The sequence below is a fragment of the Achromobacter sp. Root170 genome (assembly GCF_001428165.1).
Lineage (GTDB): Bacteria > Pseudomonadota > Gammaproteobacteria > Burkholderiales > Burkholderiaceae_B > Achromobacter > Achromobacter mucicolens.
The window spans coordinates 1-111617 of record NZ_LMHN01000005.1; the positions used below are offsets into that span (position 1 = coordinate 1).

102 protein-coding genes, 3 tRNA genes and 1 riboswitch are annotated in these 111617 nt (G+C 66.3%); of the genes, 51 read left to right on the forward strand and 54 right to left on the reverse strand.

What is annotated here, in order from left to right:
• Nucleotides 1–105: 105 nt before the first annotated feature.
• The 6 genes from ASD87_RS08260 to ASD87_RS08285 all read right to left on the reverse strand — a co-directional run bounded on the left by ASD87_RS08260 (nucleotide 106) and on the right by ASD87_RS08285 (nucleotide 6536).
• Complete coding sequence (locus ASD87_RS08260) at nucleotides 106–987, reverse strand: LysR family transcriptional regulator (RefSeq protein WP_056319786.1); 882 nt, start codon at nucleotides 985–987, stop codon at nucleotides 106–108.
• 19 nt (nucleotides 988–1006) lie between these two features.
• Nucleotides 1007–2362, reverse strand: coding sequence for a type II toxin-antitoxin system HipA family toxin (locus ASD87_RS08265; RefSeq protein WP_056319790.1), 1356 nt, complete (start codon nucleotides 2360–2362; stop codon nucleotides 1007–1009).
• 2 nt (nucleotides 2363–2364) lie between these two features.
• Nucleotides 2365–2625 (reverse strand): helix-turn-helix transcriptional regulator, encoded by a 261-nt coding sequence (locus tag ASD87_RS08270; RefSeq protein WP_056320006.1) that lies wholly within the window; start codon nucleotides 2623–2625, stop codon nucleotides 2365–2367.
• A gap of 230 nt (nucleotides 2626–2855) precedes the next feature.
• A complete protein-coding gene (gene ilvD, locus ASD87_RS08275) occupies nucleotides 2856–4724 on the reverse strand; it encodes a dihydroxy-acid dehydratase (protein ID WP_056319793.1) in 1869 nt (622 codons plus the stop codon).
• Nucleotides 4725–4830: 106 nt separating this feature from the next.
• A complete protein-coding gene (locus ASD87_RS08280; protein ID WP_056319794.1) occupies nucleotides 4831–5640 on the reverse strand; it encodes a helix-turn-helix domain-containing protein in 810 nt (269 codons plus the stop codon).
• The gene (locus ASD87_RS08285; RefSeq protein WP_056319797.1) at nucleotides 5637–6536 is read right to left on the reverse strand and encodes a LysR family transcriptional regulator; all 900 of its coding nucleotides are present in this window, start codon (nucleotides 6534–6536) and stop codon (nucleotides 5637–5639) included. Before ASD87_RS08285 ends, ASD87_RS08280 begins: the two co-directional genes overlap by 4 nt.
• A 168-nt stretch (nucleotides 6537–6704) precedes the next feature.
• Between ASD87_RS08285 and ASD87_RS08290 the strand changes: the two genes are divergently transcribed.
• Both ASD87_RS08290 and ASD87_RS08295 read left to right on the forward strand, forming a co-directional pair.
• On the forward strand, nucleotides 6705–7250 hold the full coding sequence (locus tag ASD87_RS08290; protein WP_056319799.1) for a GNAT family N-acetyltransferase: 546 nt from the start codon (nucleotides 6705–6707) through the stop codon (nucleotides 7248–7250).
• Nucleotides 7247–8488 (forward strand): MFS transporter, encoded by a 1242-nt coding sequence (locus ASD87_RS08295; protein ID WP_056319801.1) that lies wholly within the window; start codon nucleotides 7247–7249, stop codon nucleotides 8486–8488. The genes ASD87_RS08290 and ASD87_RS08295 overlap by 4 nt, the downstream gene beginning before the upstream one ends.
• A 559-nt stretch (nucleotides 8489–9047) precedes the next feature.
• On the opposite strand, the gene queC is transcribed toward ASD87_RS08295, so the two are convergent.
• A complete protein-coding gene (gene queC / locus ASD87_RS08300) occupies nucleotides 9048–9767 on the reverse strand; it encodes a 7-cyano-7-deazaguanine synthase QueC (protein ID WP_056319804.1) in 720 nt (239 codons plus the stop codon).
• A 166-nt stretch (nucleotides 9768–9933) separates the two neighbouring features.
• Between queC and ppc the strand changes: the two genes are divergently transcribed.
• From ppc to ASD87_RS08325, 5 genes are all read left to right on the forward strand, one after another.
• Nucleotides 9934–12783, forward strand: coding sequence for a phosphoenolpyruvate carboxylase (gene ppc / locus ASD87_RS08305; protein ID WP_056319806.1), 2850 nt, complete (start codon nucleotides 9934–9936; stop codon nucleotides 12781–12783).
• 12 nt (nucleotides 12784–12795) lie between these two features.
• Nucleotides 12796–13617: an alpha/beta fold hydrolase gene (locus tag ASD87_RS08310; protein WP_056319810.1), complete on the forward strand. Its 822-nt coding sequence runs from the start codon at nucleotides 12796–12798 to the stop codon at nucleotides 13615–13617.
• A gap of 901 nt (nucleotides 13618–14518) precedes the next feature.
• Nucleotides 14519–15454: a 3-hydroxyacyl-CoA dehydrogenase family protein gene (locus tag ASD87_RS08315; RefSeq protein WP_056319813.1), complete on the forward strand. Its 936-nt coding sequence runs from the start codon at nucleotides 14519–14521 to the stop codon at nucleotides 15452–15454.
• A gap of 169 nt (nucleotides 15455–15623) precedes the next feature.
• Nucleotides 15624–16964, forward strand: coding sequence for a short-chain fatty acid transporter (locus tag ASD87_RS08320; protein WP_056319815.1), 1341 nt, complete (start codon nucleotides 15624–15626; stop codon nucleotides 16962–16964).
• A 141-nt stretch (nucleotides 16965–17105) separates the two neighbouring features.
• A complete protein-coding gene (locus ASD87_RS08325) occupies nucleotides 17106–17834 on the forward strand; it encodes an SDR family NAD(P)-dependent oxidoreductase (RefSeq protein WP_056319817.1) in 729 nt (242 codons plus the stop codon).
• 50 nt (nucleotides 17835–17884) lie between these two features.
• Here the strand turns inward: ASD87_RS08325 and ASD87_RS08330 are convergent, their stop codons facing one another.
• Nucleotides 17885–18667 (reverse strand): IclR family transcriptional regulator, encoded by a 783-nt coding sequence (locus ASD87_RS08330; protein WP_056319820.1) that lies wholly within the window; start codon nucleotides 18665–18667, stop codon nucleotides 17885–17887.
• A 195-nt stretch (nucleotides 18668–18862) separates the two neighbouring features.
• Between ASD87_RS08330 and ASD87_RS08335 the strand changes: the two genes are divergently transcribed.
• The 6 genes from ASD87_RS08335 to ASD87_RS08360 are packed head-to-tail and all read left to right on the forward strand — an operon-like array spanning nucleotide 18863 to nucleotide 22722.
• Nucleotides 18863–19552: a 3-oxoacid CoA-transferase subunit A gene (locus tag ASD87_RS08335; protein WP_056319823.1), complete on the forward strand. Its 690-nt coding sequence runs from the start codon at nucleotides 18863–18865 to the stop codon at nucleotides 19550–19552.
• Nucleotides 19549–20193 carry a 3-oxoacid CoA-transferase subunit B gene (locus ASD87_RS08340; RefSeq protein WP_056319825.1) on the forward strand — a complete coding sequence of 215 codons (645 nt, stop codon included), beginning with the start codon at nucleotides 19549–19551 and terminating at the stop codon, nucleotides 20191–20193. The genes ASD87_RS08335 and ASD87_RS08340 overlap by 4 nt, the downstream gene beginning before the upstream one ends.
• Before the next feature lie 60 nt (nucleotides 20194–20253).
• Nucleotides 20254–20529 (forward strand): muconolactone Delta-isomerase, encoded by a 276-nt coding sequence (gene catC, locus ASD87_RS08345; RefSeq protein WP_056319828.1) that lies wholly within the window; start codon nucleotides 20254–20256, stop codon nucleotides 20527–20529.
• A gap of 12 nt (nucleotides 20530–20541) precedes the next feature.
• Entirely contained in the window at nucleotides 20542–20838 is a 297-nt protein-coding gene (locus ASD87_RS08350) for a YciI family protein (protein WP_056319830.1), read from the forward strand.
• 58 nt (nucleotides 20839–20896) lie between these two features.
• On the forward strand, nucleotides 20897–21676 hold the full coding sequence (pcaD, locus tag ASD87_RS08355) for a 3-oxoadipate enol-lactonase (RefSeq protein WP_056319832.1): 780 nt from the start codon (nucleotides 20897–20899) through the stop codon (nucleotides 21674–21676).
• Between the two features lie 5 nt (nucleotides 21677–21681).
• A complete protein-coding gene (locus ASD87_RS08360) occupies nucleotides 21682–22722 on the forward strand; it encodes a cyclase family protein (RefSeq protein WP_056319833.1) in 1041 nt (346 codons plus the stop codon).
• Between the two features lie 72 nt (nucleotides 22723–22794).
• Here ASD87_RS08360 and ASD87_RS08365 read toward each other — a convergent pair whose 3' ends face one another.
• Nucleotides 22795–23121 carry a PsiF family protein gene (locus ASD87_RS08365; protein WP_056319837.1) on the reverse strand — a complete coding sequence of 109 codons (327 nt, stop codon included), beginning with the start codon at nucleotides 23119–23121 and terminating at the stop codon, nucleotides 22795–22797.
• A 218-nt stretch (nucleotides 23122–23339) separates the two neighbouring features.
• On the opposite strand from ASD87_RS08365, the gene ASD87_RS08370 reads away from it, so the two are divergent.
• Both ASD87_RS08370 and ASD87_RS08375 read left to right on the forward strand, forming a co-directional pair.
• Nucleotides 23340–23684, forward strand: a complete 345-nt coding sequence (locus tag ASD87_RS08370; RefSeq protein WP_056319838.1) for an FxLYD domain-containing protein — start codon at nucleotides 23340–23342, stop codon at nucleotides 23682–23684.
• A gap of 187 nt (nucleotides 23685–23871) precedes the next feature.
• Nucleotides 23872–24522, forward strand: a complete 651-nt coding sequence (locus ASD87_RS08375; RefSeq protein ID WP_056319841.1) for a carbonic anhydrase — start codon at nucleotides 23872–23874, stop codon at nucleotides 24520–24522.
• A gap of 54 nt (nucleotides 24523–24576) precedes the next feature.
• On the opposite strand, the gene ASD87_RS08380 is transcribed toward ASD87_RS08375, so the two are convergent.
• Nucleotides 24577–25254, reverse strand: coding sequence for a GntR family transcriptional regulator (locus ASD87_RS08380; protein WP_056319843.1), 678 nt, complete (start codon nucleotides 25252–25254; stop codon nucleotides 24577–24579).
• Nucleotides 25255–25459: 205 nt separating this feature from the next.
• Here ASD87_RS08380 and ASD87_RS08385 point away from each other — a divergent pair, with 205 nt between their 5' ends.
• From ASD87_RS08385 to ASD87_RS08430, 10 genes are all read left to right on the forward strand, one after another.
• Nucleotides 25460–26254, forward strand: a complete 795-nt coding sequence (locus ASD87_RS08385) for an SDR family NAD(P)-dependent oxidoreductase (protein WP_056319846.1) — start codon at nucleotides 25460–25462, stop codon at nucleotides 26252–26254.
• Between the two features lie 83 nt (nucleotides 26255–26337).
• On the forward strand, nucleotides 26338–27552 hold the full coding sequence (locus ASD87_RS08390) for an ABC transporter substrate-binding protein (RefSeq protein ID WP_056319848.1): 1215 nt from the start codon (nucleotides 26338–26340) through the stop codon (nucleotides 27550–27552).
• Between the two features lie 67 nt (nucleotides 27553–27619).
• Nucleotides 27620–28522: a branched-chain amino acid ABC transporter permease gene (locus ASD87_RS08395; protein WP_056319850.1), complete on the forward strand. Its 903-nt coding sequence runs from the start codon at nucleotides 27620–27622 to the stop codon at nucleotides 28520–28522.
• Nucleotides 28519–29520 (forward strand): branched-chain amino acid ABC transporter permease, encoded by a 1002-nt coding sequence (locus tag ASD87_RS08400; RefSeq protein ID WP_056319852.1) that lies wholly within the window; start codon nucleotides 28519–28521, stop codon nucleotides 29518–29520. The genes ASD87_RS08395 and ASD87_RS08400 overlap by 4 nt, the downstream gene beginning before the upstream one ends.
• Nucleotides 29517–30281, forward strand: coding sequence for an ABC transporter ATP-binding protein (locus ASD87_RS08405; RefSeq protein ID WP_056319854.1), 765 nt, complete (start codon nucleotides 29517–29519; stop codon nucleotides 30279–30281). Before ASD87_RS08400 ends, ASD87_RS08405 begins: the two co-directional genes overlap by 4 nt.
• Nucleotides 30274–30993 carry an ABC transporter ATP-binding protein gene (locus ASD87_RS08410; RefSeq protein ID WP_056319856.1) on the forward strand — a complete coding sequence of 240 codons (720 nt, stop codon included), beginning with the start codon at nucleotides 30274–30276 and terminating at the stop codon, nucleotides 30991–30993. The genes ASD87_RS08405 and ASD87_RS08410 overlap by 8 nt, the downstream gene beginning before the upstream one ends.
• Before the next feature lie 19 nt (nucleotides 30994–31012).
• The gene (locus tag ASD87_RS08415) at nucleotides 31013–31765 is read left to right on the forward strand and encodes an SDR family NAD(P)-dependent oxidoreductase (RefSeq protein ID WP_056319858.1); all 753 of its coding nucleotides are present in this window, start codon (nucleotides 31013–31015) and stop codon (nucleotides 31763–31765) included.
• Nucleotides 31766–31774: 9 nt separating this feature from the next.
• On the forward strand, nucleotides 31775–32503 hold the full coding sequence (locus ASD87_RS08420; protein ID WP_056319860.1) for an SDR family NAD(P)-dependent oxidoreductase: 729 nt from the start codon (nucleotides 31775–31777) through the stop codon (nucleotides 32501–32503).
• A gap of 5 nt (nucleotides 32504–32508) precedes the next feature.
• On the forward strand, nucleotides 32509–34215 hold the full coding sequence (locus tag ASD87_RS08425) for an FAD-dependent oxidoreductase (protein ID WP_056319862.1): 1707 nt from the start codon (nucleotides 32509–32511) through the stop codon (nucleotides 34213–34215).
• A gap of 24 nt (nucleotides 34216–34239) precedes the next feature.
• Nucleotides 34240–34839 (forward strand): glutathione S-transferase, encoded by a 600-nt coding sequence (locus ASD87_RS08430; protein WP_056319865.1) that lies wholly within the window; start codon nucleotides 34240–34242, stop codon nucleotides 34837–34839.
• Between the two features lie 39 nt (nucleotides 34840–34878).
• Here ASD87_RS08430 and ASD87_RS08435 read toward each other — a convergent pair whose 3' ends face one another.
• Complete coding sequence (locus ASD87_RS08435) at nucleotides 34879–35787, reverse strand: AraC family transcriptional regulator (protein ID WP_156403403.1); 909 nt, start codon at nucleotides 35785–35787, stop codon at nucleotides 34879–34881.
• Nucleotides 35788–35938: 151 nt separating this feature from the next.
• Here ASD87_RS08435 and ASD87_RS08440 point away from each other — a divergent pair, with 151 nt between their 5' ends.
• Both ASD87_RS08440 and ASD87_RS08445 read left to right on the forward strand, forming a co-directional pair.
• Nucleotides 35939–36772 (forward strand): oxidoreductase, encoded by an 834-nt coding sequence (locus ASD87_RS08440; protein WP_056319869.1) that lies wholly within the window; start codon nucleotides 35939–35941, stop codon nucleotides 36770–36772.
• A gap of 87 nt (nucleotides 36773–36859) precedes the next feature.
• Nucleotides 36860–37441, forward strand: coding sequence for a hypothetical protein (locus tag ASD87_RS08445; protein ID WP_056319871.1), 582 nt, complete (start codon nucleotides 36860–36862; stop codon nucleotides 37439–37441).
• Nucleotides 37442–37625: 184 nt separating this feature from the next.
• On the opposite strand, the gene ASD87_RS08450 is transcribed toward ASD87_RS08445, so the two are convergent.
• Complete coding sequence (locus ASD87_RS08450; protein WP_056319873.1) at nucleotides 37626–38960, reverse strand: DUF3100 domain-containing protein; 1335 nt, start codon at nucleotides 38958–38960, stop codon at nucleotides 37626–37628.
• Between the two features lie 231 nt (nucleotides 38961–39191).
• Here ASD87_RS08450 and ASD87_RS08455 point away from each other — a divergent pair, with 231 nt between their 5' ends.
• From ASD87_RS08455 to ASD87_RS08470, 4 genes are all read left to right on the forward strand, one after another.
• Nucleotides 39192–40127: a LysR family transcriptional regulator gene (locus tag ASD87_RS08455; protein ID WP_056319876.1), complete on the forward strand. Its 936-nt coding sequence runs from the start codon at nucleotides 39192–39194 to the stop codon at nucleotides 40125–40127.
• A gap of 73 nt (nucleotides 40128–40200) precedes the next feature.
• A complete protein-coding gene (locus tag ASD87_RS08460) occupies nucleotides 40201–40392 on the forward strand; it encodes a DUF2970 domain-containing protein (RefSeq protein ID WP_056319879.1) in 192 nt (63 codons plus the stop codon).
• Between the two features lie 429 nt (nucleotides 40393–40821).
• Entirely contained in the window at nucleotides 40822–42564 is a 1743-nt protein-coding gene (locus ASD87_RS08465) for a nitrite/sulfite reductase (protein WP_056319881.1), read from the forward strand.
• Nucleotides 42557–43102 carry a DUF934 domain-containing protein gene (locus ASD87_RS08470; protein WP_056319884.1) on the forward strand — a complete coding sequence of 182 codons (546 nt, stop codon included), beginning with the start codon at nucleotides 42557–42559 and terminating at the stop codon, nucleotides 43100–43102. Before ASD87_RS08465 ends, ASD87_RS08470 begins: the two co-directional genes overlap by 8 nt.
• A gap of 71 nt (nucleotides 43103–43173) precedes the next feature.
• Here ASD87_RS08470 and ASD87_RS08475 read toward each other — a convergent pair whose 3' ends face one another.
• The gene (locus tag ASD87_RS08475) at nucleotides 43174–43968 is read right to left on the reverse strand and encodes an IclR family transcriptional regulator (protein ID WP_056319887.1); all 795 of its coding nucleotides are present in this window, start codon (nucleotides 43966–43968) and stop codon (nucleotides 43174–43176) included.
• Between the two features lie 102 nt (nucleotides 43969–44070).
• On the opposite strand from ASD87_RS08475, the gene ASD87_RS08480 reads away from it, so the two are divergent.
• Genes ASD87_RS08480 through ASD87_RS08495 form a run of 4 tightly spaced genes read left to right on the forward strand, consistent with a single transcriptional unit; the run spans nucleotide 44071 to nucleotide 48177 of the window.
• Nucleotides 44071–45060, forward strand: coding sequence for a tripartite tricarboxylate transporter substrate binding protein (locus tag ASD87_RS08480; RefSeq protein ID WP_056319888.1), 990 nt, complete (start codon nucleotides 44071–44073; stop codon nucleotides 45058–45060).
• A gap of 17 nt (nucleotides 45061–45077) precedes the next feature.
• On the forward strand, nucleotides 45078–46583 hold the full coding sequence (locus ASD87_RS08485) for a class I adenylate-forming enzyme family protein (protein WP_056319891.1): 1506 nt from the start codon (nucleotides 45078–45080) through the stop codon (nucleotides 46581–46583).
• Entirely contained in the window at nucleotides 46580–47368 is a 789-nt protein-coding gene (locus tag ASD87_RS08490; RefSeq protein WP_056319896.1) for a citryl-CoA lyase, read from the forward strand. Before ASD87_RS08485 ends, ASD87_RS08490 begins: the two co-directional genes overlap by 4 nt.
• Nucleotides 47365–48177, forward strand: a complete 813-nt coding sequence (locus tag ASD87_RS08495; RefSeq protein ID WP_056319899.1) for an SDR family NAD(P)-dependent oxidoreductase — start codon at nucleotides 47365–47367, stop codon at nucleotides 48175–48177. The genes ASD87_RS08490 and ASD87_RS08495 overlap by 4 nt, the downstream gene beginning before the upstream one ends.
• A gap of 22 nt (nucleotides 48178–48199) precedes the next feature.
• On the opposite strand, the gene ASD87_RS08500 is transcribed toward ASD87_RS08495, so the two are convergent.
• Nucleotides 48200–49192, reverse strand: a complete 993-nt coding sequence (locus ASD87_RS08500; RefSeq protein WP_056319902.1) for a tripartite tricarboxylate transporter substrate binding protein — start codon at nucleotides 49190–49192, stop codon at nucleotides 48200–48202.
• Nucleotides 49193–49292: 100 nt separating this feature from the next.
• Nucleotides 49293–50390 (reverse strand): mandelate racemase/muconate lactonizing enzyme family protein, encoded by a 1098-nt coding sequence (locus ASD87_RS08505; RefSeq protein ID WP_056320008.1) that lies wholly within the window; start codon nucleotides 50388–50390, stop codon nucleotides 49293–49295.
• 101 nt (nucleotides 50391–50491) lie between these two features.
• Between ASD87_RS08505 and ASD87_RS08510 the strand changes: the two genes are divergently transcribed.
• Nucleotides 50492–51454: a LysR family transcriptional regulator gene (locus ASD87_RS08510; RefSeq protein ID WP_056319904.1), complete on the forward strand. Its 963-nt coding sequence runs from the start codon at nucleotides 50492–50494 to the stop codon at nucleotides 51452–51454.
• Between the two features lie 15 nt (nucleotides 51455–51469).
• Here the strand turns inward: ASD87_RS08510 and ASD87_RS08515 are convergent, their stop codons facing one another.
• Nucleotides 51470–52264, reverse strand: coding sequence for a MetQ/NlpA family ABC transporter substrate-binding protein (locus tag ASD87_RS08515; protein ID WP_056319907.1), 795 nt, complete (start codon nucleotides 52262–52264; stop codon nucleotides 51470–51472).
• A 172-nt stretch (nucleotides 52265–52436) separates the two neighbouring features.
• Between ASD87_RS08515 and ASD87_RS08520 the strand changes: the two genes are divergently transcribed.
• Nucleotides 52437–53510, forward strand: a complete 1074-nt coding sequence (locus ASD87_RS08520) for a tetratricopeptide repeat protein (protein WP_056319909.1) — start codon at nucleotides 52437–52439, stop codon at nucleotides 53508–53510.
• 121 nt (nucleotides 53511–53631) lie between these two features.
• Here the strand turns inward: ASD87_RS08520 and ASD87_RS08525 are convergent, their stop codons facing one another.
• The 5 genes from ASD87_RS08525 to hemA all read right to left on the reverse strand — a co-directional run bounded on the left by ASD87_RS08525 (nucleotide 53632) and on the right by hemA (nucleotide 58005).
• Complete coding sequence (locus ASD87_RS08525) at nucleotides 53632–54192, reverse strand: UbiX family flavin prenyltransferase (RefSeq protein ID WP_056319911.1); 561 nt, start codon at nucleotides 54190–54192, stop codon at nucleotides 53632–53634.
• 6 nt (nucleotides 54193–54198) lie between these two features.
• Nucleotides 54199–54525: a Grx4 family monothiol glutaredoxin gene (grxD, locus tag ASD87_RS08530; RefSeq protein WP_056319914.1), complete on the reverse strand. Its 327-nt coding sequence runs from the start codon at nucleotides 54523–54525 to the stop codon at nucleotides 54199–54201.
• Nucleotides 54526–54718: 193 nt separating this feature from the next.
• Nucleotides 54719–55552 carry a peptide chain release factor N(5)-glutamine methyltransferase gene (prmC, locus tag ASD87_RS08535; protein ID WP_056319915.1) on the reverse strand — a complete coding sequence of 278 codons (834 nt, stop codon included), beginning with the start codon at nucleotides 55550–55552 and terminating at the stop codon, nucleotides 54719–54721.
• A gap of 10 nt (nucleotides 55553–55562) precedes the next feature.
• Nucleotides 55563–56645: a peptide chain release factor 1 gene (gene prfA / locus ASD87_RS08540; RefSeq protein ID WP_056319917.1), complete on the reverse strand. Its 1083-nt coding sequence runs from the start codon at nucleotides 56643–56645 to the stop codon at nucleotides 55563–55565.
• Nucleotides 56646–56730: 85 nt separating this feature from the next.
• Nucleotides 56731–58005, reverse strand: a complete 1275-nt coding sequence (gene hemA, locus ASD87_RS08545; RefSeq protein WP_056319920.1) for a glutamyl-tRNA reductase — start codon at nucleotides 58003–58005, stop codon at nucleotides 56731–56733.
• Nucleotides 58006–58330: 325 nt separating this feature from the next.
• Here hemA and ASD87_RS08550 point away from each other — a divergent pair.
• The 3 genes from ASD87_RS08550 (at nucleotide 58331) to ASD87_RS08560 (ending at nucleotide 61339) form a co-directional block, all read left to right on the forward strand.
• Nucleotides 58331–58406: transfer RNA gene (locus ASD87_RS08550), tRNA-Phe, on the forward strand.
• A gap of 131 nt (nucleotides 58407–58537) precedes the next feature.
• Nucleotides 58538–58613 (forward strand) — tRNA-Phe (locus ASD87_RS08555).
• A 266-nt stretch (nucleotides 58614–58879) separates the two neighbouring features.
• Nucleotides 58880–61339: a mechanosensitive ion channel domain-containing protein gene (locus tag ASD87_RS08560; RefSeq protein ID WP_056319923.1), complete on the forward strand. Its 2460-nt coding sequence runs from the start codon at nucleotides 58880–58882 to the stop codon at nucleotides 61337–61339.
• A gap of 33 nt (nucleotides 61340–61372) precedes the next feature.
• Here ASD87_RS08560 and ASD87_RS08565 read toward each other — a convergent pair whose 3' ends face one another.
• Nucleotides 61373–61843 (reverse strand): Lrp/AsnC family transcriptional regulator, encoded by a 471-nt coding sequence (locus ASD87_RS08565; protein ID WP_056319925.1) that lies wholly within the window; start codon nucleotides 61841–61843, stop codon nucleotides 61373–61375.
• Between the two features lie 207 nt (nucleotides 61844–62050).
• On the opposite strand from ASD87_RS08565, the gene ASD87_RS08570 reads away from it, so the two are divergent.
• Both ASD87_RS08570 and ASD87_RS08575 read left to right on the forward strand, forming a co-directional pair.
• Nucleotides 62051–62695, forward strand: coding sequence for a LysE family translocator (locus tag ASD87_RS08570; RefSeq protein ID WP_082586237.1), 645 nt, complete (start codon nucleotides 62051–62053; stop codon nucleotides 62693–62695).
• A gap of 53 nt (nucleotides 62696–62748) precedes the next feature.
• On the forward strand, nucleotides 62749–63654 hold the full coding sequence (locus ASD87_RS08575) for a DMT family transporter (RefSeq protein ID WP_056319927.1): 906 nt from the start codon (nucleotides 62749–62751) through the stop codon (nucleotides 63652–63654).
• A 23-nt stretch (nucleotides 63655–63677) separates the two neighbouring features.
• Here the strand turns inward: ASD87_RS08575 and ASD87_RS08580 are convergent, their stop codons facing one another.
• The 17 genes from ASD87_RS08580 to ASD87_RS08660 form a co-directional block, all read right to left on the reverse strand.
• Nucleotides 63678–64649 carry a tripartite tricarboxylate transporter substrate binding protein gene (locus ASD87_RS08580; protein ID WP_056319929.1) on the reverse strand — a complete coding sequence of 324 codons (972 nt, stop codon included), beginning with the start codon at nucleotides 64647–64649 and terminating at the stop codon, nucleotides 63678–63680.
• A 44-nt stretch (nucleotides 64650–64693) separates the two neighbouring features.
• Nucleotides 64694–65479 (reverse strand): 2-oxo-tetronate isomerase, encoded by a 786-nt coding sequence (otnI, locus tag ASD87_RS08585; RefSeq protein WP_056320014.1) that lies wholly within the window; start codon nucleotides 65477–65479, stop codon nucleotides 64694–64696.
• Between the two features lie 81 nt (nucleotides 65480–65560).
• A complete protein-coding gene (locus tag ASD87_RS08590) occupies nucleotides 65561–67573 on the reverse strand; it encodes a TonB-dependent receptor domain-containing protein (protein WP_156403404.1) in 2013 nt (670 codons plus the stop codon).
• Between the two features lie 279 nt (nucleotides 67574–67852).
• Entirely contained in the window at nucleotides 67853–68902 is a 1050-nt protein-coding gene (locus ASD87_RS08595; protein WP_056319935.1) for an ABC transporter substrate-binding protein, read from the reverse strand.
• Between the two features lie 89 nt (nucleotides 68903–68991).
• A complete protein-coding gene (locus ASD87_RS08600; protein WP_056319936.1) occupies nucleotides 68992–69975 on the reverse strand; it encodes a GTP-binding protein in 984 nt (327 codons plus the stop codon).
• Entirely contained in the window at nucleotides 69975–71642 is a 1668-nt protein-coding gene (locus ASD87_RS08605; protein WP_056319938.1) for an amidohydrolase family protein, read from the reverse strand. Before ASD87_RS08605 ends, ASD87_RS08600 begins: the two co-directional genes overlap by 1 nt.
• Nucleotides 71643–71647: 5 nt before the next feature.
• Nucleotides 71648–72895, reverse strand: coding sequence for an amidohydrolase family protein (locus ASD87_RS08610; RefSeq protein ID WP_056319941.1), 1248 nt, complete (start codon nucleotides 72893–72895; stop codon nucleotides 71648–71650).
• 27 nt (nucleotides 72896–72922) lie between these two features.
• Nucleotides 72923–73804 carry an ABC transporter permease gene (locus ASD87_RS08615; protein WP_056319944.1) on the reverse strand — a complete coding sequence of 294 codons (882 nt, stop codon included), beginning with the start codon at nucleotides 73802–73804 and terminating at the stop codon, nucleotides 72923–72925.
• Between the two features lie 8 nt (nucleotides 73805–73812).
• Nucleotides 73813–74859: an ABC transporter ATP-binding protein gene (locus ASD87_RS08620; RefSeq protein WP_056319947.1), complete on the reverse strand. Its 1047-nt coding sequence runs from the start codon at nucleotides 74857–74859 to the stop codon at nucleotides 73813–73815.
• Nucleotides 74860–74862: 3 nt separating this feature from the next.
• Nucleotides 74863–75672: an ABC transporter permease gene (locus tag ASD87_RS08625; RefSeq protein WP_175156605.1), complete on the reverse strand. Its 810-nt coding sequence runs from the start codon at nucleotides 75670–75672 to the stop codon at nucleotides 74863–74865.
• Between the two features lie 319 nt (nucleotides 75673–75991).
• Entirely contained in the window at nucleotides 75992–77146 is a 1155-nt protein-coding gene (locus ASD87_RS08630; RefSeq protein WP_056319958.1) for a hypothetical protein, read from the reverse strand.
• Complete coding sequence (locus tag ASD87_RS08635; RefSeq protein ID WP_056319961.1) at nucleotides 77143–78279, reverse strand: hypothetical protein; 1137 nt, start codon at nucleotides 78277–78279, stop codon at nucleotides 77143–77145. The genes ASD87_RS08630 and ASD87_RS08635 overlap by 4 nt, the downstream gene beginning before the upstream one ends.
• A gap of 12 nt (nucleotides 78280–78291) precedes the next feature.
• Nucleotides 78292–78630, reverse strand: coding sequence for a multidrug efflux SMR transporter (locus tag ASD87_RS08640; RefSeq protein ID WP_056319964.1), 339 nt, complete (start codon nucleotides 78628–78630; stop codon nucleotides 78292–78294).
• 2 nt (nucleotides 78631–78632) lie between these two features.
• Nucleotides 78633–79514, reverse strand: a complete 882-nt coding sequence (locus tag ASD87_RS08645; protein WP_056319965.1) for a decaprenyl-phosphate phosphoribosyltransferase — start codon at nucleotides 79512–79514, stop codon at nucleotides 78633–78635.
• Nucleotides 79511–80134: an HAD-IB family hydrolase gene (locus tag ASD87_RS08650; protein WP_056319966.1), complete on the reverse strand. Its 624-nt coding sequence runs from the start codon at nucleotides 80132–80134 to the stop codon at nucleotides 79511–79513. The genes ASD87_RS08645 and ASD87_RS08650 overlap by 4 nt, the downstream gene beginning before the upstream one ends.
• A 255-nt stretch (nucleotides 80135–80389) precedes the next feature.
• Nucleotides 80390–80818 (reverse strand): carboxymuconolactone decarboxylase family protein, encoded by a 429-nt coding sequence (locus ASD87_RS08655; RefSeq protein ID WP_056320016.1) that lies wholly within the window; start codon nucleotides 80816–80818, stop codon nucleotides 80390–80392.
• A gap of 146 nt (nucleotides 80819–80964) precedes the next feature.
• Complete coding sequence (locus ASD87_RS08660) at nucleotides 80965–81417, reverse strand: hypothetical protein (protein ID WP_367646685.1); 453 nt, start codon at nucleotides 81415–81417, stop codon at nucleotides 80965–80967.
• 123 nt (nucleotides 81418–81540) lie between these two features.
• Here ASD87_RS08660 and ASD87_RS08665 point away from each other — a divergent pair, with 123 nt between their 5' ends.
• Together ASD87_RS08665 and ASD87_RS08670 are read left to right on the forward strand one after the other, a co-directional pair.
• A complete protein-coding gene (locus ASD87_RS08665) occupies nucleotides 81541–81924 on the forward strand; it encodes a hypothetical protein (protein WP_056319968.1) in 384 nt (127 codons plus the stop codon).
• A gap of 177 nt (nucleotides 81925–82101) precedes the next feature.
• Nucleotides 82102–84192: a PhoX family phosphatase gene (locus ASD87_RS08670; RefSeq protein WP_056319969.1), complete on the forward strand. Its 2091-nt coding sequence runs from the start codon at nucleotides 82102–82104 to the stop codon at nucleotides 84190–84192.
• 101 nt (nucleotides 84193–84293) lie between these two features.
• Here the strand turns inward: ASD87_RS08670 and ASD87_RS08675 are convergent, their stop codons facing one another.
• The 13 genes from ASD87_RS08675 to ASD87_RS08735 form a co-directional block, all read right to left on the reverse strand.
• Complete coding sequence (locus ASD87_RS08675; RefSeq protein ID WP_056319970.1) at nucleotides 84294–85262, reverse strand: glycosyltransferase family 9 protein; 969 nt, start codon at nucleotides 85260–85262, stop codon at nucleotides 84294–84296.
• Nucleotides 85263–85337: 75 nt separating this feature from the next.
• On the reverse strand, nucleotides 85338–86567 hold the full coding sequence (locus tag ASD87_RS08680) for a polysaccharide lyase family 1 protein (RefSeq protein WP_056319971.1): 1230 nt from the start codon (nucleotides 86565–86567) through the stop codon (nucleotides 85338–85340).
• A gap of 20 nt (nucleotides 86568–86587) precedes the next feature.
• Entirely contained in the window at nucleotides 86588–88501 is a 1914-nt protein-coding gene (locus ASD87_RS08685) for a tetratricopeptide repeat protein (RefSeq protein WP_056319972.1), read from the reverse strand.
• On the reverse strand, nucleotides 88494–89525 hold the full coding sequence (locus ASD87_RS08690) for a sugar ABC transporter (RefSeq protein WP_158216737.1): 1032 nt from the start codon (nucleotides 89523–89525) through the stop codon (nucleotides 88494–88496). The genes ASD87_RS08685 and ASD87_RS08690 overlap by 8 nt, the downstream gene beginning before the upstream one ends.
• Before the next feature lie 121 nt (nucleotides 89526–89646).
• A complete protein-coding gene (locus tag ASD87_RS08695) occupies nucleotides 89647–90363 on the reverse strand; it encodes a hypothetical protein (protein WP_056319973.1) in 717 nt (238 codons plus the stop codon).
• A gap of 9 nt (nucleotides 90364–90372) precedes the next feature.
• Nucleotides 90373–91710 carry an ABC transporter permease gene (locus tag ASD87_RS08700; RefSeq protein WP_056319977.1) on the reverse strand — a complete coding sequence of 446 codons (1338 nt, stop codon included), beginning with the start codon at nucleotides 91708–91710 and terminating at the stop codon, nucleotides 90373–90375.
• 17 nt (nucleotides 91711–91727) lie between these two features.
• On the reverse strand, nucleotides 91728–92885 hold the full coding sequence (locus tag ASD87_RS08705; RefSeq protein ID WP_056320018.1) for a polysaccharide biosynthesis/export family protein: 1158 nt from the start codon (nucleotides 92883–92885) through the stop codon (nucleotides 91728–91730).
• Between the two features lie 43 nt (nucleotides 92886–92928).
• Nucleotides 92929–94986 carry a glycosyltransferase gene (locus tag ASD87_RS08710; RefSeq protein ID WP_056319979.1) on the reverse strand — a complete coding sequence of 686 codons (2058 nt, stop codon included), beginning with the start codon at nucleotides 94984–94986 and terminating at the stop codon, nucleotides 92929–92931.
• Nucleotides 94983–97463, reverse strand: a complete 2481-nt coding sequence (locus ASD87_RS08715) for a hypothetical protein (protein ID WP_056319980.1) — start codon at nucleotides 97461–97463, stop codon at nucleotides 94983–94985. The genes ASD87_RS08710 and ASD87_RS08715 overlap by 4 nt, the downstream gene beginning before the upstream one ends.
• 38 nt (nucleotides 97464–97501) lie before the next feature.
• Nucleotides 97502–98761: a nucleotide sugar dehydrogenase gene (locus tag ASD87_RS08720; protein WP_082586238.1), complete on the reverse strand. Its 1260-nt coding sequence runs from the start codon at nucleotides 98759–98761 to the stop codon at nucleotides 97502–97504.
• A 758-nt stretch (nucleotides 98762–99519) separates the two neighbouring features.
• Nucleotides 99520–99596 (reverse strand) — tRNA-Pro (locus tag ASD87_RS08725).
• Between the two features lie 91 nt (nucleotides 99597–99687).
• Nucleotides 99688–100653, reverse strand: coding sequence for an octaprenyl diphosphate synthase (gene ispB / locus ASD87_RS08730; RefSeq protein ID WP_056319988.1), 966 nt, complete (start codon nucleotides 100651–100653; stop codon nucleotides 99688–99690).
• 193 nt (nucleotides 100654–100846) lie between these two features.
• On the reverse strand, nucleotides 100847–102016 hold the full coding sequence (locus ASD87_RS08735) for a fumarylacetoacetate hydrolase family protein (RefSeq protein WP_056319991.1): 1170 nt from the start codon (nucleotides 102014–102016) through the stop codon (nucleotides 100847–100849).
• Nucleotides 102017–102152: 136 nt separating this feature from the next.
• Between ASD87_RS08735 and ASD87_RS08740 the strand changes: the two genes are divergently transcribed.
• The 5 genes from ASD87_RS08740 to proB all read left to right on the forward strand — a co-directional run bounded on the left by ASD87_RS08740 (nucleotide 102153) and on the right by proB (nucleotide 106317).
• Nucleotides 102153–102911: an IclR family transcriptional regulator gene (locus ASD87_RS08740; RefSeq protein ID WP_056319993.1), complete on the forward strand. Its 759-nt coding sequence runs from the start codon at nucleotides 102153–102155 to the stop codon at nucleotides 102909–102911.
• A 269-nt stretch (nucleotides 102912–103180) separates the two neighbouring features.
• On the forward strand, nucleotides 103181–103492 hold the full coding sequence (rplU, locus tag ASD87_RS08745; protein WP_006216228.1) for a 50S ribosomal protein L21: 312 nt from the start codon (nucleotides 103181–103183) through the stop codon (nucleotides 103490–103492).
• A 34-nt stretch (nucleotides 103493–103526) separates the two neighbouring features.
• The gene (rpmA, locus tag ASD87_RS08750) at nucleotides 103527–103787 is read left to right on the forward strand and encodes a 50S ribosomal protein L27 (protein ID WP_006389959.1); all 261 of its coding nucleotides are present in this window, start codon (nucleotides 103527–103529) and stop codon (nucleotides 103785–103787) included.
• Nucleotides 103788–103988: 201 nt separating this feature from the next.
• Nucleotides 103989–105125 carry a GTPase ObgE gene (gene obgE, locus ASD87_RS08755; protein WP_056319997.1) on the forward strand — a complete coding sequence of 379 codons (1137 nt, stop codon included), beginning with the start codon at nucleotides 103989–103991 and terminating at the stop codon, nucleotides 105123–105125.
• 55 nt (nucleotides 105126–105180) lie between these two features.
• On the forward strand, nucleotides 105181–106317 hold the full coding sequence (gene proB / locus ASD87_RS08760) for a glutamate 5-kinase (RefSeq protein WP_056319998.1): 1137 nt from the start codon (nucleotides 105181–105183) through the stop codon (nucleotides 106315–106317).
• Here the strand turns inward: proB and ASD87_RS08765 are convergent.
• Complete coding sequence (locus ASD87_RS08765; protein ID WP_227741319.1) at nucleotides 106286–106951, reverse strand: response regulator transcription factor; 666 nt, start codon at nucleotides 106949–106951, stop codon at nucleotides 106286–106288. The two genes, proB and ASD87_RS08765, sit on opposite strands and share 32 nt — an antisense overlap.
• Nucleotides 106952–107054: 103 nt before the next feature.
• Here ASD87_RS08765 and ASD87_RS08770 point away from each other — a divergent pair, with 103 nt between their 5' ends.
• Nucleotides 107055–107504, forward strand: coding sequence for a helix-turn-helix transcriptional regulator (locus tag ASD87_RS08770; protein WP_174245469.1), 450 nt, complete (start codon nucleotides 107055–107057; stop codon nucleotides 107502–107504).
• A gap of 204 nt (nucleotides 107505–107708) precedes the next feature.
• On the opposite strand, the gene ASD87_RS08775 is transcribed toward ASD87_RS08770, so the two are convergent.
• The gene (locus tag ASD87_RS08775; RefSeq protein WP_056320000.1) at nucleotides 107709–108272 is read right to left on the reverse strand and encodes a hypothetical protein; all 564 of its coding nucleotides are present in this window, start codon (nucleotides 108270–108272) and stop codon (nucleotides 107709–107711) included.
• Between the two features lie 222 nt (nucleotides 108273–108494).
• A riboswitch (TPP riboswitch) is annotated at nucleotides 108495–108603 on the forward strand.
• A gap of 64 nt (nucleotides 108604–108667) precedes the next feature.
• Between ASD87_RS08775 and thiC the strand changes: the two genes are divergently transcribed.
• Nucleotides 108668–110581 (forward strand): phosphomethylpyrimidine synthase ThiC, encoded by a 1914-nt coding sequence (gene thiC / locus ASD87_RS08780; protein WP_056320003.1) that lies wholly within the window; start codon nucleotides 108668–108670, stop codon nucleotides 110579–110581.
• Nucleotides 110582–111617: the final 1036 nt, after the last annotated feature.

Consider the following 111617-nt stretch of genomic DNA (forward strand, 5'->3'; position numbering starts at 1 on the left):
CATGAGAAAGCTGGTGCATCTATGCTTCGGCGTGCTTAAAACTCGGACACCGTATCGGCCCGACTACGCCTGAACGCTTGACGGTCAAGACGGTATCTGCGCGCATCAAATCCGGCCCGCGTAAAAATCCAGGAAGCACGCAATGCGCCGCGATAGCTGCGTATTGCGGTGATACACCGCGTGCATCGGTTGCAGGTAATCGGTGTATTCGCTTTCCAGCACCTTCACCAGCCGCCCGGCCGCGATATCTTCGCGCACGACGAAGTCCGACAGGCAGGCGATGCCCACGCCGCGCAGGGCCAGTTGCCGCTGCGTTTCGCCGCTGGAGGTCGCCAGCGTCGGCGTCGCCTGAAAGCTCGACCCGCCCGCATGGCGCAGCGGCCAGAGGTTCAGGCTTTCCGGCTGGGTGAAGCCCAGCAATTCGTGGTCGGCCAGATCTTCCACCGTGCGCGGCGCGCCACGGCGGGCGATGTAGTCGGGACTGGCCATCATCCAGCGCGGCGACGGCCGTAGCGCGCGGGCATGCAGCGTGGAATCGGTCAGCGGCCCCATGCGCAGCGCGACATCGGTGCGATGCTCCATCAGGTCCACGATGCGGTCGTTGCTGGTCAATTCCAGCGATATCTCCGGATACGCGCGCCGGAACTCGGCGACATGCGGCACCACGCAATGCAGCATCACCGGCACCGACGCATCCACGCGCAATCGCCCGGCCGGCCGCTGGTGCACCATGCGCATGCACTCCTCGGCCTCTTCCAATGCGGCCACGATCTGGCGCGCCTTGGGCAGGAAATGCCGGCCTTCCTCGGTCAGCTCCATGCGGCGTGTGGTGCGGTTCAGCAGCGTGACGCCCAGGTCTTCTTCCAGCCGCTGCAGGCCGCGGCTCACACCGGATGCCGTCTGGCCCAGCATTTCGGCGGCGGCGCTAAGGGAGCCGGCGTCGACCACGCCAAGGAACAGGCGCAGGGCTTCGGAGCTCAGGGACATGGGTTTGGACTCCTTCTGGCTAACCCGCTAGTCGGTCTGCCGCGGCCTGCAGGCCATTCAGGATGGGAGTGGCCACGTGGTCCGGAAATGCGGGTGACAGTAAGTCGCGCACCACGCGCACGACTTCCGGCGTGCGTGAGACCAAGTCGTCGACCACCGCCTCCACGCCCCGGCCGTCAGGCGCCACCACACCGTGTTCCGCCCCCATCGCGAGCCAATGACGCCGCAGGATATCGCGCATGATCCAGTGGGGATTCCTGGTGCGCACTGCCATGGCCATGCGCGCCTTGAAGGGCGAAAGCTGATTGGCGCCGGTCCCGATAACGGGATAAGCAGACAGCACGTCGTACAGCGGCGTCAGTGCGTATGCGCCGCCCGGACGCATAAAAATGCTGAAGTTCTTTGCGTGGCCGTCCGTGGCGCGCAACATCCAGAACAAGACCTGCGACTGAAAAAACGTGCGCCGATCAAGATCGGGCTCGCGCGAAGTGGCCAGCAGCTTCATGATGGTGCGTACGCCCGGCCCGCCATCGGATTCGTACTTCAGATGCGGCGGCGTGGCCGTCGCCTGGCACATGTCTTCCTGCGGCCGCCGGATCAGCCAGCGCTTGCCGTCGTCGTTGCGCCACCACATGCGGTCGAAGCGCTCGACCGCAAGCACCTTCATATCCTCGAACATCAAAGGCCGGGTGCGGGCCACCGGCATTCCATAAGCGTGGAGAATCTCGGAACATAGCCACTCGTTCTCTACCGAGTCGCTCATGTCGAACTTCAAGTTTCCAACGAGGCCAAGCGGCATCTTGAAGATATGCGTGGTTGGCGTGGCGCCGTGAGGCCTGCACCAGCGGCCATCGAACCACAGCATGGCCGTCTTTTCCTGTGCGCCGGCGATCGAGATGCGAAATTCGTCATCGTCATCCACATTGCGACCCGCCCACGGCCCCGGCGTCAGGGTCGTGCGCAGCGCCTGGGCTACTTGCGCGTCGCTGAGGGCCGTGGCGTCAACCCGCGTCACATGCTCAGGCGCCTGGCCGTGGGGCATGACCTGCACCGCGCCGACGCAATCCCGGCCAATTTCAGCCAGCAACGAGAACGCATCGGTGGATCCCGTCTGAAATCGCCGCGCGACGCGCTCGCGCAAGTTCTGGCTGTCGGGCAGCAGATTTTCGAAGTAATTACGCACGGCTTCGCCGCGATGCGGCGGGTTGCCCGGCGTGAATGGAAGTGACAACGACAGTGGCCGGCCGCGTTCGGAGGCGATCCACGTCTCGTCATAGTGGAGCATCTCTCCGGTCTGGGGCTGGACGCTCCAGACGCCCACGAAATCCCCGTTCATCCAGAGATCGAGGGCGCGGTGGTGGGATCGTCGGCCCATGGTTACCAATCCGGTGCGGTCGATGACTCGGTCGCGGACGGCGCCGTGCGCTGCCGCAACACGACGTCCACGCCCAGGATGCCGAGAATTTCCAGCAACCGGTCGGCGCCGAGCTTGCCCGCATTGCGCTCGAACGCCGATAGCGTCTGCTGCGTCACGCCCAGACGTAGCGCCGCCGCAGCCTGGGTCATGCCGGCCTGCTTGCGGAATGCCCGCAGCAAAGCGGGGAGCTGGTCCGCCGTGTGGACGGTGAAGTCGGGCATGCCAAACTCGCGCAGATGAAGGTTTACAGATTCTAGGCTGTAAATTTCGAATACGCAATTCAAGCTGTATTTCCGAAAAACAGCTTCTAAACTGTTTATTCTAAATACAGCTTGGATATTGTATTTCAGACATTGCTGGGTGGCGTCTACTAATACGTGTCGTGCCTCACGGCACAAAAAAAAAGCGGCGCCCGAAGCGCCGCCTTTCTCAGCAACCGGCCATCAACCGATCACCGCTTGCCCTTGAGCTTGAGCTGCGACAGATCGCGCACCGCACCGCGATCGGCCGACGTGGCCAGCGCGGCGTAGGCCTGCAGTGCCTGCGACACCACGCGTTCGCGGCCCACCGGCTCCCAGCCGTCGGCGCGCGCGTCCATCGCGGCGCGGCGGCGGGCCAATTCGTCATCGGCGACCGCCAGGTGGATCTTGCGGTTGGGGATGTCGATCTCGATCGTGTCGCCTTCTTCGACCAGGCCGATGGTGCCGCCTTCGGCCGCTTCCGGCGAAGCGTGGCCGATCACCAGGCCGGACGAGCCGCCCGAGAAACGGCCGTCGGTAAAGAGCGCGCAGGTCTTGCCCAGGCCCTTGGACTTCAGGTAGGACGTGGGGTACAGCATTTCCTGCATGCCGGGGCCGCCCTTGGGGCCTTCGTAGCGGATCACCACCACGTCGCCCGCGACGACCTTGTCGCCCAGGATGCCTTCAACGGCGTCGTCCTGGCTTTCGAAGACGCGCGCGCGGCCCGTAAAGACCCATTGCGACTCGTCCACGCCGGCCGTCTTCACGATGCAACCCTTTTCCGCCAGGTTGCCGTACAGCACGGCCAGGCCGCCGTCCTTGGAATAGGCGCTTTCCTTGCTGCGGATGCAGCCCGTCTTGCGGTCGGTGTCCAGCGTCAGGAACGTGGCGTCCTGGCTGAAGGCGACCGTGGTCGGGATGCCGCCGGGCGCCGCGCGATAGAACTTTTTGGCTTCTTCGCTGGCGTTGCCGGCCACGTCCCATTGCTGGATGGCGTTGCCCAGCGTGCCGCTGTGCACGTTGCCGCAGGACAGGTCCAGCAGATCGGCGCGCGCCAGTTCACCCAGGATGCCCAGGATGCCGCCGGCGCGGTGCACGTCTTCGATGTGGTACTTGTCGGTGGCGGGCGCCGCCTTGCACAGGCACGGCACTTTGCGCGAGATGCGGTCGATGTCGGCCATGGTGAAGTCCACGCCGGCTTCCTGCGCCGCGGCCAGCAAGTGCAGCACGGTGTTGGTCGAACCGCCCATCGCCACGTCCAGCGCCATCGCGTTCTGGAACGCGCTCTTGGTGGCGACGTTGCGCGGCAGGACGGATTCGTCTTCTTCGACGTAGTAGCGGCGGCACAGGTCAACGACCAGACGGCCAGCCTGTTCGAACAGCCCCTTGCGCCAGGCGTGCGTGGCGACGATGGTGCCGTTGCCCGGCAGCGCCAGGCCGATGGCTTCGGTCAGGCAGTTCATCGAGTTCGCGGTGAACATGCCGGAACAGGAGCCGCAGGTCGGGCAGGCGCTGCGCTCGACTTCGGCGACTTCCGCGTCCGACACGTTGGGATCGGCGGCCTTGATCATGGCGTCGACCAGGTCGATCTTGGCGATGACCTTGCCGTCGGTGGGCGACTTGACCTTGCCCGCTTCCATCGGGCCGCCGGACACGAACACGACCGGGATGTTCAGGCGCATCGCGGCCATCAGCATCCCCGGGGTGATCTTGTCGCAGTTCGAGATGCAGACCATGGCGTCGGCGCAGTGCGCGTTGACCATGTATTCCACCGAGTCCGCGATGAGTTCGCGCGACGGCAGCGAATACAGCATGCCGCCGTGACCCATGGCGATGCCGTCGTCGACGGCGATGGTGTTGAATTCCTTGGCGACGCCGCCGGCGGCTTCGATTTCCTTGGCCACCAGCGCGCCCAGGTCGCGCAGGTGCACGTGGCCAGGGACGAACTGCGTGAACGAGTTCACCACGGCGATGATCGGCTTGCCGAAGTCGCCGTCCTTCATGCCGGTGGCGCGCCACAAGGCGCGGGCGCCGGCCATGTTGCGGCCGTGGGTCGAAGTGCGGGAGCGGTAGTGCGGCATGATCTGTCTCAGGCTGTAGCTGTTAGCGTGGGCGGCAAAACGGTAAATAATACGCTGGTTCCGCCCCCGGCCGCCCCGCGGCCGTGCTGAAACGGACACGCGGCCGTCAGGCGGACGCCACGCTGCGCGCCGCAAAGGCGCTGGGCGACTCCCCCAGCGCCTTGCGGAACATGGCCGCGAACGCGCTGGGGCTTTCGTACCCCAGGTCCAGCGCCACATCCAATACCCGATCGCCCCGCGCCAGCCGCTCCATCGCCGCCAGCAGCCGCGCCTGCTGGCGCCAGCGGCCGAACGTCATGCCCGTATGCCGCAGAAAAAGCCGATGCACCGTCTTGGGATCCACCCCCAACGCCCGCGCCCAGTCGGCCGCCCCGTCCTGACGTTCCGGATGCCGCACGATGGCCCGGCAGATGCGGGCAAGGCGCGGCTCCGACGGCTGCGGCAGATGCAGCGGCAGCGCGGGCTCCTGGCGCAATTCGTCCAGCAGCAGCATCATCAGCCGGCCGTCGCGCGTGTCCGGCGCCCAGTCCAGCGGCACCTGGGCGGCGGCGGCCATCAACTCGCGCAGCAAGGGCGACACCGACAACACGCAGCACTGCGCGGGCAGATGCGCCGCCGCGCCGGGTTCCACAAACACGGTGCGCATGCGCGGTTCGCCGCTCATGCGGATGCCGTGCGTCACCCACGCCGGCACCCACACGCCGCGCGTCGGCGGCACCACCCAGATACCCGCGTCCGTATCCACCACCATCACGCCCGATATCGCATAGACCAGCTGTCCGCGCCGGTGGCGATGGCGCTTGACTCGATGCCCGTCCGGGTAGTCCACGGCCAGCCCGGCCACCGGACGGCGCGACGATTCATAGGGATAGAGATCCAGTTCGGCCGGCGTGCGCGGCACGGAGGATGCCGTCATGGCGCATCCCCCCGCAGCGCCAGCAGCGCATCCTGCAGATGCCGCAGCCCGCGGCTGAGCGGCTTGTCGCGCCGCAGGACGATCGCCAGGTCGCGCGACAGGCGCGGCGTCAGCGAACGCACCTCCAGCGCCTCGCGCCGGCCCGCGCCCGACACCGCCAGCCGCGGCAGCACCGCGCAGCCCAGGCCCGCCCCCACAATCTCCTTCATCGCCTCCGTGCTGCCCAATTCCATGATCGGCTTGGCCGCCACGCCCGCCGCCCCGAACCAGTCGTCCACCAGCCGCCGCGTACGCGCGCCCGGCTCGAACAGCACCAGCGGCATCCGCGCCAGCGCCTGCGGCGTCACCGCCTCGGGAATGGCGGCCGCATCGCGCGCCGGAAAGATCGCCACGAACTCGTCCTCCATCAACGGCGTCGCCTGGAACATGCGGCCCGGCGCGGGCAGCGTGATCAGCACGATATCCAGCGTATTGGCCTCCAGCCCGCGCAGCATGTCCGCCGTGTTGCCAGTGCTGGCCACAACGTCCAGCGCCGGAAACCGCTGGCGCAGATCCGCCAGCACCGGCGGCAGCAGATAGGTGCACGCCGTCGCGCCCGTGCCCAGCCGGATCCGCCCCGACACCTGCGACGCATGCGCGCTCATTGCCTGCTCGGCCTGCGCAATCGCGCCGTCGATCACTCGGATGTGCGCCAGCAGCTCCCGCCCCGCCGCCGTCGGCCCCGCGCGCCGCCCCACGCGCTCGACCAGCTTCAGCCCGAAGCGCCGCTCCAACTGCCGGATCTGCAGGCTGACTGCCGGCTGCGTCACGCCCCCGCGCTCCGCGGCGGCGGAAAAACTACCCAATTCGATCACCTGCGCAAACGTGCGCAGGTGGTCCAGATTCAAGCCGCGCATGGCTCACACCAAAGTTTTACTTATGAAAATCATAATAGACCAAAGCTTTATTAATGAAAGCGCTTGGCCCACACTGACGTTTTCATTGCCCAACCGCGCGTCCATCTACGCGTCCACGCTTGCGGCTCCTTGCGCACCCGATCGCCCCCTAAATTTCCGGCCATTTCCATGTCGCCCCATTCGCCCACCGTCCTCATCCGCGACAGCGCGGAAGCCGATCTGCCCGCCATCAAGACCATCTATGCGCACCACGTGCAGCACGGCACCGCCTCGTTCGAGCTCGACCCGCCCTCCATCGCCGAAATGCGCCAGCGTCGCGCCGGCGTCCTGGAAAAGGAAATGCCCTACCTCGTCGCCGAGATCAACGGCGAAGTCGTCGGCTACGCCTACGTCACGCCCTACCGCCCGCGCCCCGCGTACCGGCACACCGTCGAGGACTCCGTCTACGTCAAGGCCGGCCGCGCCGGACTGGGCATCGGCGGCAAGCTGCTCGCCGCCCTGATCGAACGCTGCACCGCCGCCGGCTGGCGCCAGATGCTGGCCGTCGTGGGCGACAGCCGCAACGCCGCCTCGCTGGCCCTGCACGCCAGCCAGGGCTTTCACCCCGTCGGCACCCTGCGCTCCGTCGGCCACAAGCACGGCGAATGGCGTGACACCGTCCTCATGCAGCGCAGCCTGGGCGACGGCGACACCACGCCCCCGCAACGATCATGATCCGCCCCCGCGCCGTCATCTGCCTGGGGCTCACCCAGCTTGTCGGCTGGGGCGTCACCTTCTACCTCATCGGCGCCCTCGGCCCGGCCATGACCGCCGACCTGGGCTGGAATACCGCCACCATCTACGGCGGCTTCTCCGCCGCCATCGTCGTCATGGCCCTGGTCTCGCCCGCCGCCGGCGCCGCCGTGGACCGTTGGGGCGGCCACCGCGTCATGCCCGCCGGCGCCGTGCTGTCCGCGCTGGGCTGCGCCCTGCTCGCCATCACGCACTCCCACGCCCTCTACTTCGCGGCCTGGGCCACGCTGGGCGTCGGCATGCGGCTGTGCCTGTACGACGCCGCCTTCGCCGCCCTGGCCCGCGCCGCCGGCCCCGCCGCGCGCCGGCCCATGTCCCAGATCACCCTCTTCGGCGGCCTGGCATCCACCGTCATGTGGCCCGTCGGCCACTTTCTAGCCGAATGGCTGGGCTGGCGCGGCGCCGCCTGGTGCTACGCCGCACTGGCGCTCGCCACCGTCCCCCTCTACCTGGCCCTGCCCCGCCGCCGCTACACCGCCGCCACCCACACCGACCCCGGCAAGGCCGCCACCGCCCTGACCCGCACCGCCGCCGAACGCCGCCTGGCCGGCACCCTGTACGCCGTCATGGCGATGCTGACCAACTTCCTGGCCGCCGGCAACGCCGCCCACCTCTTCTCCCTGTTGACCGGCCTGGGCCTGGCCACCGCCGCCGCCGTCAGCGTCGCCGCCCTATGGGGCATCGGCCAATTCGCCGCGCGCCTCGGCGACGTCCTCGTCGGCGCGCGCCTGCATCCCCTGACCCTCAACCTGGCGGTCGGCCTCGCCCTCCCCCTGTGCTTCCTGCTCGCCCTCGTCCCCGGCGGCAACCTCTACACCACCGCCGCCTACACCCTGCTCTACGGCGCCTGCAACGGCCTCATGACCATCACCCGCGGCACCCTGCCGCTGGCGCTCTTCGACTTCCGAAGCTACGGCGCGCTGGTTGGAGCGTTGCTGATCCCCAGCTTTCTACTCACCGCCGCCGCACCGGTTGCGTATGCGTTCATCATCGACGCCCACGGCGCACGAGCAGCGATGGGCGCATCAGCGGCAATAGCCGCGATCATTGCGGCCGCGGCGGTCGTATTGAGATGGAAATTCATCGGGCGGGTGCGGGAAGACGAAAAGACAAAAGCCGTGGCTTGCGCTGCCGAACCGGCAGTGCGAGACACCGTGTGAGTGATGCGGGGAGCAAGGACGGTGTGACGACGGTGTCAGACACCCATGAAGCGGCGAGGAAAAGCGGACCGCCTTCTCTGTAGGGTGTCAGACACCAGGCAAGGTGCCTCGACAAAGATGGGGGGCGATACAGACACGCTCGGCCGCTGTCAGACACCCGCTGATGCGACAAAGCACAACCACGCGCGAAGCGTCATCACCAAACGCAAGACACCGCGTAAGCCCCGCCAGGCCGCCCGCGCGGCCGCTGCGGGGCGGGCAACGAAAGATGCTTCATACCCGAGCAACCGCAGGTAAAAACCTCAAGAACTCAATTCGTCCCAACGCCCGCCAAGCTGAATTCACCCGAGCCCGGCGTGTCGTCGGCCTGGGGTGCGCGGGGCGTGTAGATGCGCCCGAGGGAATCTGAAGGAAGCGCCGAAGGCGCTGACGAAGATGACGAAGGGGCAGTCCGGAGCGAAGGCTCCGGACCGCAATCGTAGCCCCGCGCGCCCCAGGCCGACGACGCGCCGGGCGTCTTAAGAACCAGCCCCAGGCCATTGCCGAGCTGACCAGCCGCTCACCCCTCAGCCGCCGAAGCCACCACCCATTTCTCCCACCCGATCTTCCTCAACTTGCAAGCCGGACACTCCCCGCACCCATACCCCCAATCATGCCGAGCCCCCCGCTCCCCCAGATAACACGTATGGCTTTCCTCGACGATCGTCTCCACCAACGCATCACCCCCCAGCGCATAAGCCAGCGCCCAGGTCTCAGATTTGTCGATCCACATCAGCGGCGTCTCGATCGTCACCCGTGACCCAAGTCCCAGCCCCAACGCCACCTGCTGCGCCTTGATCGTGTCGTCCCGGCAATCCGGATACCCCGAGAAATCCGTCTCGCACATCCCGCCCACCAGCACGTCCAGCTGACGCCGATACCCCAGCGCCGCCGCCAACGTCAGGAACAACAGATTGCGCCCCGGCACAAACGTATTCGGCAGTCCATTGGCCTGCATCTCGATCGCGCGGTCGCTCGTCATCGCCGTATCGCCCACCTGACCCAGCACCTTCAGGTCCAGCAGATGGTCCTCGCCCAACCGCGCCGCCCAGTCTGGAAAATTGGCCCGGATCTCGCGCAGCACATTCAGCCGCGCAGACAGTTCGATGTGATGACGCTGCCCGTAATCGAACGCCACCGTCTCCACATGCGCATAGCGGTCAAGCGCCCAGGCGAGGCAAGTGGTGGAATCCTGGCCGCCCGAAAACAGCACGAGCGCGCGACGTTGATGATTTTGCATAAAGGGGGCTTCTGGAATAACGAAGGGATACCTCGCACTTTAACCGAGCAAACCGCCTTCCCCGTAAGGAACGCTGCGTAAAATCGACCCATCATTTTCAAGGTTTGCCTGCAACGCCCGCTTCGACTTTTCCTCTTCCAACAGCCGTCAGACGGATCCCCGCACGATGAATGCCAAGCGCACGCAGTCCGATTCCGCAGAACCCTTGCGTCACGATATCCGGCTGTTAGGCCGGCTGTTAGGAGAAGTCATCGAAGAATGCGAAGGCAAGCGTGTCTTCGACACCATCGAAACCTTGCGCCGCACCGCCGTCAAATTCCGCCGCGAAGGCGACGACGCCGACAGCAAACTGCTCGAACAACGCGTCAAGCGCCTGCAAGGCAGCGACCCCAACTCCGTCGCACGCGCCTTCAGCTACTTTCTGCATCTGGCCAACATCGCCGAAGACCGCGACCAGAACCGCCGCCAGCGCGCCCGCGCCCTCACCGACGGCACGCCTGCGCGCGGCAGCCTGCGCGAAGCCATCCAGGTGCTTGGCGGCCAGGGCGTCGGCGTGGCGCGCATCCGCCGACTGCTGGCCGAAGCCTGCGTCATGCCCGTCCTCACCGCGCACCCCACTGAAGTGCAGCGCAAAAGCACGCTCGACGTCCACCGCGAAATCGCCAGCGCGCTTGCGCAGCGCGACGCCCAGCTCACGCCCGACGAACTGGCCGAACTCGACACCGCATTGCTCGGCCGCGTCGCCACCCTGTGGCAGACCCGCATGCTGCGCTACACGCGCCTGACCGTCGCCGACGAAATCGAAAACGCGCTCTCGTACTACCGCAGCACCTTTTTGCAGGTCATCCCGCGCCTGTACGGCGACCTCTCCAAACTGCTCAACCGCGAGTCCGCCAAGCCCTTCGCCGCGCCGCCCCCACCGCTCGAACCCTTCCTGCGCATGGGCAGCTGGATCGGCGGCGACCGCGACGGCAATCCCAACGTCGACGCCGCCACGCTCGAACGCGCCCTGCTGCGCCAGGCCACCGTCCTCTTCGAACACTACCTGCAGGAAGTCCACGCGCTGGGCGCCGAACTGTCCATCACCACCCTGCTCATTGCCGCAGACCCCGAACTGCTCGCGCTCGCCGAGCGCAGCGGCGACGACTCCCCGCACCGCCGCGACGAACCCTACCGGCGCGCCCTCGTCGGCGTCTACGCCCGGCTGGCCGCCACCGCGCTGCGCCTGACCGGCCAGAACCTTGCCCGCCGCAGCACTGTCGCCGCCCCCGCCTACGACGCGCCTCAGGAATTCGCCGCCGACCTCGCCGTCATCGCCGCATCCCTCGCCGCGCACCACGGCGCGCCCCTCGCCAAACTGCGCCTCTCCGGCCTGCAGCAGGCCCTCGAAGTCTTCGGCTTTCACCTGGCCACCGTCGACCTGCGCCAAAGCTCCGACGTCCACGAAGGCGCGCTTGCCGAACTCTTCTCGCGCGCCGGCGTCACGCACAACGGCAAGCCCCTCGACTACCTGGTCCTGTCCGAAGACGAGCGCGTCGAACTCCTGCGCGCCGAACTCGCCCAGGCGCGCCCGCTCGCGTCGCCCTGGATCGCCTACTCCGAAGACACCACCCGCGAGCTCGCCGTCCTGCGCGCCGCCGCCGCCGGCCGCGCGCGCTACGGAAAACAGGCCGTGCGCCAGACCATCGTCTCGCACACCGAAACCCTCAGCGACCTGCTCGAAGTCATGGTCCTGCAGAAAGAGGCCGGCCTCATCGCGCCCGCCGGACAGGACATCCTTCCCGAAGACGGCCTCATGGTCGTGCCACTCTTTGAAACCATCCCCGACCTGCAACGCGGCGCCGACATCATGGCCGCCTGGCTCGACCTGCCCGAAATCCGCCAACGCGTGAAGCGCGCGCAAAACGGCGCGCAGGAAGTCATGCTGGGCTACTCCGACAGCAACAAGGACGGCGGCTTCCTGACCTCCAACTGGTCGCTCTACCAGGCCGAACGCGCGCTGGTCGATGTCTTCTCCAGCCGCAACGTCCGCCTGCGCCTCTTTCACGGCCGCGGCGGCTCCGTCGGCCGCGGCGGCGGTTCCAGCTTCGACGCCATCCTTGCCCAGCCTCCTGGCACCGTCGCCGGCCAGATCCGCCTCACCGAACAAGGCGAAGTCATCCAAAGCAAGTACAAGGACGCCGAAGTCGGCCGCTGGCACCTTGAACTCCTCGTCGCCGCCACCCTCGAATCCAGCCTCGCCCCGCGCGCCGAAGCCACCAGCGCCGAAGACGCCCACATGGCCCACCACGGCCCCGCCATGTCCTTCATGTCCGACACCGCGCAACGCACTTACCGCGGCCTCGTCTACGACACCCCCGGCTTCGCCGAATACTTCTTCGCCGCCACGCCCATCAGCGAAATCGCCGGCCTGAACATCGGCTCGCGTCCCGCCTCCCGCAAAAAGGGCCAACGCATCGAAGACCTGCGCGCCATCCCCTGGGGCTTTTCCTGGGCCCAATGCCGCCTCATGCTCACCGGCTGGTACGGCATGGGTTCGGCCATCGAGGCCTACCTCGAAACCGGCTCCCCCGACGCCCCCCGCTCCCGCCGCGGCCGCCTCGCCCAACTACGCGAAATGGCCCGCGACTGGCCCGCCTTCCGCACCCTGCTCTCCAACATGGAAATGGTGCTGGCCAAATCCGACCTGGCCATCGCCGCCCGCTACGCCCAACTCGTCCCCCAGCGCGCCCTGCGCGAACGCATCTTCGGCGCCATCAGCGCCGAACACGGCCGCACGCTCGCCATGCTCAAACTGCTGACCCAACGCGAACTGCTCGCCGACAACCCCACGCTGCAAATCCTGCTGCGCGAACGCTTCGCGTATATCGACCCGCTGAACTATCTGCAGATCGACCTCATCCGCCGGCATCGCGCGGCGCAGAAAAAGCCCGCCGCAGAGGTCGACAAGCGCGTGCAGCGCGCGATCCATCTGACGATCAACGGAATCGCGGCGGGGTTGCGGAATTCGGGGTAGGTGTCGCCACCCATGAGCTCGGTAAATGCCACATTGCAGGTCGCGTGCGGCGCCGCCATGATCGCCACGGAAACGGCGGGCAACGGCATGCCTGTCGTCTTCCTGCACGCCAACATCTGCGACAGGCGCATGTGGCGCGCGCAGTTGGAGGCGAGCGGGCCGAACTACCAAGCCATCGCGTATGACCGACGGGGCTTCGGGGAAACACGGGCGGAACCGCAGGACCACTCCGCCGTCGCGGACCTGATCGCCGTCATCGACGCCACGGTTGGTTCTACACCCGTGATCCTGGCCGGCTGCTCCCAGGGCGCCAACATCGCGCTGAATGCAACCTTGATGCACCCCGCCCGAGTGGGCGGCCTGATGCTGATTTCGCCCACCGTGAACGGCGCCCCGGCGCCCGTCTATTCGCCAGAGATCCTGGAACAGGTCGGGCGTCAGAGACAGGCGGAGGCAGCCGCAGATCGTGACCGGATCAACGAGATCAAGGCGGAGCTTTTTTTGGACGGGCCGCTGGCCGATCCCGGGCGCGTTACCGGCGAAACACGACGCTTGTTTTTGGAAATGAACGCGATTGCGCTGGCGGCGACGCCAATCGGAACCAATCGCGACGATATCGAGGCGTTCGCCCGACTGGGAATGATCGATATTCCTGCGTCGGTCATATGGGGGGAGTTGGACTTTCCTCATATTCAGGAACGCGCCCACAAGGTGTCGCGGCTGCTGCCGAATGCGCAGGGTCACGCGCTGGAAGGTGTGGCCCATCTTGCTGGGCTTGAGCAGCCTGACGAGGTGACCGCACTGATTAAGGATCTGGTCAAACGCTGCGCTTAAGGCAGGGGTGCAATTTGAATTGTCTAACCGGCATCGCGTTGCGGCCGGTGTCAGACACCCGGCAACACGATCCGCCGATTCAAACGACTGTGCGTAAGGGTGTCAGACACCTAAGAGCATCTGCATTTAGGCCGCCGTCAGATACCAAGAAGTCCGCGCGACCGCGAAGCGTCATCACGCCAACGCAAGACACCGCGTAAGCCCTGCCAGGCCGCCCGCGCGGCCGCGGCGGGGCGGGCACCGCAAGACGCTTCAAACCCACTCGACGCCGGCAAGAACCTAAAGAACCCAATCCGCCCCAGAGGCCGCCAAGCTGAATTCACCCGAGCCCGGCGTGGCGGCGGCCTGGGGTGCGCGGGGCGTGTAGATGCGCCCGAGGGAAACCGAAGGGAGCCGAAGGCGTACGAGGTTGACGAAGGGGCCGTCCGGAGCGAAGGCTCCGGACCGCAATCGTAGCCCCGCGCGCCCCAGGCCGACGACGCGCCGGGCGCCAAAAGAACCCTGCCTCGGTCTCCTTGAAAACCATCATAGGCCTGCACACAAAAATCCAAACACTCCCCCATCCGCAAAGACAGCAGCCAGCGGACACGACCAGCCCACGTCACAGCTTCACAAGCCATCACCAAGCCAGACAATCCTCCGCCCACATACCCCAGCCCGATGTCCAAGCGCGCACCACCGTCCATCCGCCGAACACCCCCCATCCCCCATTTGTCCACCCCCAGCAACTTTTAGTACTATCCCCCACAGAAATTCTATACACGCACAAATGTTCGTATATAGAACACAAAGATTTTTCTGGCCAGCCGCGCACAGAAAGGCACCCTCGGACGAGACAGCGTTCCTCCTGGTCCCCGCGTGCCCGCGTGCAAGCAGCAGCCGCAAGCACCAAGCGAGCCATATGGACACTCCCCTCAGAAATCTCGCCGTCATCGGCGCAGGCGCCATGGGCAGCGGCATTGCCGCGCTGTTCGCCTCGAAGGGACTCAATGTCGTTTTGATCGATCCGGTCGACGGCGCCCTGGACCGAGCCCTCAAGACCATCGAACGGCAGTTGAACGTCTACGCGCCCGGCGAAGTCCAGCAGGTCATCCAGCGCATCCGCATGGAGCAAGACCTCGAAGCCGCCGCCGCCAGCGACCTCGTCATCGAGGCCGTCCCGGAGAACCTGGATCTCAAGCGCGGCATCTTCGCCAAGCTAGACACCCTGTGCCCCGCGCACACGATCTTCGCCACCAACACCTCCGGCCTGTCCATCAACGCCATCGCCAGCGCCGTCCAGCGCCGCGACCGCTTCGTGGGCGCCCACTTCTTCACCCCCGCCGACGTCATTCCGCTCGTCGAGGTCGTCCGCAACGACGACACCTCCGAGGACACCGTTGCCAAAGTCATGGCCACCCTGCGCTTCGGCGGCAAACGCCCCGTGCTCGTGCGGCAGGACATTCCCGGCTTCATCGCCAACCGCATCCAGCATGCGCTTGCGCGCGAAGCCATCTCCCTGCTGGAAAAGGGCGTTGCCAGCGCCGAAGACATCGACGAAGTCGTCAAGTGGAGCCTCGGCATTCGCCTCGCCCTGTCCGGCCCACTGGAACAGCGCGACATGAACGGCATCGACGTTCATTACGCCATCGCCAGCTACCTCTACAAAGACCTCGAGAACCGCACCGAACCGTCCGATCTGCTCAAAAGCAAAGTCGACAGCGGCCACCTCGGCGCCAAGAGCGGCCAGGGCTTTTACACCTGGAGCCCCGAACGCCGCGAACGCGTCCTGCGCGAGAAAAGCGCCGCCCTTGGCGAACTGGCCGCCTGGCTGAACGGCAAGGCCGGCGGCTCCTGAGCCGTTCTCAAACATCCACAAAAAGCGCGGCGGCCAAGACCGACCGCGCCATCGGGCCACGAGCCCACCCACACAAAGAAAAGCAATCGTCCCGCGCGCCCGCATCGTCACCCGATGACGCGCGCCGCCGGACATCAGAGAACCGCCTTACGGAGTTGTTGGAGGCACCATGAATAAATTGGCTTCATTTTTTACCGAGCTGATGCGCAAGTATCTGCCCGATCCCTTTGTCTTTGCGATCGCGCTCACCTTGCTCACCGTGCTGCTGGCCATGGGCATCGAAGGCCAGAGCATCGGCGACGTCACTCGCGCCTGGGGCAAAGGCTTCTGGAGCCTCCTGGCCTTCACCACCCAGATGGCCGTCATCCTGGCCATGGGTTACGTGCTGGCCACCGCGCCGCTGACCGACCGAATGCTCAACCGCATCGTCAGCCACGTCCACAAGCCGCACACCGCCATCATCGTCGCCACCCTCGTCGGCGGCATCGGCAGCTACCTGAACTGGGGCTTTGGCCTGGTCATCGGCGGCATCGTCGCCAAGAAACTGGCCCTGAAGGTCAAGGGCGTGCACTACCCCCTGATCATCGCCGCCGCCTACAGCGGCTTCACCATGTACGGTCTTGGCCTGTCGGCCAGCATCCCCGTGCTCGTCGCCACGCCCGGTCACCCCACCGCCGCGCAGATGGGCACCATCCCCCTGTCCCAAACCATCTTCTCCGTGCCCATGCTGATCACCAGCCTGGTCATCATCATCACCCTGCCGCTGCTCAACGCCTGGCTGCACCCCAAGAAGGGTGAAGCCATCGTCGAAGTCGATCCCAACATCGACCGCGACGCCAACGCGTCCAGCGCCGCCGAAGACATGCTCGAAAAGGGCACGCTCGCCTCCAAGCTCAACAACAGCCGCCTGCTCAGCCTGCTGATCGGCGCGCTCGGCGTGGCCTATGTCGTCTTTCACTTCATGGACGGCGGATCGCTGGACCTGAACCTCATCAACTTCATCATCCTGTTCCTCGGCATCATCCTGCTCGGCACCCCCGCCGCCTACGTCGCCAAGCTGACCGAAGGCATCAAGACCATTTCCGGGATCATCCTGCAGTACCCGTTCTACGCCGGCATCATGGCCATCATGGCCGCCTCGGGTCTGGTCACCTCGATCTCCAAGGTCTTTGTCGACGTCGCCACGCCTGAAACGCTGCCGTTCTGGGGCCTGATCAGCTCGTTCGTCATCAACTTCTTTGCGCCGTCCGCCGGCGGCCACTGGGTCATCCAGGGTCCGTTCATGATCGACGCCGCCAAGGAAATCGGCAGCGCGCTCAACCAGACCACCATGGCCGTCATGCTGGGCAACGCCTGGAACGACCTCGTGCAACCCTTCTGGATCCTGCCCGCGCTCGCCCTGTCCAAGCTCAAGCTGCGCGACGTGATGGGCTATACCGTCATCATGATGTTGTGGGTCGGCGTGATCCACATCACCGCAGTATTGGCGTGGGGCTATCTGACCCATTGAGCCCCCCCGTACGCGCTTGCGCGCGCCCCCAGGGGGCGACACCTGCAGACCGGCGGAGCCGGATCTGGCGGTGTCCCCGATCTGGGGTGGAACTAGGGCTATTGTCAAAGCAGTGTTTTTTTGAACCGAACGGGAATTGATATGACCAAACCCACCGCATATCTCGTCACCGGCGGCAGCGCCGGGATCGGCGCCGCCATCGTCCGCATGCTGCTCGATGCCGGCCACAAGGTCGTCAACATCGACTACAAGCTGCCCGAGAATCCGCCGGCGGGTCTGGTCTCGTATCAGGCCGATCTGACCGATGAAGCGCGCACGCAGGAAGTCGCCCGCGAAGTCACCAGCGCGTTCAACATTGTCGGCCTCGTGAACAACGCCGGCGCCACCCGGCCCGGCACCGCCGACACCGCCACGCTGGCCGACCTGGACTACGTCGTCAATCTGCACCTGCGCACCGCGCTCATCCTGGTGCAGGCCGCGCTGCCCGCCATGCGCGAAGCCGGCTTCGGCCGCATCGTCAACATGTCCTCGCGCGCGGCGCTGGGCAAGCCGGATCGCGTGGTGTATTCGGCCACCAAGGCCGGGTTGGTGGGCCTGACCCGCACGCTGGCCATGGAGCTGGGCGGCGACGGCATCACCGTCAACGCCATCGGCCCCGGCCCCATCGCCACCGACCTCTTCACCAAGAGCAATCCCGCCGGCGCGCCGCAGACCGAGCGCATCATCAACAGCATCGTCGTCAAGCGCCTGGGCACCCCCGAAGACGTCGCACGCGCCGCGATGTTCTTTTTGTCGCCCGACAACGGGTTCGTCACCGGCCAGATGCTGTATGTCTGCGGCGGCACGACGCTTGGCGTCGCGCCCATCTGAACGCGGCCGCCATGTCCCTGCCGACCGACCTCGCCATCCGCCCGCGCCGCCTAGCGGCGCAGCAGCGCGTGGTTGATCTGGTCGGCGGCGCGGCGCAGCGGCGGCAGAAAGGCCTCCAGCATCGCCTCGCGCGAGAACCGGTTGGCATGGCCGCTGACGTTCATCGCGGCAATCACGCGGCCGCTGCGGTCGATGATGGGCACCGCCACCGACTGCAGGCCGGGCTCCAGTTCCTGCGCCACGCACGCGTAGCCATCGGCGCGCACGCCGGCCAGCACGCGCTTGATCTCATCGATGTCGGTAACGGTATCCGCCGTGTAGCGCTGGATCTGGCTCATCGCCAGCACGCGGTCCAGTTCGGCCGGCGGCAGGCCCGCCAGCAGCACGCGGCCCATCGACGTCACCCACGCCGGCAAGCGGCTGCCCACGGCCAGATTGATCGTCATCACCTTATGGGTCGACAGCCGCAGGATGTAGACGATGTCGGCGCCTTCCAGCACCGACACGGAACACGATTCGCGCGTCAGCTCGGCGACTTCTTCCATGTAGGGCAGCGCCAGGTTCCACAGCGGCGTGCCCGACAGATAGGCGTAACCGAGCTCCAGGATGCGCGGCGTCAGCGAGAACTTGCGGTCCTCGACGGTGACGTAGCCCAGGTGCTCCAGCGTCAGCAGAATGCGGCGCGCGCCCGCGCGGGTCAGGCCCGTCACGGCCGCGACTTCGGACAGCGTCATCTGCGAACGGTCGGGGCCGAAGGCCCGGATCACCGACAGGCCGCGCGCGAAGGATTGCACGTAACTGTCGCTGGGTTGCTGGGGATCTTGCTCGGCCATCCGTCTGGTTCCAAGAGTAAAAGGCCCGCCGCCGGCGAGCCCTGCGTTGCCCCTTGCGGGCGACTCCGAACGATGGAGAGTGCGGCGTGCGGGCATGCCTTGACGCCTTCGCAGTCCCCATGAAACGATGTTCTTCAGAAGAACGAAAGTTCGAAAGAAGAACAAATTATGACACGCCACCTATGAGCGAACATCATGATCTCTAAGCTTGTTGCAAGCGCTGCCGCCGCCCTGGCGGACGTCCCCGATGGCGCCACCGTCATGATCGGCGGCTTTGGCACTGCCGGCCAGCCCATGGAACTGATCGACGCCCTGCTTGAACAGGGCGCCAAGGACCTGGTCATCATCAACAACAACGCCGGCAACGGCACCACCGGCCTCGCCGCGCTGCTGGGCGCCAACCGCGTGCGCAAGATCATCTGCTCGTTTCCGCGCCAGGCGGACTCGCAGATCTTCGACGGCCTGTACCGCAGCGGCAAGCTGGAACTGGAACTGGTGCCCCAAGGCAACCTGGCCGAGCGCATCCGCGCCGCCGGCGCCGGCATCGGCGCGTTCTTCACGCCCACCGGCTACGGCACGCCGCTGGCCGACGGCAAGGAAACCCGCGAAATCAACGGCCGCCAGTACGTGCTGGAGTACCCGCTGCATGCCGACTACGCGCTCATCAAGGCCGAACGCGGCGACCGCTGGGGCAACCTGGTCTACCGCAAGACCGCCCGCAACTTCGGCCCCATCATGGCCAGCGCCGCCCGCGTCGCCGTGGCCCAAGTCCGCGAAATCGTCGAACTGGGCGAGCTGGACCCCGAAACCGTCGTGACCCCCGGCATCTTCGTCAAGCGCGTCGTGCAGATCGCAGGCCAAGCGGCCGCCAAGGAGCAGCAATGAGCACCAAACTGACCCGCGACCAGATCGCCGCCCGCGTCGCGCAGGACATTCCCGAAGGCGCCTACGTCAACCTGGGCATTGGCCTGCCCACGCTCGTCGCCAACCACCTGCCGGCCGGCCGCGAAGTCATCCTGCACACCGAAAACGGCATGCTGGGCATGGGCCCGGCGCCCGCCAAGGGCGAGGAAGACTACGACCTCATCAACGCCGGCAAGCAGCCCGTCACCGAACTGCCCGGCTGCTCTTTCTTTCACCATGCCGATTCGTTCGCGATGATGCGCGGCGGCCATCTGGACATCTGCGTGCTGGGCGCCTTTCAGGTCTCGCAGCACGGCGACCTGGCCAATTGGCACACCGGCGCGCCCGACGCCATCCCCGCCGTGGGCGGCGCGATGGATCTGGCCATCGGCGCGAAGGACGTCTTCGTGATGATGGAACTGCAGACCCGCGAAGGCCAGAGCAAGCTGGTCGAGACCTGCACCTATCCGCTGACCGGCGTGCGCTGCGTGTCGCGCGTGTACACCGATGTCGCGGTGTTCGACATCAACAAGGACGGCGTGACCGTCACCGACATCTTCGGCGACATGACCGCCGATGAGCTGCTGCGCCTGACCGGCCTGCCGCTCAAGTTTGCGAACTGAAGTCCCTTAATTGCCGATACACCGCCCCGCCAGCCGGGGCGGCATCATGGAGAGTCCATCATGTTGTTCATGGTTCAAATGCAAGTCAATCTGCCCGTCGACATGCCCGCCGACCGCGCCGACAAACTGAAGGCCGACGAAAAGGCCCTGGCGCAGCAGCTTCAGCGCGACGGCAAATGGAAGAGCCTGTGGCGTGTCGTCGGCCGCTACGCCAACGTCAGCATCTTCGACGTCGAAAGCAACGACGAACTGCATGCGCTGCTGTCGTCCCTGCCGCTGTTCCCGTACATGGATATCGAAGTCACGGCGCTCGCGCGCCATCCCTCGGCGATCTGACAGGAGCCTCGCATGCCCTACATCATCGAAACCTTCGACAAGCCCAACCACCAGGACATGCGCCAGCAGCACCGCGCCAAGCACCTGGAATACCTGGACGCCAACAAGCAGCTCCTGTTGGCGTGCGGCGCCAAGCTGCAGGATGACGGCAAGGATGCCGGCGGCGGCCTGTACATCGTCGACGTCGACACGCGCGAAGCCGCGCAGCAGTTCATCGATGCCGACCCGTTCGCGCAGGCCGACCTGTTCGACCGCGTGACCATCACCCGCTGGCGCAAAGCCTACGTCGACGGCGTCTGCCACCTGTAATCCCCGCGCGGCCGCCGTCAACGCCGCGCGGCCGCGGCTTTCCCGGAAGGAATCCCACATGTCTTATGCCGATCTCAGCCAGGCACGGCTGTTCTACGTCATCGATGGCCCCGCCGACGCGCCGGTGCTCGTGCTCTCCAATTCGCTGGGCACCTGCGCCGACATGTGGGCCCGCCAGATCCCCGAACTGACCCGCCACTTCCGCGTGCTGCGCTACGACACCCGCGGCCACGGCAAGTCCTCGGTCCCCGAAGGCGAGTACAGCTTCGAGCAGCTGGGCAACGACGTCGCCGAACTGCTGGCGCACCTGGACATCAAGCGCGCGCACTTCTGCGGCCTGTCGATGGGCGGCCCGACCGGCCTGTGGCTGGCGCTGGCGCGCCCCGAACTCGTCGGCAAGCTGGTCCTGTGCAACACCGCCGCGCGCATCGGTTCGACGGAAGGCTGGAGCGCCCGCATCGCCGCCGTGGCTGAGCAGACGCTGGAAAAGATGGCCCCCACGCTGGTCGAGCGCTGGCTGACCGACGGCTACCGCGCCGCCGAACCCGGCCTCACGCAGGTCCTGATCGACATGCTGCGCCGCACGCCGGATGCGGGCTACGCGGGCAACTGCGCCGCGCTGCGCGACGCCGACTTCCGCGAACAGGTGTCTTCGATCACCGCGCCCACACTCGTCATCAGCAGCACGCACGACCTGGCCGCCACGCCCGCGCAAGGCCAGGAACTGGCCGCCGCCATTCCCGGCGCGCGCTATGTCGAACTGAACACCTCCCACATCTCGAACTGGGAGCAACCGGAAGCCTTCACCCGCGTGGTCGTCGACTTCCTGACGGGGTGAGCCGCATGCAACGCTGGAAGCACCGGCCCGAAGGCTCCAACTGGGGGGACTTCGGGCCCGACGACCAACTCGGGCGCCTGAACCTCATCACCGAAGAGCAGGTCCTGAAAGGCGCGCGCGAGATCCGCGCCGGCAAGACCTTCTGCCTGTCCCTGCCGCTGGACCTGCCGGGCGGCAACGTGCTCAACCCGCGCCGCCATCCGCCGCAGCTAAGCCCCACGAAGCTCAAGGACACGCCGTACCTGAACTTCCCGCTCAAGAACGTCAATCCGGACGCGCTGGATGTGCTGAGCGACGACCAGGTGCTGCTGTCCATGCAGTACTCGACGCAGTGGGACGCGCTGGCGCACGTGGGCGCGCTGTTTGACGCCGATGGCGACGGCACGCCGGAACTGCGCTACTACAACGGCTTTCAGGCCGGCGTGGACGTCGTGGGCCCCGCCGACGGCGACCACACCGGCTGCGGCTGCAACAGCGGCGGCCCGTCCGCCGCGCTGAAGCTGGGCGTCGAGAACCTGGCGCAAAAGGGCATGCAGGGCCGCGGGGTGCTGGTGGACCTGTTCCGCCATTACGGCCCGGGCCGCACGCTGATCGGCCACGCCGAACTGATGCATGTGCTGGACGCGGACGGCATCGACGTGGAGCCCGGCGACATGCTGGTGCTGCGCACCGGCTACGCCGAAGCCGTGGTCGCCATGAACGGCGCCCCGGACCCCGAGGTGCTGCACACCTACGGCGCCGCGCTGGACGGCACCGACGACGCGCTGCTGCAATGGATCACCGACAGCGGCATCGCCGCCATCTGCGCCGACAACTACGCGGTCGAGGCCTACCCCGCCCGCGAAAAGTCCGGCGCGCGTCCCATGCTGCCGCTGCATCACCACTGCCTGTTCAAGCTGGGCCTGCCGCTGGCCGAACTTTGGTATCTGAAGGAGCTGGCGGATTTCCTGCATGCCAACGGCCGCCACCACTTCATGCTGACCGCGCCCCCGCTGCGCCTGCCGCATGCCATTGGATCGCCGGTCACGCCGATTGCCACGGCGTGACGCGCGTAGCGCCGCTGTCAGCGGGCCAAAGAAAACGCCAGACCTCGTCTGGCGTTTTTGCTTGCAGGGCGGTCAGCCCTTCAGGCAGGTGCTCATGAAAGTCTTGCGGGCCTCACCCGTCAGCTTTTGCTCGCCGGCCTTGGCGTTGCAGTCCTTCATCTTCTGCTGCTGCGGCGTCAGTTGCTTGGCGGGCTCCTCGCCCTTCAGGCAGCTGCTCATGAAGGTCTTGCGGTCGTCGCCTTTCTTGCCCTCGGCGGCCTTGTTGCAGTCCGACATGCGCTGCTGCTGCGGCGTGGGCGTCTTGGCGGTTGTGGGCGCGGCGGGGGTCTGGGCCTGCGCGCCGGCAAAACATGCGGACAACAGGATGGCCGAGGCCAGCTGGGTGGTACGGGAAAGCATGAGTTCCTCCCTTGAGCGCCCCAAACGCATTGGCACGCGCGACGCGGGGCTGCACGGTCCGCCGGCCAAGGCGCCGGCCCGGTCATCATCGGACAATCCCGGCGCCTTCGCAACCTCCGCCGCAACCTGTTACCCATTCATCCATCTGACCCGTTGTATCCCCGGCCGGAAAGGAGTGAGATAGGCAAAACCCGCGCCGCGAGCCCCAGGAGACGCCCATGAAAAAAATCATCCTCGCCTCGATTGCCGTGCTGGCCAGCGCCTGCGCCGCCGCCGCTGGCGCGCAAAGCCTTGCCTACGGCGTCACTTTGGGCAACGTCCAGGCCGTGCGCGACAGCACCCGCAACGTCTCGACCATCACCGGTTTCCTGGCCAACCAGTCCGAACGCCCCGTCAATAGCGTCCTTCTGACCTACGTGCTGTACGACGCCCAGAACCGCGAGGTCGGCCGGGTCAGCGAAGACATCGTGGGCCCCCTCGCCCCCGGCCAGATCAAGGTGGTCAAGGCCATCACGCCGCTTGAATTCGCCCGCGTGACCCCGCTGGACGTGGCGGCCCGCTAAGGCTGCCCAGGGCTTCGACCCGCCGCAAAAAAACCCTTTCAATATCAGGGTTTAGACAGGTGGCTATCAGCCCAATTATGGGAAAATCCCGACTGCCGACTCGATAAAAGGGGCTTCCACACGAAGCCCCTTCGTGCGTATGCCGGCGCGCCAGCAAGCCTGGCCTCGATATTAGGAACTGAAGATCATGTTTCCCAAAAGACTCTCCGAAGGCTACCAATCCTTCCTTGACGGCCGCTTCCAGACGGAAAGCAGCCGCTACCAAAAGCTGGCCGAAATCGGCCAAAGCCCGGAAATCCTGATCATTGGCTGTTGCGACTCGCGCGTGTCGCCCGAAGCGATCTTCGACGCAGGCCCCGGTGAAATGTTTGTGGTGCGCAACGTGGCCAACCTCGTGCCGCCCTGTGATCCCGACTCGGAATCGTCGTACCACGGCACCAGCGCCGCCATCGAATTTGCGGTCAACGGCCTGAACGTCAAGCACATCGTCGTGCTGGGCCACGCCTCCTGCGGCGGCATCCGCTTCTTCTTCGACGACGCCACGCCGCTCAGCAAGAGCGATTTCATCGGCAAATGGATGTCGCAGATCGAACCCGTCGCCAAGGGCATGTCCCCGGAGACCGGCGACCGCCAGGCAAACCTGAAGCGCCTGGAACTGGCCACCGTCGCGCACAGCCTGAACAACCTGATGACGTTCCCGTCCATCCGCCGCCGCGTCGAAAAGGGCGAACTGGAACTGCACGGCGCCTATTTTGGCGTGGCCACCGGCGTCCTGTTCCTGCGCGATCCGGAATCCGGCGAGTTCAAGCCCTGCCTGGAAACGGGCGTCACGGAATAAGTGGCGCGGGCCTTGCGCCCGCGCCACTGGCTTGCGACAGGCGCGCCGGACCGTTCAAACCCGGTACGCCTGGGCCAGCCGCTCGTAGTTGTTCTTCAGGATGATGCCCGCGTAGTACACGTGTTCGCGCATCAGGTCCTCGGCCCGCGCGCCGTCGCGGGCGATGATGGCGCTCACGATCCGATGATGGTCATCGTGCGAGCGCAGGATGATCCCGTGGTCTTCCCACAGGATGATCCGGTCCGACGCATACGGAATCGCCTGCGCCTGCGTCGCAAACCGCTTCACCCACGGATTGCCCGCCGCCTCAAGAATGCCGTTGTGCAAGGTGATGTTGACCTGCTGGTACGGCAGATGGTCTTCCGGCAGCAACACGCCCTTGGCAAGAATCCGGTCGCCCTCGTCCAGGCAGTTCTTCAGCACCGCGACCGCGTCATTCGACAGGCCGCGCAGCGCCGCCTGCCGGCAGGCCAGGCCCTCCAAGGCGGCTCGCACTTCATACGCCGCCACAATCTCCCCGATGTCGTAAGCCCGCACGGTGTAGCCGCGCTTGGGCAAATGTTCGAGCAGGCCTTCGTTGCCCAACGTGGCGAGCGCCGCGCGTACCGGCGTGCGCGACACGCCCAGTTTTTCGGCCAGCGGGATTTCTTCCAACCGGGCGCCGGGACTGAACTTGCCGTGCAGCACCCAGTCCCGCAGCGTATCGGTGACGTGTTGAGATAGCGTATCCATGCGGCAATTGTATACATGAAGAATACATGCGGCAGTGTGCCCTAGCCCTATCTCAGGGCTTTCCATAGTGCTTCTGTCGTAAATCAAACGTCGTTCAGGGTAAGCCCCTATACCTGCCCCACGGCCATGTATACATAATCGCAAAAAATCAGACTGGCGGCCGATCCAATCCCAAGGATGGACGACACGCCACGGAGGAGACAGCATGACCAATGTATCCAAGCCCGCCACGGCCGGCCCGGGGTCCCGCCTCGCCCTCGTGACCGGCGGCGGCGGCGGCATCGGCGCCACGATCTGCCGGGAACTCGCACAGGCCGGACTGCGCGTGGTGGTGTCGGACGTGGACAGCGACCGTGCGCGCCGGGTGGCCGACGAGCTGGGCGCGCCCCATGCCGCGCATGCCTTTGACGTCAGCGACGAAGCGGCCGTCGACAGCGCATTCGAGCAGATCGAAAGCCAGCACGGCCCGATCGCCGTGCTGGTCAGCGCGGCAGGACTGCTGCTGTTCCAGGAGAACGGCGAGCGGCCGCTCATCAAGGACACGTCGCTCGATATCTGGGAACGCAGCTTTGCCGTGAATGCGCGCGGTGTGTTCCTGTGCGGACGCGCCTACCTGCGCCGGCGCGAAGCCAAGCCGCTGGCGCATGGCCGGGTCGTCACCTTCACGTCGGTCGCCGCGCAACTGGGCGGCTACCGTTCCAGCGCCTCTTACATCGCCGCCAAGTCGGCCGTGCTGGGCCTGACCAAGGCCATGGCGCGCGAGGCCGCCCATCTTGGCATCACGGTCAACGGCATCGCGCCCGGCTTGATCGACACCGACATGCTGCGCAGCACCGTCACCAGCAGCGGCGCGCTGGCCGCGGCTGCACAGGCCATCCCGCTGGGCCGCATCGGCACCGCCGCGGAAGTGGCCGCGGCCGTGCGGTTCCTTGCCTCGGAAGATGCGGGCTACATCACCGGCAGCGTCATCGACGTGAACGGCGGCTACCGCATGCAGTAAGACTTACCCGGCGGCACCGCCGTCAACGCATCAAAGCGTCATCCACCAAAGACGCGCATCCAAAAAAGAACGGGAGACCAAGCATGAACCAACGTAGTCGCTACGCGGCCGCCGCCGCGCTGTGCGCCCTGGCCTTTTCGGCCGCCGCGCAGGCGCAGCAGGAGCCGGGGATCACGGACAAGACCATCAAGATCGGCGTCTTTGCGCCGCTGTCGGGCAGCGGCATGGCCTACGGCTTTGACGTGCTGAACGCCGCCAAGATGTGGTACGCCAAGGTCAACAAGGAAGGCGGCGTCAACGGCCGCCAGATCGAACTGGTCGTGGAAGACGACCGCTGCAATGCCAACGATCTGGTCGCCGCCGTGAAGAAGCTGAATGAGCAGGACAAGGTCTTCCTGCTGAACGGGGGATCGTGCTCGGCGGCCGTCGTCGCGTCGCGCGAATACATCGAACGCGAAAAAGTGCCGCTGGTCATGCTGAATGCCTCGGGCGACGGCGCGCTTTACCCGCCGTCCAAGTACATCTACGGCGCCTTCTCGATCTCGCAGCACGCCGTGGGCGGCTCGATGGTGCAGTTCGCATCGGAACACCTGAAGGCCAAGAAGATTGGCTACATCAATCATGACGACGCGTACGGCGGCTGGAACCTGGAGGCGGCGCAGTCGCAGGCAAAACAGCTTGGCGACCCGGCGCTGCAGGTGCAGTCGGTCAATCCGAACATCACCGACGTGACCGCGCCCATGCTGAAGATCCGCTCGGGCAATCCCGATGTGCTGCTGCTGACGACCTACGCACGCCCCGCCGCCCTCATCATCAAGAAGGCGCACGAATTGGGCTGGAACAAGCCCATCGTGCTGGCGGTCAATGGCACGGCGGATCTCAAGCAGCTCGTGGAGAACGTGGGCAACAAGGATGCGTTCAAAAACGTGTACATCCAGGACGTGCTGGCCGATCTGCCGGGCGGGCCGAAGCTGACGTGGGTGTACGACATGTACAAGCAGTCGTATCCCGACCTGGCGGCCAAGCCCGGGCACCCGCAGTCCTACATGCCTTACGGCATTCCGCCCGCCATGGCGGTCGTGAACGCGCTGAAGGCCGCCGGCCCGCAGCCCACGCGCGAGAAGGTGCTGCAGGCGCTGGAAACCATGAAGTTCGACTCGGGCGTCATGGCAGGCCCCATCGAGTTCGGCCCGGGTGACCGCGCCGCGCAGGAGGCCGCCATCTACATCAAGTTCGATGGAACGAACATGACGCTCGTGCCTGGCGCCTTCAAGAGCACCTGGCAATACCAGAAGTAAACCCGCGGCCCGTCGGGGGCCACGCCCGCGCGATGGCGCAGCATCGCGCGGGCCGCCGGAGAACATCATGAGCTTTGCCGATACCTGGTTGTTCCTGCAGCAGGGGGTGCTGTCGGGGCTGGTGACGGGCAGCGTATACGCGTTGCTGGCCGTCGCCGTCGTCATCATTTTCAAGACCACCGATGTGCCGAATTTCGCCCAGGGCGAGATCTTCATGGTGGGCGGCTACATTGCGCTGTTCCTCATCCTGGTGATGGGATGGCCTTATATGGCGGTCATTCCGGTCACGCTGGCCGCGGTGGCCCTGCTGTCGGGCCTGTTCCAGCGCGTCGTCATGGAACGGGTCATCGCTTCCAAGGGCGTGGGCGTGCAGATGGTCATCGCCACGCTGGGACTGGCGTACGCCCTGAAGGGGCTGGTGCGCACATCGGGCCTGGGCGATACCCCGCGCTCGCTGCCGCCGCTTGCGTCCACGGACGCCGTCATCATCGGCGACGCCGTGCTGACCCGGCTTGACCTGCTGATCTTCGCCGTCGCGGTCATCGTCATGCTGCTGCTGTTCGGGATGTTCGCCTACACGCGCGTTGGCCGGGCCATGCGCGCGGTGGGAATGAATCCGAAGGCAGCGCGGCTGACGGGCGTGAACCTCACCCGCATCCGCATGATGGTGTGGGCGCTGTCAGGCCTGATATCGGCCGTCGCGGCGCTGCTCATCACGCCCAAGATCCTCATCACCCCGGACATCGGCCACATCGCCATCCTGGCGTATGCCGCCGCCATCGTGGGAGGCATCACCAGCCTGCCCGGCGCGGTGGTCGGGGGCTTTGTGATCGGCATTGCCGAGAACCTGGTGGGGCTGTTCATTTCGACCAATGCCATCGTGGTGGCGCCCTTCGTGGCCATCATGGTCGTGCTGCTGGTGCGCCCGCAAGGACTGCTGGGCGGCAAACTGCAGGTGAAGAAAGTATGAGCAACAAGATCGATCGCGTCCTGCTGGCGCTCATGGCCGTCGTGCTGGTGGCGCTGCCCTTCATGGCTAGCGGCTATGTCGTCTACGTCGTCAACCTGCTGATGGTGTTCGTCGTGCTGGCGTTGGGCCTGCACCTGGTCATCGGCGAAACCGGGCAGTTTGCGCTGTCGCACGCGGCCTTCTATGGCGTGGGCATCTACACCGCCGGGCTCATCAACAACCTGTGGCATCCGCCCTTCTTCGTCTCCATTCTGGCGGGCGGACTGCTGGCCGCGGCGCTGGGCTACGTGATCGGCGCACTCGCGCTGCGCATGCGCGACATCTATCTGGCGCTGTCCACGTTCGCCTTCGGGGAAGCCATGCAATGGGTGTTCCTGAACTGGCAATCGGTCACCAACGGATCCAACGGATTCCGCATCTCGCCCGCCTCGCTCTTCGGGTACGAACTGGTGTCGGACATGAAGGCCTACCCCTTTGTCGTGCTGATAGCCGCGCTGCTGCTGTGGGCCACCGTGGCGTTGTCGCGCTCGCAACTGGGATCGGCCTTCCGGGCCGTGCGCGAGAGCGATGTCGCGGCGCAGGCGATGGGCGTGAACGTCAATGCCATCAAGCGCACCGCGTTCACGCTGTCGGCCGCCTACGCCGGCATCGCCGGCGGCATGTACACGCTCTTCGCGTCGTTCATCCATCCCGAAAGCCTGGGCTTTCAGACCACCATCCTGATCCTGACCATGGTCGTGGTGGGCGGCATCGGCTCGGTACGCGGCGCCATCGCGGGGGCTCTGGCCTTCGGCCTCATTTCCGAACTGCTGCGCCAGGCGCTGTCGTTCCAGGAAATCATCTACGGCGTCATTCTGATGGGCTTCATGATGTTCGCGCCCAAGGGCCTGTTTGCGGGCCGCGCAGCGCGGCGCGCGCCCCCGCCGGCAGCGCCTTTGCCCGCGGCCTCGCGCGCGGCGGCCACCGCCTCCAAATCCCCGCAAAGGAGCGCAGCATGAGCACCCATCCTTATCTGGACGTGCAGGGACTGACGGTGAAATTCGGCGGCCTGACGGCGATCAACGGGCTGTCCATGCAAGTGGAACGCGGCCGCATTCACGCGTTGATCGGTCCAAACGGCGCCGGCAAGTCGACGACGTTCAATTGCATATCGCGTTATTACCGCCCCACGAGCGGCAGCATCACCTTCGATGGCGCCGACATCACGGGCAAGAAGCCACACGAAATGGCGGCGCTGGGCGTGGCGCGCACATTCCAGAACCTGGAACTCTTCGGCGCGCTCAGCGTGCGGGAGAACGCGCTGCTGGGGACGTACGCGCACGGCGCGAATGGCCCGCGCAAGCTGTTGCGCCCGGCGGCGGCCGAGGCCCGCGAGCGGGTGGAGCATCTGCTCGAGCGCGTCGGCCTCGCAGACTTCCTGGACACCCCCGCCTGCAGTCTGGACTTCGGACGCCAGAAGATGCTGGAGCTGGCGCGCGCGCTGGCCATTTCTCCGCGCCTGCTGTTGCTGGACGAACCGGCGGCGGGCCTGCGCAACCGCGAGATCGAGACGCTGGATCGCCTGTTGACCGAATTGTGCGAGCGGGACGGCATCACGGTATTGCTGGTGGAACACGTGATGCAACTGGTGATGTCCATATCGGATCGCATCACCGTCATGTCGTTTGGCGAAAAGATCGCCGAGGGCACGCCCGCCGAGGTGCGCAACAACCCCCGTGTCATCGAGGCCTATCTGGGCAAGGGAGCAGCCGGTGGCTGAGATTCTGCTGGAAGTCGATGCGGTGTCGGCCGCCTACGGCAACATCCGCGCATTGCAGGACGTGTCGCTGAAGGTGCCGCAAGGCGCCATCGTGGCGCTGCTGGGCGCCAATGGCGCGGGCAAGTCGACCACGTTGAACGTGATTTCGCGTCTGGTCTCGTCCACGGCGGGAACCGTGCGTTTCGCGGGCGAACCCATCCATCGCCTGTCCGCCGATGCGGTCGTGGGACGCGGCATCGTGCAGGTGCCGGAAGGCCGCGAGATCTTCCGCGAAATGAGCGTGCGCGAAAACCTGGAAATGGGCGCCTACCTGCGCCGGGACCGCAACGCTGTCCGGCAGGACATGGACATGGTGTGCGACACCTTTCCGCGCCTGCGAGAACGCTTCGAGCAAAAGGCCGCCACACTTTCTGGCGGCGAGCAGCAGATGCTGGCGACCGGCCGCGCCATGATGGCGCGGCCACGCATGATCCTGATGGACGAACCGTCCATGGGATTGTCGCCGCTTGTGGTCGAGCAGATCTTCGACATCATCCTGCGGCTGAACCGCGAACAGGGCATCACGATTCTGCTGGTCGAACAGAACGTCAAACTCGCGCTGTTGGTGTCCAGTCACGCCTACATCCTGGAGAACGGCGAGATCGCGCTGGACGGGCAATCCGCCGCGCTCGCCAGCGACGAAGGCGTGCAGCGTGCCTATCTGGGCGCGTAGGCGCCGCAAGGAAAAAGCCATGATCTCAATGCAAGACAAGCGCGTCCTGGTGACGGGCGCCGGGCGCGGCCTGGGCGCCGCCATCGCACAGGGATTTTCCCGGCAAGGCGCCCGCGTGATCGTGACCGACGTGGACGCGGCCCTTGCCGCCGCGACGGCGCAGGCCATCGTCGCGGCCGGCGGCCATGCCGCGCATGCCGAACTGGACGTGACCCAAGAGCAGGCGGTGCGCGCATTTGCTGCCGACTGCGCGGCGCGTCACGGTCCGCTGGACATCCTCGTCAACAACGCCGGCATTTCGGCGCGCGCGCCGTTCGACGATCCGCGTACCCCCGAGATCTGGGACCGCGTGATGCGTGTGAACCTGCAAGGCACGTTCAACGTCACGCATGCCTTCGTGGAACAGCTCAAGGCCTCGCGCGGCGCCATCGTCAACCTGTGTTCCATCGTGGCTTACGGCTGCGGCATTTCGACCGCGGGCTACGTCGTATCCAAGGGCGGCGTGCGCTCGTTCACGGAAGTGCTGGCCCGCGACCTGGCGCCCCACGGCGTGCGGGTCAACGCGGTGGCGCCGGGCCTGATGGAAACCGAGATGACCGCCGGCCAGCGCGCCCAGGCCAGCGGCACCGACTGGTACATGGGGCGCGCCCCCATGGCGCGCGCGGGGCGCGCTGACGAGATTGTCGGCCCCATCCTGTTTCTGGCCTCGGACCTGGCCAGCTATGTCAATGGCGTGGTGCTGCCGGTGGACGGCGGCTATCTGGCTGTCTAAGGAGAAATCATGAGTCTGGGAACGGCGTTGGTCACGGGCGGCGCAAGCGGCATGGGCCTGGCGATCGTGGAGCGGCTGGCGCGGGATGGATTTCGCGTCGTGATGGCCGATCGCAACGGGGCGCTGGCGGAGAAGGAATCACGGGCGCTGGCCGACCGGGGACTGGATGTCAGCCACCGCGTCGTGGACCTGGCCGACGAAGCCGCCACGCGCGCGCTGGCGAGCGCATTGCCGCCGCTGGCCGCGCTGGTGAACAACGCTGGCCTCTTTGACGAGCGCACGTTCTTCGACGTGACGAGCGATGATTACCGGCGCGCCTTCGACGTGAACCTGCTGGCGGTCGCCACCCTGACCCAGGAAGCGGCGCGGACCATGCAGCCGGGCGCAAAGATCGTGAACATCGCGTCGCGCGCCTATCTGGGCGCGAAGAACCATCCGCATTACGTGGCCTCGAAGGCGGCGCTGGTTGGCTACACCCGCGCCAGTGCAATGGAACTGGCCGGACGCGGCATCCTGGTCAACGCCATTGCGCCCGGCCTCATCGATACGCCATTGCTGCGCAACCTGACGCCCGAGCGCATGGCCGCGCAACTGGCCTTGCAGCCGACCGGGCGCGCGGGGCGGCCTGAAGACATCGCCAATGCGGTGTCTTTCCTGGCCGCGCCGCACATGGACTTCATCACGGGGCAGGTCATCTTCGTGGACGGCGGCAAGTCGCTGGGCGGATCGGGAGCGTAGGCGGCATGGACCAGATCGCATGGGACAAGGAAGTGGATGCGCTCGTCGTGGGTTCCGGCGCGGGCGGCATGGCCGCGGCGCTGACCGCGCACGAGGAAGGGCTGGACGTGCTGCTGGTCGAAAAGACCGACCGCATCGGCGGATCGACGGCGATCTCCGGCGGCGCGGTGTGGATCCCCCTGAACGCGCAGACTGAAACGGCGGGTCATCCGGACAGCATGGACAGCGTCTGGACCTATCTGGACCAGACGGTGAGCGCGGCGGCCCCCGAACACATGAAGCGGGCCTATCTGGAGGCAGGCCCGCGCATGATGGATTACCTGGTGTCGCGCGGCCTCTTGCAGCTTGCCGCGCGCACCGCCTCGCCGGATTACTACCCTGACCGGCCCGGCGCCGCAATGGGCGGCCGCTCGCTCGACCCGGTCGAATTCGACGGCCGCAAGCTAGGCAGCCGCATGCGGCTCCTGCGCGACCCGCTCAAGGAATTCACCGTGCTCGGCGGCATGATGGTCAACATCACCGACGTGCGGCACCTGCTTGGCGCCACGCGTTCGTTCGCGGCCTGGCGCCACAGCATGAAGCTGGTGTTGCGTTACGCCTCGGACCGCGCGCGCGGGTATCACCGCGGCACTCGGCTGCTGCTGGGCAATGCGCTGGCGGCCCAGTTGTTTCATGGCCTGTTGACCCGCAACATCGACTTCTGGCTGCAAACGCCCGCGCTGTCGCTGCACCGCGACGCCGCGGGGCGCGTGCTGGGCGCCGCCCTGTCGCGGGACGGCAAGACGGTCAACGTACGCGCACGCCGTGGCGTCGTGATGGCGACGGGCGGATTCCCGTGGGATCCGGAACGGCGCGCGCGAACCTACCCGCAGCCGACCGGCGGCTGGTCGATGTCCCCGCGCGGCAATACCGGCGATGGCATCCGGCTGTCGGAACAGGCCGGCGCGGCGTTCGGCAGCGGCCATGCCAGTCCGGCGTTCTGGGCGCCGGTCTCCTTGCTGGATTCCGGCACCGGCACGCCGCTCAATTACCCGCATCTGGTCTGGGACCGCGCCAAGCCCGGCCTGATCGCCGTCAATGGCGCGGGCAACCGGTTCGTCAACGAATCGACCTCGTACCACGAGTTCGTGCAGGCCATGTACCGCAGCAACAAGACCGTGCCCAGCATCCCGGCGTTCCTGGTCTGCGACCAGCGGTTCATCGACACGTGGGGCCTTGGGCTGGCCCTGCCCGGCGGCCGGCCCCGCCAACACCTGATTGACCAGGGCTACCTTTTGCAGGCGTCCACGCTGGCGGCGCTGGCCGGCCGGCTCGGCGTACCCGCCGACGCGCTGCAGGCCACCGTCCAACGCTACAACCGGCACGCCGCGCAAGGGACCGATCCGGATTTCGGCAAGGGCAGCACGGCCTACAACCGCTATCTGGGCGACCCCCAGCACGAGCCGAATCCGTGCCTCGCGCCACTTGGCGATGGGCCTTATTACGCCGTCAAGGTGTACCCGGGCGACATCGGCACCGCCTGCGGCATTGCCGCCAACGCCCATGCGCAGGCGCTGGATGCCGCCGGCGCGCCGATCCCCGGCCTTTACGTGGCGGGCAACGACATGCAGTCCGTGATGGGCGGCGCGTACCCCGCGCCGGGCATCACGCTCGGCCCCGCCTTGACCTTTGGCTGGGTGGCTGGACAGCACCTGGCCCATGCGCAACACTGACGCCTCTCACCGACAGGGAACCCCATGAAAATCTTCTTCTCGCCCGCTTCGCCCTTCGTACGCAAGTGCATGGTCATCGCCCACGAACTCGGCCTGGCCGACCGGATTGAAAAGCTGCCCAGCGCCGCCGGTCCCGTCGCCCGCGACCAGACCATCATCCCGAGCAATCCGCTGGGCCAGGTGCCCACCTTCATCACCGATGAAGGCCAGGCGCTGTTCGACAGCCGCGTTGTCTGCGAATATCTGAACGACCTGGGCGGCGGATCGTTCTTTCCTGCCGGCAAGGCCCGCTGGCCCGTGCTGACCGAGCAGGCAATGGCCGACGGCATGCTGGGCGCGGCGCTGCTGGCGCGCTACGAGACCGTGCTGCGTCCCGAGGCCTTGCGCTGGGATGGCTGGGTCGAGGGCCAGTTGGGCAAGGTGCGCGATGGCCTTGCGCTCATCGAGAAGAACGCCGCGGGCCTCGCAGGCCGCCTGGACATCGGCACCGTCACCATCGGCTGCGCGCTGGGTTACCTCGACTTCCGCTTCCCTGACCTGGACTGGCGCGCCTCGCACCCGGCCACGGCCGCCTGGTACGAGGATTTCAGCCAACGCCCCTCGATGCAGGCCACCAAGCCCTGATCCGACCGCCGGCGTTCTGCGCCGGTAAGTGCCACGGCATCAATGCGACGACACGAACGCGGCTTGCGCGAAGGCTGGTATGGCGAAGCCTTCACGCATGCGCCGCGCCTCTGCCGCCGGCGTCAGGCCAAATAGGCGCTTGAACTCGCGGCTGAACTGGGACGGGCTCGTGTAGCCCACCGCCTGGCTCGCCGTCTCGGCCGTCAGGTCCTGCCGCACCATCAAGAGCCGCGCCTGGTGCAGGCGGGTCGATTTCACGTACTGCATCGGAGACGCCTGCGTCACCGCCTTGAAATGGCTGTGAAAGCTCGGCACGCTCATGCCCGCCTCATTCGCCAGCCTGGTGACATCCAGCGGCTGGGCATACTCCGCATGGATGACACGCAGGGATTTGCCAATACGGCCAAACTGCCCTCGCAGCGATAGTGCTTCCCGCATCGAACTGCCCTGCGGGCCGGTCAGCACGCGGAAATAGAGTTCGCGCAGCAGACCGGCTCCCAGTACTGCGGCTTCCAACGGCTTGGCCATGGCCTCGATGAAGCGCAGCACCGACGCCCGCATCGCTTCATCCATCGGGGTCGACATCATGCTTTGCGGCGCCTGGACAGGCGCCGCCTGCCCGGCGCCGTCGATCTGCGACGCCAGCTCCGCCGCCAACGCAAAGTCCAGGTGCAGGTACAGCGCCAGCAGCGGACGCTCGGGCGTGGCTTCAGTCTCCATGCTGAAAGGAACCGGGACGGAGACGGCCAGGTAGTGCTGCTCGTCATACAGGTAAAGCCGATCGCCGAAGTAACCGCGCTTACTGCCCTGGCAGACGATCACGATCCCGGGGTCATACAGCACAGGCGTGCGCGCCAGCGCGCGGTTGGCGCGCAGCACGCGCACGCTGGGCAACGCCGTCAGGTTGTAGCCCTCATGGGGCGCCAAGCCGCGCAGCAGCTCGGCCATGCGGCTTTCGGCAGGAGCGGGGCCTGTCGCGCCGTCCACGGTTGAGGAAATCGCGTTCATAGTTTTATGCAAGATAAGTAGCGGAATACGGCTTATCCGCGCGTTTTTGCGAGACTACCATGCATTCTCCACTGACTTTGGAGCCGACTCCATGACCTCCCCCAAAACCCTGCTCATCACCGGCGTCAGCAGCGGCTTCGGCCGCGCATTGGCCGAAGAGGCCCTGGCCGCGGGCCATCGCGTGGTGGGAACCGTGCGCAGCGACCCTGCGCGGATCGCCTTCGAGGCCTTGTCCCCAGACGCGGCCATCGGGCGCGTCCTGGACGTCACCGACTTCGACGCCATCGACGGCGTCGTGGCCGATATCGAATCCAGCGCCGGGGCCATCGATGTGCTGATCAACAACGCGGGCTACGGTCACGAAGGCGTGATGGAAGAGTCGCCGCTGTCGGAAATGCGCCGCCAGTTCGACGTGAACGTCTTTGGCGCAGTCGCGATGATGAAAGCCGTCCTGCCCTTCATGCGCCAGCGCCGGCGCGGCCACATCCTGAACATCACGTCCATGGGCGGCCACATCACCATGCCGGGGATCGCGTACTACTGCGGCAGCAAGTTCGCGCTGGAGGGGATTTCCGAAGCCCTGGGCAAGGAAGCGCAGCCGCTGGGCATCGCTGTGACCGCCGTGGCACCCGGATCGTTCCGCACTGACTGGGCGGGCCGATCCATGACACGTACCCCACGCGCCATTGCGGACTACGACGCCATCTTCGATCCCATCCGCAAGGCGCGCGAAGAGAAAAGCGGCCGACAGCTGGGGGACCCGCGCAAGGCGGCGCGCGCCATGCTGGCGGCCATCGCCGCCGATCATCCGCCCGCGCACCTGCTGCTGGGCAGCGATGCGCTCGGGTTGGTCAGGGGCAAGCTGGCCGCCTTGCAGGAGGAATTGGCGGCGTGGGAGACGGTTACGAAATCCACAGATGGATAAAGCCCTGCGCAGAAGGCTTTGCTACAGTGAACTTGCATCTCCCCTGACAGACCAACCCAAAGGTCAATCACGACAAGGAGCGCCCGCATGGCCATTTCAGCGATCTCCGCCATCCCCCACGTCGCCGCGCCTTTCCCGGCGCGCGTCTCAATGCTGGATGAGAACCGCCCCGCCTGGGAAGCCGAACGCGCCGCGCAGAACTTCGCGGCCCGCCAGGCGCAGCGGTCCGCCCAGGCCCAGGCCGCCCGCGAAGCCCAGCGCCTGGAACGCGCCCAGGCCGACAAATTGGCCAGGGCCGAGCAAAACGCCCCGCGCGTCAGAGACAACGCGGACCCCGCGGCCGCACCCCTCGCTCTTGCCGCCCCGGCCATCAACGTCGATGAATTGCGCGACCTGTACGCGGACGCCCGCATGCGGCGCGCGGTCGAAGACTTTGCCGCCCGGCCCGACCCGGCGGCCCAACGCGCCCAGGCCGCGAACGACTGGGGCACCATCGAAGGCCTGGCGCCGCTGCAACCTTATCGTGTCGCCATGGGCAATCCGCAAGTCGAGTTGCAGGCCGCGACTGTCATGAAGACAGCCAGTGCTGTCGTTCCGGCGGTGGCCAACATCGGCCCCACCGAGAACGTGACCGACAACGCGCGCTACCGGCCCGGCGCCGCGCCCTGATTCCCGCGCTGACCCAGGTGTCAGACACCCGAAGGACCCTTGCGCTGACCCAGGTGTCAGACACCCGAAAGAGATGCCCGTCGGTTGGCGACGGCGTCTCGACGGGTGTCTGACACCGCCCCCCCAAGCTGGCCCATGAAAAAAGCCGCCTGAAAAGGCGGCTTTATCATGGCGCGAAGACCAATCAGTGGAAGAATTCCGCGATCATCGTGGCGCCCATGAAGGTGCCGGCGTTGGCGGCCAGCGACACCACCACGATCTTCCAGCCCAGCTTGCGGAAGGCGGGCAGGTCTTTCAGGATCGACAGGCCGGCCATGGCCAGGATGACCGTCGTGAACGGCAGGAAGTTGACCTTGCCGACCATTGCAATGATCTGGTCCGAGTACGGCAGCACGCCAGGGCAACCGGCCGTCATGGCGATCAGCGACAGCACGAACACCGCCGGCAGCTTGGGCACGACGCGCAGGATGAGGTCAGTGATGACGACCAGCAGCACGATGATGCCCATGCCGGGCAGCGCGTCCGCGAACGGCACGTTGTAGCCCAGGCGGTTGCCCACCAACGCAAACAGGCCACAGATGACGTAGGCGGTCAGGCGGTCGCCAAAGCCCATCTTCGTGCCGTGTGCGGGAACGTCTTCCGACACGCTGTTGTCCACCACGGCCTCGCCCTTGCCGCGCGAGAAGCGGCCCAGCACGGGCTCCAGCTTGCCGTACAGGAAGATCGTCGTGGGCAGCGAGATGAAGAGGGTGAAGTACACACCCACCACGGTGGTCAGCAGGTTGGCCGCGGCGGCCAGCGCAGCCACCTGATGCGCCATTTCAGGCGTCTGCTGCGAGGCGATCGCGCCCACGCCGGCGGCCATCATGCTGCCCGAGCCCACGCCTGCGCCCATGGCGAGCGAGCGCGGATCGAAGATGTTCAGGCTGGTGATGAAGCCGGCCATCAGCGCCACGAACAGCGCGCCGATCACGGTGCCGGTGATGTATTCGGCCATGACGCCGCGGCCTTCGGGCGAATTCATGCCGTAGCGCTCGCCGATGATCGCCAGGCTGGGCTCACGGCCCACCGAGAACGTGGCGCCGATCGCTTCGCGCTTGATGCCCAGCAGCAGCGCCAGCGGCAGGCCGATGGCCATGGTGCCGAAGAAGTGGCCGAACTCCTGGAACACCAGCGCCCAGCCGGCCTCGCGCACCTGCGGCAAGGCGCCGCCGACCATCAGGCCCAGCTTGGCCAGGAACGGCAGCAACGCATATTGCAGGTAGCCGCTGATGCGGGTCTGCATGGCCTTGTCGATGCCGATGCCGGACGGCAGCCGCTGACCGAAAGCCGCCACGACCGCGCCGATAAAAATGGCCCACAACATGGGTTGCAGGACGATCTTGCCGGGACCGACCGAGAAGGTCACGCTGCCGATCGCTTCGGAGATGACGACCACCAGCAGGATGGCGGCGAGCATGCGCACGCGCCCCGATAGCGGCATGGAAGGCAGGGCCAGGCTGGCGCTGGCATGAGACATTGTTTTTCCCCTTATGACGAACGGCGCGCAACGGGCGCGCCGGTTCGGACTGCGCAATTTTCGCTCTGCCCGTTAGCGGGCAACCATGACACCCGCCGCCGAGAAACGTTGCGTAAAATGCAACGAATTGCCTTTTCCTGGGAAATTTTTGCACGGGACAGCGTTAGTTAAGGGTAAACCCTTAACTGTCCGCGTGGAAAATCCGCCGCATTCCGGCCCGGAGCCGCCGCCATGGATGAACAACTCGACGCCCGCCGCACGCACTACTTCATGCAGGTCATGAGCCGGGGCTCGGTGCGCGGCGCGGCCGAAGCGCTGGAAATGGATCCGTCCGCCGTCAGCCGCGCCATCGCCGCGCTGGAACGCGACTGCGGCATGGCGCTGTTCGAGCGCCGCGGCCGCGGGCTGGTGCCCACCGATGCCGGCCACATCCTTGCCCGCTACGTAAAGCGCCAGCAGGACATCCAGGAAAGCTTCTTTTCCGAGATCGACAGCCTGCGCAAGGCCGAGCGCGGCCACATCGATCTGGTGCTGGGCGAGGGCTTTGTCGAGCTCATGTTCGACCGCGTCCTGCCGGGTTACTGGCGCAGCCACCCGGAAGTCACGCTGGATATCGACGTGGCCCGCACCTCCGAGATCGTGCAGCGCATCGTCGACGACCGCGCCTATATTGGGCTGGTGTTCCAGCCGCCCAACGACGCGCGGCTGCGCACGCATTACTCGCGGCCCGAACCGATACGCGCCATCTTGCGCCAGGATCATCCGCTCACGCGGCTGCGCCGCCCCCTGCTCTTGACCGACCTGGCCGACTACCCCGGCGCGTCCATGCAGGAAGGCTTTGGCGTGCGCCAGCACATCCAGGCCGCCGAGATCAGCGAGCAGGTGCGGCTGCACAACGTGCTGACCACCTCATCCTTCAAGGCGCTGTGGCAATTCGCGGCGGCCGGCATCGGCTACGCGCTCACGCCCCCCATCGCCGTCACCGCCGACATGCAGGCACAGCGGCTGGCCAGCCTGCCGCTGGCCAATCCCATCCTGAATCAGGGCAGCCTGCACGTCCTGAGCCGCGCCGGCCGCCACATTTCGCCCGCCGCGCGCGAACTGCTGGACCACATCGTGCGCGGCATCGGCGCGCATGCCGCCGCGCCAACTGATACGGTCGGTTGAACCGGATCTGCATCTGTCTGCGCCCCAGTCCAACGTCTACAGTGGACGGTCAAGAATCTGCCCGGAGGCGCATATGCTCAGTTTCCTGCGCACGGTCCGCTCCGTGCTATGGGCCTTTTTCGGTGTACGCCGCGGCCGCGGCTACGACGCCGACATCGCCCACAACAAACCTGGCCCCCTCATCGCCACCGGCCTGCTGCTCGCGGCCTGCCTGGTGATCATTCTGGTGTTCGTGGCACGTTGGGCAGTGAACGCGGCGTTGTAGCCGCGTCGCCGGCGAGCGCCGGCCGGGGCAGTCGCGACTATCCATATGCAACGACGGCGCCGCTGGACGGCATCGGTGCAGATGATATCCCGCAAAGGCCGAAAACCCATCCTTTGCAAAAATACCCGCCACGCATGAACCATGCCCCTCCGGCAGCCGTACTTTGCGAAGGGCGTAGCGCCCGGCCTCCGCAAAAACAGCCGCCCCGCCGCCCGGCCGCCCGAAGGCGGGGCAGCCCCCTCGGGGGGCAGCTAGCGCGCAGAGCGCGCGCGGCGTGGGGGCCCCTCCCCGGGGCATTATTTCTTTATTACCAGAATGACTTAGACGGTCGGAACGGCTGCCTGTTACGGTTATGAATCCCGTTTTTCCGGCGCCGTGCGCCTGCCCCGTTCCGGGGTTCAGACCGAGAAGATTTCAAGGGCAGTAGACATGTACGTGTATGACCCCGTCGATCAACAGCTTGTCGAGCAGCGTGTCGCGCAGTTTGCCGATCAGACGCGCCGCTTTCTCGACGGCCAGCTTACCGAGGACGATTTCCGCGTCCTGCGCCTGCAGAACGGCCTGTATATCCAGCGCCACGCTCCCATGCTGCGCGTCGCGATTCCGTATGGCCTGCTGGCGTCGCGCCAGCTGCGCACCCTGGCGCACATCGCGCGCAAATGGGACCGCGGCTACGGGCATTTCAGCACCCGTCAGAACATCCAGTTCAACTGGCCCAAGCTCGAAGACGTGCCGGACATCCTGGCGGAGCTCGCCACGGTGCAGATGCACGCCATCCAGACCAGCGGCAACTGCATCCGCAACACCACCACGGATCACTTTGCCGGCGTCGCGCCGGACGAGCTCGTCGATCCGCTGATCTGGTGCGAGATCATCCGCCAGTGGTCCACGCTGCATCCGGAATTCGCCTTTTTGCCGCGCAAGTTCAAGATCGCGGTCAGCGGCGCCGTGGAAGACCGCGCCGCCGTGGGCGTGCACGACATCGGCCTGCAGGCGGTCGAACGCGACGGCAAGCTGGGTTTCCGCGTGTGGATCGGCGGCGGCCTGGGCCGCACGCCCATCGTCGGCAAGCTGATCAATCCGTTCGTCGAATGGCAGCACCTGCTGACCTATCTGCAAGCCGCGCTGCGCGTGTACAACCTGCATGGCCGCCGCGACAACAAGTACAAGGCGCGCATCAAGATCCTGGTCAAGGACCTGACGCCCGAGGTCTACGCGCAGCAGGTCGATGAAGAATGGCAGCGCATCAAGGGCGGCCCCGACACCATCACGCAGGAATTCGTGGACCGCATCAAGTCGCGCTTCGTCTGGCCGCAGCACGATGCCGCCGCCGCGGCGGACGTCGACAACACCGCCGCGCTGGCCGCGGGCGACAAGCGTTTTGCGCGCTGGCTGCGCACCAACGTGCATGCGCACAAGGTCGCCGGCTACGCGGCGGTCACGGTGTCGCTCAAGCCCACCGGCGTGCCGCCGGGCGACATCACCGCGGACCAGATGGACGCCGTGGCCGACCTGGCCGACGACTTCGGTTATGGCGAACTGCGCGTGTCGCACGAACAGAACCTGATCCTGGCCGACGTGCGCCGTTCGCGCCTGCATGAACTGTGGCAAAAGCTGGAGGCCCTGAACCTCGCCACGCCCAACGTCGGCCTGCTGACCAACATCATCGCCTGTCCGGGCGGAGACTTCTGCGCGCTGGCCAATGCCGTCTCCATTCCCGTGGCCGAAGCCATCCAGCGCCAGTTCGACGACCTGGACTACCTGTTCGAAATCGGCGAACTGGACCTGAACATCTCGGGCTGCATCAACTCTTGCGGCCACCATCACGTCGGCCACATCGGCATCCTCGGCGTCGATAAGGCCGGCGAGGAGTGGTACCAGGTCACGGTGGGCGGCCGCCAGAACGGCGCCGCCAAGCCGCTGCCCGACCTTGAATCCACGCACGGCGGCGGCGCGGCCATCGGCCGCATCATCGGCCCGTCGTTCGCGCGCCATCAGGTGCCCGGCGTGGTCGACCGCCTGATCCGCACCTACCTGGGCCTGCGCGACAGCGAGGCCGAGCGCTTCATCGACGTAGTCGATCGCGTCGGCATCGACCCCTTCAAGCAGGACGTGTACGCGGACCCTGCCTTCGCCAAACCCACGCAGCACGCGGAGCCCGCCCATGTCTGAGATCTACGCCCACGACGCGCCCGGCCCGCACCTGATCCGCAACGGCAAGCTGGAGGCCGACACGTCGCGCCCCTTCGTGCCCGAACCCGAAGTGCCGGCCGAAGGCCAGGTGCCCGCCGACGAACCCGGCTGGATCGTCCCGCTGTCCGTCTGGAAGACATCGCGCGCCACGCTGCGCCGCCACAAGCATCCCGTGGCGGTATTGCTGGGCCCCGATGCCGACCTGACCGATCTGGCGGACGCCGACGGCGTGCTGCATCCCGAAGGCATCGCCTTCATCGCCGTGGACTTCCCGGTCTATACCGATGGCCGCGGCTACTCGCTGGCCCAATTGCTGCGCACGCGCTACCAGTGGCAAGGCGAGCTGCGCGCGGTCGGCGACGTGATGATCGACACCATCCACTACCAGGCGCGCGTGGGCTTTGACAGCTTTCTCGTCAAGCCGGGACACGATCCGCACAAGGCGCTGGCCGCCTTCAAGACGTTCACGGTGCACTACCAGAAGACGTACCGCGTCCCGACGCCCGCGGCCGCATAAACGGGTCGCGAAAACGGGTCGCAAAAACGGGCCGCCTGAACGAGGCCGCCAGAACGAGGCCCCCTGCGGCCTCAGTCCCCTTCGCCGGGCGCCGCCCCCAGCTGCATGCCGAACCCGCTCTGCGCCAGTTGCGCTCGGATCAGATCGGCAATGCTGCGCTGGCGCGGCGCCTGCATCCGGCTGATCAGGCTGGATACGCTGACCGCCAGCCGCGGATACCCGCCGGCATCGCACAGCGCCACCCCCACGCCCAACACCCCCGGCACCGCCGCGTTGCCCACCACCGCCCAGCCGCGCCCGCGCGTGTTCTCGACCAGCCGCCGCATCTGCGCCACCGTCATGCCGCCATAGGCCCGTAGCGCCTGCTCGTTCTGCGCCACGACCTCGTCGGCTTCGGCGGCAGGCAACGCGCCCAGCAGCGCCAGACCCGCCGCGCCCACGCCCAGCGGCTGGCGATGCCCGACCGTCACGGCCAGCACCTGCACCGGGTAGTTGCCGACCTCGCGATGCAGGCAGAGCGAATCGTTCGCCGCCCGGCAGATGAGAAACGCCGAATCACCGCTGACATCGCTGATCTGGCGCAGCAACGGCCGCAGGCTGCGCACGGCCTGCGCGTGCGGATCGCCGGCCATCATCACGCCCAGTTCGGCAACACGCCAGCGCGGCGCGCCCGATTCGCGCAGGGCGTAGCCCTCTTCGACCAGCACATCCAGGTAGCGGTACACCGTGGACCGCTGCATGCCCGCGGCCCGCGCGATGTCCACCACGTGCATGCCGGCCGCGCCGGCCTGGCGCAGCACGCCCAGCACCTTCAGCCCGCGCCGCAGGATGCGCGGACCGGAACCCTCGGAATCCGGTTTGTTCAATTTCTGGACACCTTGCGTTGATAGGGCCTCCATCAAAGCCGAATATGAAGGCGGACAGACGGAGATCTGTCCAATTATTAGACAAACAGGACGGAGACAACAATGAAGACATTCGGCAAGCGCTGGACCGCTGCGGCGGTGGCCTTGAGCGGCGCCCTCGTGGCCGCCGCGCCCGCCTGGGCGGCCAAACCCTATCCCGAACGCCCCATCACCCTCGTCGTCGGCTACGCCGCCGGCGGCGCCACCGACATCGTGGCGCGCCTGATGGCCAAATCGCTGTCCGAAGAGCTGGGCCAGACGGTCGTGGTCGAGAACAAGACGGGCGCCAACAGCAACATCGGCGCAGAAATCGTCTCGCGCGCCGCGCCCGATGGCTACACGCTGTACGTCGGGTCCATCGCCAACACCATCAACCGCACGCTGTACAGCCAGCTCAATTACGACTTCGTCAAAGGCTTCGAACCGGTCGGCCTGCTGGCGACCATTCCGAACATCCTGGTGGTCAATCCCAAGCTGCCGATCAAGTCTGTGCAGGAGTACATCGCGTATGCCAAGAAGAACCCCGGCAAGCTGACCTGCGCCTCGTCAGGCAGCGGATCGTCCATTCACCTGTCGTGCGAGCTCTTCAAGATGAAGACCGGCACCGACATCCTGCACGTGCCCTATCGCGGCAGCGGCCCCGCGGTGGCGGACCTGCTGGGCGGCCAGGTGGATTCCATGTTCGACAACCTGCCCTCGTCCCTGCCCCACGTGCAGGCGGGCAAGCTGCGCGCCATTGGCGTGACCTCGCCCGAGCGCCTGCCCGCCACGCCCGATGTGCCCACGCTGGCCGAATCCGGCCTGCCGGGCTTCGACGTGGAATCGTGGTTTGGCCTGGTGGCGCCGGCCGGCACGCCCAAACCCGTCATCGACCGCCTGAATCAGGCGGTGAACAAGGCGCTGGCCAGCCCCGCCCTGCAGACCTCATACAAGCAGGGCGGATTCTTCCCGCCGCAGCCGCCCAACACGCCGGAGACCTTTGCCAAGAAGATCGCCAGCGAAATCGACAAATGGGGTGCGGTCGTGAAAAGCGCCAACCTCAAGGCCAACTAGCGATCCAAGGAGCCAAGGTGTACCCGATTGATTTTTTCTTTCGCGCGGCCGAGATGCACCCGGACCGCGTGGCGCTCGACGGTCCCGACGGGCAGGTCACCTACGCGCGGCTGGCGGCCGACACCCGCGCGCTGGCGGCAGCCCTGCAGGACCTGGACCCGGCGCCGCAGACGCGCGTGGCCATCTGCGCCGGCAACTCGGCGCGCCACATCCTGGCGCTGCTGGCGGTGCTGGCCAGCGGCAAGGTGTGGGTGCCGCTCAACTACCGCAGCACCGCGCGCGAGATCGGCCGCATCCTGGATGCCACCGAGCCGACCATCGTGATCGTGGACGGCGTGGGCGGGCCGCTCGTGCCCGCGGGCCCGTCGCGACGCGTCGAGCTGGAAGACGCGGCGGCAGACCTGACGCTGGATGGCCTGTTGGCCGGTTTCGCGGGCCGCGCGCCGCTGCGCCACGCGCTGCCCCGCGATGCCACCCAGGCCATCAAGTTCACGGGCGGCACCACCGGGCTGCCCAAGGGCGTGATGCAGCCGTATCACGCGTGGAACGCCGGCATCGTCAACCAGATCCTCAACTGGGGCCTCACCGCCGATGACCGCTATGTGGTGTCCGCGCCCATCACGCACGGCACGGGCACGTATCTCTTGCCGGTGCTGGCGCAAGGCGGCGCGCATCTGCTGCTGGACACCGTGTCGCCCGCCACCATCACGGCGGCGTTTCGCGAGCGGGGCGGCACGCTGAGCTTCATGCCGCCCACGCTCATCTACATGCTGATGGCGCAGCCAGGCGTGTCGCGCGCGGACTTCCCGCGCCTGCGCAACCTGATCTACGGCGGCGCGCCCATGCCTGTCGAAAAAATCGAACGTGCGCGCGCGTTCTTCGGTCCGGTGCTGGGCACGACCTACGGCCAGACTGAGGCGCCGCAGATCGTTACCGTGCTGCGTCCCGCCGACCTCGAAGCGCCTGAGAACCGCGCGTCGGTCGGCCGGGTCACGCCGCTGTCGGACGTGGCGATCATGGCGCCCGACGGCACGCTCTTGCCGCGCGGCGAGATCGGCGAAGTGGTGGTCCAGGGCGACCTGGTCATGACCGGCTACTGGCGGCTGCCCGAAAAAACGGCCGAGACCGTGGTCGACGGCTGGCTGCACACCGGCGACACCGGCCTCATCGATGCGCGCGGCTATCTGTTCCTGAAGGACCGGCTGCGCGACGTCATCATCACCGGCGGTTTCAACATCTACCCGGTGGACGTCGAGAACGCGCTGTCCGCGCATCCGGCCGTCTACGAGTGCTCGGTATTCGGCGTGCCCGACGACAAATGGGGCGAAGCGGTGCACGCGGCCGTTCAGCTTCAACCCGGCGCGCAAGCGAGCGACGATGAACTGAAGGCGCACGTGCGCACGCTGCTGGGCCCGGTGGCCACGCCCAAGCAGATCCATTTCCACGACAGCCTGCCGCGCTCGAGCGTGGGCAAGGTGCTGAAGAACGCGGTGCGCGACGCCGCAATGAAGGAGACGCCATGAACACGCCCGAAACCCGCCTGTGCGCCCATCACCTGACCGGCATGTCGTACCGCGACGTCGACCTGGTCGAAGACCTGATCGGCAAGAAGTCCTTCACCGAGGTGATGATCATGCAGATCCTGGGACGCGATGCGCGCCCGGTGGACATGCGCATCGTGGACGCCGTGCTGGTCACGCTGATGGAACACGGCATGACGCCCAGCGCGATCGCCACGCGCTTGATCTACATGAGCGCCCCCGAGAACCTGCAGGGCGCTGTGGCGTCCGGCCTGATGGCCGTGGGCAGCCAGTTCGTCGGCACCATGGAGAACTGCTCGCGCCTGCTGGACCGCATCCGGCAGGCCGCCGACGGCCCCGCCGAGGCGCTGGCGATTGCGCGCGAGCACCGCGCCTCGCGCAGCCCGCTGCCCGGCTTCGGGCATCACCTGCACAAGCCGGACGATCCGCGCGCTATCAAGCTGCTGGCGCTGGCCGAGGCGGAAAACGAGCTGAGCGGCGAGTCCGTGCAGGCCCTGCGCTGGCTGGCCAGTGCCATCGACGAGACGTACGGCAAGCACATCACCATCAATGCGACGGGCGCCGTGGCCGCGCTGCTCAGCGAAATCGGCGTGCCCACCGACCTGATGCGCGGCTTTGCCGTCATCTCGCGCGCGGCGGGCCTGGTGTCGCACGTTGCCGAAGAGCAGCAAAGCCCTTCCGGGCGCTTTATCTGGGAAACCATCGACCACGCCATTCCGTACGTGGGCAAGGGCAAATCCCATCAGCAAGACGGCGGTCAATCATGACGGCGGCATCCGGCGGGCGCCTGGCCGGCAAGGTCGCGCTGGTGGCGGGCGCGGGCACGTCGGCGCCCGGCTGGAGCATCGGCAAGGCCAGTTGCGTGACGCTGGCGCGCCAGGGCGCGGCCGTCGTTGCGCTCGACGCCAATCTGGCGGCCGCCGAAGAAGCGGCGCACGAAGTCGAATCGGCCGGCGGCAGCGCGCTGCCGGTGCAGGCCGACGTGGCCGACCCCGCTGCGATGCAGGCCGCGGTGGATGCGGCGCTGGGCCGCTTCGGCCGCATCGACGTCCTGCAGGCCAACGCGGGCATCGGCAAGGTGGGCGGCCCCGAAGACATCTCGCTGCAAGACTGGGACCGCATCCAGCAGGTGAATGTGACCAGCCTGCTGATCGCGACACGGCTGGTGGTCCCGCTGATGCGCGCGCAAGGCGGCGGGGCCATCGTCGCGGTGTCGTCGATCGCGGGCATCCGGTACACCGGCTATCCGCATCTGGCCTACAGCGTCAGCAAGGCCGCCGTCATCCACTTCGCGCGCATGGCCGCGCAGCAATATGCCGCCGACCGCATCCGCGTGAACACGGTGATTCCCGGGCTGATCGACACCCCGCGCGTGGCCAGCAACGTCGCCAGGATGTTCGATGCCAACGACCTGGACGCCGCCCGCGCGGCGCGCGACAGGCAGGTGCCGATGGGCCGCATGGGCACACCCTGGGAGGTCGCCAATGCGGTGGCCTTTCTGGCTTCCGACGATGCGTCTTACATCACCGGCACCGAACTGCTGGTCGATGGCGGCCTGACGGGCAAGTACGCCTGAAGGGCAAGTACGCCTAACGCGCCTACTCGGCCTTGATATTGCCGCGCTGGATCACGCCCGTCCACTTGGCCACGTCCTCCTGGATGCGCTGCGCGAATTGCGCCGGCGTGCTGCCGACGGGCTGAAAGCCCATCCCCGTCAGCTTGTCCCGCAACGCGCCGCGTTGCACGGATTCGGCCAGCGTCTGCGACAGGCGCTCGATGATCGGCGCGGGCACACCGGCCGGCGCAACCAGGCCGAACAACGGCGAGATGTCCACGCCCGGCAGACCCGCTTCCGCAAAGGTGGGCACGTCGGGCAGCTGGCTGACGCGCTGCGGGCTGGTGACCGCCAGCGCCCGCAGCTTTCCGCCCTTGATGTGTTCAAGCATCGTGGGCACGGTGGCAAACCCGAACTGCACCTGGCCGCCCAAGAGGTCGGTGATCACAGTGCCGCCGCCGCGGTACGGCACGTGCAGCACGTCCACGCCCGCCTGCTGGCGCAGTTGCTCGCCGGCCAGATGCGGACCGCTGCCCACGCCCGCCGACCCGAACGACAACGTGCCCGGCTGCGCCTTGGCCAGCGCCACAAAGGACGCGATGTCCGTCGCCTTGACCGAGGGGTGCACCACCATGACGAAAGGCGCCGTCGCCATCAGCGAGATCGGCGCGAAGTCCTTGATGGCGTCGTACGGTTGACGCTCGCCCAGCAGCGCGGGATTGATCGTGAACGTGGAGTCGACCATGCCGATGGTGTAGCCATCGGGCGCCGACACCGCAAGGGCGCGCGTGCCGATCGTGGTGCCGCCCCCGCCCCGGTTCTCCACGACGAAGGGCTGGCCCAGCGCCTCGGCAAACACCTGGCCCGCCATGCGGCCCAGCGTGTCCGTGGCCGCGCCCGGCGGATACGGGATGGTCAGGCGGACCGCCTTGTCCGGATACTGCGCGGCGCGCGCCGCGAAAGACCACGGCAGCACGGCGGCGCCAGCGGCCAGGGCCGCGCCATTGATCAGGAACGCTCTGCGTGAGGGATGCATGGGGTTGTCTCCAGGTTCATGTGCGGTGCGGCCTCTTGAGGGCCGGTTCGTATTTCGGTGCGTCTTTCGTATCTGATGCGTGGGCGCGGATGCGTGTGCTTCAGCTGCTGTAGCGGCCTTCGGCAAGTTCCGCCTCGGGGTCCGCGCCCAAGCCAGGGGCGTCCGGCACGTCGACCCAGCCGTCCTTGATGGGCACGCTGCGCCCGTAGGGCACGTGCGCCAGTTCGACGTACAGGCGTTCCAGCGATACCTCGGCCTGTTGCGCGGCGATCAGGTGCAGGCTGGCAAGGTATCCGGGACCGAAGAACGCCACCTGCGGCGCGCACACGACGCGCGTGTCCGCGCACTTTTGCGCGATGCGCCACGCGGCGGTCAGACCCAGCTTGATCACGCTGGGCTGCACGTACTGCGCTGCTTCCGTGTCCACCACACGCTCCAGGTCGGTCGCGCTGGAGGCGTTCTCGCCCACCGCCAGCGGAATGCCGCAGGCATCCTTCAAGCGGGCCAGCGCGCGGTCGTCTTCCGGCGGCCACAAAGGTTCCTCGATCCAGAACGGATCGTGCGGCCGCATCGCCTCGATGGCGGCTTCGGCTTCGCCGGGCAGCCAGGCGCAGTTCGTGTCCACCATGATCGGCACGCCCGGCCCCGTGCTGCGGCGCACGGCAGCCAGCGCATCGGCCGTGCGCTCGTGCAGCTTGATCTCGATATAGCCTTCGTCCAGCGCGCGCGTGGTCACGGCGTCCAGGCGTTCGGCGTTGCCGTAGTACTGAAGCAGCGACGCGTACACGCGCACCCGTTCGCGGCGCTTGCCGCCCAGCAGTTCGTACAACGGCACGCCCGCGCGCTTGGCGCGCAGGTCCCACAGCGCGATGTCCAGACCGGCCAGCGCTTGCACGACGGGGCCGGACCGCCCCAGGTTGTGCAGCGTGCGCTGCATGCCCGGCAGCAAGGTGTCGTCGTCCGCGTCCCGCCCGCAGGCCAGCGGGGCGATCAGCGATTCGAAGATGGCGGGCAAGGCGCGCGGCTCCACGCAGTACGACTCGCCCCACGCCACCGTGCCGTCTTCCGTCTGCACGCGCACCAGCGCGCTGTCGAGCTTGTCGCGCGGCCGGCCGGCGAACAGCGGCGACGGGCTCCAGTGATGAAACGGCAGGCGCAAGGGAATGCAGGTGACGGAAACGATGGTGTTGGCGGGCATGGCGGCGCGCAGGTCGGGATGCAAAATGCGATGGGCTATTCTGGCGGCCGCTGGTTCATATGGTCAAATAGATGAATTGACTAGTTCCATATGAATTTCATATGTTCAACCGGCGAGAACTCCTGCTGCTGCGCGCCATGTACCGGCACGACACCGTCACCGCCGCGGCGGCATCGGTCAACATGACGCAGCCCGCCGCCAGCGCGCTCTTGCGCGACATGGAAACGCGGCTGGGCTTTGCGCTCTTCAGCCGCGAGAACCGGCGGCTGCACCTGACCAGCCAGGGCCGCGCGCTGATCCCGGAAGTCCTCAATGCGTTGGCCGGCATCGAGGCCGTGGACCGGCTGGCCGTCGACATCCGCCAGGGCGCGCTGGCACGGCTGGATGTCGCTGCCGTCGCCATTGCGGCGTCCAGTCTGCTGCCGCCGGCCCTGGCCGGCGTGCGCCGCGCCCATCCGTCCGTGGCCGTGACCGTGCGCGCCGGCACCGCCTTGGAAATCATCGAGATGGCGGTGGACCATCGCATCGACCTGGGCATCATCATCGGTTCGCCGCCGGACATCGACCGTGTGTCCAGCCTGCGGCTGGCGCCCCTGGGGCTGCATGCGGTCATGCCGAAGGACCATCCCTGGGCCAGAAAGGCCACGCTGACGCTCGACGAGGTGGCCGAAGCCGGCCCGATCGTGCTGGCGCCGGCCCTGCCCGCCGGGCGCGCCACGCGTCAGGCGCTGGAGGCACGCGGCCTGCCCTATCGCCCCATCATCGAGGCGGCGCAATCATCGGCGGCGTGCGCGCTGGCCGCGCAAGGCCTGGGTGTGGCCATCGTGGAAAGCCTGGGCGCGCATTACGCCGAACGGCAGGGCCTGGCCGCGCGGCGCCTCATGGCGCTGGAAGACCCGGTGCTGGCGGTGGTGTGGTCGCGCGACCGCGCGATGAGCGCGCCGGCGCAGGTGCTGCAGGAGGGCTTGGCGAACGAGGCGCGCATGTGGCTGTCGCGCGGGGAGGCCGCGGCTGACGAACGCCAGACGGCGCGAGGCCGGACGCGCGCGCGCCCGGCCGCTTGAACGTGGCGGGACGGCTTACCAGGAGGTCGTATAGGCGCCGGGGAACTGCTTGGCCACGAAAGCCTTCACTTCGTCGGATTGGTAGGCCTTGATGAAGCGCGCGATGCGCGGATCGTTCTTGTTGTCCTCGCGCGCGGCGATCACAACGGCCGCAAACGGCGCGTCCTTGCTCTCCAGCACCAGCGCGTCCTTGGCGGGCGACAGGCCGGCGGGGATGGCGTAGGCGGAATTCACGGCGGCGGCATCCACGTCCTTGAGCGAGTGCGGCAGCTGCGCGGCCTCGATCTCGACGAACTTCAGGTTCTTGGGGTTCTCGGCGATGTCGAAGATCGACGCCGTCACCGTCACGCCGTCCTTCAGCTTGATCAGCTTGGCGGCCTGCAGCACCAGCAGCGCGCGGGCGCCGTTGGTCGGATCGTTCGGAATGGCCACCTTGCCGCCCTGCGGCAGATCGTCCAGCGACTTCACGCGTTTGGAATAGATGCCCATCTGCTGCACGACGGCCGTCGCCACCGGCACCAGCTTGTAGCCGCGCGCCTTGTTCTGCGATTCCAGGAAAGGTTTGTGCTGGTAGATGTTCACGTCCAGCTCCTTGGCGTCCAGCGCGGCATTGGGCTGGATGAAGTCGCTGAATTCGATCAGCTTGACCTTCAGGCCTTCCTTGGCGGCCACCTGCTGCACGACTTCGCCGATCTGCGCGTGCGGGCCGACGGTGACGCCCACCTTCAACTCGGCGTCCTGCGCCATCGCCGAGGTGCCGGCAAAACCGATAAGGGTGGCAAGTACGGCCAGGGAATGACGAAGGCGCATGGGAGATCTCTAGAGGTAGTCGTAATGAGACCCCGGATTCTAGAGACGCCGCCTCAAAACCGGAAGCGATGAATATTCATATTGATATGTGGATTTCGATATAAACACCGCGATGACAGCGCCGGCGCATGCGGACACAATAGAGCCTGCTTTCATCAACCCACCCGCCTCCATGTCCACGACTACCGAACTCCATCCGCATGCGCGCGCGCTGCTGGCTGACCATTACGCCGCCGTCGACGCCGACCTGCCCGCCCTGCTCGACCTGCTGTTTGCGCGCAGCGCCGGCGAAGACTGGCACAAGGCCGGCACGTTCAAGCATCACCTGCTGGGCGTCTACCGCACGCTGGCGCTGTGGAACCAGCCGCGAGAGGTTCGCCTGCTGGGCCTGTTTCACAGCGTGTACGGCAACGAATACGTGGACCTCACGCTCTTTGACCGTGAACGCGAGCGCAACACGCTGCGCGATGTGCTGGGTGCCGAAGCCGAAGAATGGGTCAGCCTCTTTTGCGCCATGCCGCGCACGCGATTCGTGCAGGCCATCCTGCAGGGACAGGGCACGGGACCGGAAGGCCTGACGCTGGAAGGCGCCGACGGGCAGGTGTTCACGTTCACGCCCCGCCAGGTCGCCGCATTCACGGTGGTGTCCGCCGCCGACATGGGCGAGCAATGGCATAGCTGGCAGGACGAGATCTTTGCCTGCTATCCGCAGCAGCAGCGCCGCGACTTGAAGACCAACTGGGCCTCGTCGCTGTGGCCCGGCCCGCTCAAGCCGCCGTCGAACATCCTGTCGATGCTGTCGCATCTGCTGGCGCCGCTGTCACGCATGCCGCAGGACACCGGCATTCCGCTGCCGCCCGCCTTCGACAATTGCCGCGCCACGCTCAGCCCGCGCGACGAAGCGGCGGCCAGCGCGCTGTACTGGCAGGTCATCACGCGCATGCATCCCCTGACCGAAATGGACAGCGCCCGCCACATGCTGGAAGCCGCGGTGGAGCACAACCCGTGGGTCGGCGAACCGCGCCTGCTGCTGGCGCAACTGGCGTTGACGTCAGGAGATTTCGAGGCCGCGGAACAGCATGCCGCCGCCGGCCTGGCCGCGCTGCAGGCCTGGGGCACTGCTTGGGACAAGCGCATCGAATGGGCCGGATGGATGGCCTGGGCGCGCATCGAACTGCAGAACGCGCGCGCGCGCAAATGGCCGGAAAACCTGGCCGCGTTGAACGGGCTGGGCCTGGTGGAGTAGCGCCGGCGGGGCTTGCCGGGATGGGACGGGCGCGGGCGGCTTTTGCGCCCGCGTTCCTTTGCCAATGGGGTGGCTAGCGCCTAGGTGGCTTGCCCGCTTGGTCAGGACGGGAGGCTAGCGCCTACGTGCCTTCCCAATGCGGCCCGGGCACGACGATGTCGAACAGTTCCAGCACGCGCGCCACGGTGTGATCCACCATCTCTTCGATGGACGCGGGACGGTGATAGAACGCCGGCAGCGGCGGAAACACGATGCCACCCATTTCAGTCACCGCCGTCATGTTGCGCAGGTGAGCCAGATTGAACGGCGTCTCGCGCACCATCATCACAAGGCGGCGGCGCTCTTTCAGTGTGACGTCCGCGGCGCGGGTGATCAGGTTGTCGGACAGGCCATGGGCCACGGCCGCCAGCGTGCGCATGGAGCACGGCACGATCACCATGCCCGCGGTCTGGAACGCGCCGCTGGCCAGCGTGGCGCCCACATCGCGCACGCTGTGCACATGATCGGCCAGCGCATAGACGTCGTGGCGGCTGACATCGAGCTCATGCTTGATGTTCAGCACCCCAGAGGCGGACACCACCAGGTGCGTCTCGACGTCTTCGACGTTGCGCAGCGCCTGCAGCATGCGCACCGCGTAGAGCGCGCCGGTGGCGCCCGTGATGCCGACGACGAGCCGCCGCATGATGCGTCAGGCCGTGGCGCCGGATTGCTCCAGCAGCGTCTTCAGTTCGCCGGACTCGTTCATCTCATTCATGATGTCCGAGCCGCCGATGAACTCGCCGGACACGTAGAGCTGCGGAATGGTGGGCCAGCTGGAAAATTCCTTGATGCCCTGGCGGACTTCGTCGTCCTCCAGCACATTGACCGTGACGAGCTTCTTCACGCCACAGCCTTTCAGGATCTGAATGGCCTTGCCGGAGAACCCGCATTGCGGGAACTGGGCGGTGCCCTTCATGAACAGCACGACGGGGTGCTGGGTAACGGTTTCACGGATGAATTCTTGAACGTCGCTCATGGTGGTCTCTTGGACTGGCAAAACGGAATTGCTCAATTATAGGTACACCCGGGAAAACCGCCCGATTACCCCGCCGCGGGGCCGGTATATCCAGGGCAAACGCAACAACACGTGTCGGGCCGGGCGAGCTGCGCGGGAAGGTGTCAGACACCCGGGTGACGGCGCGGCAACCTGAACGGGCATATCCAGGGTGTCAGACACCTGCGACCAGCAACCGCCCGCCCGAGATCCGCTCGATCCCCGCCAGATCCTGCCGGCTGTGCACGTCTGCAAACCCGGCCTGGCGCAGCATGCCGCGTACCTGCTCCGCCTGATCCCAGCCGTGTTCCATCCAGAGCGAGCCGCCGGGCTTCAGGTGGGCGCCGGCGCCTTCGACAATGCGCGCCAGATCCTCCAGCCCGCCCGCGCCATCGGTCAGCGCGCCGCGCGGCTCAAAGCGCAGGTCGCCCTGGTCCAGATGCGGATCGTCGCTGGCCACGTAGGGCGGATTGGAGACGATCAGGTCAAAGCCCTCGCCGGCGGGCACGGCCTCGTACCAGCTGCCTTCGACAAAGCGTACGGCAGCGGTCAACTCCCACGCGTTCGCGGCAGCCACGGCCAGCGCGGCCGCGCTGACGTCCGACGCCATCACGCGCGCGTCGCGCCGCGCCAGCGCGATCGACACCGCGATCGCGCCGCTGCCCGTGCCCAGGTCCAGCACCATCGGTCCGGTGACGCCAGCAATGCATTCCAGCGCGGTTTCGACCAGCACTTCCGTGTCGGGCCGCGGAATCAGCACGTCGGGCGTCACCCGGAACCGGTGCCCCATGAACTCGCGATGGCCCAGCAGGTAGGCCATGGGTTCGCCTGCCAGCCGGCGCAGCGCCAGGGCCTCGTACGCCGCCGCCACCTCAGGCGCCAGCGCATCGGTGTCGTGCGCCAGCAGCCAGGCGCGCGGCTTGTCCAGCACGTGCTCCAGCAGCATGCGCACTTCCAGGCGCGGCAGGCGCGTGTCCAGCAGCAGGCTCTTGATCTGGGGCGCGGTCATCGCGTCGGCCTCAGATGTCGTCGCCCAGCGCGGCAAGCTGCTCGGCCTGGTGCTCGGCGATCAGCGCGCCGGTCAGTTCCTCGAGGTCGCCTTCCATGATCTGCTGCAGCTTGTACAGCGTCAGGTTGATGCGGTGATCGGTCACGCGGCCCTGCGGATAGTTGTAGGTGCGGATGCGCTCGGAGCGGTCGCCCGTGCCGATGAGGCTCTTGCGCTCGGCAGCTTCCTTGCTCTGGCGCTCGCGCTCTTCCTTGTCCTTCAGGCGCGCGGCCAGCACCTGCATGGCCTTGTCCTTGTTGCGGTGCTGCGAACGGTCGTCCTGGCATTCGACCACCAGCCCGGTCGGCAAGTGGGTGATGCGCACCGCGGAATCGGTTTTGTTGATGTGCTGGCCGCCCGCGCCGCTGGCGCGGAAGGTGTCGATGCGCAAGTCGCTGGGATTAATGACGATCTCGGACATGGCGTCGGCTTCGGCCATGATGGCGACCGTGCAGGCCGACGTGTGGATGCGGCCCTGCGCCTCGGTCGCCGGCACGCGCTGCACGCGGTGCGCCCCCGACTCGAACTTCAGACGCCCATACGCGCCGTCGCCGTCGATGCGCGCGATCACTTCCTTGTAGCCGCCCAGTTCGGACGGGCTTTCGGACATCAGTTCCACGCGCCAGCCGCGCTGTTCCGCGTAGCGCGTGTACATGCGCAAGAGGTCGCCCGAGAACAGCGCGCTCTCGTCGCCCCCCGTGCCCGCGCGGATTTCCAGGAACACGCTGCGCCCGTCGTTGGGGTCACGCGGCAGGAGCAGCAGCTGCAGCGCCGCTTCCAGCGTTTCCAGCTTTCCGCGCCCGGTCTTGATCTCTTCTTCGGCCATCGCCTTCATGTCGGGCTCGGACAGCATCTCCTGCGCCGTCGCGATGTCTTCCTCGGTGCGGGCGAACGCGGTGAAGGCTTCGACCACCGGCTCCAGTTCGGCGCGCTCGCGGGAAAGCTTGCGAAAGCGGTCCATGTCGGACGCGGTTTCCGGTTCGGCGAGCAAGGCATCGACCTCGATCAGGCGATGGCACAAATGCTCCAGCCGGCTGCGCATGGAAGATTTCATGAGGGGAAGACCCAAGGAGAAGACAGAAAAAGCGGGCGCCCACAAAGCGAACGCCCGCCATGAGGCGGGGCGTGGGGCAGAGCCGCTAACGGCGGGAGTCGCGGCCGGGGAAGAGGCGCGGCATCCAGGCAAGCAGTTGCTTGCGGTCGTCGCCTTCGCTGCGGTTCAGCGCCGCGAGCGGGCCGTGCAGGTACTTTTGCGTCAGGCCGTGCGCCAGTTGTTCGAGCACGGCTTCGGGCGATTCGCCCCGCGCGAGCAGGCGGCGGGCGCGTTCCAGTTCGGCGGCGCGGACGTCTTCGGCGGCCTGGTGCAGGTCGCGGATGACGGGCACCACTTCGCGGGATTGCATCCAGTGCATGAAGCCCTGGACGCGGGTTTCGATGATGGCTTCGGCTTGCACCACCGCGGCGCGGCGGGCGTCGGTGCCGGTCTGCACCAGCCGGCCCAGATCGTCGACGGAATACAGGTACACGTCGTCCAGGCGCCCGACTTCGGGTTCGATGTCGCGCGGCACGGCCAGATCGATCATGACCATCGGGCGGTGACGGCGCAGGCGCGTGGCCCGTTCCACCATCCCCAGACCGAGGATGGGCAGGGAGCTTGCCGTACAGGAAACGACGACGTCGAATTCGGACAGCCGCTCGGTCAGGTCGGACAGCTTCATCGTGCTGGCCGAGAAGCGGTTGGCCAGCAGTTCGGCGCGTTCGGCCGTGCGGTTGGCGACCACCATGCTGCGCGGACGCTGCGCGGCAAAGTGCGTGGCGCACAATTCGATCATTTCGCCCGCGCCGATGAACAGCGTGCGGGCCTGGTCCAGATTGCCGAACACACGCTCGGCCAGGCGCACCGCGGCGGCGGCCATGGACACGGACTCGGCGCCGATGGCGGTCTGCGAACGGACTTCCTTGGCGACCGAGAAGGTGCGCTGGAACATCTGATGCAGCAAGGTGCCCAGGGAACCGGCTTCGCCGGCGGCACGCACCGCGTCCTTCATCTGGCCCACGATCTGGGTTTCGCCCAGCACCATGGAATCCAGGCCGCTCGCCACGCGGAAGGCGTGACGCACGGCGTCGTCTTGATGATGGCGATACAGGTGCGGGCGCAGCGTGCCGGCGTCCAGGCGGTTGTGTTCAGCCAGCCAGGCGGGCAACTGATCCGCCACGTGGCCGTCGGCCGCGCAGTAGATCTCGGTGCGATTACAGGTGGACAGGATGGCGGCTTCGCGGACCGAGCCGCCGAACGCCGAACGCAAGCCTTCGAGGGCGGGCTTGACCAGATCGACGGGCATGGACACGCGCTCGCGGACCGATACCGGCGCGGACGTGTGATTCAGACCGAAGGCAAGGACAGCTACCGACATGTGTGAGGGATGGCTGAAAGCCACCCGCGGCTAAGCGTTAAGAACTGCCACTATAAGAACAATGTGTCGCAGCCCGCTTGTCTCGCGTCAAAGGCGGGAAAGCATCCGGCTGTAACAACAAAACCGCTGACGATTATACTCCTGCGGGTTATCCCCAGGCCACTTCCGCCCCCGATTGCCGTCAGATGACGCCTTTTCGTGCCGTGAAGCCAACAGTCGGCGGCGACGGGCGATCCGGGAAATCCGTGCGGTTCGGAAAAAAGTGGCACAACGCCGACCCGGCTGGCACAAGCCTGAAAAATTGTGTATAGTTGCGGACTTCGTTGGCCTGGTAGCTCAGTCGGTAGAGCAGAGGATTGAAAATCCTTGTGTCGGTGGTTCGATTCCGCCCCAGGCCACCAAAAGCATTCGGGACTTCGGTTCCCAGGAAAAACCCAGCCCTTGCGCTGGGTTTTTCGTTGAGTTTTTTGGTGGCGGCGGCGTGTGCGCCTCCACCTGTCCCGACATTTTGTGTATAGTGGCGGGCTTCGTTGGCCTGGTAGCTCAGTCGGTAGAGCAGAGGATTGAAAATCCTTGTGTCGGTGGTTCGATTCCGCCCCAGGCCACCAAAAGATTCCTGCACTTAGCCCCGCCCGGTATTTTTACTGCGGCGGGGTTTTTGCTTTTCGGCGCGCCAATTGCCAGACATGCTTGCGATACCTACCCCACGCCGGCAGCGCTCGCATTAAATGCGCCATTCGCCATTCGCGAATTGCGAATGGCAACACCCACATTGCCCTTCTGGCCCGCCGCATTTCGCGATATCGTGACATGCCGCCGTTTCGCAGTCGATCCCAAGTAACCGCACGTCCGTCCCCCACCACGGAGTCGCACCATGCGCGCCCGCGCACGAATCCTCTTCTGGCTGTCTGGCCTGGTCCTGGGATGGGCGCGCGTGGCGCTTGCGGCGGAAACGCCGCCGCCTGCCGCGCCGCCCGCCGCGATCCAGATGGCCGAGATTCCGCTGCGGGCGGACACGGATTTGCGGTACGCCGAGGGCGTGTTGCAGCGCGCGGCGACGGCGGATCCGCTGACCGCGCTGATGCCGCCGCTCGATGCCATCGCCAAATCCGCCGACGAAAAGCTCTACGAATTCCAGCCGGCCCAACTGCGCAACTTTCCCATCATGCGGCTTGAAAGCCTGGAGCGGCACTGGCTTTTCGACGTGCGGCGGCTGGCGCGCTGGCGGGCCGACATGCGGCAGGCGACGGCCTGGTACGCCAGTGACGCGGCCGAGCTGCTGCGCCGGCGCACGGCCTGGCAGGCGATCAAGGACGCGCCGGGCGCGGCGGGGCTGCCGGCGGCATTGGCCGACCGCGTCGACGTGGTGATCGCGCAGTTGCTGGCGGCCAGCCAGGCACTGTCCGTGCCGCTGTCGCGCCAGGTCGAACTGGAACAGCGGGCCAATGCGATCGAGGAACAGATCAAGGCAGGCCAGCGCCAGGTGATGGAGGCGATCAGCTACGTCGACGCACGGCTATTGCGGGTGGATTCGCCGCCGCTCTGGGCGTTGGACTGGTCCGGAAGATCCGACCAGGACACCATGACCCTTCTGCGCCAAGGTCTGGACATCGAGGTCCGCTTCGCGCGCGACTATGGCGCCGCCGGCGCCAGCAATCAGCGCGCGCTGCACACGCTGCAACTACTGCTGTTGCCGCTGCTGATCTGGCTGGCCAGAAAGAGCCGCAACGCCATCCGCACCGGCGTCATGAGCGAAACCGCCGCCGGTGTGCTCGGGCGGCCGATCTCCACGTGGGTCCTGCTGTCGATGATGGGCGTGCTGGCCCTGGAGCCGGACGCGCCGTTGATGGTGCAGCAGATCGCCCTGGTGCTGGCGGCGGTGCCGGTGCTGCGCCTGCTTCCGCCCGCCAGCCGCCGGCATCTGGACCATTGGCCGCGCGTCATCACCGTGCTCTTCCTTGCCGAGCGGCTGGGCTTCCTGTTCCTGGCCAACACCCTCTTCTATCGGCTGTCGACCGTAGCTGCGGCCGTCGCAGCCCTGACGGCCATTCTGTGGCTGCTGGCGCGCGGACGGCGCCAGACCTATCCGCCTGGCTCCGAGCGGCTGGTGCGCGCCTTGCGCGCCGTCGCCTGGTGCGCGGCGGGGCTGCTGTGCGTGTCGCTTGGCGCGAACCTCATCGGCAATGTGTCGCTGTCCGAGATGCTGACCAGCGGCATCATCGGCAGCGGCTACTTCGGGCTGGTGCTGTACGCGGGCGTGACCGTCATCATCACGCTGCTGCAGCTTCTGCTGGCCCGCCAGGGCATCTCGCGCTTCCGGCTTGCGCGCGAACACGCGCCGCCGCTGGTGCTGCTGCTGATCCGGCTTGTCAGCGCCGCCGCAGTCGTGGGCTGGGCGGTCTACACCATGGACCGCTTCCGCGTCCTGCGCGCCACCTACGCCTTCGTGACGCAGGTGCTGTCCTACACGCTGGAAGTCGGCGAGGTCTCGATCAGCCTGGGCAACATCCTGGTTTTCGCGATCTCGGTCGTGATTGCCTTCTGGGCCGCGCGCGCGGTGCGTCTTATCCTGCACGACGAGGTTCTGACCCGCATGTCGCTGCCGCGCGGCGTCGGCAACAGCATCGCCTCGCTGTCGTACTACCTGGTGCTGCTGCTGGGATTGGGCATCGCGCTGTCGGCCGCGGGTTTCCAGACCAGCCAGCTCACCATCGTGTTCGGCGCCTTGGGCGTGGGCATCGGCTTTGGTCTGCAGGGCGTGGTGAACAACTTCGTGTCGGGCCTGATCCTGATGTTCGAGCGGCCGATCCAGCCCGGCGATGTCGTGGAGATCGGCGGCACGTCGGGCCAGGTGCGGGATATCGGCATGCGCGCCACCCGCATCAAGACGTTCGACGGCGCCGACGTGATCGTCCCGAACGGCACGCTGCTGTCCGACAAGCTGACCAACTGGACGATGCTGGACCGCAGCCGCAGGATCGAGATCAGCATCGGGCTGGCCTACGGCACCGACCCGCGGCAGGTGCTCGCGCTGCTGGACGACGTCGCGCGGCAGACGCCCGGCGTCGTCACGGAGCCTGCGCCGATGGTGCTCTTCATGGGCTTTGGCGCCAGCACGCTGGATTTCAGCTTGCGCGCGTGGACCTACGACTTCGACCGGTGGATCGAGATCCGCAGCGACATGCTGGCGCGGATGTACGACACGCTACGGGACGCGGGCATCCAGATCCCCTTTCCGCAGCGGGACTTGCACTTGCGCAGTGTTTCGGAAGAGGCTGGCCGTGCGATCTTCGCGGCCAGGCAATCCGGACCGGACGCCCCGTCTGCGGGCTGAAGCTGTACCTTGAGCGCCAGTCTCGGCGCCGGTTCAACCGCCGGCCATCACCGGCACCGTCAGCCCGTTCTTCACCCGGCTCATCACCACCAGCGTCGAGAACCGCTTCACGTTCGGATTGCCCCAGAAGTAACGCTGCGCGAACACCTCGTATTCGGCCATGTCGCGCATGGTGAGCGTCAGCACGAAATCGACCTCGCCGGTCACCGACAGGCATTGCATGATTTCGGGCGCGTTCTGCATGGCGCGCTTGAACTGGTCGAGTTTGTCGGCGCGTTCGCTTTCCAATGACACCAGCACGACCATCGTGATGCCGCGGCCCACGGCGGCGGGGTCGACGACGGACACATCCGCCGTCACCACCTTGGCTTCGCGCAGCCGCTTCATGCGGCGTAGGCACGATACCGGCGACAGGTTCACGCGTTGCGCGACGTCCTGGCTGGTGCGCTGGTTGTCTTCCTGCAGGCTTTGCAGGATCTGCAGATCGAAATCGTCTAGTTCCATGAGGTGCTCGGAACGCGGGGAAATGGCGCCCAGGATGGCGCGGGGAGAGGCTATTCGAGGATTCTAATCGGGGCGGCGATGCAATCCTTCGCGATTTCGACGGGAAACTTCATTTCGGGTCCGCCGGACGCAGGAATTATTCAGGCCGCTTGCTTACACTGGGAGCCCTCCGCCCGCACATGCGGGATTTTTCACGCTGCACCCGCAATGCCCTCACTCCAGTTGTTCCTGCTGTTCCTGGCCGCCGATGCGGCCTTGAAGCTTACGCCCGGCCCCGACATGGCGCTTACGCTGTCGCGAGGCATGACGCAGGGATTCCGCCCCGCTTTCCATAGCGTGCTGGGCAACGTGGCGGCCGGGTTCGTCCAGGTGCCCGCCGTGGTGCTGGGGTTGGCGTCGGTGCTGCGGACCTTTCCCACGCTGTTCGTCGGTATCAAGGCGGCGGGCGGCCTGTACCTGGGCTACCTGGGCATCAAGGCCATGATCCGGTGCGCGAACGCCGCCGAGGTGTCGCTGGCGGCCCAGCCCCGCGACGCGCGCGACGCCTTCTGGCAGGGCTTCATCACCAATCTGCTGAACCCGAAAGTGCTGCTTTTCATGATCGCCTTCCTGCCGCAGTTCACCTCGCCGGACAACGGACCGGTCTGGATCCAGATGCTGGTGCTGGGCGTCACGATGAAGGCGCTCAGCCTGCCGTACGGCAGTTGCTTTGCGTACGGCGCGTCGCGCATCCGCGGCTGGGTCGGGCGCAACCCCTGGTTCCTGCGCATGCAGCAGGGGCTGCTGGGCGCAATCATGTTCGGGCTGGCGATCTACGTGCTGATTTCCACGGCGATGCCTCCACAGCCCTGACCGCTCATTCGCCCGCCTGAACCGACGACGCCATTGCACACCCTCAGCCTTCCATGACCGCCGCCACCTTGAACAACGGACACCCCAGCGCCACGTCCACCCTGCTGCCCACCCTGTCGCTGATCGGCGCCATGGCCTCCTTGTGCGTGGGCACGTCGTTCGCCAAATCGCTGTTTCCCGAAGTGGGTGCGCAAGGCACCACCGCATATCGCATCGTCATCGGCGCCATCATCCTGCTGGCCTTCTGGCGGCCGTGGCGCTTTCCGCTTACGCGCCGCAACGCCGCGAAGATCGCCCTGTATGGCGTGACGCTGGCGTGCATGAACCTGCTGTTCTACATGGCGCTCAAGACCCTGCCGCTGGGCATTGCCATTGCCATCGAATTCACCGGGCCGCTGACGCTGGCCGTGGTGCTGTCGCGGCGCGCCATCGACTTCGTCTGGATCGCCTGCGCGCTGGCCGGCCTGATCCTGCTGATCCCCACCGGGCAGTCCGTGCACGACCTCGATCCGCAAGGCATTGCGTACGCACTGGGCGCTGCCGTGTGCTGGGCGCTTTACATCATCTTCGGCAAGATGGCCGGAAACGTGCATGGCGGACAGGCCACGTCGCTGGGCCTTCTGGCGGCCACGATGGTGGCCCTGCCGGTCGGCGCGGCGCACGCGGGCATGGCGCTATTGGATCCCAAGTTTATCCTGGCCGGCGTGGCCGTCGGCATCCTGTCCAGCGCCCTGCCTTACTCGCTGGAAATGGTGGCGCTGCGGCGGCTGCCGCAAAAGACCTTCGGCGTGCTGCTCAGCATGGAGCCGGCGATGGGCGCGCTGGCCGGGGTGGTGGTGCTTAACGAGCACCTGTCCCAGACGCAATGGCTGGCAATTTTCGGCATCATCGTCGCGTCCGCCGGCTGCGCGGCCACGGCGCAGCGTAGCCGCAAGGCGCCGATCCCGGTGCCCGACTGAACGTTCCGGCGGCGCCCGCCCGCTCACTGGCCCGACAGTCCCTTGCTCCGGATGACCGCACCCCAGCGCGCGTGCTCCTGGCGCGCGTAAGCCTCGAACGCCTGCGGCGTGCTGCCGGCCGGTTCCATGCCCTGCAAGGTAAGCTGCTTGACCACGTCCGGCGAGGCCAGGGCTTGCCGGATTGCGCGGCTAAGCGTCTCCACTACCGGCGCCGGCGTGCCGGCCGGGGCCACCACGCCCTGCCAGGCCGCCGCCTCGAAAGCCGGACCGCCCGCCTCGGCAAAGGTCGGCACCTTGGCCAGTTGCCCGGATCTGGCGGCGGACGGCACCGCGATGGCATGCAGCCTGCCCGCCTGGATCAGCGGCCGCGCGGCGGCCAGGTCCGCCATCATCAGCGGCACCACGCCAGCAGCAACGTCCTGAAGCGCCGGCGGCGTCCCCTTGTAAGGCACGGCCGTGGCGCGTCCCCCGATCGTTTCCATGAACAATTCCATCGCCAGATGGTGCGGACTGCCCACGCCCAGCGAGGCGTAACTGCCCGGTTCCGTGCGCTTCAGATACGTCTTGACGTCGTCCAGCGTGCGCAGCCCGGAATCCGGAGCGGTCACCAGGACGATGGGCAGCGCCACCAGCGTGGACACCGGCGTGAAATCGGCCTGGGGATCGTAGGGCAAATCGCTGTAGAGCCATGGGTTGAGCGCCAGCGTGCTCATGCCGGCGGTCAGCACCGTGTAGCCATCCGGCTGCGCGCGCGCGGCCTCCTGCGCGGCGACGATGGTGGCCGCGCCCGGCCGGTTCTCGACCACCACCGGCTGACCCAGCGTCTGGCCGACATGACGGGCCACGATGCGCGTGGCCAGATCGCTGCCGCCGCCAGCACTGAACGGCACCAGCCAGCGAATGGGGCGATCGGGATATCCGCCCGCCACCGACGCGGCCGGAATGGCCGCCGCCAGCGCGGCCGACAACAGCATGCGCAGCACGCCCTGAAACATGAAGCTCACTCCTTTTGCACTTCGATTGGGGACATTGCGCGGGATCAGGCGCGGGCGGCGTTCAGCCAACGCAGGCCGGCCGAGGTCGCGCCCGCGGGGCGGTACTCGCAGCCGATCCAGCCGCCGTACTGCAACTCACGCAGCACGCCGAAGATCCAGCCGTAATCGAGTTCGCCGCGGTCGGGCTCCTGGCGCAGCGGCACACCGGCGATCTGCAGATGGCCGACCCGCCCGGTGGGTAGGTATTCGCGCAGTTTGGCGGTGACGTCGCCCTCGACGATCTGGCAGTGATAGAGGTCCATCTGGACTTTCAGGTTGGGCGCGTCGACAGCCTGCACGACGGCGTGCGCGTCGTCCTGGCGGTTCAGGAAGTAGCCGGGGATGTCGCGCGTGTTGATCGGCTCGATCAGCAGTGTGACGCCGGCGGACCGGGCCTCGCGCGCAGCCCAGTCCAGATTGGCCAGGTAGCAGTCCCGCATCTCATCGCGCGACGCGTCCGGCGGCGCCACGCCCGCCATCACGTGGACGTTGGAACAAGACAGCGCGGTGGCATAGCAGAGCGCCTGCTCGATGCCGGCCTGGAACTCTTCCTGCCTGCGCGGCAGCGCCGCCAGGCCGCGGTCGCCCTGCGCGGTGATGCCGGGCGGCGCATTGAACAGCACCTGCGCCACGCCGGCGGCGTCCATGCGCTCGCGCACGAACGCGGCAGGCGCTTCATACGGAAACATGCACTCCACGCCCGCGAAGCCGTCGGCCGCTGCCGCCGCATAGCGGTCCAGGAACGCATGTTCCGGGTACATCATCGACAGATTGGCGGCGAACTTCAGCATGGCGGGCTCCTGGCGCGTGATGCCGCCGCGGGCGGCGGCATCCGCCGAAAATAGCACAGCCGGGCGCCGCCCCCAACCCGGTCAGTACGTCATGCGCACGCCCAGCAACACGCTGCGTCCGGGCAACGGCGCCACCGACGAGATGAACGACGCGTGGTTGTAGGCCAGCTTGTTCAACAGGTTGGTGCCGCGCAGGTAGACCTCGTAGCCCGTCGCGCCGTACTGGCCGCGATACGCGACGACCGCGTTGACCATGTTGTAGCCCGGGGTAGTGTCCTCGTACGCCGCAATGTCCTTCTGCGCGAACACGCGGGCGTATTCGACGCCGCCCGACCATTGCTGCCACTTGAAGTTGCCGCGCACGCCCGCGCGCCCTGCCGGAATGCGCGGCAGATTGCCGTCGCCGCCCGTCAGCCTGCCCCGCACGTAGTCGCCGAACACCGCCGCCGAGAAGACCGGCGTGAACTGGTGCCGCAGCTCGCCTTCCACGCCCGTGAATTCCGCATCCTGCTGCGTGTATTCGATCAGGCGGAAATCCTCGAAGCGATCCAGCGTATTGGCGTAGATGTAGTTCTTGACGCGGTTGTGGAACACGCTGGCCGAGAACGTCGTGTCGCCCGAATGCTTGCGCAGCGTCAGGTCGATGTTGTGCGACGTTTCGCGCGTCAGGTCCGGATTACCCAGTTCGTATGTATTGGTGGCAAGGTGAACGCCGTCCGCATACAGTTCCTGCGCGTTGGGCAGGCGCTGCGAGCGCGACAGCGACAGCGCCACCGAATACTGCGGCGCGAAGTCCCAGATCGCGGCGGCCGACAGCGACGTGCCCGACAGGCTGCTGCGCGGCGCGCCGCCCGACGGCGACACGCGCTGCCAGTCCTGGCGCGCGCCCAGCTCGAACCGCCAGTCGTTCAACTGGTATTCCTCCAGCACGAAGATGCCGTTCGACCGGGTCTTGCTGGGCGGCAGGAACGCCTCTTCGCCTTCGGCGCTGAAATCGCTGTACGCATTCTGCAGACCGATCACGCCGCGCCAGCCGGCGATGGGCTTGTGCTGCAGCTCCACCCGCATGTCGTAGCCCTTGTTCTTGAAGCGCGTGCCAACCTCGCCGCCTTCGATCTCGTCGTGCTGGTAGTCCGTCAGGCCGCCGCGAAAGCGGATCTTCTCGAAGCCGGCAAACGGATCCTGGTATTCCGCGCGCAGATCCACCCGGTTGCTGCGCAGCTTCACGTAGGGCACGCCGCCATGCTCGTGATCGTGGTCGTGACCTTCCTCGCCCTCGTCGCCGTGGTCATGATCGTGGCCGCCGCAGTGCAGATGCGTGCCGTGCGGGTGGCACCCTTCGTACTCGTGGTTGTGGCCGGGCAGGCCGTATTCGCTTTGCAGATGCGTGAAGGCCACGCCCACATAGCCGCGCGGCGTGATCCACGACATGCCCACCGAGCCCTGCGTCGATTCGCTGTACGAGCCTTCCAGCGTGCCGCCGGGCCAGTCCGGCACGTCGTAGTCGCTGGTGCGGCGCTTCATGCCTTCGACGCGCACCGCGAACTGGCCTTCGCCCGCCGTGATGCCCACGGCGCCGGCGCGCTCCTTGGTGCCGGTGGCGCCGCGCAACTCGGCTTCGGCGGCGATGCCCTTCTCCGGCACCTCGGTGGGGATTTTCTTGTCCACCACGTTCACCACGCCGCCGATCGCGCCGCCGCCGTACAGCAGCGTGGCCGGCCCGCGCAGAACCTCGATGCGATCGGCCAAAAGGGGCTCGACCGTCACGGCATGGTCGGGAGAGATAGCCGAGGCGTCCATCACTTCGGACCCATCCGACAGCACCTTCACCCGGGGCGCGGTCTGCCCGCGGATCACCGGGCGGCTGGCGCCGCCGCCAAACGTGTCGCTGTTCACGCCCGGCAGGTTCTTGAGGGTCTCGCCCAGCGTCCCGTTGCGCTGCTCGATCAGCGCGTCCCCTTCCAGGACCGAGGCGGGCAGCGTGGTGCTGTTCAAGTCCAGCCCCAACGGGTTGGCGGACACGGTGATCGGCGCGACGGTCTGAGCGCGCGTCTCGCCCTCTGTCTGCGCCTGCGCCACGGGCGCCATCAGCATCAGCGAGCACACCAGCGGTTTCAACGGCGCCCGGCCATGTGAACGGCTGCGAAAGACCTTCACGCGCGCTTTCCCCAACCCCAGCTTCTTTCCTTTCATCTTCGCTCTCTCGGATGTTATATCATTACAAAAAGGCAGACGGATGATATAACATTTCATAACTGGTGCAGCAGTTCCCCAAATGAAAAAGCGCGATTCCCTTGCAGGAATCGCGCTTCGATGACGCGGACAACGATGAAACGGACAACCGGAAAGGCGGGAACGGCGCCCGCCCGTCGGTCAGCCCGCCTTGAACTCCTTGTTCCAGAACTCGAGCATGTCCGCCTTCTTCTCGGTCAAGCCCTTCAGGTCGTAGGCGTGCAGCAGCTTGACCTCGGCGTCCGAAAAGCCCACCCGCTTCAGGGCTTCCGGCAACTGCGCGTTGGTCACGGTGGGCGCGTAGCCCATCTTTTCGGCAAAGCCGATCTGCCCTTGCGGATCCAGCATGGCGTTCAGGTAGGCCCAGGCCGCGTCCTTGTTGCGGCTATTCTTGGCGACGGCCGCTTCAAACGACACCGGCACAGAGCCTTCCTTGGGGATGACGAAGCCCAGCGGCAGACCGCTGTCCTTCCATTGCAGCGCGCGGGCCTTCCACATGACGGCGATCGCGATTTCGCCGGACTTGAAGGCGGCGGCAACGGCTTCGTTGGACGGGTAGATGCGCGGCGCGTTGGGCTTGAGCTTGGCCAGAAAGCGCTTGCCGCCCTCGAAATCCTTGGTGTTGCCGTCCGCGCCCAGGCCCACGAAGACCGAGTTGTAGAGATAGAGAATGTCGGAGAAGCCGACCTGCCCCTTCCACTTCGGATCCAGCAGCACCTGCAGCGAATCCGGCGGGGTCGGGAATTTCTCGGTGTTGTAGACCAGGGTCATCGCGCTGAAGATGTGCGGAATGGAATACGGCGTCTTCAGCGTGTCGATGGCGTTGGCCAGGTTGGGCAGCTTCTTGGTGTCCAGCGGCTCCAACGTGCCCGAGCGCTCGGCGTCGTACATGTCGACTTCGCCCAGCAGCGCCACGTCCATGCTGCCGCGGCGCGAGTTCTTTTCGGCGCGCAGCTTGGTCACGCGCCCCACGGCGTTGCCCGTGTCGTAGACCACCTTCACGTCCTGCTTGGCGACGATGGGATTGATGATCTGCTGCAGCAGGTTCTGGTAATCGCCGCCCCAGGTGCCCACCACGATTTCCTTTTCGGCCGCATTGGCCATGCCGGGCAGCCACCCCAGGGCGGGCGCCAGGGCCAGGCCGGAGGCGGTCTTGATGAAGCCACGGCGATTCAGGTTTTTCTCTTGCATAACAACCTCGTATCGAAGGGAACTGACGACTTGCTACGATGCGCCGCGCGGCAGGCCAGTCTGGCGCGCGGCCTTGGGTTCAACAGGATTCAGACCAGCATTTGCACCGGCGCATCCGGCGAGGACGCGCGGATCTCGTCGGCCTCGATGTCACGCGCGATCACGATGATCGCGTCGCGCGCATCGGGCTGCCGCGTCAGCCGCTGCGGCAGGCTGAACGTCGAACCGACCGACTGGATCAGGATGGGTTCCTCGCAGTCCGTGACGCGCACCACCGCCTTCACGCGTAGCAGGCGGTCGCCGCACAGGCCGGCCAGGTTATCCAGCCACTCGGAAAAATCGGTCCAGCTGATGCCGCTTTGGGCGCGCGCCGCCATGACGCGGATGCGCGGATGCGCCGCGCCCTGCCCGCCTGCGGCAAGCACTCGCGCCGCCAGGCCGGCCAGGTCGGACGTGCCTTGCGACGGCGCGAACGCGGCCTGCACCGCGCGCCGGCGATCCGGTTCCGCGACGATCTCGGCAAGCGGATTCAACGCCTCGGCGCGCGCGGCGCGTTCGCCCAGCGCGCCGGGCACGGCGGGCAGCAGATCGGTCTTGGTCAATACGATGCGATGGGCCGCGCCAAACTGCGCCATCGCTTCATCCATCTCGGCCAGCGCGTCGGGATCGCGTGCGCAGTCGTCGGTGCAGACCACCGTCAGCCGCAGGCCGCGGCTGGCCAATTCCGGATCCGCCAGCGACGCGATGATGGGTCCGGGCCGCGACAGGCCGCTGCACTCCAGGACGACGCGTTGCAACGGACCCTCGCCTTCAGGCCGGGGCGCATCCAGCAGCGCGCTCAGCGTGTAGACCAGATCGCTGCGCAACGAGCAGCACACGCAGCCGTTGGCCATCAAGGTCATCGGCACGTTGTCGCTGTCGTTGGCCACGATCGCCCCGTCCACGCCGACCTCGCCCGCCTCGTTGACGATCACGCCCGTATCGCGCGATTCCGGATCGCGCAGGTAGTCCACCAGCAGCGTGGTCTTGCCGCTGCCGAGGAACCCGCACAACAGGAAAAGGTCGACGGCCATCAGGTCATGTCCTCGCCCGGGTCGCCCGAGTCGCAGGGCGATCCCGACGGTGCGCCGCCGGTGGGCGGGCGCTCGCCGTCGGGATCGTCGGCCCAACTGTCCCGCACCATCGCGCGCACGTCCGCCAGCAGCTCGGCGGTGTCGTACACCACGCCCGACTTGATGGTGGTCTGCAGGCAGCGCTTCCATTCGACCTTGGCGGTGTCGTCGTTCAGGCGCATGGCGCCGGTGCCGAACAGCAGCTTGAAGTCGGTGAGCGGATTCTGGTCGTGGATCAAGAGGTCGGCGCGCTTTTGCACGTCGATGGAGCCGGTGTCGTCATCGATGCCCAGCAGCGCCGCGCTGTGCGACGTGGCCGCGCGCAGGACCTCGATGGGATGAAAGCCCGCTTCCTGCAGCAGTTCCAGTTCGCGGATGAAGCCGAAGCCGTAGATCTGGTAGATGAAGCCCGAATCGCTGCCCGCGCAGACGCGTCCGCCCAGGTTCTTGTATTCGTTGATGAACTGCATCCAAAGCCGGTAGTTCTGCTTCCATTCGATCTCGTTGGTGGTGCTCCAGCGATACCAGTAGGCGCCGTGGCCGCCGCGCTGCGGCTGGAAGTAGCGCCACACCGCCTTCCACGTGTACTCGTCGTGCCAGTCCGCGCGGCGCGCGCGCATCAGGTCGCGGTTGGCGTCGTAGATGTTGAAGGTGGGCACGAAGGTGTGACCGATTTCCAGGAACTCGTCCATGACCTGGCGCCACTTGGCCGAACCCGGCTGCGCGGCCTGCATGAAGGTCTGGCCCGCCACCGCGAAGCGGTAGTACTCGTCGCTGTAGTTGTAGTCCGTGGGAAACGACTGCACGACGCGGTCTTCGAACAGCGCCTCGGGCAGGCCGTAGTAGTGTTCGGAACTGGTCAGTCCCCAGCGCGCGGATTTCAGCGCATTCACGCGCGTCACCGCCATCTGGGCGTGATGGCAGCCCGAACGCAGGCCCACCTTGGCCGCCTCGTCCAGCGCCGCCTCCATGATGGCCGGCGGCGCCCCAAAGAACTTGATGCCGTCGGCGCCGCGCGCGGCCAGCTTGCGCACCCATTCGCGGCCCTGCTCCGGCGTGTGGATGGTCTTGACGCGGTCGTTCACGGCGGGAAACACGGAATGTACGATCATGCGCGGCGCCGCGATCTGGTTGGCCGCGGACAGCTCGCGCTGCTCCATCGTCCAGCCCAGGCCGCCCATCGCGCCCATCTCGCGCACCGTGGTCACGCCATGCGCCAGCCACAGCTTGTAGATGTAGTCGGCGGGCGGCACGATGCCGCTCATCGCGTGATACGGCGTGCCGATGTGCGCGTGCGCGTCGACAAAGCCGGGCGTCACGAACTTGCCGTGGCAGTCGATCTCGTGATCGCCGGGGCCGGGACGGCGCTTGGGGTCGATGGCCTTGTGCGGCGTGCCCACGTTGACCAGCGCGGTGATGCGATCGTTCTCGATCACGATATCCACCGGGCCCCAGGGCGGCGCGCCGGTGCCGTCGATGATCGTGGCCCCGCGCAGGATCAGCCGCGGAAACGGCCCCAGGCCGCGATCGCGCGGCGCGGGCGCCGAGGGCGGATGCCACCCCTTGGCCGCGTTGACGTCGCGGGATTCCTCGCCGACTTCCGACTGCGAAAACGTGGGATCGCTCATGGCCCCTACACCCCCAGGTCGTTATGTTCGATGACGCCGCCCTTCATGATGAGGCCGATGTGCTCGCCCTGCCCCAAGAGGCACGACAGGTCGCGGTACGGATCGCCGTCCACCAGCAGGATGTCGGCCAGCGCCCCTTCCTGGATGCGGCCCAGCTGGCCGACCTGGTTCAGCACCTCGGCCGCCGTCGTGGTGGCGCACTGGATGACTTCCTGCGCGGACAGCACCTCGCGGCGGATGCGGAATTCGTCGCTTTGCAGGCGCTGTGACGGGCCCAGCAGGTCGGAGCCGTAACCGATCTTCACGCCCGCCTTCTTGTAGATCTCAAGTGAATGCAGGCCCGCGGTGCGCACCGTGGCGATCTTGGCCACGGAATCGGCCGGCAGACCGTAGTCGGCGCCTTCGTTGGCCAGGGCCTCGTAGGTCACCAGCGTCGGCACCACGAACGCGCCCTTCTCGGCCATGAAACGCGCCACGCGCTCGTCGACCAGATTGCCGTGTTCGATGGTGCGCACGCCGTTGCGGATGGCGCGCTCGATGGCGTCGGCGGTATAGGAATGCGCCATCACGTACGTCTGGCGGCTGGCCGCCTCATCGACGATGACGCGGATTTCCTCTTCCGAGTAGCCAAAGGACGCAATGGGATCGGTGGGCGATGCCACGCCGCCCGAGGCCATCATCTTGATCTGGTCCGCGCCCATCTGCAGTTCCTGGCGCACGGCCTTGCGCACGTCGTCGATGCCGTCGGCCACGCGGCCGATGTCGCCCGCCCGGAAGCAGCAGCCGCAAAAGCTCATGGGACGCAGGTGGTCCGAACGCGGACGCGGATCGCCGTGGCCGCCCGTCTGGCTGATGGCGCGGCCCGAGATGAACAGGCGCGGCCCCTTGACCGTGCCTTCGTTGACGGCGCACTTCAGGCCCCAGCCCGCGCCGCCCGCGTCGCGCACGGTGGTAAATCCCCGGCGCAGCATGGCCGCCATGATGGGCACCGCGCGCATCATCACCAGCGCGTCGGGCAGGACGCCCTGCGTGCTGAGATTCAGCTGCGTGGCCAGCACATGCACGTGCAGATCGATGAGGCCGGGCATCAGCGTGCGGCCGGCGGCGTCGATCACGCGCGCCGAGGACGCGGTGATCGGCTTGTCCGACACCTCCTTGATGACACCGTCCTCCACCAGGACGTGGTGCCCTTCCAGCAGCTCGGATTGCAGCGGATCGAGCAGGTTCGCATTCTTGAACAGCACAGCGGACATGAGAATTTCCTTCGGGGGATGTCTGGGTCAGGACGCCATGGTCTTGATGTAGCGCCGGTGGATCAGCCAGTTGGATATCAGTGCGATGACGAGCGTGCCGCAGACCAGGATGACCGCCAGCGCGGCGCCAAACGGCCAGTTCGAGGCCTTGGTGATCTGGTCATACAGCGCCGGCGCCATCATGGTCAGGCCCGAGCCGCCCAGCAGCACCGGCGTGGCGTACGCGTTCATGCACAGAATGAACACCAGCATCGTGCCCGCCGCCACGCCCGGCGCGGCGATCGGCAAGACGATGCGGCGGAATGTGGTGAAGAAGCTGGCGCCCACGTTGCGCGCGGCCTCTTCCACGGACAGGTCCATGCCTTCCAGCACGCTTTGCAGCGTCAGGATCAGGTACGGCATGACGACTGCCGTGGTGCCGATGACGACGGCGGTCGGCGTGTACATCAGCGTCAGCGGCTTGTCGATGATGCCCAGGCCCTGCAGCACGGCGTTGACCACGCCGGCGTTGCCCAGCGCCACCATCCAGCCGGCCGCGCGCACCACGTTGCCCACCATCAGCGGAAACACCAGCAGGATCACAAAGAGGCTCTTGTAGCGGCTTTGCGTGCGCGCCAGGAAGTACGCCACCGGAAAACCCAGCACCAGCGCCAGCACCGTGCACAGCGCCGCGATGCCCAGCGTGGTGAAGAAGATGTCGCGGTAGTAGGGGTCGCCGAAGAACTTGGCGTAGTTCTCGAACGTGAAGGCGGTCTGCATCATCTCGACCGGGTCGAAATGATTGAAGCTGTAGCGCGCCAGCTGAAGGATCGGGATCATGATGATCACCAGCACCACCAGCGAGGCCGGAAAGGCCAGCCCGGGGCCCAGCCATCGGCTGGGGCGCCCATCCTGCGTTGCGGTCGTCATGGCGCCTCCTATTGCGTGAAGGCGACGCAGTCGTCGGGCTCGAAGCACGCATAGACGCGCTCGCCGGCGGCTGGCGGCGCGCCGCGCGCGCCCGCATTGACGATCTGGCTGATCAGGCGGTCGCCGCCATCGAGCTGCACCCGCACCTCCAGCACCGACCCCAGGTACAGCGACGACTCGATCACGCCCGGCAGCGCGTTGCCGCCGGACGGCTGCGTCTGCAGGCGCACGCGCTCCGGCCGCACGCCCAGATGCGTGGCGTTGCCGCCGCCCGGCGCCGCGATGCGCTGGCCAGCCTTGGTCTCGAACTGATCGCCGGCGTGGCCGCGCCCCGTGAAGACGTTCATCTTGCCCAGGAAGTCCGCCACGAAGAGGTTGGCGGGCCGTTCGTACAGCGTGTCGGGCGCGCCCACCTGCTGCACGATGCCGTCGTGCATGATGGCCATGCGGTCCGCAATCGCCAGCGCCTCTTCCTGGTCGTGCGTGACAAAGACGGTGGTCAGGCCCAGGCGCCGCTGCAACGCGCGGATTTCCTCGCGCACTTCCAGGCGCAGCTTGGCGTCCAGGTTGGACAGCGGTTCATCCAGCAGGAACACCTTGGGTTCGATCGCCAGCGCGCGCGCAATCGCCACGCGCTGCTGCTGGCCGCCGGACAGCTGGCGCGGATAGCGGTCGCGCAGCTCAGTCATGCGCACCATGTCCAGCACGCGCCGGATCTTCGCATCGCGGTCGGCCTTGGGCACCTTGTGCATTTCCAGGCCGAACGCCACGTTCTCGGCCACCGTCATGTGCGGAAACAGCGCATAGCGCTGGAACACCATGCCGGTGTCGCGCTTGTGCACCGGCAGCCGCGTGACGTCGGTTTCGCCAATGCGGATGCGCCCCGACGTCGGCGTGATGAAGCCGGCAATCATGCGCAGCGTCGTCGTCTTGCCGCAACCGCTGGGCCCCAGAAAGGTGACCAGCTCGCCTTCGGCAATCTCCAGGGAAAAATCCGACACCGCGACCGCCGCGCCGAACTGCTTGCGGATGTTTTCGATTGAGACCTTCGCCATTTCTTACACCACCTGACTGAGTTTCACGTAGCGGTCGGTCACAAGCATGATGATGCCCAACAGCAGGATTTGCACCGAGGCCACCGACGCGATGGTCGGGTCCAGGTTGAATTCGAGGTACTGCATGATCGCGATCGGCAGCGTCGTGCGCCCAGGGCCTACCAGCGACAGCGACAGCTCCAGGTTCTCGAACGACACGACAAAACTGAACAGCGCCGCAGCGACGATGGACGGCCGCAGCATGGGCAGCGTCACGCGCATGAAAGCCTTCGGCGCGCTTGCGCCCAGGTTGCGAGCGGCTTCCTCGATGGAGCCGTCCAGCCCGGCCATGCCGGCCGTGACCAGACGCACGGTCCACGGAATAGTGAGGCACACGTGCGCAATGACCAGACCGCCGAACGTGCCGACAAGATCCTGGTCCAGCACGTTTTCAGCGCGCAGGTAAAAGAGATAGACGGCCACGCCCGCGACGATGCCGGGAATCAGCAGCGGCGACAGCAGCAAGGTGTTGACGCCCTTGCTGCCCGCGAAGCGGTAGCGCGCAATCGCAACCGCCGCCAGCACGCCCATCACCACGCCGATGAACGCGGCCACCAGCGACACCTGCAGGCTGAAAAGGAAGCCGTTGGCGAACGCGGGGTTCTCCCAGGCCTTGACGTACCAGGAGAGCGTGTAGCCCGATGGCGGGAAATAGAGGATGGCGTCCTTGAAGAAGCTCAGCCAGACCACCAGCACGATGGGGCTAAGCATGAACGCATACATGAGAACCACGAAAACGCGGTGCAGCCACGTGGCCCACGGGATCACGCGCACTGGCTTTTCCCGCGAGACCGCGACGGCTGAATCCAAAGGAGGTGCATTATGCAAATCCGGTTCCTTTCAGCAACTGCCGGCTCGGTTTGAAACTCCTCCGAAAGACTCTGCGGTCCCTACGGTTAACCGAAGCATATCGACCGGTTGCTGCCCGGCTCAAGTAGGGATAACCCACGGCACGCCAAAACTCGCGGGTTATCCCTGCAGTAGCCCCGCCACGGGTGCAACCCGCTGCGAACGCTGGCCGCGGCAGGTGCAACCTGCACTGAGGCGCGCAGCTACCGCGCCCCCGCCCTCGCTGCGCCGCCCGGGCCGCGCGTCAGGAATCGGCAGCGCGAAGGGCAGCCGATGGGGATGCGGCCGCCGCGCCGATCCACGCGGTCAGCGCCATCGACATCAGGGCTAGCAGCGACGGGTACAGCATGCTCAGGTTGCGCGCCTCGCCCTCGGCGGCGAACAGCAGAAAGAGCGGCACGTTGACCGCCAGCGCCATCAGCACGTGCAAGCGAAACGGCGCGGGCAGCAGGCGCCAGCCGGTCGCGGCCACGCCCGCGATCATCAGCACCATTACCGCGCTCAAGCCCTTGGGCAGCGCGACGCCGTAGGTGCTTTCGGTACGGAACCAGTTGCCCGGATCCAGGAAGTAGAAGAAATTCGCGCCCGGCTGGAAGCTCACCGCGCCGCCGGGATTGCCCGCATAGCGCATGCGCAGCGCCAGATACACGCAGCCGCAGACGAACACCAGGGCCGCCACGACGCCTGCTGCCTTGACGCGCGGCAGGCTGCGCCGCAGAAACGGATACAGCGTCACCACATAGAAGAAGAACGCCTCCTTGTTCCATGTCGCCATGGCCGCAACGACGGCCAGAAGGCCCAGCCGTCCCGCCGCACGCATGGGGCGCTCCACGGGAATGCGCCAGGCCAGCAGGATCGCGCACGCCATGAACAGCACTTCGAAGAAGTCGTAGAAGAAGCCGCCCTCGGTCAGGAAGAAGGGCAAGAGCAGCGCGATGACCATCGGCGCCGCGGCGGCAGCGGCCCCGCTGGCGCCTGCCGCAAGACACACCGACCGCATGGCGAACAGCGAGCCGAGCAGCGCCGCGAAGGTCAGGTAATAGACGATGTGATAGCGCAGCGTCACCGGGGCCTGCATCGCTTCCGATTCCGGATAGCGCATTGCCAGCCCCGAGCGGCTGTTCACGCGGCGCGGCTCGGTCAGCCGTTCGGACAGACGCGCCACCGTCGCGGCCGGCAGCAAGTCCTGGATGCCGTTGGCGATGGCCGGCACGAATTGCCGGTACACGTAGGGACGGTGGGCGGTGCCGTCCACCATGGCCGCCAGCGAATGCGGGCCATGCCCGTCGTTCAGCCGCCACTTCGTATAGAAACCGTTGAAGGCTGCCGCAGCCACCATCACATACAACATCGCCAGCAGAAAGCGGCGGTAAACCACGCTATTGAAAAAACGGATCATCGGACTTCCGAGGCGGCCGGTTGGGAGGCGCCCTGCGGGCCCAGCCATTTGGCCAGCGCCAGCGCCAGCAGGCACAGCAGGGACGGATAGAGCATGCTCAGGTTGCGCATTTCGCCTGGCGAGCAGAACAACAGGAACAGCGGCAGGTTGATCGCAAGCGCCATCTGCGCGTGCCAGCGCAGAGGCTGGGGCAGGCGCGTCCAGCCGTGGATGGCAATGCCGGCAAAGGCCAGCATGCTCACGATGCTGAAGCCGCGCGGCAAGAGGACGCCATAGGTGTTCTCGGTTCGCAACCAGTTGCCGGGGTCCACGTAAAAGCGCAGGTTGTCCCACAGCTGGTAATCGACCGTCGAGCCGGGGTTGCCCGCGTAGCGCAGGCGCAGCGCCAGATAGACGCAGCCGCTTACCAGCAGCAGCACGCCCACCACGCCTGCGGCGTGCAGCCGCGGCAGGTTGCGCCGCAAGAGCGGATACAGCGCGGGCGTGAAAAAGAAGAAGGCTTCCTTGTTCCAGGTGGCCAGCCCGGCCAGCGCCACCAAGGCGCACAGACGCACCGGCGTCTGGCGCGATGCGCCCAGCGCCAGCAGCACGGCGCTCATGATGAACATCAGTTCGACGAAGTCATAGAAAAAGCCGCCCTCGGTCAGAAAGAACGGCACCACCATCGCAAGCAGCGCGGGCGCGATCGTCGCGGCCGCGGCGCCAGCCCCCGCCCGCAGCGCCACGCGGCGCATGACGAAAAGCGAGGTCAGCAGCGCGGCGAAGGTCAGGTAGTAGACCAGGTGATAGCGCAGGGTCACGGCCGGCATGAGGGCCTCGGACCCTGGATAGCGCATCGCCAGGCCCGAGCGGCTGTCCACCCGCCGGGGTTCGGCAAGGCGTTCGGACAGGCGCGCCACGGTGGACGCCGGCAGCAGCGACTGGATGCCATTGGCCAGCGCCGGCACGAACTGGCGATACACATAGGGGCGGTAGGCCGTGCCTTCGACCATCTGCGTCAGCCCGAGGGCCGCGTGGCCGTCGTTGAGCCGCCACTTCGTATAGAAGCCGTTCATGACGGCCGCCGCCACCACGACGTAGGCGCAGCAGAGCAGGAACCCGCGATACCACGCGCCATTGAAGAAACGTTGCATGCCTGTGCCCGCCTATTTCGAAATCAGGAAGACGCCAATGGCGATGAACGCCGCGCCCGCCATCCGCAGGGCGGTGATGGTTTCCGTGCCGGACAACAGACCGTAGGCAAAGACGCCCGCGATGGCAAAAGCCACCATCAACGGGTAGGCCAGCGTCAGATCCAGCTGGCGCAGCGCCAGCGCATAAAAACCAAATCCCAGTCCGTACGCGCCGATGGCGGCAAGATAGGGCAGCGCCTGGCTCAGCAGGGACGGCGCGGCCGCTTGTGCGGCGCTGCTTCCCGCCGCCTTGAGCGCCACGCTGGCCGCCACGCTACAGGCCCCGCTGAGGATCAGCCAAAGATATGCCATGTCTACGTCCTTACAAGCAAAACCACCACGGCCACCCAGGCCAGCACCGCCAGGCGTATCTGGTTGTCGGCAAGCAGATCGCGGCCCGGCTCTTCGCCCGATCCGCCCTTGTACAGCAGGTACAGATAGCGAAATACGCCGAACGTGACGATGGGCAGCGTGATGATCAGATTCTGCGTCCCGTGCAGCGCGGCGGTGTCCGAGTCCACGGTGTAAAGGCCATACGCCAGCAGCGTCGTGCTGGCGGTAATGGCCACCAGAATGTCCAGCAGTTGCGGGGAATAGTGCCGCAGCACGGTGCGCGTGCTGCCCTCCGACGCCGGCGCATCCAGGGGCGCCGAGGCAATCTCGGCGCGCCGCTTGGCAAAGCCCAGGAACAGGGTCAGCATGAAACTGCACAGCAGCATCCAGCGCGACGGGACGATGCCCACCGCGTAAGTGCCACAGGCCAGGCGGATCATGAAGCCGGATGCGATGCAGAACACATCGACCAGCACCTTGTGCTTCAGGCTCAGCGTGTAGGCAATGTTCAGGGTCAGGTAACCGGCCACGGCCAGCGCCACCGGCCCCAATCCGCACGCAAGCGGCAGGCCCAGCGCCGCGCAGAACAGCACAGCGATCAGCGCGCGGGCGGCGGGCAGGCTCACCCGGCCGCTGGCGATGGCGCGCAGCCGTTTCTTGGGATGGGCCGCATCGGCGGCGCGGTCGTAATAGTCGTTCAGGACATACACCGCGCTGGAGCCCAGGCAAAACGCCACGAAACCCACACCCACCGCGAACACCAGCGCCGGGTCGGACCAGCCGTGGCTGAAGATCAGGCCGATCAGCACGAAGCCGTTCTTCAGCCACTGCTGCGGACGCAAGAGGGAAAGCCAGGCGGTCATGGCTTGACCGCCTGCCCGCGATACCACGCGTGGTGCGCCGCATCGATGAGCCACTGGTCGCCGCGGCTGTCGCCGTAGGCGTGCAGTTCGTATTGGTCCGTGCCGCCGAAGCGTTCGGTCAGGCGCCGCAGCTTTTCAGGTCCCCAGCAGTTGTGGCCGTCAAAGTCGCCGGTCAGGCGGCCCTGCGCGTCCACCGCCATGCGCGTGCAGATAAGGTCGTCGAACCCCAGGTATCGCGCCACTTCTTCCAGGTAGATATCGGGAGACGCGCTGATCAGCACGCAGCGGTCGCCGCGCTGCTGATGCCAGCGAAGACGGTCGATAAGCGCGGGCCGCAGCGGGATGGTGTGCACCCAGGCGCGGGCGACGTGAGCCAGTTGGGCGCGCGGACGTCCGCGGAGCGCGGCGCGGCACAGTGATCTTTTTGCGTCTTCGTTGCTGCGCAGGCGCATGGCAAAGGCCGCCAGCGCCGGGGCGGTTTGCAAGAGCGCCGTCAGAAAACGGACCCACGACAAGTGGGCCAGGAAGGGGACGAACGTATCGCGCTGGGTGAGCGTGCCGTCAAAGTCGAAGGCGGCGATCACCCGCGTGGAATCGGGAAACTGCGTTTGTGTAGCCATACTGCTTTCGCGGCGGCGCCCAGTCAGGGCGCGACGTCGCAAACTGTGCCGGAAAATGCGTCGGCGCCCAAGGCGCGAACGCGTAATGTCAGACGCAGGGCTGCGCGATGCAGTCCTGCGGTGAAGCCTATGCGTTTTATTTCAAATGTTGTGTGTTTGTAACACACTCGATGACAAGTCATCATAGCCTGCCCTCCGGGCGAGCAAGGCAAAAAGCACCGCGCGATTCCTGCCGTTTTTCGCGCGGCAAGGGCCTCAGGCCTGCTCTGCCTGCTTGAATGCGCCTTCCTCTTCCAGCACCTGGTTGGCCACCTTGAAAGCGTCCAGCCCCGCGGGAATGCCGCAATACACCGTGGCCTGCAGGAGAATCTCCTTGATCTCTTCGACCGTCACGCCGTTGTTCAGGGCGCCCTTGACGTGCAGCTTGATCTCGGCCGGACGGTTCAGCGCCGTCAGCATGGCCAGATTGAGCATGCTGCGCGTTTTCTTCTCCAGCCCGGGACGGCCCCACGTATAGCCCCAGCACCACTCCGTGGTGATGTTCTGGAACGCCATCATGAAGTCGTTGGCGCGCGCCAGCGATCCGTCGACATAATCGGCGCCGAGCACTTCGCGGCGCAGCGCCAGGCCTTGATCGAACAGCGCCTGGGTTTCTTTCTGGGTTTCTTTCTGGGTGTCTGCCATGGGTTCCTCCGGGATCGTGGCGGCGGGCATCGGCGGCCCGCCTGCCGGTTGTCATCCGGCCGATTGTGGGCGTGCCGCATCCCGCCCGTCAAATGCGGCGCAGCGGCGCAAATCGATGCCTGGGCAGTGAACGCAGCGGGCGGGGCCTACAGCGAATAGCGGTAATCGCAGTTCAACGTGGCCTGCAGCGGCGCGGGATAACCGCTGGCCGCCTTGCCCCCGGGACGCGGGCCCAGCAATTTGGCCTGGAAAGTGCCCGCCATGTCGCCGTCCGCCGTCTTTTTCACGGCGACGGTGGACGGCAGCGCGTACAGCGTCAGCGCCTGCCCGTCGGCCGGCGCGACCAGCGTGAAGACCGACTGCGAGAAATTGGCGACCACATACCCCGGCGCGTCGTCGGACGTGAACGACAGCGTGGCCGCGGCGTACGTCAAGGTCAGCGCCAGCGCATCGGACGAGGGCGAAGGAATATCGCCCTTGAGCGCCACCTTGCCGCTCTCGGATACGCACGACAGCGAAGCGGGCGCGGAACCGGCGTGGGCCGTGCCCGCCAGAAGTGCGATGGACAACAGGCAGGCCGCGCGTGCAATCATGGTCATTTCTCACTGTCCTCGGGCTCGGCCCAAGCCGGCAAAATTTCGTCAGGAATATATCAGACGGTCATCCCCGCCCGAGGCGATCCGTATAGGATGGAGCCGTCGTCCATCAGAAGGAGCGTTTCCATGCCGTCCCTGCGACATCCCATGCTGGCCACCGCGCTGGCCGCCGCCGCCCCCCTTGCCGCCCACGCCGAATCCGTCACCCTGCAGGTCGAGCAGGCCACGCCCGGCGCCGATCCGCACACCAACGCCCGCATTGTCGACATCAAGCTCAAGCCGGACAGCAGCAAGACGCTGGCGAACTTCACGCGCGAGCGCGTGGGCCAGCGCGTGCAGTTCCGCGCGAACGGCATTCTCCTGTCCTCGGCCACGCTGATGAGTCCGCTGGAAGGCGACAGCCTGCGCATCACCGCCGGCGAACACGGCTTTGCCGGCAAGTCGGCCGAAGAGATCGCGCAAGGCATCATGAAGGACGGCGCGCTGACGATGGACGACGAGAACAGATAGACGCGCCTGCCTTATCGGGTCCCGTGGCTGACGCCCGCGCATGCGGGGTCAGCCATTTGTTTTTGGCCACGCGCTTGCCGCGCGCCGCAATTTCAGGGCACTGTCATTAACCTTTCATTTCGGACTTCTAGTATTGCTCGTCCCCATCGGGCATCAGACCCAAAGCCAGGAGTTCCAATGAGCAAGTCCATCTCCGACAAGACTGTCCGCAACCCCAGCCAGAGCACCCCGTTCAGCGAGATCCTCGAAAAGAACATGTCCCGCCGCATGGTGATGCGCGGCGGCATCGCCGCCGCGTTCGCGACGATGACCAGCCTGGGCCTGGCCGGCTGTAATGGCAGCGACGACGATGACGACGACGCCGGCAACGGCGGCCAGAATCCCGCGCCCGAAGTGCCCGGCGGCGAGCAGCCTGCCGCCCCGATCAAGCTCGGCTTCGAGTCCCTGCCCACCTCCATGACCGACGCCTGTGTCGTGCCGGCCGGCTACACCGCCCACGTGTTCGCGCCGTGGGGCACGCCGTTCAACGACAACGCCAATCCTTGGGACCGCAACGGCAACAATAGCTCGACGGACCTGCTCAACTCCACCGGCATGCACCACGACGGCATGCACTTCTTCCCGATCAACGGCAGCTCCACCGAAGGCCTGCTGGCGATCAACCACGAATACATCGACCAGGGCGCGCTGCACCCGAACGGCCCGACGAACGTCGCAGGCGTGCGTCCCATCGAGGAAATCCGCAAGGAGATCAACGCGCACGGCGTGGCGATCCTGCACGTGCGCCTGGAAAACGGCCGCTGGAACATCGTTCACAATTCGCGCTACAACCGCCGCTTCACGTCGGCCACGCCGATGAAGCTGGCCGGCCCGGTCGGCGGCACGGACTGGGTCAAGACCCCGTACTCGCCCACCGGCACGATGGTGCGTGGCACCAACAACAACTGCGGCAACGGCTTCACTCCGTGGGGCACGTACATCACCGCTGAAGAAAACTGGGCCGCCTGCTTCGTGAACACCGGCACGCGACCCGCGCACCAGCTTCGCGTCGGCGTGCCGGATACCGCCGGCCGCTACCAATGGGAAACGGGCGCCAATGATCCGCTGGAAGTCCAGGGCGAGTTCGCGCGCTTTAACGTCACCGAGACCGGCGCCGACTTCACGCAGGATTGGCGCAACGAAGTCAACGGCTTCGGCTACCTGGTCGAGATCGATCCGTTCAACGAAAACAGCATCGCCACCAAGCGCACCGCGATGGGCCGCTTCGCGCACGAAGGCTGCGCCTACGCCATGCCCGAAGCCGGCAAGCCGCTCGCCTTCTACAGCGGCGACGATTCCCGTTTCGAGTACATCTACCGCTTCGTGTCGGAAGCTGTGTGGGATCCGAAGGATGCCGAGCGCACCGACCGCCTCGCCGTGGGCGCGAAGTACCTGGACAAGGGCACGCTGTACGTCGCGCGCTTTGACGCCGACGGCACGGGCCAATGGATCCCGCTCGTCGGCACGACCGTGGGCGCGGGCGGCCGCACGCTGGCCGACGAATTCGGCAGCCTGGAAAACATCATCATCAACACGCGCGGCGCAGCGGACTTCGTCGGCGCCACGCCGATGGACCGCCCGGAATGGACGGCCACGCACCCGACCAACGGCGACATCTACCTGACGCTGACGAACAACACCAGCCGCAACGCCAGCCGCGGCACCAACCCGGCCAACCCGCGCCTGAACAACGTCAACGGCCACATCGTGCGCTGGCACGACGAGCCGGGCTCGACCAAGTTCAAGTGGGACATCTTCGTGTTCGGTTCGAACGCCGGCGCCGATGCCGACACCAACCGTTCCGGCCTGACCGCGCTGAACCAGCTTGCAAGCCCGGACGGCCTGGGGTTCGATTCGCGCGGCATCCTGTGGATCCAGACCGACAACGGCATCGACGGCGGCCGCAACAACGACGTGGCCCGCGCGACCAACGACCAGATGCTGGCCGTGATCCCCGGCGCCCTGGCCAACAGCACCGGCACGGGCCCGGCGATCAATGCGACCAACCAGGCCGACCTGCGCCGCTTCTTCATCGGACCGAACGAAGCCGAAGTGACCGGCTTTGCCTTCACGCCGGACTACACCAGCGTCTTCCTGAACATCCAGCATCCGGTGAACTGGCCGGCCTACGACACCGATGACGCCACCGTCGCCACCACGGGCGTCGTCCGCCCGCGTTCGTCCACGGTGGTGATCCGCCGTGCCGACGGCGGTCCGATCGGGGTGTGATGACGGCGCGACCGGGACGCTCCGGTCGCCCAAGCACTAAGGCCACCTTCGCAGGTGGCCTTTTTTTATCGCTTGCGCGCAAGGCGCCGGCTAGTGACCGGCTAAGCGGCGCACCGATCAAGCCCGGGTCGCTGCGGCGATTTGTCCAACACCGTCAGGCAAGCCTGAAGCACCCGCCCCGGCTCAATCGAATCGATATTCGAAAATCCCGCTTCGGGCACGACGTCGCGGGTGTACTCGCGGGCCCAGAACCATTCGGGGTTGGATTCGTTGAACACGCCCACATAGGGCACACAGAGGCCCTGCGCGATATGGGAGGGGCCGCAATCGTTGGAGACGATGAGGCGCGCGTGCTGCATCAGCGCGACCAGCTCGGCCACGGGCCGGCAGCTCTCAAGCCGGAAGTCCGCCCGCTGCAGGGCTTGCAGGCGTTCGCGCTCGGCCGCTTCAGCCGGCCCCAGCACAAACGTGAACGTCGCCCCGCCGCCCAGCCGCGCCTGCAGCAGATCGGCCAGTGCAACGTAATGCTCCACCGGCCACCGCTTGAACTTGCCTGCGCCACCGCCCGGGATGAAGACGATGTCGGCCGGTTGCACCTTGTCCGCACAGGGCCGTGCGATTTCAAGGAAGCACTGGCGCGCGATGACTTCGGGGTCGTGGTGCTGCACCGTGGACAGCAGCCGCAGGTTTGCCAGCCCGATGTATTCGCGGATGTCCTTGACGTGCGAATGCGTCCAGACACAGTCGCCAAGGCGGCGGTTGCTGAAACCCAGGCGCATCGGGGGACGGCGCAGCAGGTTGATCAGGGCAAAGCGCTCGCTGGAATGATGCAGGGTCAACGATGCGCTGGCGCGCCGCGGAAGCGCCCGGACCTGATCGCCGAACGCGTCCGCGCGGACAAACTGGTCCACCCACGGCAGCTGCGTATAGAAGTCCTCGACGGCAAATCGGGACACAACGCGCACCTGCTTGTCCGGCCACAATTTCTTGACTTGATACAGCGCGGGATACGCCACTATCTGGTCGCCGTAGCGCGACTTGCTACGAACGAATACGACGACATCGGCCATGGCCACTCACTTGGTGAAATCTCGCGCGACATCCTGCTTTCTTGCAGAACCGCGCGCAATCGGAAAACTCTGAAATCAAGACCCCGGCCGATGACTTTCAGCCTGGCAACCCGCACCCGTGCGTGAGGCCGGCAGGGGCGTATCGCCCGATGTATTGCCCGCAAACTTGCGGATCTTCTCGGCCAGCTCGGGCGTCGCCTTCTCGTAGCCGTAACAATACGGCGGCGTGGGCGCCGACTCGGGGCGGTAATCCTGCAGCACAGGCTTCGCATCGCCCAGGTACAGGTTGTCTTTCAGACGCAGAAACGCCTTGAAATCGCGAGTGTACCCGTGATCCTCCTTGCGCCTTTCATAGGCCCCGCGATCGGAGTCGCCATTTTCCAATGCGCTGCGCGCCGGCGCAATCGGGATATAGCGACAATAATTGACATTGATGCCTTCCACGGTGGGAAAGAACTCGGGTTCCACGCATTTGCGCTGGCCATCATTGTTGAAGATGTTGCCTTCCACCAGCGCCTTGGCCTCCAGGCTGAAACTCATGCCATAGAAGTCCCAGTTCTCAAGCAGATTGTTGAACAGGTGGAAGGTGCCGAATTGCGCGCGCGGATTGCGCTGCACGGTGTTGAAGAAATAGTTGTGATGCAGCGTTACACGTGCAATCGAATCGCGCTCGTAGTTCTGGAACAGGTTCTTGGACGTGATGTTGTTCAGCAGCATCACCTTGTTCGAATTGTGAAACTTGGTCCACGAGATCGTCACGTCCGTCGAGCCGTTCTTCACGTTCAACAGGCGATCCGACATCCGCGACAGATCCATGTGGTCGACCCACACGTCGCGGCTGTCGTTGGCCACGTTCACGGCCTGCGTGATGCGGGTGAGCCGCCCGTCTATGGTCAGGTGCGTCAGGATGACGTTCTTCGCGCCATACACGCCCAGGCCATCGTCGATCAGGGCCACCCGCTTGCCGCGGCCGTCGATGGTCGTGTTGGACGGAACCCGCAACTGCGACTTCAGGACAATGGTCATGTCCGAGGCAAAGCGTATCCACGTCGGCCCCTTGCGGGCCTGCGCCAGCGCTGCCCGCAGCGTGCCGGGGCCGGCGTCCTGGTCCGAGGTCACTTCAATGAACTTGCCGCCCAGGCCGCCCGTCGCCTTGGCCCCATACCCCTCGCGCTGCGCCAGCAACGCCGAAACGAACGGGCATTGCTCGTCCGGCGCCCTGCACTGCCCGGCCGCTGCCGCGGCGCCGCCATGCAGGCCGGCCAGCGCCAGCAGCCCGATCATCATCGTCTTTTGAAGTCGCATCACAAGTCGCTCCCTGTGGATCACGCGGACGGATCCGCGGCCGTCACGTGACGCCAGATGCCGCCGCTCAGCCGCAAGTTTTCCGGCGGGCCGGCAAGGTGCTCGCGCAGCCGCTCGAAGTACGCCTTCTGCCAGCGCTGCGCGTAGGCGTCGGCCTCCTCGCCCGGATTGGCGGCCGGCAGCATTTCCAGCGTATAGGCCACCTGACCGTTCTCCCAGCGCGGCGCGTAGAACACGGACGGCACGCCCATCCGGTGCGCCAGATGCGCCGCAAAGCCGGAATAGGTGACGTCCTGGCCTTCGAACGTCGTGCGCGGCGCGGCGGGATTGGCCGCGCCGTCGATCGCCAGGCACAGCACGAATCCCGAGTTGATCGCGCGCATGCAGGCCTTGGCGACCTGCGCTTCGGTCTGGTCGGCCGTCGAGATCAGCGCCTCGGCGTAGCTGCTGCGGGCGATGCTGGGCGCCGACGCCAGCCAGCGCGACGGGATGCCGACCAGTTCCAGGGCCATCAAGCCCGCATACATCGGCCCGACGTGGGCAGTGGCGACCACGACACCGCGGCCGGCGGCAAGCAGCGGCGCAAAGAAGCGCTCGCCGGTGTCCAGCTCACCCAGCATGGCCATCGCCTCTTCGACGCGTTCCTCGCGGCATTCGAGCCAATCGAACAGCAGATGGTCGATCATGTGTCCCCAGCGCGCGCGGCGTTCCCACGTGGCGCGGTCGATGCTGGTGTCGCCGCGCATCGACCAGGCCCAGTCCAGTCGCGCCTGCGGAATGGGTGCGGTGTCGAGCTGCGCTTCCATGCGCGCCAAGGCTTCCTGGAAGGTCTCCGGCAGCCGCGCGCCGCGCTTGGCCACGTATTGCTCGAACAGCGCCTCGGCCTCGTCCTTGCGCCCGGCCTGCGACAGCGCGCCAATGGCGGACCGCTGCCACAGCAGGTTGTCAGGCGACTTGTTCAGCAGGAACATCATCTGTTCAGCCGCCGCGTCGTACTGCAAGGTGTAGCGCAGCGCGCGGGCATACAGGCCCCGCGTCTGTTCAAGATCGGGCGCCAGTTCGATGGCGCGCGCAAGCGGCGCCACGGAATCCTTGTAGCGTCCGGCGCGCAGCAGCGTTTCGCCATGCAGCGTCAGCAGCCGCACGTCCTCGGGCGCGGCCTTCAGGCCTGCTTCAAAGTGCGCCAGCGCATGCGTCTTGCGATCTTCCTCGGTGCCGCGCCGCAGATGCGCCAGCCCCAGCGACGATCGCAGCGCCGCGCAGTCGTGGCCCGCGCGCAAGGCGGCGTCGCCAAGACGAATGGCCGCGGCGTTGCGGCGGTCCGCCAGCAAAGCGCGCACCGCCATCGTGGCCACGCGCTCATTGGGCAGGTTGTCCGGGTCCAGCGCTGCCGCGATGCCCGCTGCCTCGGCCACGTCGCCGTTGCGCACGAAGGCCATCAGCCACGAATACGCATCTTCCGGCGCACTCTGGGCAAGCGCAAGGGTCGTGCGGGCGACTTCCGCCGCCTCGGGCACGCGCCCCGCCTGCACGCGCAGCTGGATGCGCGCGGCATGCAGCGACGCATTGCCGGGTTCGATACCGGCGGCGGCGTCCGCCTGCGCAATGGCCTTGTCCCACTGCTCCAGACGGGCGAGCAGACTGGCGAGCAGGCGCCTGTCGTCGGCCCGGTCGGGATACACGGCAATCAGCGTCTCCAGCGCCGCGACGGCGGGGGCCAGCTTGCCCTCCTTCACGTACGGCGACACCAGAAGGCGCCGGACCTCGCGCCAGCCATCCTTCGCCGGCCGCAGCGACGGCTCCAGCGCGGTCATATCGCGCGCCGGGTCTGCAGAGGCCCGGATCTGTCCGATGACGTCACGCAGGCGCGCCGTGGCGTCTTTCGGTTCGGCGCCGACTTGCGGCGGGCAGTTTCCAACGACCGTATCAACCATGACGCAGCCCCCTCAACAAAGCCATCGCGACGCGGGCGATGAACATGAGCACAAATCCCAGCGCCAGGGCCTGCAACAGCAGAATGCCGGTGCGCGGGCTGCTGGGGCGATCGGTCGGAACCGGCTGCGCGATGATGGACAGATACCGCTGCAGGCGCAGCGCGTCCGTCATCGCCTGCTGGTACGACTGCTGCGCCAGCGTCAGGTTGGAATCCGCAAACACCTGGGCATTGCGCAGCGCCTCGTATTCCTTCAGTTGTTTGGCTTCCGTGTTGCCGTCGCCGCTCAGGCGCTGGCGCACGGAAGCAAGCCGCTTTTTCAGCGCCGCCACCTGCATCTGCGCAGGCTTGAGCATGAAATGGTCCTTGTTATCCAGCGCCCGGATCTTGTCCAGGTTGATCTGCGCGGTGCTCAGCTCGCCTTCCAGCTGGCTGGACAGGTTGAGCAGCATCGACACCGTTGCGCTGGGATCGATGTTGCCGTGCTTGGTGCGCCAGGTCGTCAGCGCATCGCGCGCCGCCAGCGCCTTTTCCTCGGCCAGCTTGACCGACTCCTCGCTTACCTTCAGCTTGTCGGCCACGCCCTTCTCGTTCATCGAGCTGACGAATTCCTCGGCCAGGCCGATCAGCGCCTTGGACAGCGTCGCCGCGTCTTCCGACGAGAACGCGCTGACGCGCAGCACATCGATCTGCTCCAGCGCGTTGAACGAGACGTGCACCGAGGCCTGATAGGCGCGGTACAGATCGTCCTCGCTGGAGTCCTCGGCAAGGCGGTTCAGCGGATCCAGTCCGTCGTTCATCAGGTAACGCCGCAGGCCGACCTTGCGGTCAAGCTGCTGCATGCTGTCGCGCGATTTCAGGAAGTCCGCGACGGCCCATCCGTCCACGAAGCCGCCCAGCATGCCGCCGGAGTTGCCCGTGGTCAGCAGGCTGGCCGCCGCGCCCCCGCCGCCCTGCTGGTTGGACGCCGACTGCACGAAAAAGCGCGACTCGGCCTCGTAGCGCGGCGTGGCGACGAAGGACAGGTAGATCAGCGCCAGCACCACCGGCACCAGGACGATCAGCGCGTTGACCCAGCGATGGCGCTGGCGCTCGCGCAGCGCCGACTGCCGCTCGCGGCGGCGGCGTTCGATCTCGGATCCGCCCTCAGAAGCCGAGCTGGCCTTCGTCGAAGCCGCCTCCGAGGACGTCGTCGCCTGTGCCGGAGTCGCTCCGAGATCGTCGCGGGGGATACCTGCGGAGGCACTGGTCGAGGTCGTCGTCGATGCTGAGCGCGCTTCGTTCATAGATCAAGCCTTTGAAGCAATAATCCGCCAACTGATTCTGGCGATAACTGGAAAAAATGAGTGTCCGGCCCACCAGCCGCTCTTCGAACAGAGCCAGCCAGAGCCGGGTGAAACGGCAAGGCTCGAAGGGAATGCTTCCTTCGATCACGTAGACATCGAACGCGGGCGCCAGCGCCAGCGCGAACGAGAACTCCTGCCGCACGTAGAGCGGCCAATGCTCCATGGGCTTGGCCAGCATCTTGGGATCGCTGATCAGGTCCGCGACCAGTTCGTACGTCGCGTCGGGATCGATCTCGTACATCTCGCTGACGAAATCGATCATGGCAAGGCCGCTGGCCTTGCCGCGGATGAAGCCCTGGCGGCCAATCGCCCAGGACACGTTGCCGTCGTGCTTGACGAAACCCTGCCGCGGCGGCCGCAGGCAGCACAGCACGTCCACCAGCTGGCGGTGCATTTCCGGCGCGGGCGACAGCAAGGCATACCGCCCGGCCGGAATGTCGAGCGTGGCGTTGGCCAGCAGCGGCAGCCTGCTGCCGAAGGCATAGGGTTCGTCGGTTACGCCATTGAGATGGATCATTGGTCACCCTCACATCGGCTGGACATTGGGACGGGCAAGTCGCTCGGCCACCAGGGCGATCACCATCATGAACACCAGCGAGGTCAGGAAATAACCCAGGCTGGCGTCGTGCGACTCGTACGCCTGGAAGTACGCCGAGCGCAGCAACTGCATGCCGTGCGCCAGTGGCGACCACAGCAACCACGGCCGCAATTGCTCCGGAAACTGCTCCGACACGAAAAACACGGCCGCGAAGATCTGGAGAAAGCGCTCGATGATCGGCGCGAGCCGCAGGAAGAAATGCCAGAACGTCGCGATCGATCCGAACAGCACGCCCATCGCCGCGCCCGCCACGCCCATCAGCACGACAAACAGGATGAAGCCGGCCCAGCTCTTGGGCAGCGTGATGAGCCCGATCGCATGGCCCGCGGTGATCAGCACCCCGAACACCACGAGATACACCGATACATAGATCATGGCCTGCACCAGCGCGCACATCAGCGGGGTGACGCCCTGGAAGTTCAACAGGCCACGCGCCGAGACATAGGCCGTACTGCTCCGAAACGCGATCTGGCGGAACATGATCCAGGTCGTCGCGCCCAGCAGCGAGAACGTCTGCACGTCCATGCCCAGGATGTAGTGCGTGCCCATCAGGATGTACAGCGACGAAATCAGGGTCAGCAGCACCACCGGGCCCACCAGCGCCCACACCAGCGCAATGCGGCTCTCGCCGTGCATCACGCGCAGCTGATAGATGAACATCGCCATCAGCGTGCGGCCGATCGGCCGGTGGCCGGCCGTATCGTCCGAATGCCCTTCATGCAGGGTGCGCAGCCGGTCGCGCAGGATGGCCAGGTCGCCCGCCTCGCTTTGCGGGACCTCGATCTCCAGCGCGATGTCGTTGCGCGACGCATGGCGCCGCGCTTCGCGTGCTTCGTCCTGCTTGCGCCGCTCCACGCGCCGCGCATGCGCGGCGGCCAGCCGCTCGTCCTCGGCGATCAGCTTGGCCGGCATGTAGCCCAGCGCGAAGACGTCCTCGCCCGCGCGGATGTCCTGCTCCAGGAGGCGCACGATGATGCGCAGGCGCCGCCGCGAAAAATCGGCCAGGGACTCGTCGACCGCGCTGCGTGCGATCTCGGCATCCAGCTCCGCCTGCACGGCCTCGTACACCGCCCGCCGCGCCGCCACGGAGTCGTGCGGCTCGCCCTGCAGGCGGGCCAATAGCGGCTTGAACAGCACGGCCGGCGGGGCCTTGGCCTCGAACAGCGCGGCCGGGTCCAGCCGCCAGTTGGCGACGCCAGACCCTACCGTGTAGTTGCTTTCCTTGCGGCGCGAGCGCCAGCCCTTGATCCGATCCTCGTTACTCATGGACGCTCATGGACGCGCTATTGGGCTACGCCGGTCGAACCGCCGCCCGAATCGCTGTCGATGGCTCGCGTGGCGCTGAAGCCGGCGCTCATCGTGACGCGGAAGGCCGACAACACCTTCTGCACCTGCGTGAACGGCGCGTCCGAGATATAGATCGCCTGTCCTTCATGCACCGTGAACTCGCGCGCCAGCGCCACCTGCTCCGGCCGCGTAAGGTCGAATTGGTACACGACGGGCAGCAAGTCCGGCTTGCCTTCGGCCCCCGCCCTCGCGGGCGTGAACAGGAACACCGAGCGCGGGTCGGCCAGCTTGTCGTCCAGGCCGCGCGAATCGGCCAGCGCGTCCAGCACGCTGTAGTTGCGCTTGCTGATCTCGACCCGGCCCTGCTGGCCGGCCGCGCCCAGCACGGTCAGGAATTCCTTGGCATCGTAGGCGGTGATGACATCGCCCGAGCGCAGAAGAATGTCGTTGTTCTGATTGCGGTAGATGTCCGCCAGCCGCACCGAGGCAACCTGATTGTCGCGGCGCAGGCTGATGATGAGCTGCTCGGGATTGGTCTGCACCGGCGCGGCCTGCGCCAGCGCGCTGCTCAGGCGCTGGGCGGTCTGCGTGATGGGGTACATGCCGGGCTTGGTCAGGTTGCCCTGCACCGTCACCATCTGGCCGCGTGCATCGGCCGCGCGTGTGACGCTGACGTCCGCGCCGACCACGAGCTTGCTCAGGCGCGCCACGATGGCGTCATGCAATTGGCCAAGCGTCATGCCCTCGGCGCGGAACTTGCCGATGATCGGGAACGAGACATGGCCCGAACGATCGATCTCCTGGTTGCCCAGGTCGCTGACGCCGGAGGGGTCCGTGGCAAACACGCCCAGCCCGCCGCGCTCCCAGACGCGCACGTTGATGCCGTCGCCCGGCACCAGCTTGTCGAATCCGGCTTGCGTCAGATCGCGGTAGCGAACAGGGAAATCGGCCACGTCGGGCACCCTGCTCTTTTGCGCCAGTTCACGCGACACGGGCATCACGATGACGTCCTTGTCATCGTGAGCGCCGGTCATTTCGCTGAGCATCGGGCCGGACCGTGGGAGCTGGCAACCCGAGAGTGTCAGCGCTGCCAGAAGCAGCAGGGCAAGGGTCGCGTGTCGCCGCGATCCCAGGGCCGGGACGTTCATTTGCATAAGATCCTTCAGCGTCAACAACTTGAAAAAGAACAACTGCCGATTACGCCAGCATGCGGCGCTGCGGCGCCACGTCGATGCGCTCGTCGTTCTGGGACTCGGTCATGGCGGGCATGCAGATGCTCATGAATTTGGTCAGCATCGCATCCAGCGAGAACAGCTTCTGCGCCCGCTGGCGGCTGTGTGCCCGCAGGTCCGCATTGCTGCGCACCTGATCCACCATGTTCAAGACCTTCTTGTACGCCTCGTGCATGTCGGGGTGATCGACGTCGCTGAGCAAGTGGCCCGTTTCGTCCTCGACGAAACACTCCTCTGCCCCGCCCGCCGGCGTGGAAATCACCGGCACGCCCAGCAACTGCGCCTCGATCAGGACGTTGGGCAGGCCTTCATAGCGCGACAGCAGCACGCTCGCGTCCATCTTCGAATACCAGAACCCCACGTGGTTCGACAGGCCCACCAGCAGCAACCGGTCCAGGACATCGTGTTCCTGCGCCAGCGCTTCGATGTTCTCGCGCAGGCGCCCGTCGCCCACCAGGAAAAAGCGCGCCTGCGGCCGCTCCTTCAGGTAAAGCGCCGCCAGCTTGATGAAGAGCTGCGGACGCTTGTCGGGTTCCAGGCGGAACACGCCGCCAATCGTTTCCGTGGCGTCCTGGGTGCGGGCCTCGAAGGCTTCCCACTTTTCCTTGTCGGCGTCCGACGCATCGGTCGCCAGGTCGGGCACGCCGTTGTACAGGATGTGAAAGCGCTCTAGCGGCAGGTCAAGCCACTCGGCATACGCCTCCGCGGCCTTGCGACTGTTGCTGACGAACACCACGCCGGGCACCTGGGCCAGCGCCTGGTACAGCTCGGGATACTCTTCGCGGAACCGGTCCTTGCGGATGTTCGGCGGCAGGCCGCGAAACACCAGGTGGATGGTCGGCGTGCCGGCCAGAAGCGCTGCCAGGGCGCCGAACAGGCACGTGCCGTCCTGCCACAGGCTCACCACGTCGAACCGGTTCGCGCGCAGCACCGGCGCCAGCCGCGTCACGCCGTAGTGCACGGGCGGCGGCAGCTGCTCCAGCAGGCGGCCCAGGCTGCCTTCGGGCAGGGCCTGGTGCGCCACCGAGATCGCCGGCAGGCGGTTGATCTCCGTGACGGGAATCTGCGCCTTGATGAGCACCGGCAGGAAGAAATCATCCTGCTTCTTGGACACGCCGGACGGTTCGGTGTGTTGCTTGACCAGCACCTCGACCTTCTTGGGGCGCATGAGGATGTCGGGCGGCTGCTGTTCCGGCGAAGCGGCCAGACGCGTCAGTTCGCCGGCCAGGCGGGTCAGCTGGCGCTCGGCCCCGCCCGGTCCCAGGCTGCCGGTGACCAGCGCCACCGACACGGCCTTTTCCGGCGTGTTCTCGGCAAGCTTGCGATGGCGGAAGTGCAGGATCGCGTGCTTCATCGAAATGATGCGCACGTCCTTGCCGGCCAAGGCCTCCTCGGATTCGAAACGCTGATAGAACGCGTAGTCGCTGGCCAGCCCTTCGGCCAGCTCGGCCGCCTTGCTGCCTGGGGTCAGGTGCTTGGCCACCGGCGCGATCGCCTCCCAGGCGTCCGCCAGAAGCCCGCGCTTGCGCAGGCGCTTGGCGAACTCCACGCGCATGTTGCGATCCGTGTGCTGCGAGATCAGGCTGCGGAACAGCGCGTCGGACTGCTCGTGCGCGCGGATGTCGCTCAGCAGCTTGGCCCGCGCGAACAGGCGGTCCGGATTCGTCGTGGACGCGGGCAGGTGGCGGTCGACCAGCGCCATGGCGTCGTCCAGGTGCCGCTCCTTCACCAGCCGCGTCGCGCAATAGCGCACGATCTGCAGGTCATCCGGGCATTCCTCGAGCAGCGTCGTCCACTGCTCGGCCATGCCTTCGTTCAGGCCCGCCGATTCCTGCAGGCGAAGCAGCAGGAACCGGACCTTCGAGTCTTGCATGTGGCCGCGGGCAAGCTCCTTGGCCCGCGCCAGGTTTTCCTGAGCGACTTGAACCCGCACCGATGCCGCAACGATTTCCTCCAACTGCGCTTGAACTTGCTGAAGTTCGGACTTGGCGTCCGCTCGCTCGGTAATCAGTGGCGGATTCATGCTGCCTTTCTCCGGTTGATCTTTTCGATCCACGCGAGGCAGCGCTCGATGTAACTGTCGTATTGCGCCGGGTTCTCGGAACGCTCCTGCAGCGTCTTCCAGTACGGCAGGGCCTGTTCGAACCGGTGCAGACGCATCGCGCCCACCGCGGCCAGACGCAGGCCGATGGGGTCGTCAGGCACGAGCGAGACGATACGTTCGCCCAGCGCCAGGCGTTCGGTCGTGCTGGACGAATCCAGGGCGCGCGCCTCGGCGTACAGATAGGCCAGGATGCGGCGCTTCTCGTGATCGACCTCCGGCATGCCGGGCCACGACTGGGCCACGCGATCCAGCAGCTTCCATGCGCCCTGATGATCGCCATTCGACAGAAGCTCGCGGGCGCCGCGGATGGCGCGCGGTCCCAACCGGCCCAACTGGCGCTCGGCTTCGTCCTTGGCGCTCTGGTCGGCGCCCGGATGGGCAAGCACGTCCTTGTAGGCGTCGATGGCTTCACCGAACCAGCCGCCATTGAAGGCCACGCGGGCAAAGTGCAGCTTCGTGCTGAACGGGGCGGACTCGCCGGCGGCGGCCACTTCCAGATGGCGCATGGCCGTCTTCTTGTCGCCCAGCGCGTCGGCGGCGCGGCCACGCATGGCGTGCAGCTCGGGGAAGTCCACGTTCGTGTCGATGGCCAGGTTGGTCAGGTCGATCACTTCCTTGTGGTTGCCCGCCACCAGCGCGGCCCGCGCGCCCAGGCGCATGGCGCGTTCGAATGCACGCTGCGCCCGTGCGCCGGTCAGCGCGTCGGGGTTGAGCAGACGGTGCGCGCAGATGCGTTCGGCCGCATCGCGCAGGCGTCCTTCCTCCAGCGCGCGGTTGCCTTCTTCGGCCCACGTTGCCGATTGCGCCTGCAGCCAGCCGCTGATGTCTTCCTGTTCGCTCTTGGCCAGGTTGCACGAGGCCGCCAGCGTCGCCGCGGCCACGATGCAACCGCGCCACGAGGCTTCCTTGACCAATTCCAGCGCGTCGCCCTCTTCCAGCTTGGGCTGCTCGCCCGCCAGATCGCGCAGCGCGTCGCGGTCGCCGGCCAGCAGGCGGTCGCGCCACAGGACCGCGAAGCCGCGACCGTAGCCGGGATTGGCCGCGCGGACTTCCTGAACCCAGCGAATCGCCGCTTCCATGTCGCCGCCCGTCTGCAACAGCGACAGCACGGTGTCGGCCGCTTCCAGCGACATGGCGTCGCCCGGCGCGCTGATGCGGAACAGCTGCTTCCAATTGCCCAGGCTTTCGTCGACATAGCCCAGGTGGCCCGCGGACACCGCCGCGATGCGCACGATTTCCGGCGTTTCGATTTCGTCGCCCAGCAGGCCGGCTGCCAGCGAGTACGCCACGTCGTAGCGGCCCAGCTTGAACTGGTTACGCATCAGGATCTGCTCGGCCTTGCTGCCCGAGGCCAGGGTGCCGTCGGCGCTGGTCAGGAGCGCCAGCGAACCTTCGTAGTCGCCCAGCTCTTCCTGGATGCGCGCAAACAGCACCACGTGATCCGGCAGGCCCGGGTAGCGGCGCAGCACGTCGCGCACACGGCGCGAGGCTTCGCGCAGTTCGCCCGAGTCCCATAGCTTCTCGATGCGCTCGACGCTTTCCTCGGCGCCCAGCTTGGGCACGGCGGTCTGCGGGGTCGAGGAGCTCATGCGCGGCCGGATGAAATTCTTGAACCAGTCCGTATACAGGCGCTCGGCGAAGACCGGCGTGTAGTGGGTCAGGTCCAGCCCGCCGTCTTCCATCGCCTCGGCCTGGCCGATCTTGTTCATGAGCGACGTCGGGTCGTAGCACGGCACCCCGATACGCTGCGCGGCGGCGGTAATGGCGGCGATCAGCTGCTGGCGCTGTTCGATCGGCACGTTGTCCGGCGTGAGCGCGTTCACGTGGGTGACGAACACGATCTTGTCGCGGCCCAGCAGCTCGACGAGCTGGCGCATCTCCTGCTCGATCTCCTCGTCCGTCTGGTCACGCTTGACGATGCGGGCGAGCAGGTCGCGGTCTTCCGCGCTCAGGCTCTTGAAGACCGGGTCCTGATCGAGCTGCGCGCGGCGTTCGGCCAGGCGGTCGGTGGCGGCCATGGACCAGAAGGCGCGGGTGCGCGTGCGGTCGGCGAAGAACTCGCTGAAATAGCGGCCCAGGTAATTGGACTGGATGGGATGGCCGTCAATGGTCAGCAGCTTGCGCGAGGACAGCTCGACCATGTACAGGTCGGCCGGCTTGTGCGTGCCGCGGCGAGCCTGCTCGCCATTGGACGGACGGAAGATCAGGCGCTGCACGTCGGCGGGGATGTCGCTTTGGCCGAACATGAAACGGGCCTGCTGGAGCGCTTCGGCGGCCGTGTGCACGAAACCGTAGTTGCGGCCGAGTTGAAGCTTGATCGGGTAGCGGCCCACGGCATCGCGCAGCGGCGTATGGATGCGGCAAGTTCCGATCGGAGCGATAGTGAAAGCAGTCATTCAGGGTCTCTCCTGTAGGTATGGATTACGCGCCTGAACTACAGAGTCCAGTACAAGAGGTCGGCCGGCAGCCGTTTGGGGTCCAGGACGGACTTCAAGTCGCACACCATGCCGCCGTTCTTGACGAGCTGCGGCAGGTCTTCCCAGATGGTTTCCATGGTTTCGCGGTGCGGCACCGCCAGGATCAGCACGTCCATGTCGCGGAACTGGTCGCGGCCGACGAGCTTGATGCCGTACTCGTGGTCCATCTGCTCCGGATCGACCATGGGGTCGCACGCCACCGGCGTGATGCCGTACTGGCCAAGCGCGTTGTACAGATCGACGACCTTCGAGTTGCGGATGTCGGGCACGTTTTCCTTGAAGGTCATGCCCAGGATGCCGACGCGGGTGGAGGCGTTCAGGCGGCCGTTGCGCGCCAGCTGCTGCACCAGCCGCGAGGCCACATGCGCGGCCATGCCGTCGTTGATGCGGCGGCCGGACAGGATGACTTCGGGGTGGTAGCCCAATTCCTGGGCCTTGGACGTCAGGTAGTAGGGGTCCACGCCGATGCAGTGACCACCCACCAGGCCGGGGGTGAACTTCAGGAAGTTCCACTTGGTGCCGGCCGCGGCCAGGACTTCCGACGTACGGATGCCGACCAGGCCGCAGATCTTGGACATCTCGTTCATGAGCGCGATGTTGATGTCGCGCTGCGTGTTCTCCAGCACCTTGGCCGCTTCGGCCACCTTGATGGAGGATGCGCGGTGCACGCCGGCATCGATGATCTGCTCGTACACGCTGGCAATGACTTCCAGCGATTGCTCGTCCTGGCCGGAAACGATCTTCACGATCTTCTCAAGCGGATGCTCGCGGTCGCCCGGGTTGATGCGCTCGGGGCTGTAGCCCAGCTTGAAGTCGACGCCGCAGCGCAGGCCAGACGCCTTTTCCAGCTCGGGACCGCAGATTTCCTCGGTGGCGCCGGGGTGGACGGTCGATTCGAAGACCACGATGCAACCCGGACGAAGCACGGGGCCAAGCGATTGGCACGCGCCGACCAGCAGGGAAAAGTCTGGGTTGTTCCTCTCGTCGACGGGCGTCGGGACGGCGACCACGAAAAAGTCGCAGCCTTCCAGTTCGGACAACTGGTCGGTGAACTGCATGGGGGAGGCAAGCAATACGTCGCGTTCGATCTCGCCGGTCCAGTCATCACCCTCTTTCAGCCGTGCGATTCTCCGCTTGTCCACGTCAAAACCGATGACATCAAAGCGCCTGGAAAATGCCACTGCCACGGGCAGGCCAACATATCCAAGGCCACACACTGCGATTCTCTTTACCACGGGGACCTCACTGTTTTCGTCGTGTCGCAGACACTAGAAATCGACGCCCCAAAGCGAGTAAATCGACATAAGGCCGAAATACTGTTGCCGTATAGGGGCGGACGTATCGCTAAAAATGAATTTGGCTCGGTACCCCGTAACGGACTGGGTAGCGAGCCTGGGCATCGTAGAGGGGTCGAACAGCAAACTTTTTTCTAAATATTTTTATTGCTGCGGAAATAAATCAGGACAACCCGTAATAAACCCGGGAAATCCCTAGAAAAATTACATTCATTACACAAACCGCAACATCGAATTTGCGAGCAATGTAATTAAATATGAAAAGACGTTTTTCTTGATCCGTTTTAACGAAACTGAAAAATCATTATCCAGATCGGCTGCTTATTAGGTTATTGCGTGAGGCAATATAAAAACCCGCACCAGACTGGCGATCAGCACGCACCATACCAGCACGAGACATGCCTGGGTTTTCATCGCCCGGTAATAAATGGCCAGGAAATGGCCAGGCCTTGGATAATTCAGCGGGCGATTCGGAAAGTCTCGCTATACAAGGTGTCTGACACCCAGGCGAAATGACTCCGGGCGAGACGCAGTGGCTCAAGGGTGTCAGACACCGGCCGCTGTGAAATAGTTTTCGCATTCAGCCGCGCAAATGCAAAAAAGCCGGCAACGCTTGCGCGATACCGGCTTTCAGCCAAAGGTGTCGGGAAACACCTTCATGAATTCTCGACCACATGAAGTGGTCGGGGCGAGAGGATTCGAACCTCCGACTCCTGCGTCCCGAACGCAGTACTCTACCAGGCTGAGCTACGCCCCGATCTTGACAACTTATTCAGCGATGCTCAGTACCGCCAAACATTACTGCACTTTCCCGGTGAACTTCCTGCCGATCTCGCCGCCGTTTTTGGCTAGCGATCTCTATTCACCGCGAAAGCGCAGAATTCTAACAGAGAATTTTGAAAAGGGGAAATGGGGTAGATCGAAAGGGCTTCGCGGGCCCGATCGGCCTCGGCCACGGCGGCCAGGCGGGCGTGTTCCAGCGCGTCGGTGGCCTGGATGGCGGCGGCCACGGCAGCGAAGTCGGCATCGCCCGTCTTGATGGCGTCGCGGATCAGCTGCTGCTGCTCAGGCGTGCCCACTTCCATGACGCGGATCAGCGGCAGGGTCGGCTTGCCTTCGCGCAGGTCGTCGCCCACGTTCTTGCCCAGGGCGGCGGCGTCGCCGCTGTAGTCCAGCACGTCGTCGACCAGCTGGAACGCCGTGCCCACATGGCGGCCATAGGCGGCGGCGGCGGCTTCCTGCTCGGGCGTGGCGCCCGCCAGCACGGCGCCCACCTGGGCGGCGGCCTCGAACAGCTTGGCCGTCTTGTAGCGCACCACCTGCAGGTAGCGCTCTTGCGAGACGTCCGGGTCATGCACGTTCAGAAGCTGCAGCACCTCGCCCTCGGCGATCACGGTGGTGGCTTCGGACAGGATGCTCATGATGCGCATCGAGTCGGCCTCGACCATCATTTCGAACGATCGCGAGTACAGGTAGTCGCCCACCAGCACGCTGGCCGCGTTGCCGAACACCGCGTTGGCGGTTTCGCGGCCGCGGCGCAGGTCGGATTCGTCGACGACGTCATCGTGCAGCAGCGTGGCGGTGTGGATGAATTCCACCACTGCAGCCAGCAGCTGGTGATGGGTGCCTTCGTAGCCCAACGCGCGCGCCACCATCAGCACCATGGCCGGGCGCATGCGCTTGCCGCCCGCCCCAATGATGTAGTCGCCAATCGTGCGGATCAGAACCACTTCGGAATTCAGCCGCTCGCGGATAACCGCGTCGACGGCTTTCATATCGTCAGCAATGGGGGCAATGAGCGCGGGGAGATTCAAGACGTATCCGACAAGTGTGAAGCGAGCCGCGTAACGGCTCTTACCGCTGGGCCCGCCAGCGGTCGGCGGGGGATTCGACCACGGATTATACGGGGAGTGCGCGCGAAGTCCGGCCGCCCGCGGCCCGGGCCGCGCAGCCCGGCGCCAGGCGCCCCGCGCCGGTCGGATCAGCCGGTCGGATCGCCCGGCCGGATCAGCCCCCGCGCGCCAGCAGGCCGCGCGCCATCAGGTTCGCGTAGAGCGCGCGCACGCCGAAGGTCCAGGGCGGGATTTCCGTGGACAGCTGCACCTCGTTCACGAGCGCGCCCAGGCGCTCCGAGGCAATCACCACCCGGTCGCCCGCCACGTGCGTGAACCCGGTGCCCGGCCCCTTGCGATCCTTGGTGGGCGAGAACATCGTGCCCAGGAACAGCATGAAGCCGTCAGGGTACTGATGGTGCGCGCCGTGGGTCTGGCGCACCAGGTCCAGCGGGTCGCGGCTGATCTCGCGCATGTGGCTGACGCCGTCCAGCGTGAAACCGTCGGGGCCTTCGATGTGCAGCGAGACATCGGCCCCCCGGACGCTATCCATCGTGAATCCGCCATCGAACAGCCGGATGAACGGCCCGATGGCGCAGGAGCCGTTGTTGTCCTTGGCCTTGGTCAGGAGCAGCGCGCTGCGGCCTTCGATGTCGCGCAGGTTTACATCGTTGCCCAGCGTGGCGCCGACCACTTCGCCCCGGCTGTCGACGGCCAGCACGATCTCGGGTTCGGGATTGTTCCACTGCGACTCGGGCAGCACGCCGATTCGCGCGCCAAAGCCCACCGAGGCCATGGGCGGCGTCTTGGAGAAGACTTCGGCGTCGGGGCCGATACCCACTTCCAGATACTGCGACCACTGCCCGCGCTCGAGCATTTCGGCTTTCAGGCGGATGGCCTCGGGCGATCCCGGGCGCAGCCGGGACAGATCGGAGCCGATCAGCGCCTGCATGCGCACGCGGATTTCCTCGGCGCGGCCGGCGTCGCCGCCCGCCTCTTCCTCGATCAGGCGCTCCAAGAGGCTGATGGCAAACGTGACGCCCGCCGCCTTCACCGGTTGCAGGTCGCAGGGCGCCAGCAGATGCGGCCCTTGCGCTCCATGCAGCGTGGCATCCATGAGCGCGTGCGCGTCACCCAGGGATTCGCCCTTGGCTTCGCGCGCAAGCGACACGCGGTCGGGATGGTCCAGCAGGTCGGACACGGTCGGCGCCGTGGCCGTGATATCGACGACCTCTCCCCCACGCACCACGACCACGCTCGGGCCGCCGACGGGGTCGGGCCGCCACACGCGGCCCACGAGCAAGGCATCGGACAGATCGGCGGGCAGCAGGTTACTGGGGTTCATGGCGTCTCCTCGCGTTGGTGCCCTGCCGGCGGCGGGCTCGTGTTCTGTGCCGGCTGGCCCGGCATGGCGCAGCCAGTCTAGGAGAGTTCATTTATCATGTCCAACATCTTGAATATCTGTCCAATATATTGGAATCATGGCCGCCGATTACGACGTTCCCGCCATCCGCCGCACCCACGACATCCTGCGCGTGCTGGCCGGCCGCCCCGCTCCGGTAAAGGCCGCGGAGCTGGCCCGCGCCTGCCAGATGCCAAAGAGCACGCTGTACCTGTTGCTGGACTGCCTTGAGCAACGCCGCTGGGTCGAGCGCCTGGACGGCGGCTATATCGTCGGACTGGAACTGATGGCGCTGGGCGCCGCGTACCTGCGCCACGATGGACTTCAGACGGCCTTTCACCAGGCGGCCGGCGCCTTCGTGGCCCGCTGCAACGAGGTCGTGCAACTGGCCGCGCTCGATGGCTTTGATGTGGTCTACCTGGCTCGGGAGGACGCGCGCCGGCCCGTGCGGCTGGTGTCGGACCTGGGTCTGCGGCTGCCCGCACACGCGTGCGCGCTGGGCAAGGCCCTGCTGGCCAGCCTGCCGCCCGACGACCTGGCCGCCCGGCTGCCCGAGGCACTGCCCCGCGTCACCGACCGCACGATCGCCGATGCCGCCCACCTGCACCGCGAATTGGACGACGTGCGGCGCCAAGGCCTGGCCCACGACCGGGAGGAAGTCGCCACCGGTCTCGTGTGCTTTGCAGCCTTCGTCGGCGTGACCCCTCTGGGCAAGCGGGTGGCGGTCAGCACGTCCATTCCCACCGACCGCCTGGACGACGCCCACCGGCAAGCCGCCACGGAAGGCATCCGCCGCGTGGCGCGCGACATTGCGCTGCGCGTGATTCCGGGCGCCTGAAGCCTGCACGCCACACCTAAGCCCTTAGCCTGCAACAGCTTTTTGACTTTCCAAAAGTCCCGGGCTAATATCTCGGATTCGGTCAGCAATGGCCGAATTACGTCGGTTGTTCGTGCACGCCGCCTGGCATCATCGCAAGTCCTGTTTCAGCGGATTTGCGGCTAGTACAAGCGCTAGTACCAGCACTGGTACGGCAGGCCAGCACGGCATTCTTGCCCAGCAGGGCAGGCAGCACGAACGAACCCATTTACCTATTTAAGGAATACCCCATGTACGCGGTCGTAAAAACCGGTGGCAAGCAGTATCGCGTTGCCGCTGGCGAAAAACTCAAGATAGAACAGATACCGGCTGACATTGGGCAAGAAATCACCCTGGACCAAGTGCTGTCCGTGGGCGAAGGCGACCAACTGAAAGTTGGCACGCCCCTCGTCTCCGGCGCCGTGGTCAAGGCAACGGTTCTTGCGCAAGGCCGCCACGACAAGGTCAAGATCTTCAAGATGCGCCGTCGCAAGCACTATCAGAAGCGTCAGGGCCACCGTCAGAACTACACCGAAATCCGCATCGAAGCCATCACGGCTTAAGAAGCGACTCGGTACCACTTAGCAGGAGCTAAACATGGCACAGAAAAAGGGCGGCGGCTCTACGCGGAACGGACGCGACTCAGAATCGAAGCGTCTGGGCGTCAAGGCATTCGGCGGCGAATTGATTCCCGCTGGTTCGATCATCGTGCGTCAGCGCGGTACTCGCTTCCACGCTGGCGTGAACGTCGGCATGGGCAAGGACCACACCCTGTTCGCGCTGGTCGACGGCAAGGTTCAATTCGGCTTCAAGGGCGCATTGAACAAGCAGACCGTTTCGATCGTCGCTGCCGAGTAATCGGTTGGCAAGCCCGCGGACTTCACGTCCGCGGTCGCATACGGTCTGGGACGCGGTCCGCCGCAGTTCCCGAACGGCAAAAGCCCTGTCGCGTGCGGCAGGGCTTTTTTGTTTGAAGGCAATTGGCGAGTAAGCTCTCTTTTGCCTCCCGGCGGCTCCCCGTGTGGACGCCCGCCCTCACCCACTACACGCGCATACACCATGAAATTCGTAGACGAAGCCACCATTGAAGTGGTCGCCGGCAAAGGCGGCAATGGCGTGGCGAGCTTTCGCCGCGAAAAATTCATTCCCCGTGGCGGCCCCGACGGCGGCGACGGCGGCCGTGGCGGCACCATCTACGCTGTTGCCGATCGCAACATCAACACGCTGATCGACTTCCGCTACGCACGCCTGCACCGCGCCAAGAACGGCGAAAACGGCCGCGGCTCGGACCAATACGGCGCTGCCGCCCCGGACATCACCCTGCGCGTGCCGGTGGGCACGATCATCCATGACGCCGAAACCGGCGAAGTCCTGTTCGACCTGAACAAGCACGAACAGAAGGTTGTGCTGGCCGCCGGCGGCCAGGGCGGCATGGGCAACATCCACTTCAAGTCCAGCGTGAACCGCGCGCCCAAGCAATGGACACCCGGCAAGGAAGGCGAACACCGCTACCTGCGCATGGAACTGAAGGTGCTGGCCGACGTGGGCCTGCTGGGCCTGCCCAACGCCGGCAAGTCGACGCTGATCACCCGCATTTCCAATGCGAAGCCGAAGATCGCGGACTACCCCTTCACCACGCTGCACCCGAACCTGGGCGTCGTGCGCACGTCGCCGTCGCGCAGCTTCGTCGTGGCCGACATTCCGGGTCTGATCGAAGGTGCCTCCGAAGGCGCCGGCCTGGGCCACCTGTTCCTGCGCCATCTGGCGCGTACCCGCGTGCTGCTGCACCTGGTGGACGTGTCCACGCCGGATCCGGACGCCGATCCCGTCGAGCAGGCCGTCGCCGACGCGCGCGCCATCGTCGAGGAACTGCGCCGCTATGACGCCGACCTGGCCGCCAAGCCGCGCTGGCTGATCCTGAACAAGCTGGACATGGTGCCGGACCCCGAGGACACCAAACGCCGCTTCCTTGAGCTCTACGGCTGGACCGGTCCGGTGTTCGGCATCTCGGGCCTGTCGGGCGAAGGCACGCAGGACCTGATCTACGCGCTGCAGGACTACCTGGACGCCGAGCGCGAAAAGGAACAGCTTGCGCAGGATCAGGCCGAAGGCACCTACGTGGCGCCGGACCCGCGCTTTGACGACACGCGCACCGACGCGGACAAGCCGGCCGCGCCGCGCGGCGGTAACGAATAAGCCATAATCGCAGTCCTTTCGATTACGCTTTTTTTCGCCGCAGCCGGCCGCCATCATGTCTGCTGAATCACCTGCCGTTTCCGTCGTCACCCACGCCCAGCGCATCGTCGCCAAAGTCGGCTCATCGCTGGTCACCAACGAAGGCCGAGGCCTGGACCGCGCCGCGGTCGCCCACTGGGCCGCACAGATCGCCGCCCTGCACAAGCAGGGCAAGCAGATCGTGCTGGTGTCCAGCGGCGCCATCGCGGAAGGCATGGCGCGCCTGGGCTGGCGCAAGCGCCCGTCCGTCATGCACGAACTGCAGGCCGCGGCAGCCGTGGGCCAGATGGGACTGTGCCAGGCCTACGAGGCCGCCTTCGCCGAACACGGCCTGCGCACCGCGCAGATTCTGCTGACCCACGAAGATCTGGCCGACCGCCACCGCTACCTGAACGCGCGCAGCACGCTGTTTGCCCTGCTGCGTCTGGGTGTCGTGCCCATCGTGAACGAAAACGACACGGTCGTGACCGACGAAATCCGGCTGGGCGACAACGACACGCTGGGCGCGCTGGTCACCAACCTGATCGAAGCCGACACGCTGGTCATCCTGACGGACCAACGCGGCCTGTACGACTCCGACCCGCGCAAGAATCCGCAAGCCAAGTTCATGTCGCACGCCCAGGCGGGCGACCCCGCGCTGGAAGCCATGGCGGGTGGCGCGGGCAGCGGCATCGGCACGGGCGGCATGCTGACCAAGGTGCTGGCCGCCAAGCGCGCGGCCCACAGCGGCGCGCATACCGTCATCGCCTCGGGCCGCGAACGCAATGTGCTGACGCGCCTGGCCCAGGGCGAGTGCATCGGCAGCGAACTGCAGGCGGTCGTGCCGGTGTGGTCGGCGCGCAAGCAGTGGCTGGCCGATCACCTGCGCCTGCGTGGCCGCGTGGTGCTGGACGACGGCGCCGTGCAGGCGCTGCTGCGCGAAGGCAAGAGCCTTCTGCCCATCGGCGTGACCGACGTGGAAGGCGAATTCGGCCGCGGCGACGTCGTGGCCTGCGTCGACAGCCAGGGCCATGAATGCGCCCGCGGGCTGATCAATTATTCGTCGGCCGACACGCGCCGCATCCTGCGCCAGCCTTCGTCGCAGATCGCGCGCATCCTGGGCAGCATGACCGAACCCGAGCTCATGCACCGGGACAATCTGGTCGTGCTGTAGGAAGGCGCGGCAGCAGGATATATCCCCACCCCCGCACCGCCAGCAACGGAAGATCGATATTGAACCGGCGCGCCTTGTTGCGCAGCCGGGACACGACCACGTCCACGCGCCTTGCGCTGTCCAGGGGATCGCGCGCTTGCGCGGGAAAGAAGCTCTCGCGATGAAGACAGTGTCCGGGCGCATTGAACAACCGGATGAGAACGGCGCGCTCGCGCAGGGTAAGCGGCAGGCGTTCGCCGCGAGGGCCCACCAGCATGCGGCCAAATGCCACGACGCGCCAGTCGCCCGGTCCGCACCGCGCGCGCCGGCACAGGCTGCGCAGCAGCGCGTCCCACTCCAGGAGCTCCATGTCCGCCGGCACGCAGGCGTCGACCCCTGCGTCCAGCGCCGCCGCGCGCTGCGCCGTGGTGGCGCCGCCGTCCTGCCACACCACCCGCGCGCCCGGCGCGGCTTGGCGCACGCGGTCAACAAGATCGGCCTTGCCGTCGCAAGGCCCTTGCACGACAAGCAGATCCGGCGCGTCACCGGACACGTGTTCGAGCAGGGCGTCCACCGATGCAAAGACGCGCGTGTCCCAGTCGAATTGGCGCAGCGCACTGGCCAGCCGCCACCCCGCAACGTCCTCGGATCGCACGATAAATACGCTGCCCCGCTCCCACATGCGGCCTTCCCTCTGTTATCACCCTAGTGTTATTTATATCCACCAACGTGACAGATCGGCAAGCTTCAATCGCCCTGTGAAAACATTCTCAGACCGACTGAAGCATGCGCGTCTTCTTCGTGGCCACACGCAGAAGGCGCTCGCCCGTCTGGTGCGCATCTCGCAAAGCGCGATCGGCAGCTACGAAAGTGGTCTGCGGCATTCAAGCCGATCCGCGCGCAAGCTGGCGCAGGTGTTGAAGATCGAAGTCGAATGGCTGGAAACCGGCAAGGGTCCCATGGAGCTTCCCCTGGACGCCTACGACCTGAGCAATACTTTGCCAGTATCAGGCGTTTCCGAGTCGGCGCCGCGCCCCGGCGGCCGGCCCCGTCCGCAGGCGCCGTGGCCCTATCCCAACATTTCACCGTCGCAATTCGAATCGCTGACGCCCGACGAACGGGCAATGCTCGAAGCGTTAACCCAGACCTTCATCGAAACGACACTGCTTCGCCGCGGCATCAAGCCACGCGGCCGCAAGATCGGCTGATCGCGGCCTCGGGCTGCGGCCCGCTGCATATCGGGCCACGCCGCGACAACGCTTCAAGATCACGACACTGCGAGCCGCATTGAACGGACCAATTTGTCCCGTTCGCGTGGTCGCCTGGCGCGCACGTTGAATGCGCCTTCCAGGACAAAAATGCAGACGAAAAAAAACCGGCCACGCAAGCCGGTTTTTTTGCGCACCCCGAGATCAGGGCTTGGCAGCGGGTGCCGGCGCGGGTGCCGTTCCGCCTGCGGCGGGCACGGCATCGCCGCGGATGCGCGCGGCGATTTCGGATGCCGCCTGGGCCGAGGGCACGCCAAAGGCCAGGACGCCACGGTTCAGGGGCTCGCCGATGAGCGGCGCGGCAACCAGTTCCTGATCGATCACCAGGGCCAGCACGCTGCCGACGTTGGCGGTGCTGACGGCGGTCAGCTTGCGGGTGCCGGCTTCGGAGAAGCGCAGACCCACGAAGTTCTGGCCTTGGCGATCCACCAGCGCGGCGGCATCGGTCAGGTCGGCGCGCGTGAGCACGGGCGTTTCCTGCAGATAGAGCTTGCCGTCCGGCAGGTTCACTTCACGCAGGCCGGCGCCGGGTTCGCGCTTGGCCAGATAGAAATCCACGCGCGCGGCGGCCGCGGGCGTGGTCGATTGCTGGCCCGCCGGGGGCGTGGCCGTGGCGTCGGACGTCTTAGTCGGGGCCGTCTTGCAACCCGCTAGCGCCAATGTCACGACTACGAGGGCGGGCGCCAATGTGCGTAGGTTCAGTTGCATGCTCGATTCCTTCTTAAGTGGGCTGATGCCGGACGGTAAGACTCTAAGACTGTACACGCGGCGTGTGGAAAAAAGTGTACCGAACCTGCATGGCGGTGTCTGTCTAGACTGAATCCAAATGTAAAGCAGTAATACCAGCCTCGTTCAAATGCCCTATCTGCGCGCGTTGCGACGGTGCTCGCAGATTGTTCAATGCGCCGCGTCCGCTTGGCTCTATACTGCGCGTTCACGCAGGGGTACTCGTCCCGCCATCGACGGCGGCGACGTGTTGAGAGAGTCCCTTCGTACCAGTACGGATAATGCCGATGCTGGGAGCGTATTCCCGCCACGCGTCTTCGCACGTACTGGGCGGGAGTCCATCCCGATCGGCTCCAACCACTCGCTTGGAGCTTTCCATGAACGCAAATCCCAAATTTTTGGCCGCGACCGCCGAAGTCGACGCTGCGGCCGTCGCACCGCTGCCCAAATCACGCCGCGTGTATGAAGTGGGCTCACGCCCGGACATCCGGGTCCCCTTCCGGGAGATCGAACAGGACGACACGCCGACGATGTTCGGCGGCGAAAAAAATCCGCCGCTGACGGTGTATGACTGTAGCGGTCCCTACACGGACCCGGACATCAAGATCGACATCCGCCGCGGCCTGCCGGAACTGCGCCGCGCATGGATCGAGGAACGCGGCGACACGGAGCTGCTGTCCGGCCCGACCAGCGATTATGGCAAGTCGCGCCTGACCGATCCGAAGCTGACGGCAATGCGCTTTGACCTGCAGCGCCCCCCGCGCCGCGCAAAGTCCGGCGCGAACGTTTCGCAGATGCACTACGCGCGCCGCGGCATCATCACGCCGGAAATGGAATACGTGGCGATTCGCGAAAGCCTGCGCCGCGAGCACTACCTGCAAACGCTGCGCGACAGCGGCCCCGACGGCGAAAAGATGGTCAAGCGCCTGCTGCGCCAGCACCCGGGCCAATCGTTCGGCGCGGCCATCCCCGCCGCTATCACGCCGGAGTTCGTGCGTGCCGAAGTCGCCCGCGGCCGCGCGATCATCCCCGCCAACATCAACCACCCGGAAGTGGAGCCGATGGCCATCGGCCGCAATTTCCTCGTGAAGATCAACGCGAACATCGGCAATTCCGCGGTCAGCTCGGGCATCGGCGAGGAAGTGGAAAAGATGACGTGGGCGATCCGCTGGGGCGGCGACACGGTGATGGACCTGTCGACCGGCAAGCACATCCACGAAACCCGCGAGTGGATCATCCGCAATTCGCCGGTGCCGATCGGCACGGTGCCGATCTACCAGGCACTTGAAAAGGTGGACGGCAAGGCCGAGGACCTGACCTGGGAAATCTTCCGCGACACGCTGATCGAGCAGGCCGAGCAAGGCGTGGACTATTTCACCATCCACGCAGGCGTGCGCCTGCCGTTCATCCCGATGACCGCGGACCGCATGACGGGCATCGTGTCGCGCGGGGGCTCGATCATGGCCAAGTGGTGCCTGGCGCATCACAAGGAGAGCTTCCTGTACGAACGCTTCGAAGAGATCTGCGAAATCATGAAGGCGTACGACGTGAGCTTCTCGCTGGGCGACGGCCTGCGCCCGGGCTCGGGCTACGACGCAAACGACGAGGCGCAGTTCGCGGAACTGAAGACGCTGGGCGAACTGACGCAGGTGGCGTGGAAGCACGACGTGCAGGTGATGATCGAAGGCCCGGGCCATGTGCCGATGCAGATGATCAAGGAAAACATGGAGCTGCAGCTGGAACACTGCCACGAGGCGCCGTTCTACACGCTGGGCCCGCTGACGACGGACATCGCCCCGGGCTACGACCACATCACGTCGGGCATCGGCGCGGCGCTGATCGGCTGGTATGGCACGGCGATGCTCTGCTACGTGACGCCGAAGGAACACCTGGGGCTGCCGAACAAGAAGGACGTGAAGGACGGCATCATCACGTACAAGATAGCGGCCCACGCGGCGGACCTGGCCAAGGGACATCCGGGCGCGGCGATCCGAGACAACGCACTATCGAAGGCGCGCTTCGAGTTCCGCTGGGACGATCAGTTCAACCTGGGTCTGGATCCGGATACGGCGAAGGAATTCCACGACGAGACGCTGCCTAAGGATTCGATGAAGGTGGCGCACTTCTGCTCGATGTGCGGCCCGCATTTCTGCAGCATGAAGATCACGCAGGATGTGCGGGATTATGCGGCGGCTCAGGGAGTCAGCGAGAAGGAAGCGCTGGCTAAGGGGATGCAGGAGAAGTCGGTGGAGTTTGTGCGGAAAGGGAGTGAGGTTTATCACCGGCAGTGAATTGTTGGCGGGGATTTAGGTTGATGGCGTGAAGGGGTTGCCGCTTGCGGCTTGCGGCTTGTGGCTTACGGCTTGATGCTTGCGGCGGATCGGGTTCTTTAGACGCCCGGCGCGTCGTGGGCCTGGGGCGGGCGGGGCTCCGATTGCGGTCCGGAGCCTTCGCTCCGGACTGCCCCGTCGTCATCCTCGTCCGCCTTCGGCTCCCTTCGGATTCCCTCGGGCGCATCTAAACGCCCCGCCCGCCCCAGGCCCACGCCACACCGGGCTTTGCAGTTGAATCTTTTCGGGCGGCGGGGGGAGTCGGGTTCTTGAGGTTCTTGCACGCAGTCGGTTGGAAGAGAAACGTCTTGCGGTGCCCGTCCCCGTTCGGCCGCGCGGGCGGCCTCCGGGGACTTACGCGGCGTCTTGCGTCGTCGCTATGACGCTTCGCGTGTGGCTGCTTCCTCTCAAGGTGTCTGACACCCTGGTGAGAGGCACTTCACGCCGAACTCACCTCCCGAGGGTGTCAGACACCAGCAGCAGCAAACGGTCTCGCCAAGTTCCGGCACGACCGCCATTGATCCTAGGGTGTCAGACACCGGCAGCAGCAAACGCTCTCGCCAAGTTCCGGCACAACCGCCATTGATCGTCAATTGAACTCCAGTGCTCGATGGGCGGCGCGCGTAGAGGTGGGCAGGTTGTAGCTGGCCGTCGACGCGCGCCGCCCATCACCGCCCCTCCCCCGTCGGAGAGCACCATTAGCAAGCCGATCCCCGCCCGCGCGCTAGCGCACATCGCCCCGACGACCAGACGCTCATATGCCGATTGCCGCCGCCCGGGCGGCAGCAATTCGGCGGCCCCGCAGATCTCCTGCCCTGTCCACAGGTCTTGAAGCGCCCCATACCAAAGACCCTCGCAGCACGGCGTCGCGGGCACCGTGGGTGCGAGCGCCGTCGATGCGCCCGAGGGAATCTGAAGGGAGCCGAAGGCGGACGAAGATGACAACGGGGCAGTCCGGAGCGAAGGCTCCGGACCGCAATCGTGGGCGATCGTGCCC

Bases quoted from the DNA above. Each gene is read 5' to 3' on its own strand.
- ASD87_RS08490 (WP_056319896.1), top strand. From the start codon at position 46,580: ATGAACACGCCCGAAACCCGCCTGTGCGCCCATCACCTGACCGGCATG.
- ASD87_RS08440 (WP_056319869.1), top strand. From the start codon at position 35,939: ATGACCTCCCCCAAAACCCTGCTCATCACCGGCGTCAGCAGCGGCTTC.
- ASD87_RS08680 (WP_056319971.1), bottom strand. From the start codon at position 86,567: ATGCGACTTCAAAAGACGATGATGATCGGGCTGCTGGCGCTGGCCGGC.
- ASD87_RS08350 (WP_056319830.1), top strand. From the start codon at position 20,542: ATGCCCTACATCATCGAAACCTTCGACAAGCCCAACCACCAGGACATG.
- rpmA (WP_006389959.1), top strand. From the start codon at position 103,527: ATGGCACAGAAAAAGGGCGGCGGCTCTACGCGGAACGGACGCGACTCA.
- ASD87_RS08515 (WP_056319907.1), bottom strand. From the start codon at position 52,264: ATGCGCCTTCGTCATTCCCTGGCCGTACTTGCCACCCTTATCGGTTTT.
- ASD87_RS08565 (WP_056319925.1), bottom strand. From the start codon at position 61,843: ATGGAACTAGACGATTTCGATCTGCAGATCCTGCAAAGCCTGCAGGAA.
- ASD87_RS08735 (WP_056319991.1), bottom strand. From the start codon at position 102,016: ATGAACCCCAGTAACCTGCTGCCCGCCGATCTGTCCGATGCCTTGCTC.
- ASD87_RS08315 (WP_056319813.1), top strand. From the start codon at position 14,519: ATGGACACTCCCCTCAGAAATCTCGCCGTCATCGGCGCAGGCGCCATG.
- ASD87_RS08320 (WP_056319815.1), top strand. From the start codon at position 15,624: ATGAATAAATTGGCTTCATTTTTTACCGAGCTGATGCGCAAGTATCTG.
- queC (WP_056319804.1), bottom strand. From the start codon at position 9,767: ATGCAAAATCATCAACGTCGCGCGCTCGTGCTGTTTTCGGGCGGCCAG.
- ASD87_RS08335 (WP_056319823.1), top strand. From the start codon at position 18,863: ATGATCTCTAAGCTTGTTGCAAGCGCTGCCGCCGCCCTGGCGGACGTC.
- ASD87_RS08450 (WP_056319873.1), bottom strand. From the start codon at position 38,960: ATGTCTCATGCCAGCGCCAGCCTGGCCCTGCCTTCCATGCCGCTATCG.
- ASD87_RS08360 (WP_056319833.1), top strand. From the start codon at position 21,682: ATGCAACGCTGGAAGCACCGGCCCGAAGGCTCCAACTGGGGGGACTTC.
- ASD87_RS08495 (WP_056319899.1), top strand. From the start codon at position 47,365: ATGACGGCGGCATCCGGCGGGCGCCTGGCCGGCAAGGTCGCGCTGGTG.
- ASD87_RS08595 (WP_056319935.1), bottom strand. From the start codon at position 68,902: ATGCAAGAGAAAAACCTGAATCGCCGTGGCTTCATCAAGACCGCCTCC.
- ASD87_RS08590 (WP_156403404.1), bottom strand. From the start codon at position 67,573: ATGCTGATGGCGCCCGTGGCGCAGGCGCAGACAGAGGGCGAGACGCGC.
- ASD87_RS08470 (WP_056319884.1), top strand. From the start codon at position 42,557: ATGTCTGAGATCTACGCCCACGACGCGCCCGGCCCGCACCTGATCCGC.
- ASD87_RS08365 (WP_056319837.1), bottom strand. From the start codon at position 23,121: ATGCTTTCCCGTACCACCCAGCTGGCCTCGGCCATCCTGTTGTCCGCA.
- ASD87_RS08280 (WP_056319794.1), bottom strand. From the start codon at position 5,640: ATGACGGCATCCTCCGTGCCGCGCACGCCGGCCGAACTGGATCTCTAT.
- ASD87_RS08445 (WP_056319871.1), top strand. From the start codon at position 36,860: ATGGCCATTTCAGCGATCTCCGCCATCCCCCACGTCGCCGCGCCTTTC.
- thiC (WP_056320003.1), top strand. From the start codon at position 108,668: ATGAACGCAAATCCCAAATTTTTGGCCGCGACCGCCGAAGTCGACGCT.
- ASD87_RS08635 (WP_056319961.1), bottom strand. From the start codon at position 78,279: ATGCAACGTTTCTTCAATGGCGCGTGGTATCGCGGGTTCCTGCTCTGC.
- pcaD (WP_056319832.1), top strand. From the start codon at position 20,897: ATGTCTTATGCCGATCTCAGCCAGGCACGGCTGTTCTACGTCATCGAT.
- ASD87_RS08560 (WP_056319923.1), top strand. From the start codon at position 58,880: ATGCGCGCCCGCGCACGAATCCTCTTCTGGCTGTCTGGCCTGGTCCTG.
- ASD87_RS08510 (WP_056319904.1), top strand. From the start codon at position 50,492: ATGTTCAACCGGCGAGAACTCCTGCTGCTGCGCGCCATGTACCGGCAC.
- ASD87_RS08695 (WP_056319973.1), bottom strand. From the start codon at position 90,363: ATGATCCATCTCAATGGCGTAACCGACGAACCCTATGCCTTCGGCAGC.
- ASD87_RS08650 (WP_056319966.1), bottom strand. From the start codon at position 80,134: ATGGCTACACAAACGCAGTTTCCCGATTCCACGCGGGTGATCGCCGCC.
- ASD87_RS08665 (WP_056319968.1), top strand. From the start codon at position 81,541: ATGCCGTCCCTGCGACATCCCATGCTGGCCACCGCGCTGGCCGCCGCC.
- prfA (WP_056319917.1), bottom strand. From the start codon at position 56,645: ATGAAATCTTCCATGCGCAGCCGGCTGGAGCATTTGTGCCATCGCCTG.
- ASD87_RS08685 (WP_056319972.1), bottom strand. From the start codon at position 88,501: ATGGTTGATACGGTCGTTGGAAACTGCCCGCCGCAAGTCGGCGCCGAA.
- ASD87_RS08655 (WP_056320016.1), bottom strand. From the start codon at position 80,818: ATGGCAGACACCCAGAAAGAAACCCAGAAAGAAACCCAGGCGCTGTTC.
- hemA (WP_056319920.1), bottom strand. From the start codon at position 58,005: ATGTCGGTAGCTGTCCTTGCCTTCGGTCTGAATCACACGTCCGCGCCG.
- ASD87_RS08265 (WP_056319790.1), bottom strand. From the start codon at position 2,362: ATGGGCCGACGATCCCACCACCGCGCCCTCGATCTCTGGATGAACGGG.
- ASD87_RS08775 (WP_056320000.1), bottom strand. From the start codon at position 108,272: ATGCAACTGAACCTACGCACATTGGCGCCCGCCCTCGTAGTCGTGACA.
- ASD87_RS08375 (WP_056319841.1), top strand. From the start codon at position 23,872: ATGTTTCCCAAAAGACTCTCCGAAGGCTACCAATCCTTCCTTGACGGC.
- ASD87_RS08435 (WP_156403403.1), bottom strand. From the start codon at position 35,787: ATGGCCGAGCTGCTGCGCGGCTTGGCGCCCCATGAGGGCTACAACCTG.
- ASD87_RS08330 (WP_056319820.1), bottom strand. From the start codon at position 18,667: ATGGCCGAGCAAGATCCCCAGCAACCCAGCGACAGTTACGTGCAATCC.
- ASD87_RS08465 (WP_056319881.1), top strand. From the start codon at position 40,822: ATGTACGTGTATGACCCCGTCGATCAACAGCTTGTCGAGCAGCGTGTC.
- ASD87_RS08610 (WP_056319941.1), bottom strand. From the start codon at position 72,895: ATGTCCGCTGTGCTGTTCAAGAATGCGAACCTGCTCGATCCGCTGCAA.
- ASD87_RS08630 (WP_056319958.1), bottom strand. From the start codon at position 77,146: ATGATCCGTTTTTTCAATAGCGTGGTTTACCGCCGCTTTCTGCTGGCG.
- ASD87_RS08615 (WP_056319944.1), bottom strand. From the start codon at position 73,804: ATGACGACCGCAACGCAGGATGGGCGCCCCAGCCGATGGCTGGGCCCC.
- ASD87_RS08645 (WP_056319965.1), bottom strand. From the start codon at position 79,514: ATGACCGCCTGGCTTTCCCTCTTGCGTCCGCAGCAGTGGCTGAAGAAC.
- ASD87_RS08740 (WP_056319993.1), top strand. From the start codon at position 102,153: ATGGCCGCCGATTACGACGTTCCCGCCATCCGCCGCACCCACGACATC.
- prmC (WP_056319915.1), bottom strand. From the start codon at position 55,552: ATGACCGCGCCCCAGATCAAGAGCCTGCTGCTGGACACGCGCCTGCCG.
- ilvD (WP_056319793.1), bottom strand. From the start codon at position 4,724: ATGCCGCACTACCGCTCCCGCACTTCGACCCACGGCCGCAACATGGCC.
- ASD87_RS08715 (WP_056319980.1), bottom strand. From the start codon at position 97,463: ATGACTGCTTTCACTATCGCTCCGATCGGAACTTGCCGCATCCATACG.
- ASD87_RS08400 (WP_056319852.1), top strand. From the start codon at position 28,519: ATGAGCAACAAGATCGATCGCGTCCTGCTGGCGCTCATGGCCGTCGTG.
- ppc (WP_056319806.1), top strand. From the start codon at position 9,934: ATGAATGCCAAGCGCACGCAGTCCGATTCCGCAGAACCCTTGCGTCAC.
- catC (WP_056319828.1), top strand. From the start codon at position 20,254: ATGTTGTTCATGGTTCAAATGCAAGTCAATCTGCCCGTCGACATGCCC.
- ASD87_RS08570 (WP_082586237.1), top strand. From the start codon at position 62,051: ATGCCCTCACTCCAGTTGTTCCTGCTGTTCCTGGCCGCCGATGCGGCC.
- ASD87_RS08395 (WP_056319850.1), top strand. From the start codon at position 27,620: ATGAGCTTTGCCGATACCTGGTTGTTCCTGCAGCAGGGGGTGCTGTCG.
- ASD87_RS08620 (WP_056319947.1), bottom strand. From the start codon at position 74,859: ATGGCGAAGGTCTCAATCGAAAACATCCGCAAGCAGTTCGGCGCGGCG.
- proB (WP_056319998.1), top strand. From the start codon at position 105,181: ATGTCTGCTGAATCACCTGCCGTTTCCGTCGTCACCCACGCCCAGCGC.
- ASD87_RS08660 (WP_367646685.1), bottom strand. From the start codon at position 81,417: ATGACCATGATTGCACGCGCGGCCTGCCTGTTGTCCATCGCACTTCTG.
- ASD87_RS08525 (WP_056319911.1), bottom strand. From the start codon at position 54,192: ATGCGGCGGCTCGTCGTCGGCATCACGGGCGCCACCGGCGCGCTCTAC.
- ASD87_RS08460 (WP_056319879.1), top strand. From the start codon at position 40,201: ATGCTCAGTTTCCTGCGCACGGTCCGCTCCGTGCTATGGGCCTTTTTC.
- ASD87_RS08325 (WP_056319817.1), top strand. From the start codon at position 17,106: ATGACCAAACCCACCGCATATCTCGTCACCGGCGGCAGCGCCGGGATC.
- ASD87_RS08415 (WP_056319858.1), top strand. From the start codon at position 31,013: ATGATCTCAATGCAAGACAAGCGCGTCCTGGTGACGGGCGCCGGGCGC.
- ASD87_RS08500 (WP_056319902.1), bottom strand. From the start codon at position 49,192: ATGCATCCCTCACGCAGAGCGTTCCTGATCAATGGCGCGGCCCTGGCC.
- ASD87_RS08380 (WP_056319843.1), bottom strand. From the start codon at position 25,254: ATGGATACGCTATCTCAACACGTCACCGATACGCTGCGGGACTGGGTG.
- ASD87_RS08605 (WP_056319938.1), bottom strand. From the start codon at position 71,642: ATGAGCGATCCCACGTTTTCGCAGTCGGAAGTCGGCGAGGAATCCCGC.
- otnI (WP_056320014.1), bottom strand. From the start codon at position 65,479: ATGCTGAAGTTCGCCGCCAATCTGTCGATGATGTACCCGGAACATGCG.
- rplU (WP_006216228.1), top strand. From the start codon at position 103,181: ATGTACGCGGTCGTAAAAACCGGTGGCAAGCAGTATCGCGTTGCCGCT.
- ASD87_RS08310 (WP_056319810.1), top strand. From the start codon at position 12,796: ATGAGCTCGGTAAATGCCACATTGCAGGTCGCGTGCGGCGCCGCCATG.
- ASD87_RS08575 (WP_056319927.1), top strand. From the start codon at position 62,749: ATGACCGCCGCCACCTTGAACAACGGACACCCCAGCGCCACGTCCACC.
- ASD87_RS08700 (WP_056319977.1), bottom strand. From the start codon at position 91,710: ATGAGTAACGAGGATCGGATCAAGGGCTGGCGCTCGCGCCGCAAGGAA.
- ASD87_RS08505 (WP_056320008.1), bottom strand. From the start codon at position 50,390: ATGCCCGCCAACACCATCGTTTCCGTCACCTGCATTCCCTTGCGCCTG.
- ASD87_RS08640 (WP_056319964.1), bottom strand. From the start codon at position 78,630: ATGGCATATCTTTGGCTGATCCTCAGCGGGGCCTGTAGCGTGGCGGCC.
- ASD87_RS08270 (WP_056320006.1), bottom strand. From the start codon at position 2,625: ATGCCCGACTTCACCGTCCACACGGCGGACCAGCTCCCCGCTTTGCTG.
- ASD87_RS08385 (WP_056319846.1), top strand. From the start codon at position 25,460: ATGACCAATGTATCCAAGCCCGCCACGGCCGGCCCGGGGTCCCGCCTC.
- ASD87_RS08520 (WP_056319909.1), top strand. From the start codon at position 52,437: ATGTCCACGACTACCGAACTCCATCCGCATGCGCGCGCGCTGCTGGCT.
- ASD87_RS08370 (WP_056319838.1), top strand. From the start codon at position 23,340: ATGAAAAAAATCATCCTCGCCTCGATTGCCGTGCTGGCCAGCGCCTGC.
- ASD87_RS08420 (WP_056319860.1), top strand. From the start codon at position 31,775: ATGAGTCTGGGAACGGCGTTGGTCACGGGCGGCGCAAGCGGCATGGGC.
- ASD87_RS08705 (WP_056320018.1), bottom strand. From the start codon at position 92,885: ATGCAAATGAACGTCCCGGCCCTGGGATCGCGGCGACACGCGACCCTT.
- ASD87_RS08580 (WP_056319929.1), bottom strand. From the start codon at position 64,649: ATGTTTCAGGGCGTGCTGCGCATGCTGTTGTCGGCCGCGCTGGCGGCG.
- ASD87_RS08340 (WP_056319825.1), top strand. From the start codon at position 19,549: ATGAGCACCAAACTGACCCGCGACCAGATCGCCGCCCGCGTCGCGCAG.
- ASD87_RS08710 (WP_056319979.1), bottom strand. From the start codon at position 94,986: ATGAATCCGCCACTGATTACCGAGCGAGCGGACGCCAAGTCCGAACTT.
- ASD87_RS08670 (WP_056319969.1), top strand. From the start codon at position 82,102: ATGAGCAAGTCCATCTCCGACAAGACTGTCCGCAACCCCAGCCAGAGC.
- ASD87_RS08425 (WP_056319862.1), top strand. From the start codon at position 32,509: ATGGACCAGATCGCATGGGACAAGGAAGTGGATGCGCTCGTCGTGGGT.
- ASD87_RS08295 (WP_056319801.1), top strand. From the start codon at position 7,247: ATGATCCGCCCCCGCGCCGTCATCTGCCTGGGGCTCACCCAGCTTGTC.
- ASD87_RS08285 (WP_056319797.1), bottom strand. From the start codon at position 6,536: ATGCGCGGCTTGAATCTGGACCACCTGCGCACGTTTGCGCAGGTGATC.
- ASD87_RS08405 (WP_056319854.1), top strand. From the start codon at position 29,517: ATGAGCACCCATCCTTATCTGGACGTGCAGGGACTGACGGTGAAATTC.
- ASD87_RS08600 (WP_056319936.1), bottom strand. From the start codon at position 69,975: ATGGCCGTCGACCTTTTCCTGTTGTGCGGGTTCCTCGGCAGCGGCAAG.
- ASD87_RS08480 (WP_056319888.1), top strand. From the start codon at position 44,071: ATGAAGACATTCGGCAAGCGCTGGACCGCTGCGGCGGTGGCCTTGAGC.
- ASD87_RS08260 (WP_056319786.1), bottom strand. From the start codon at position 987: ATGTCCCTGAGCTCCGAAGCCCTGCGCCTGTTCCTTGGCGTGGTCGAC.
- ASD87_RS08675 (WP_056319970.1), bottom strand. From the start codon at position 85,262: ATGGCCGATGTCGTCGTATTCGTTCGTAGCAAGTCGCGCTACGGCGAC.
- ASD87_RS08290 (WP_056319799.1), top strand. From the start codon at position 6,705: ATGTCGCCCCATTCGCCCACCGTCCTCATCCGCGACAGCGCGGAAGCC.
- grxD (WP_056319914.1), bottom strand. From the start codon at position 54,525: ATGAGCGACGTTCAAGAATTCATCCGTGAAACCGTTACCCAGCACCCC.
- obgE (WP_056319997.1), top strand. From the start codon at position 103,989: ATGAAATTCGTAGACGAAGCCACCATTGAAGTGGTCGCCGGCAAAGGC.
- ASD87_RS08455 (WP_056319876.1), top strand. From the start codon at position 39,192: ATGGATGAACAACTCGACGCCCGCCGCACGCACTACTTCATGCAGGTC.
- ASD87_RS08430 (WP_056319865.1), top strand. From the start codon at position 34,240: ATGAAAATCTTCTTCTCGCCCGCTTCGCCCTTCGTACGCAAGTGCATG.
- ASD87_RS08390 (WP_056319848.1), top strand. From the start codon at position 26,338: ATGAACCAACGTAGTCGCTACGCGGCCGCCGCCGCGCTGTGCGCCCTG.